Below are 115,343 nucleotides of genomic sequence, written 5' to 3' on the forward strand. Positions count from 1 at the left end.
GTGCTCGACGCTGGCGGCGGCGACGCGCTTGCCGGTGCCGACCGATCCGGTGAAGGTGATCGCGTTGAGGTCAGGACTGTCGAGCATGGCCTGGCCGACCACCGAACCTTTGCCCATCACCAGGTTGAGCACACCCTTGGGCAGCCCGGCGCGGTGCAGGATGTCGACAATAGTCCAGGCGCTCTCCGGAACGAGTTCCGCCGGCTTGAAGACGATGGTGTTGCCGTAGGCCAGCGCCGGAGCGATTTTCCAAGCCGGAATGGCGATCGGAAAATTCCACGGCGTGATGATGCCGACGACGCCGACCGCTTCACGGGTGATCTCGACGCCGACGCCGGGCCGCACGCTCGGCACCAGCTCGCCCGACAGGCGCAGCGTCTCGCCGGCGAAGAAGTCGAATATCTGGGCGGCGCGGACAGTCTCGCCGATGCCCTCGACCAGCGTCTTGCCTTCCTCGCGCGCCAACGCCCGGCCAATTTCATCTTTCCGCGCGGTGATCTCGTCCGACGCCTTCCTCAGCACCGCATGGCGGGCCAGCAGGCCCGATCGGGACCACGCCGGAAATGCCGCCTTCGCCGCCGCGATGGCCTGCCGGGCGTGCTCGGCGCCTCCCGATGCATATTCGCCGACCACGTCGTCGAGATTGGACGGGTTGATGTTACGGGAGCCGGCATCGCCTACCCACTCTCCATCGATGAGGTTCTTTCGAAACGGGATCATGTCGCTGTCTTCCTTGTCGTCCTTCGATCGCCGTCTATCTGGACCACCGACCGCCGCACCGCAAGGCCGAAGCCAGGCAAACTTCTCCTCCTCGACAGGCATGTGATAGGTGTCGGGGCGGGAGAGACGATTCCAGTGTGGTGCGACGCGGATCGCACGGGAGGAAAGCATCATGTCCAACAGCGCCTTGCCGCTGGTGATCAGCGCACCCGAACCGCGCACGCTCAACCTGATCTTCACGCCGGCTGCGCTGGCGAAATTTCGATCGAAATACCGCATCGTCGAAATATCGCCCGAAGCGGTGGCGGCGCTGCCGGCCGATATCCTTGCCGAGGCGCGCTACATCGTCGGCCAGCCACCTATCACGCGGGAGACGCTGGAAAGAATGAAGGCGCTGCGCTGCATCTTCAATGTCGAGAGCAACCTCATCAACAACATGCCCTACGAGACGCTGTTTTCGCGCGGCATCCATGTCGTCACCACCGGGCTGGTGTTTGCCGAACCGGTGGCCGAGCTCGGCCTTGCCATGGCGCTCAACCTCGCCCGCGGCATCGTCGACGCCGATCTCGCCTTTCGTCAGGGCAAGGAGCTGTGGGGCGGCGACGGCAACCGGACGGCACGGCTTCTTTCCGGCGCGGATGTCGGCATTATCGGCTTCGGCGATCTTGGCCGTGCGCTCAACCGGCTGCTGTCAGGCTTTCGCACGCGGACAAAAGTCTTCGACCCGTGGCTGCCGCCGTCGATCCTGATCGAAAACGGCGTCGAGCCCGCCTCTCTCGACGACGTTCTGTCGAACAGCGATTTCGTCTTCGTCGTCGCTTCCGTGACTGGCGAAAACCAGGGCTTCCTCGGCGCCGAGGCGTTTGCCAGGATGCGCAAGGGAGCCGCTTTCATCCTGCTCAGCCGAGCCGGCGTGGTCGATTTCCCGGCGCTGATGGACATCGTCCGCAGCGGCCATATCGTCGCCGCCAGCGATGTTTTTCCTGAGGAGCCGCTTGCCCAGGATCACCCGGTCCGCACATTGCCGGGGTTCCTGCGCTCCGCCCACCGGGCCGGTGCGCTCGACATCGCTTTCAAGCGGATGGGCGACATGGTGCTGGAAGACATGGACCTGGTCGACCGCGGCCTGCCGCCGATGCGTTCGAAGCGGGCCGAGCGTGAGACCGTTTCGCGAATGCGTTCGAAGCCGGTCGACAAGAATTAGGCCGTCTGCCCGACGGGTCGCACATGCTCAGATGGTGAAGGACCAAAACAGGCAGGCCAGTGTCGCTGCGGCGAAGACGACGAAGAACAGGCTTCGCAACAGGATGTTCCGGCGCAGCTCGTTGATGAAGAGATGGCATCCGACGACGGCTGCGACAAACAGGAACCGCCAGTTCAGCAGTGCCGGGAGCACATCGCGCTGACCGAAAGCAAATCTCGCGGCGAGACATCCAACGATGACCGCAAACAACAAGATGACCGTCCAGAAGATCGCATCGGCGGCATGTGTCAGGACGATGCCAGCGAGCCTGATCGGCAGAACCATCATCAGCAGTGCGCTGAAAAAATAGATCGCCGCGAGCGGAATGAACGTCCCCGCATCGGCGATGTCGCTCAAGCGCTTGGCGCCGATCGCGCCATAGGGATAGCCATGCCTGGCCACCATCAGGCAGAGCGCCATCAGCAAGGCCGCCAGCGCGGCGGCAAGCGCGAATGAGGTCAGGGCTTTGCTCATGAGGCTCCCGTTCCGAGCGAATCGAAGTCAGAACGTTGGTAGCCCATGGTTTGTAAATTGCTAGTAAGCATCATGCAGCGGCACGGCAGAGTTTCTCGGTGCATTCACTCCGCAGCTTGCAGACGCCGCCCGTCGATAATGGTCTTGATCTCGGCGCGGCAAGAGCCGCAATTGGTGCCGGCGTGAAGGGCGGCGCCGATTGCCGCGACGCTGGTACAGCCGCCGCGTACCGCTTCCGCGATCTGGTTGGCACCAACCCCGAAACAGGCGCAGACGATGGCACCGCGGTCGACGCTGTTGCCGCCCGGCCGCCCGGCGACAATCGCCAGCCGCGCCTGCCGATTGGCATGGTCAGCGCCAAGTTGTTCGACTGCCCAGCCGCGCGACACCGCCACCGGGGTTGGCGCAAGATAGAGCGCGCCGACCAGCCTATTGCCTGCGAAACGGGCGAAGCGATGGTGCCCGCCGGCGATGTCGTGATAGGCGAGCGTCTCGCCTTCCATGCCTAATAGCGCGGCGGCAAACCCGGTCCAGTCGCGGCTGTCCTGCAGCGCAATTTCAAGCCGCCAGCCGGCGGGGCCGCGGGCGAGGCTCCAGTAATCGGCGTCGATCGATGCGGGCCGTTCGGCAAGCACGGCGAAGCCGAAGGCTGTGGCGGCGAACCGCTCGATGCGGGCGGCAACATTCTTCGAGGCCGGTTGGCCTGAAATCGCATCGGTCGTCGGCGCGACCAGTGCATCGACGCGCGCGCGGCCGGAGAACTGATCGGTCCAGTGCATCGGAACGAATACAGAGCCTTGGCGTTGGCGCACCGTCACCAGGGCGCGGACCAGCACCTCGCCATGGGCAGTCGAGACGCGGACGATCTCGGCATCGCCGATGCCGAAGTGCTGCGCATCCGACGGGTGGATTTCGACGAACGGTTCGGCCATGTGCTGCGACAAGCGCGGGCTCTTGCCGGTCCGCGTCATGGTGTGCCAATGGTCGCGCACGCGCCCGGTGTTGAGCACCAGCGGGAAATCCGGGCTGGTGCGGGTTTGTGCGGCTGGGCGAATGGCAATGAAGCGTGCCTTGCCGTCGGGTGTGTAGAAATTGCCGTTGGCGAAGAAGCGGGTGCTTTTGTCCTCCGGCTGGCGCCGCGCGCGCCCCTCTGGCCTGGCGGCCACCTCCCCCTCAAGGGGGGAGATTGGCAGTTTTGCCGGCTGCGCCCACTCATCAACCTGGGAGACTGGCGATAGCCGAGCAGCAGGCTGATCTCCCCCCTTGAGGGGGAGATGGCCGGCAGGCCAGAGGGGGTCATCTGCGACGGCCTCCACCTCGGTGGGGCGACCCGGAGAGGTCGAGACTTCACCACCGACCCCACCCCGTCCCGCTTGTTTCGCTTTGCTCAACGCGCGTGCCGACCCTCCCCTCAAGGGGGAGGGTGAGGCCGGCGCTGGCCATTGGAACGGCAGAAGATCCTCATAGGCCTCTGCACCGATATCGCCATACGCGCCTATATCAAAATCGCGCGCGCCGTCATTCTCGAAGCCCGACAGCGCGGCATGCTCGGCGAAGATGTCGGCCGGCGACACATGCGAAAAAGCCTCGCCGAAGCCCATCCGCTTGGCGACTTCAGCGATGATCCACCAATCTGGCCTTGCCTCACCGGGCGTGGCCAAAAAGGCTCGCTGGCGCGAGATGCGGCGCTCCGAATTGGTGACGGTGCCATCCTTTTCGCCCCATGCGGTGGCCGGCAGCCGGACATGGGCGTGGCGGACCGTGTCGGTCTTGGCCAGCACGTCCGACACCACAACAAACGGGCAGGCCTTGATCGCCGCCTCGACGGCATCGGCGTCCGGCATCGAATCGACGGGGTTGGTGGCCATGATCCACAGCGCCTTGATGCGTCCGTCGGCCACCGCTTGGAACATCTCGACCGCTTTCAGGCCGGGTTTTTCGGCGGCGGTTGGGGCATTCCAGAAGCGCTGCACGCGTTCGCGGTGCTCGGGGTTTTCGATCTCCATGTGGGCGGCCAGCATGTTGGCCATGCCGCCGACCTCACGGCCGCCCATGGCGTTGGGCTGGCCGGTCACCGAGAACGGCCCGGCGCCGGGCTTGCCTATGCGGCCGGTGGCCAGATGGCAGTTGATGATGGCGTTGACCTTGTCGGTGCCCGCAGACGACTGGTTCACGCCTTGGCTGTAGACGGTCACCGTCTTCGCCGTCGCGGCAAACAGGCTGTAGAAGCGGGCCAGTTCGTCCTCACTGAGACCCGTGGCAGCCGCGATGCCGGCAAGATCGAGCGCCGAGGCGGCGAAAAGCGCTTGCCCGAAGCCGGTCGTGTGCGACGTGATATAGGTGCGGTCCAGCGCGTTGTGCTGGCCGAGATAGGCGAGCAGCCCGGTGAACAAAGCGACGTCGCCATCGGGCGCGATCGCCAGATGCATGTCGGCGATATCTGAGGTCATGGTGCGGCGAGGGTCGATCAGCACCACCTTCATCTCGGGCCGCTTTTCCCGGGCGGCGGCTATGCGCTGGTAGAGTACCGGATGGCACCAGGCGAGATTGGAGCCGACCAGCACGATCAGGTCGGCAAGTTCCAGATCCTCGTAATTTCCCGGAACGGTGTCCGAGCCAAAGGCGCGGCGGTGGCCGGCGACCGACGAGGCCATGCACAGGCGCGAATTGGTGTCGATATTGGCCGAGCCGATAAAGCCTTTCATCAGCTTGTTGGCGACGTAATAGTCCTCGGTCAGCAACTGGCCGGAAACATAAAAGGCGACCGAACCAGGGCCGTGTTCGGCAATGGTTTGCGAGAAGGTCGAAGCGACAAGGTCGAGCGCTTCGTCCCAGTCGGTGCGGCGACCGTGGATCTCCGGGTATAGCAACCTGCCGTCGAGATCGATGGTCTCAGCCAGCGCCGAGCCTTTGGAGCAGAGCCGGCCGAAATTCGCCGGGTGGTCCGGGTCGCCGCGAACGGTTATTTCACCGTCCGCGGCGACCTTCGCCAGCACGCCGCAACCCACCCCGCAATAGGGGCAGGTGGTCCTCACCTCGCGCGCTTCATCAATCTGCATGGTTCACGCCGCGCGGCTGGCCAGCGCTTCCAGCGCAATGAACAGCCGCTCGCCGTCGATCCGCACCGCAATGGTGCGCACCGCGCCCTCGTCCGCGCCGAGCGCCTTGCCTGTCTCCAGCGAGATCACCCAATTGTGCAAGGGACAGGTCACCGCCGTGCCATGGACGATGCCCTGGCTGAGCGGCCCACCTTTGTGCGGGCAATGGTCGTCGATGGCAAAGACCTGATCGTCGGCCGTGCGAAAGACGGCGATCTTTCCTTCCGGCGTGGCGACGCAGCGCGCGCCGCGACGCGGAATGTCCGAGAGCGTGCCGATCGATACCCAATTCATCTGGCCATTCCTCTTTTGCGCGTGTTCTTGTCCGAAAACCGCATTCCACTTTTCGGGAACACGCGCCTACTCCGCCGCCTGGGCAAAGCCGACCGAAGCCATCGGCCGGAATTCATGCTTGTCCTTGCCGGAAGCACGTTCCGACCATGGGTCGACCTGGGCGAATTTCTGCGAAAAGACGAAGCGGTCGAAATAGGCTTTGCGCTTCTCGCCATCGTCCATGATCTGACGCTTGATCTCAGCTATGCCGACGCGCTTGGCCCATTTGTAGATACGCTCAAGATAGCGACCCTGCTCGCGATACATCTGCGTCAACGCCACGATATGCTCCAGCGCCTCGTCCTCGGTCTTGACCAGGCCGAGCACTTCGGTGCCCTTGATGTCGAGACCGGCGGCGCCGGCGAAATGGATCTCATAGCCGCTATCGACGCAGATCACGCCGACATCCTTGCAGGTCGCCTCGGCACAGTTTCGCGGACAGCCCGACACCGCCATCTTGACCTTGGCCGGGGTCCACGAGCCCCACATGAATTTTTCGATACGGATGCCCAAGCCGGTCGAATCCTGCGTGCCGAAGCGGCACCAGTCCGAGCCGACACAGGTCTTCACCGTGCGCAGTCCTTTGGCATAGGCGTGGCCGGAGACGAAGCCGGCCTGACCGAGATCGGCCCATACCGCCGGCAGGTCTTCCTTGCGGATGCCGAGCATGTCAATGCGCTGGCCGCCGGTGACCTTGACCATCGGAATCTCGAACTTGTCGACGACATCGGCGATGGCGCGCAATTCGGCGGCGTTGGTGACGCCGCCCCACATGCGCGGCACTACCGAATAGGTGCCGTCCTTTTGTATGTTGGCGTGGACGCGCTCGTTGATGAAGCGCGACTGGTAATCGTCGGCGTATTCGTCGGGCCAGTCGCAGACGAGATAATAGTTGAGCGCCGGCCGGCATTTGGCGCAGCCGCAGGAGGTCTTCCACTCCAGTTCCTGCATGACGGCGGGAATGGTCTTCAGGCCCTTGGCCTTGATCAGCCGGCGGACCTCGTCGTGGCCAAGCGCGGTGCAACTGCACATCGGCTGGACCGCCGCGGGGTTGTATTTGTCGCCGATGGTCAGCACCATCAGCTTTTCGACCAGCCCGGTGCAGGAGCCGCAGGAGGCCGACGCCTTGGTGTGGGCGCGCACATCGTCGAGCGAGGTCAAGCCCCTGGCCGTGATCGCGCCGGTGATCTTTCCCTTGCATACGCCGTTGCAACCGCAGATTTCCGCATCATCCGGCAAGGCTGCAACGGCCGCCATAGGGTCCAGGGGGGCGCCTCCCTGGTAGGACTGGCCGAAGATGAGCGTATCGCGCATCTCGGATATGTCGGTCTGCTTCTTCTTGAGGTCGTTGAACCAGGCGCCGTCCGCCGTCTCGCCATAGAGCACGGTGCCGATGATGCGGTCGTCCTTGAGTACCAGGCGCTTGTAGACACCGGCCGCGGCATCGCGCAGCACGATCTCCTGGCGGTCATCGCCCTCGGCGAAGTCGCCGAGAGAGAACAGCTCGATGCCGGTGACCTTGAGCTTGGTCGGCGTGTCCATGTGGACGAAAGCCGCCGCCTCATTGCCGGCCAGATGGCTGGCGGCGACGCGCGCCATCTCGTAGAGCGGCGCGACCAGCCCGTAGACCTGGCCGTTGACCTCGGCGCATTCGCCGATTGCGTAGATATCGGGATCGTTGCTGCGCATGCCGGCGTCGACGACGATGCCGCGATTGACCGCAATGCCGGCTTCCTTCGCCAGCGCCGCATTCGGCCTGATGCCCACCGCCATGACGACGAGCGTTGCGGGAATGACTGTGCCGTCGGCAAGCTCCACCCGCTCGACCTTGCCGTTGCCGGTGATCGCCTGGGTGTTGGCCTTGGTGATGACCTTGATGCCGCGCTGCTCGACGGCGCGCTGCAGGAGATATCCGGCGGCCGGATCGAGCTGACGCTCCATCAGAGTCGGCATGACGTGCAGCACGGTGACGTCCATGCCCTGCGCGTTCAGACCCGCAGCCGCTTCCAGGCCGAGCAGGCCGCCGCCGATGACGACCGCCTTGGCCCGCGACTGGGCGGCAAGCATCATCGCCCGGACGTCGTCGAGATCGCGATAGGTGAGCACGCCGGGCAGATCATGGCCTGGCACCGGAATGATAAACGGCACCGAGCCGGTGGCGATGACGAGCTTGTCGTAGGGCTCGGTCACGCCATGATCGGAGGTGACGGTCTTTGCCTGCCGGTCGATGGCGACGATCTTGTGGCCCTTGTAGAGGGTGATGCCGTGCTTGATGTACCAGCCGTCGCCATGGATGATGATCTCCTCATAGGCCTTTTCGCCCGACAGAACCGGCGACAGCATGATGCGGTCGTAGTTCACGCGCGGCTCGGCGTTGAAGATGGTGACCTGGTAGCGCCCAGGCGCCTTTTCCAGGAGATGCTCCAGCATGCGCCCGGGGGCCATGCCGTTGCCGATGATGACGAGTTTCTCGGTCATGTCCTGATCCACTCCGCTCTCACTCAGCCGCGTAGGAAAGGCCTGAAGCTTCGTCAGACGCCGTGCGCTCCATCCGCCGGATGGAAAGATGCATCCAGGCAAAGCAGGTGGCGACAATGACGAAGAGCAGCATGAAGCAGCTCGACCAGACGCCGGTGAGGTCGTTGAGCACGCCGAAGGCGATTGGCAGGATAAAGCCGCCGAGCCCGCCAATCATGCCGACAACGCCGCCGACCGCGCCGACACTCTGCGGATAGTAAGCCGGGATGTGCTTGTAGACGGCGGCCTTGCCAAGGCTCATGAAGAAGCCGAGCACACAGGCAACGGCTATGAAGGCAAGCGGGCCGATCTCGAAATGGAAGGCGATCGGCCCGCTGATACCGCGCACGACGTAGTCTGCCGAGGGGAGAGACAGAACGAGAGTCGCGACGGCACTGACAGCGAAGGTGCAGTAGAGCACGGTGCGGGCGCCGATCCGGTCGGAAAGCACGCCGCCATAGGCGCGGAAAATACTTGCCGGAATTGAATAGGCCGCGCCAATCATGCCGGCGGTCGCAAGCCCGAAGCCGTAGACGCCGATCAGGTAGCGGGGCAGCCACAGCGAGAGCGCCACGAATGCACCGAAGGCGAAGAAATAATAGAAGGCGAAGCGCCAGACCTGCAGGTTCTTGAGCGGCGCGAATTCCTGCAAGAAGCTTCTCTTGGGCGCTGCCTTGCCGGCGCGGCGCTCGCGGATGACCGGATCGTCGCCAGTCGTGAACCAGAAGACGGCGGCCATGACGACTAGTGCTGCCGCCCAGATCAGCGCGACCGACTGCCAGCCCCAGGAAAGAAGCACGAACGGTGCCAGGAACTTGGTGACCGCGGCGCCGACATTGCCGACACCGAAAATGCCAAGCGCCGTACCCTGCTTGCCGGCCGGGAAGAAGCGCGAGACATAGGCGACACCGACGGCGAAGGAACCGCCGGCGAGCCCAACGCCTAATGCGGCGACCAGCATCTGCCCGTAGGTGTGCGCAAAAGCGAGCAGAAAGGTCGCGACCGCCGCCGCAAGCATGGTCGCGGTGTATACCAGCCTTCCGCCAAAACGGTCGGTCCAGACACCGAGCACCATACGCACGAGCGAGCCGGTGAGGATCGGCGTGCCGACGAGCAGGCCGAACTCCGTCTCGTTCAGCCCCAACTCCTGCTTTATGCGCACGCCGATGATTGAAAAGATCGTCCACACCGCGAAGCAGACGGTGAAGGCGATGGTGGACATGGCAAGCGCCTGCCGGGGAGCGCTGTCCTGGCTGGGCGCGGCTGGGAGATTTGCGGTCATTTTCTGGCTCCGGTTTGCGGCGTGGGAGGCACCGCCCTTGTCTGTTCGTTCGCGACTGTCAGCGGCGCAGCATCGGCGAACTGGTTGAAACCGACCTTTGCGCGGTCACTTCAAGACCCTTGCCGTCAGTCTTGGCGCCGGCGGGAAAGAGGAGGAGCGCGGCGGTGAACAGCGCCGCCGTCAGCGCGCTGGCGGCCAGAAAATCGCGGCGCGTGAAGTCCGCGAGGGACGCGCCAGTTCCGATCCGTTTCGTCATCGTCGTCTCCGGTTGGCGCCGCTTGGGACCAGCGTGTCGATTGCGTCAAAACAAAAAAGCCGCCGGCCAGGTCTTCGCGTCCGGGATTTCGGGAGCGCGTGTGGACCTGAGCGGCAGCTTTGCCTGTGGCGCCCGCCATTGGACGCCGTGTCACTTGGCCCTTGCGGACCCTACATTTTGGAAAGCAGGAAGCGTGCCAATTCGACAGCGCTCTTAATTATAGAATGAAATCAATATGAACCGCAGCCGCGCGACTTTTGACCAAGCTCGGCAGCGGATCAAAGATTAGTCAAAATGCCTTGCACAGCAGCATAATATTTGTGCAATGCGGTAGATTGCCCATTGCCGATGCAGATTTGCCAATGATGATGACGAGTTTCCAATTATGGCCTTACTCCGCGGCTTCGACGAAGCGGTGGCGTTCGTAGAGGAATTTCAGCACCGCCTCGCGGCAGCGCAGGAAGGTGCGGTCGGAGGAAAGCTCAATGCGCCGACGCGGCCGGGCCAGCGGCACGGGAAGAACCTCGCCGATGGTGGCCGCCGGCCCGTTGGTCATCATGACGATGCGGTCGGACAGCAGCACCGCCTCGTCGACATCGTGAGTGATCATGATCGTCGTCGAGCCGAACCTCGAATGGATATCCATCACCGCGTCCTGAAGATGCGCGCGGGTCAGCGCGTCGAGCGCGCCGAAGGGCTCGTCGAGCAGCAGGATCTTCGGCTCCATGGCCAGCGCCCGGGCGATGCCGACGCGCTGCTTCATGCCGCCCGAAATCTCGGCCGGACGTTTGTCCTTGGCATGCGCCATCTGCACGAGATCGAGATTGCGCATGATCCATTCATGCCGCTCGGCCCGGCTCTTTTTGCCGCCGAAGACCTTGGATACCGCGAGGTTGATGTTTTCGTAGACGGTGAGCCAAGGCAGCAGGCTGTGGTTCTGGAACACCACGGCGCGTTCCGGGCCGGGGCTGTCGACCTCCTTGTCTTCGAGCAGGACGGCGCCGGCCGAGACCTTGGTCAGGCCGGCGATCAGGTTGAGCAAGGTCGACTTGCCGCAGCCGGAATGGCCGATGATCGAGACGAATTCGCCCTTGTCGATGGTCAGCCGGATGTCCTTCAGCACGTCGCTGACCTGGCTGCCGCGGGCGAAGGATTTGTCGATGTGGTCGAGTTTCAGATAGGCCGTCATCGTCCCTCTCCTCACTTTGCTGTTGTGCCGCGGGTGACGAAGACGCCGACCGCCGCGACCAGGCGGTCGAGGCAAAAGCCGGTGACGCCGATATAGGCGAGCGCGACAATGATGTCGGGCAGGCGCGACGAGTTCCACGCGTCCCAGATGAAGAAGCCGATGCCGACGCCGCCGGTCAGCATTTCGGCGGCGACGATGGCGAGCCAGGACAGGCCGATGCCGATCCGCAAGCCGGTGAAGATGTAGGGCGCGGCCGCCGGCACCATGATCTTCACAAAGAACTCGAACTGGTTGAGCCGGAGGATACGGGCGACGTTGCGGTAGTCCTCGGGGATGTTGCGGACACCGACCGCGGTGTTGATGATGATGGGCCAGATCGAGGTGATGAAGATGACGAAGATCGCCGACGGGCTGGAATCGCGGAACGCCGCCAGCGACAGCGGCAGCCACGCGAGCGGCGGCACCGTGCGCAGGATCTGGAAGACCGGATCGAGACCGCGCATCGCCCAGATCGACTGGCCGACGAGCGCGCCGAGCGCGACGCCGACGATTGCTGCCAGGCCGAAGCCCATGGCGACGCGCTGCAGCGACATCAGCACCCGCCAGGCGAGTCCGATGTCCTGCGGGCCATTGTCGAAGAACGGGTGGGCGATCAGGTCATAGGCCTCGTTCCACACCTGGCTCGGCGGTGGCAGGCTGGCCGTGGGCGACGAACAGGCGACCTGCCAGACGACGAGCATAATGGTGATGACGATGACCGGCGGCACCAGCGTGCTGGCCAGCTTGGCGGCGACCGCGGCCGGGTCGAAGCGGCGCCGCGCCCTGGCGGTCAAGGCGATGACCTCGGCGGGCTTGGCCGGTGCGGGGAACGGCTTCACCTTGCGGTCCTCGATGGCTTGGATAGACATTTCTCGAAAAACTCCTTGGCGGCAGGTGCAAGGCAGGCGGCGCTGCCACCGCCTGCCGCGCATCCCTGTCAGGCTCAGGCCGACACCTTGATTCTCAGGCTGTCGAGATAGGCCGACGGGTTCTCCGGATCGAATATCTTGCCGTCGAAGAAGGTTTCAGTGCCTCGCGACGTAGACGCCGGAATATCGGCCGCGGCGACACCAAGATCCTTGGCCGCCTCGCGCCACAGATCCTCACGGTTTACTTGGCCGACCAGTGCTTTGATGTCGGTGGTCGGCGCGAACTTGCCCCAGCGGATATTTTCGGCGAGGAACCAGCTGTCGTGGCTCTTGAAGGGATAGGACACGCCGCCCTTCCAGAACTTCATATAGAGGTCGGTGCCGTTGGCGACGCGGCCATTGCCGTAGTTGATGTCGCCCTTGAGGCGGCCGATGATGTCGGCAGTCGGCACGTTCATCCACTGCCGCTTGCCGATGATGGCGGCCATCTCGTCCTTGTTTTCTTTTGCCTCGCACCATTGCTGGGCTTCCATGACGGCCATCAGGATCGCCTTGGTGGCGTTCGGGTACTTGTCGATAAAGGCGGCGCGCAGGCCGAGCGCCTTTTCCGGATGGCCCTTCCACAGTTCGCCGGTGGTGGCGGCGGTGAAGCCGACGCTCTGGTGGACGAGTTGCTCGTTCCACGGCTCGCCGACACAGAACACGTCCATGTTGCCGACCTTCATGTTGGCGACCATCTGCGGCGGCGGCACGACGATGGTCGAGACGTCCTTGTCGGGATCGATGCCGCCGGCAGCCAGCCAGTAGCGCAGCCAAAGATCGTGCGTGCCGCCCGGGAAGGTCATGGCGGCCTTCACCTCCTTGCCTGCGGCCTTTTTCGCAGCGAAGGCGTCCTTCAGCTTGGAGGCGTCGAGGCCGACGCCGGTGCCGGCATATTCCTGGGCGACGGAAATGCCCTGGCAGTCGTAGTTGAGCCGCGCCACGATCGCCATCGGCAGTGGCTGCTTGTTTTGCGTCACCTTGCCGGTGTGCATCAGATAAGGCATCGGCGTCAGGATATGGGCGCCGTCAATGCCGTTGGCTTCGCCGCCGAGCACCAGATTATCGCGCGTCGCCCCCCAGGAGGCCTGCTTGAGCACCTCGACATCGGGCATGCCGAATTTCTCGAACAGGCCTTTCTCCTTGGCGATCATCAACGGTGCTGCATCAGTCAATGCGATGAAGCCGAGCTTGGCGCCGGTGACTTCCGGCGCGGCGGGCGCCGCATAGGCGCCGGAGGGCAGCAGCGCACGCGCCGCGGCCAGCGTTGCCGCGGTGGCCGCGCTGATCCTCAGGAAATCCCGGCGGCTGATCGCCGTTTGGGCGGAATGGCTATTGGTGCTTTTCGTCATCGTCATCTCCGGTTGGGCGCGGCTTGGGATCGGCGCCGTCGATTGCGTGTTCGACCAAAACAAAAAAAGCCGCCGGCCAGGCCGCGCGCGTCCGTCCATCCGGGATCGCGTGTTGACCTGAGCGGCAGCTTTGCCTGTAGCGCCCGCCATTGGACGCCTATTCCGTGACCCGAGAAGAGTCTGCCTATTACAAAGCAGGAACCGTGCCAGTTTCGGAATGGGTGACAAACATCAATGAGATCAACGGCATGCCACAATCTTCGGCGCGCCGGGCCGCTGGGCGAGCAAGCCAAGGATTGTTCATTAGCGCAGTTGCACGCACATTTTTTGTGCAGCGCACAAGAATGCCGGAGAAATGATCAGGCCTCAGCGCGCGCCAATTTCTGGCCGGCAATGTAGGCGTCGATCTCGTCGGGATCGAATATCTGGCCATCGAAGAAGCCATCGGGACCGAGCACCAGGCTTGCCCCCGCCGAACCGACCGGAGTCGCGGCCTTCAGCGCGCCCTCGACCTTGGCATTGGCACCGGGAAGCGCCACGCCAAGCGGCTTCAACGCCGAGCGGTAGAGATCGGGGCGGTAGCAGTCGCGGGCAATAGCGAGGTTTTCCGGCGTGTGCGGGACATGCCCCCAGCGCACCATCTGCGTGTAGAACCACAGCGCATGGCTCTTCCACGGGAAGTTCGCCGCCTTGTTGAAGGGCAGAAAGAAGTCACCGACGGTGAGTTCGGCGCCGCCGCCGAGCGCCAGATGCCCGCTGAGAATCGGCATCTGCAGCGCCGGCGCAAGCCCGAGGAAGGCCGGCTGCGCCATCAGGGCCGCGAGTTCGTCACGGTTTGCCGGATCCTGGCACCAGCGCGCCGCGTGATGAAGCGCACGCAGCAGGGCTGAAAGCGCGTCCGGCTCTCTTTCCGCCCATGCCTTGCGCACGCCAACGACTTTCTCCGGGCTGGTCTTCCAGATGGCCGCCTTGACCGTGGCGATGCGGCCGGTGCCGGCGACGACCGCGGCACTGTTCCAAGGTTCGCCGACGCAGTAGCCGTCGATCCTGCCGGCGGCGAGCGCGTCGGCCATGAAGGGGGGCGGCACGATGACGATCTCGATTTCACGCGACGGGTCGATGCCGCAGGCGGCGAGCCAGTAGCGCAATTCGTAATTGTGCCCGGAATGCGGATGGACGACGGCGAAGCGCAGCGGATCGCCGCCGCCATTCGCCCGTTCGCGAATCAGCGCTCGCAATGCCTTGCCGGCCCGCGCCGGATCGAGATCGGGTTGGGCGCCGTGCGCGGCCATGCCGGCCCAGACCGCGTTTGAAACCGTCACGCAATTGCCGCCGAGGCCGAGCGAGAACGGCACGACCGTGTCGGAGGCGAGCGGCGTCAGCCCCAGATTGCAGGCGATCGGCATCGGCCCCAGCATGTGCGCCAGATCGAAGTGGCCGATGGCGATGCGGTCGCGGATGTTGGCCCAGGACGTTTCCCGGTTGAGGGTGAGGTCGATGCCTTCGCGCAAAGCAAAGCCGATTTCCTTCGCCGCGACAAGGATGGCGCTGTCGAAGAGCGGCATGAAGCCAGCATTGATCCGGTGCTCGGCCGCCATTCTCAACTCTCCTCGGGATCCAGAAGCCCTGCCGCCGTCACCAGGCTCTGCGCGATTTCGGCGATCTTGCGGTTCTGGTTCATGGCTGTCTTGCGCAGCAGCGTGTAGGCCGCGTCCTCCGACAGGCCGCGCGATTTCATCAGGATGCCCTTGGCGCGATCGATCACCTTGCGGCTCTCCAACTCGCTGCGGGCTTCTTCCAGTTCGCGCGCCATGCGCGAGAAGGCGTTGAAGCGGCTGATCGCCATGTCGAGGATCGGCTTGACCCGCTCCTGGCGCAGGCCGTCGACGACATAGGCCGATACCCCCGCTTCCACCGCAGCTTCGATCGAAGCCTGATCCGAGCGGTCGACGAACATGGCGATCGGCCGCTTCACCACGCGCGAAAGCTGGAACATGTTTTCGAGCATGTCGCGGTTGGGATTTTCGAGATCGATGACGATCACGTCGGGTTCGATCTCGGCGATCCGCCGCGCGATGCCGGCGACGTCGTGGATGACCGTGACCTGCTGATGCCCGGCCTCCCGCAATCCCGCTTCGATTATCGAAGCGCGGATGTGGTTTTCATCGATCACCAGAACAGTGAGGGATTTGCGGATCATGCCGCATTTTGCGCAGGCGAGACGATTGTGCAATGCGGCATGGCGAGATTCACGGAAACAAAGCCGGCGTCCAGGCGCCGCCTGAGGAATTGGACGACGGCCGGCGCCACGAAGTTGACGCCGCGGGCGCCGCACCCGCCTGATCGGCTGCCTGCAGGTCTGTCGGCGCACGGTGATCGCGTCGGGCGGAAGCAGACATCGCAAGCGAGGACTCCGGAGGTCGCGGTTGCGCCCTCAAGCCCCGCCTGGTCGACCAGATAGAAGATCGCATTGGCCTCTCCGCCCGGCATCGTCTCGCTGAACTGGATGCGGCTGTCAGGCTGGATCAGACCGAGCAGGGTCTCCGCGGCACCTCGACGCCGAGGTTGCGCAGATCGTAGCCGTTGCCGCGCCGCGCCGATTTTCTGGAGTGATAACCGCGCTCGCGCGGCGAATTCGTAACCCTACTCGGCGGCCGTCTCCGATGGCGCCTCTGCCGGCCCCGAAGGTTCGGCCTCGGCACGGGGCTTGCGCCGTGAAAACAGCGACCTGAGCGTGACGTAGAACACCGGCGTCAGGAACAGGCCGACGAAGGTGACGCCGAGCATGCCGGAGAATACCGCGGTGCCGAGCGACTGGCGCATTTCTGCGCCCGGTCCCGTTGCGATCATCAGCGGCACGACGCCGAGGATGAACGAGAAGGCGGTCATCAGGATCGGCCGCAGCCTGAGCCGGCAGGCTTCGACGGCAGCCTCGGCGGCCGACAGCCCGCGTTCCTGCGCCTGCCGCGCGAATTCGACGATCAGGATCGCGTTCTTCGCGGCAAGCCCGATCAGCACGATGAGGCCGATCTGCACGAGGATGTTGTTGTCGAGCCCTCGGAAAGACACGCCGAGCAACGCCGCGAGCACGCCGAGCGGCACCACCAGCACAATGGCGAACGGCAGCACCCAGCTTTCATATTGCGCCGCCAGCGCCAGGAACACGAACAGCACCGACAGTCCGAAGATATAGACAGCGGCATTGCCGGTGTTGCGCTCCTGATAGGCGAGTTCGGTCCATTCATAGGAGGTACCGGCCGGCAGCGTCTTTGCCGTGATCCCTTCCATCAATGCCAGCGCGTCGCCCGTGGAAACGCCGGGCGCGGCGTTGCCCTGCAGCGGCACTGAGACGTACATGTTGTAGCGCTGGACCAGCGCCGGGCCGGTGACGTCGCGGATCTCGATCAACGTGCCGAGCGGAACCAGCGCGCCGGTCGCCGAGCGCACCTTCAGTTTCAAGATGTCGGCGCGATCGAGGCGGAACGCCTGGTCGGCCTGCGCCCGCACCTGGTAGACGCGCCCGAACGCGTTGAAGTCGTTGACGTAGGCGGTGCCCAAATTGATCGACAGCGTCTCGAAGATGTTGGGGATCGGCACGTTCAGGATGCGCGCCTTGTCGCGATCGATCGCCAGGAAGAATTGCGGGCTCGACGCGGAGAAGGTGGTGAACACGCCCGTCAGCCCCGGCGTCTTGTTGGCCTTGCCGGCGATTTCGTAGGCAAGCGCCAGGATCTGCCGCATGTCGGCGCTGTTGCGCTCCTGGATCTGCAGCTTGAAGCCGCCGGCATTGCCGACGCCGCGGATCGGCGGCGGTGGCAGTGCGATAATGAAGGCTTCCTTGATGCTTTGCAGGCTGCCGAACAGATTGCCGATGACCTGGGTCGCCGACTGGCCGGCTTTCAGTCGCTCGTCAAACGGCTTGAACCTGGCGAAGATCACGCCCGCGTTGCTGGCGTTGGTGAAGGTCGCGCCGGAGAAGCCGGCGAAGGCGACAGCGTAATCGACGCCTGGCGTTTTCTGGATGATCTGCGACGCCTGCTGGATGACCGAATCGGTCCTCGACAGCGAAGCGCCGTCCGGCAACTGGACGACGACGATCGCATAGCCCTGGTCAAGCGACGGAATGAAACCGCGCGGCACCGCCTGCACCATGTAGACCGTGGCGTAGATGAGGGCCGCGAAAACGGCCAGCATGGCGGCCATCGTTATCCACGAGCCGACCAGCACGCGGATAATGCTCGAATACCAATGGGCGACCCTGTCGAAGCCGCGATTGAAGCCGTCGGCGAGCGCCCGTCCGAACCGCGCCAGGAAAAAGCGCGGCGGCGCCGCCGCGGCGTGATGCGGCTTGAACAGCAGTGCGGCCAGCGCCGGCGAAAGCGTCAGCGAATTGAATGCCGAGATCGCCGTCGACACCGCGATGGTGATAGCAAACTGCAGATAGAACTGCCCAGAAATGCCGGGGATGAAGGCTGTCGGCACGAACACGGCTATCAGCACCAGCGAGATCGCGATGACGGCCGTTCCGACTTCGTCCATGGTCAGGTGCGACGCCGGACTGGGCGCCAGCCCTCTGGCGATATTGCGCTCGACGTTTTCGACCACGACGATCGCATCGTCGACGACGATGCCGATCGCCAGAACGAGGCCGAACAGCGTCAGCATGTTGAGCGAGAAGCCGGCGGCGTAAAGTACCGCCAGCGTGCCGATCAGCGACACGGGAATCGCCACGATCGGCACGATCGCCATGCGCCACGATTGCAGGAAGACGATGATGACGATGATGACCAGCAGCATCGCCTCGAGGATCGTCTTGTAGACCTCCTGGATCGACTCGGCGACGAACTCGGTCGGATTGTAGACGATGTCGTAGCTCAACCCCTTCGGGAAGTCGCGGGAAAGCTCCTTCATCTTGTCCTGGATCTCCGCGGCTGCGGCGAGCGCATTGGTGCCCGGCCGCTGGAAGATGGCGAGCGCCACCGCCGGTTTGCCGTTGAGATAGGAGTTGGTGACGTAATCCTTGGCGCCGAGCTCGATGCGCGCCACGTCCTGGAGCGAGATCAGGCGGCCGTCGTCGGTCGATTTGACGATCACGTATCGGAAGTCGCGTGCGTCGTTGAAGCGGCCTTGCGTTGTGACCGTGTACTGGAACGCCGTGCCGGTGCTGGTCGGCGGCGCGCCGATCGAGCCGCCCGACACCTGGACATTCTGGTCGCGCAGCGCCTGCACCACATCGCCCGAGGTCATCCCCAGGGCGGACAGTTTTTCCGGATCGAGCCAGATGCGCAGCGAATATTCGCGTTCGCCGAAGATGATGAGGTCGCCGACGCCGTCTAGTCTGAGCAATATGTCGCGCACCCGCGAGCGGGCGTAGTTCGAGACGTAGAGTTGGTCGTAGGTATTGTCGGGCGACAGCATGTGCACGACCATCATCAGGTCGGGCGAGGTCTTGGTGGTGGTGATGCCGAGGCGGCGGACTTCTTCGGGCAGGCGTGGCTCGGCGACCGACACGCGGTTCTGCACCAGCACCTGCGCCTGGTCGAGATCGGTGCCCAGCTTGAAGGTGATGGTCAGCGCCATCGCCCCGTCGCCCGACGAATAGGACGACATGTAGAGCATGCCCTCGACGCCGTTGATCTCCTGCTCGATCGGCGTTGCCACCGTCGCTGCGACCGTCTCGGCGTCGGCGCCCGGATACTGGGCGCGAACGACGATGGTCGGCGGCGCGATCTCGGGATATTGCGCGACCGGCAGCTGGGTATAAGCAATCCCGCCGAGGATCAGCAGGACGATCGAAACGACCGATGCGAAGATCGGACGGTCGACGAAGAAATGTGCGAACCTCATTGCTGCAACTCGGCGGTCTCGGCCCTGGGCGGCAACGTCACCATCTCGACCTTGACCTTGGTGCCGGGCCTGGCGTGCATCAGCCCGTTGACGATGATCGTCTCATCGCCGGTCAGGCCCTGGCGGATCACCCGGTAGCCGTCGAGAAGCGGGCCGGTGCGCACGGGCTTCGCCGACACCATCCCGGCCTCATCCACCAGGAACACGATGCGGCGATCCTGATCGGCGCCGATCGCCTCGTCGGGCACCAGCACGCCGCTATGCGGCAGCGACCCCGGCACGTTGATGCGCCCGAACATGCCTGGCTGGAGAATGCCGTCGGCGTTGGGAAACCTTGCACGCACCCGCATGGTGCCGGTCGCGTTGTCGATCCGGTTCTCGGCAAAATCGAGCTTGCCTTTGAATACCGCCTCCGCGCGGTCGGCGACGCGAACCACCACCTCAAGCCCGCCGGCGCCTTCCTGCATGCTGCCGCCGCGCTCCTTCGCGTCGCGGGCGTAGCTGAAATACAGGCGCTCATCGACGTCGAAATAGAAGTCGATCGGATCGCGCGTAACGATGGTCGTCAGCAAGGTGGAATCCGGCTGCACGAGGTTGCCGACCGACACCAGCCGGCGGTCGATGCGGCCGGACAAGGGCGCCTTGATTTCGGTGAATTCCATGTTCAGTCTGGCCGTCGTCAGCGCAGCCGTCGCGCCCTGCATCTGCGCCTGCGCCGAAAGGTATTCCCGCCGGCGGTCGTCGACCGTCGCGGTTGAGATATTGCCGGTCTTGGCGAGTTCGTCGGCGCGATCCAGCTGCATCTTGGAGAATTCGAGCAGACTCTTGGCGACGTCCACTTGCGACTTGGCGGCATCATAAGCCGCCTGGTACGGACGCTGATCGATGGTGAAGAGCAGGTCGCCCTTGTTGACCAGTGCGCCGTCCTGGAAGCTGACCTTGTCCAGATAGCCGCTGACGCGCGAACGGATGGCGACCTGGTCGAGGGCTTCGAAGCGCCCGACGAACTCGTCGTCTTCGACGATTTCACGGACCACCGGCTTGGCCGCCGTCACCACGGGTAACTGTTGGTCCTGCGCAAACGCAGTGCTGCTGAAAGCCATGCCGAGCAGGAATGCCGCCGACACGGCGGCGCGGGTAAGCCAGCCGGCCGATCGACAGGGTCGCCCGTCCGCGTCGCGATGCAATTGCCCATTCTCTTGGGTGTCCATTTGCGTCCTCGCTCGCTGGACCCGGAGGTCGATTGATCCGCTTCTACGCTCAGGCTTTTCGTCGAAATCAGAGCACTACAGTGTTGTGCATGGCAACATGATCATTTTCGATGTGGGCTGAAATGTCCACCCTGTGGCTGCCCCGCCACCCGCCACTTGCGATGCAGATCCACCAGGCGGTCCGGGGATGCCATTGAGAGGGGGCGGCTAGACCTGGGAACAGACCTTGGTCCCGTCGGGCTGAACGTCCGCAATCCTTCTTCAAACGTTAAAGCCGCCATTTCGCTATCGGCCCCAAACGCGACGTCTGAGTACTGGTTCGGCGATGAACACTCTGGCGCTTGCTGATGTTGAGCGACGTCAGCTTTCGCCCAAACCGCGTCAGCCCTTACACCACCAACCTCCCCTGCTCCGCGTCCTCTGCATTGGGATCGCCCGGCGCGGTCGCCCAGGCGAGCTCCACCAGCGTCACCGTCCGCCTTCCAACCCCGTCGAGCTGGCAGACGATCAGCCCCTGCTCCTCGATATATATCAGCAGGCGCCGGGCGCGGCGTAGCGAGTGCGAGCCGTAGGCGCGGGCGATCGCCGCGTCGCTCGGGCAGGGCCAGCCCTCCTTGGCGGCGCGGGCGATCATCATGAACACGCCTTGCATGTCCTCGGGGAGCAGCGAGGCGCGCGCCGAGACGTCCTGCCAAGCGTCATCGCCTGCCATGTCGGAGCCGAGGCCGGCGCGGGCGCGGGTCAGCATGCGGCGGAACTCCGGCAGGTCCGGCACGACCGAGGCGAGGCCCTCGATGCGGCAGCGGACCACGAACTCCTGATAAAGCACGCCGATGACCCGGAAGCCGGCATCGGGTTGCGCCAGCACGGCGCGCAGCACCCGGTCGACGCGCTCGCGGCGCTCCGCCAAATCCTCGGCGCTGATCGGCGGCTCCACCGCTTCGGGGCGGATTTCCAGCGCCGCCGATTTCGCCGCCATCAGCTGGTCGAGCAGGTCCGGCGACGACCGGCGCTGCGGCCGGACGGTTTCGGGCGGCGGGGCCGCCAGGATGATCGCGCGCGCGTCCTCCAACGCCGATTCCGGCAGCGGCATCAGGCGCGGGGTCGCGTTGCGCGGACTTGTATCGGTCGGGCCGATTCGCAAGCCCAGCGGACGGCGCGACAGCGCCGGGCCGAGCGCCATGAATTGCCCGCGCTCGAGGTCGCGAAAAGCCTCCGCCTGGCGCCGCTCCATGCCGAGCAGGTCGGCGGCGCGCGCCATGTCGATATCGAGAAAGGTCCGGCCCATGAGGAAATTGGAAGCCTCGGCCGCGACGTTCTTGGCAAGCTTGGCCAGCCGCTGGGTGGCGATGATGCCGGCCAGCCCGCGTTTGCGGCCGCGGCACATCAAATTGGTCATGGCGCCGAGCGAGAGCTTGCGCGCCTCGTCGGAAACCTCGCCGGCGACAGCCGGCGCGAACAGCTGCGCTTCGTCAACCACCACCAGCATCGGGTACCAGTGGTCGCGGGCGACCTCGAAAAGCCCGCCGAGAAAGGCGGCGGCGCGCCGCATCTGGTTCTCGGCGTCGAGCCCCTCGAGATTGAGCACCGTGGAGACGCGGTGGATGCGCGCCCGCTCGCCGGCGCTCTGCAGGCCGCGCTCGGTATGCTCCTCGGCGTCGATCACCAGGTGGCCGAAACGGTCGCCCAGCGTCACGAAGTCGCCTTCGGGGTCGATGATGGTCTGCTGCACCCAGGGCGCGCTCTGCTCCAAGAGCCGGCGCAGCAGGTGGGACTTGCCGGAGCCCGAATTGCCCTGCACCAAAAGGCGGGTCGCCAGCAGCTCCTCGAGATCCAGCGCCGCCGGGGCGCCTGCGCTCGTCTGGCCCATCTCGATCGCAACGGTCATGTCTCGACTCTCCTTGCGGAGAGGGCTTATCAATCGCATCACAGCCCGTCGAGCGCGGCATGGCCGGCGCTCCGTGTTGCGCTCAGGCTGGATGTCGCGGACGATCGAGGATACGGAACGTACCGTTTCGATTCGATGAGGCTTGTCTCCTCAGGTCGAAAACCGGTACCCGCCTTTCACCGGCTGGGCCTGCCTGGCTTTCTGCGAGCCGGCGCGCGCGGCCGCTGCAAGAATGCTCTCCACCAGATCCTTGTCGCGCAGCGGTTTGCCGAGCAGCGGCACGTCGGGGGGCCGGCCGGCGATCGCGTCGGCATCGGCATATCCGGTTATCATCACCGCCGGCCAATCGGCCCGCAGATTGCGGGCGAACCGAATGACCTCCAGGCCCGAGACGAGCGGCATGGCAAAATCGGTGACGATGACATCGAAATCGTACGGCGCGCGCTCGATCATCGCCAGCGCTTCGGCACCGCCCGCGGCACAGGTAACCGCAAAGCCGTGTTGGCGAAGCGATTGCGCCGTCAGTTCCCGCAGTACGTTGCTGTCGTCGATCAGCAGGACCGATGGATAGTCCTCGCCGGCATTCACGACGCTGTCGTCGGCATCGGATTTCTCGGGGATTTCGACCGGACGCTCGATTGAACGCGGCAGCCAGAGCTGGACGGATGTTCCACTGCCGACGGTGCTTTCCATGCGAAGCGTGCCGCCCGATTGCTTGACGAAACCATGCACCGTGCTCAGACCGAGGCCAGTGCCCTTGCCGACCGGTTTTGTGGTGAAGAACGGTTCGACGACCTTGGCGAGAATGTCAGCCGGTATGCCCGACCCGGTGTCCTTGACGGTGACCACGACATAGTCGCCCGCCGAAATATCCTCGGCTGCACGGCCTAGCGTTCGATTTTGCGCCTCCACGATTATCGTGCCGCCGGACGGCATGGCATCGCGCGCGTTGAAGACCAGGTTCATCAGCGCGAGCTCCAGCTGGCTGGCATCGATATGCGCCGGCCACACAGTGTCGTCGACAAGCCAATCGAAACGGATCAGGCCGCCCAGGACCGGGGCCACCAACCCGTTCATTGTATCGCCGAGCGCGGCGAGGCGCACGGCCTGCGGCCTCAGCGTCTGGCGGCGCGAGAACGCAAGCATGCGGTTGACGAGCTCGGCGCCTTGTTTTGCCGACCGGCGTGTCAGTTCCAGAACCTGCCTGGTCTGTCCATCGAACTCGGCGTGGCGCTCGAGCAATCCCAATCCGCTGAGAATTGCGGCAAGCAGATTGTTGAAATCATGCGCCAGCCCGCCGGTAAGCTTGCCGATCGCGTCGAGGCGCTGCGATTGCAGCAGCTGGTTCTCAAGCTCGCGCCGCTCGGTAACGTCCAGCAACGTGCCGAGGATCTCAGGCTCTTTGCCGTCGGAGCCATTCGACAGGACGCCCTGGTCGAGAAAAATCCGGTAATTGCCGTCGGCGCATTGCCAGCGGAATTCGCAGGTGTAGGAGCCGGCGGCCTTGGCTGCGAGCAGGACCTCCCTCACTCTCGGCAGATCGTCGGGATGAACCCGGCTCAGGCCGAAGCCTGGATCGGATGTCAGGCGTTCGGGAGGAAAGCCGGTCAGGCGTTCGACCCCTTCGGTGACAAAGCTGGCGCCGAACGGCGGCTCCGCCGCCCTTGCGTGGAAGCAGACCGGAAGAGAGCTCAAAATGGCATGCTGCCGCTCCTGGGCGCTGCGCAGGGCTCGCTCGGCCTCGAGCTTTTCCTTCTGCGCCTGCAGTGCCTGGGCCAGCAGCCGTTGCTCGGCAGCCGCCTTTTGCTGGATTTCCAGCGTCTTCTCATGAAGTTCGACGAACACGGCGACCTTGGAACGCAGCATGGCCGGGTCGAAAGGCTTGAACACGTAATCGACCGCGCCGGCGTCGTAGCCGCGCAGCATGTGCGCGTCTTCCTTGTTGATGGCGGTGAGAAAAATTATCGGCGTTCGCCTGGATTGCTCGCGCTGGCGGATCAATCCCGCGGTCTCGTAGCCATCCAGCCGGGGCATCAGCACATCCAGCAGGATGACTGCGAAATCCTCCTTCAGCAGTGCGCGCAACGCCTCTTCGCCCGACTGCACGCAGACGACTTCACCGATAGGGGCCAGAACCTCGCCGATCGCCAGCAGATTGCGCTCGTCGTCATCCACGGCCAGGATGCGCGCCTTTGCCGGCCCTGCTGCCGGCGCCATAACCTCCAGCTTCCTTGCTCCGTTTCTCGACAGTTTCTGCATCGAGCGGCCGTCAGTTCACTGCCATGAGCGTCTTTTCCGGACCATGAACACGGGATCGCGAACGGCCGATCCAGACACGCAGCAATGCCAGCAGCAGATCAAGGTCGACAGGCTTGGCGATGTAGTCGGAGGCGCCGGCGTCGAGGCACTTCTGCCGGTCGCCCTTCATTGCCTTGGCTGTGACCGAGATCAACGGGATATGGGCGATCGCCGGCATGCTGCGGATCTGCCGCATCGTCTCGTAGCCATCCATTTCCGGCATCATGATATCGATCAGTGCCGCATCGATGTCCGGGCTCTGCTCCAGAAGCGCGATACCTTCCCGGCCACGCTCCGCATGCAGCACCTGGATGTCATAGGTCTCGAGAACGCTGGTGAGTGAATAGATGTTGCGGATGTCGTCGTCGACGATGAGGACCTTTGCGCCGGCGAGGTCGAACTTGTCCGGCTGTTCGGCTGCCGCACTATTGTTGTCGTGGCCTCGCCCCGGGAGCGTCGCGGATATCAGGAGAGCCAGCTGCGCGAAATTCTCCGCCCGCGGAACGTCCGCCAATGCCGGATGCAAGGCGAGCGACTGTTGCAGCGCTTCCGGATGAGGCGCAAAGAACAGCAGCCGCGACACCGACTGTCCGAACAGGACGGCAATCTCATCCAGCATCTGGGCGTTGTCCTTGGCCGAGCGGCCAAAGCCGAGCACAACGGCATCATAGTTGGCGATGCCGATATCGTCCGCATTCGCGGCGACGCGGCCGATCGCGGTGACCGAGGTGACGCCGTCGCGGATCGCCTCGATCAGCGAAAGGCGGCGCTCGGGATCGGGATCGGCAATCAGGACGCGGCTCTGGACGCGGAGCTTTCTGGAATGAATATCCTGGAAGACCTTCATCAGTTCGTCCGACGATACGGGCTTGGTTGAAATGCTGGATGCACCCTTGCGGGCAAGCACCTCGATGTCTTCGGCGCCCGAGATGACATGAACGGGAATGTCCTTGGTTTTCGGGTCATGGCGAAGCAGATCGAACAGCACCCAGCCGTCGATATCCGACAGTCCGAGATCGAGCGTAATCGCGTCGGGAACCAGCTTGCGTGCCAAAGCCAGCGTGCCGGAGCCCGCGGTCGACAGGACGCCTTTCAGCCCGGCCGAACGTGCAAGGCCGAGCAGCAAACCGCCGAAGGTCGGGTCGTCCTCCACGATCAGCACGACCCGATCTTCCGACGAGATCGTGTCGCGGTCATCGAGCAATTCGGAGGACGGCGGGCTCGGCTGCGCCGTCGTCGCGGCCACCTCCATCGCCGGCAGCAACGCCGCTTGCGGGGCCAAGGCCATCCGGGGTCCGTCGAATGGAATGACCAGAGTGAACGTCGAACCCTTGCCCGGCGTGCTCTCGACCCTCAATTCGCCGCCAAGCAGCCGGGCAATCTCCCGGCTGATCGAAAGCCCAAGCCCAGTGCCGCCATATTTGCGGCTTGTGGTGCCGTCGGCCTGCTGGAAGGCTTCGAAGATCAGCTTCTGCTTGTCCTGCGGAATACCGATGCCGGTATCGCTGACGACGATCGCGAGCGCCTCCATGGGTTGCGCCGAACCGTTGTGACGGCCCGCCTTTTCGGCCCGGAAATTCAAGCGGACCTCGCCTTGCGAGGTGAACTTGAACGCGTTCGACAAAAGGTTGAGCACGATTTGCTGCAATCGCTTCTCGTCGGTGCGGACGGTCTCCGGAAGCTCGGGATCGACGTTGATGGTGAAGCCAAGTCCCTTGTCGGTCGCCAGTTGCCGGAAGGTTCGCTCCATGTGCTGGCGAAGATGCACCACCGGCATGTCGTTGATGTCGATCGAGACGGTGCCCGATTCGATCTTCGACAGGTCGAGGATGTCGTTGATCAGGCTCAAAAGGTCGGTGCCGGCCGAATTGATGGTGCGCGCGAACTCGACCTGCTTGTCGTTGAGATTGCCCTGCTGGTTGGTTGCGAGCAGGTTTGAAAGGATGAGCAGCGAGTTCAGCGGCGTGCGCAGTTCGTGGCTCATATTGGCGAGGAATTCCGACTTGTATTTCGAGGTAAGCGCCAGCTGCTCGGCCTTCTCCTCCAGCGCCCGCCGCGCCATCTCGATTTCCAGGTTCTTGTTCTCCACCTGCTTCTTTTCGTTCTCGAGCAGCTGCGCCTTTTCCTGCAGCTCCTCGTTGGTGGCGTGCAGCTCCTCCTGCTTCTTGGTCAGTTCGGTCTGACGCGCCTGCAATTCCGAGGTCAGCAGCTGCGACTGCTTGAGCAGGCCTTCGGTACGCATGGTGGCGGCGATGGTGTTGAGAACGATGCCGACGGATTCCATCAGCTGGTTGAGGAAGGACTGGTGCGTGTCGCGGAATTCGCTGAACGAGGCGAGTTCGATGACGGCCTTCACCTCGTCCTCGAACAGAGCCGGAAGAATGATCACGTTCGCCGGCGCGGCATTGCCAAGGCCGGAGGTAACGCGCAGGAAATTCGGCGGCACATTGTCCAGCATGATGGCGCGCTTGTCGGCGGCACTCTGCCCGACAAGCCCTTCACGCAGATCGAGGCGTTGCTTGATTTCCGCCTTGCTTTCGGCGCCATAGGAGGCGGCGAGCTCCAGATAGAATTCATCCTCGTCGCGGTTGGTCACATAGAACACGCCATATTGCGCATTCACCAGCGGGGCGAGTTCGGACATGATGAGGCGCGAGACCGTGGCCAGGTCACGCTCGCCCTGCAGCATGCGCGAGAAGCGGGCGAGATTGGTCTTCAGCCAGTCCTGCTCGGCATTCTTCAGCGTCTGGTCCTTCAGATTGCGGATCATCTCGTTGATGTTGTCTTTCAGCGCCGCCACCTCGCCGGAGGCCTGGACGCTGATCGAGCGGGTCAGATCGCCCTTGGTCACCGCCGTCGACACCTCGGCGATGGCGCGCACCTGGGTGGTCAGGTTGGCCGCGAGCTGATTGACGTTGTCGGTCAGGTCGCGCCAAAGGCCGGCAGCGCCGGGCACCCGGGCCTGGCCGCCGAGCTTGCCTTCGATGCCCACTTCGCGGGCGACGTTGGTCACCTGGTCGGCGAAGGTCGCCAGCGTCTCGATCATGCCGTTGATGGTGTCGGCGAGCGAGGCGATCTCGCCCTTGGCATCGACCGTCAGCTTGCGCTTGAGATTGCCTTGCGCGACCGCGGTCACGACATCGGCGATGCCGCGCACCTGGTTGGTCAGGTTCGTCGCCATCAGATTGACGTTGTCGGTCAGGTCCTTCCAGGTGCCGGCGACGCCCTCGACCCGCGCCTGGCCGCCGAGCTTGCCCTCGGTGCCGACCTCGCGGGCGACACGCGTCACTTCGCCGGCAAAGGAGTTCAGCTGGTCGACCATGGTGTTGATCGTCGATTTCAGCTCCAGGATCTCGCCCTTGACGTCGACGGTGATCTTCTTCGACAGGTCGCCGCGCGCCACAGCGGTGGTCACCTCGGCGATGTTGCGGACCTGGCCGGTCAGGTTCTCGGCCATCGAATTCACATTGTCGGTCAGATCCTTCCAAGTGCCGGCAACGCCGCGCACCTGCGCCTGGCCGCCGAGCTTGCCTTCGGTGCCGACCTCGCGCGCCACGCGCGTCACCTCCGAGGCAAAGGAATTCAGCTGGTCGACCATCGTATTGATGGTGTCCTTCAGCTCGAGGATCTCGCCGCGCACATCGACGGTGATCTTCTTCGACAGGTCGCCCAGCGCCACTGCCGTCGTCACCTCGGCGATGTTGCGCACCTGGCCGGTCAGATTGGCGGCCATCGCATTGACGTTGTCGGTCAGGTCTTTCCAGGTACCGGCAACGCCGCGCACCTGCGCCTGGCCGCCGAGCTTGCCGTCCGAACCGACTTCGCGCGCCACGCGCGTCACCTCGGAGGCGAAGGAATTCAGCTGGTCGACCATCGTATTGATGACGTCCTTGATCTGCAGGATCTCGCCCAATGCATCGACGGTGATCTTCTGGGTCAGGTCGCCGGTCGCAATCGCGGTTGCTACCTTGGAGACGTCGCGTAATTGCACGGTCAGATTGCCGGCCATGGCATTGACGTTGTCGGTCAAATCTTTCCAGGTGCCGCCGACGCCCTCGACATGCGCCTGACCGCCGAGCTTGCCCTCCGACCCCACTTCGCGCGCCACACGCGTCACTTCCGAGGCGAAGGAATTGAGCTGATCGACCATCGTGTTGACGGTGTCCTTGAGCTCGAGGATTTCGCCCTTGACGTCGACGGTGATCTTCTTCGACAGGTCGCCGCGGGCAACGGCGGTCGTCACCTCGGCGATGTTGCGGACCTGGCCGGTCAGGTTGGCGGCCATCAGGTTGACGTTATCGGTCAGGTCCTTCCAGGTGCCGCCGACGCCCTTCACCTCGGCCTGGCCGCCGAGCTTGCCTTCGGTTCCGACCTCGCGCGCCACACGCGTCACTTCCGAGGCGAAGGAATTGAGCTGGTCGACCATCGTGTTGATGGTGTCCTTGAGCTCGAGGATTTCGCCCTGCACGGCGACGGTGATCTTCTTCGACAAGTCGCCCGAAGCGACCGCAGTCGTCACCTCGGCGATGTTGCGGACCTGGCCGGTCAGGTTCTCGGCCATCGAATTGACGTTGTCGGTCAAGTCCTTCCAGGTGCCGGCGACGCCGCGCACCTGAGCCTGGCCGCCGAGCTTGCCCTCGGTGCCGACCTCGCGGGCGACACGCGTCACTTCGCCGGCAAATGAGTTCAGCTGGTCGACCATGGTGTTGATGGTCGATTTCAGTTCGAGGATCTCGCCCTTGACGTCGACCGTGATTTTCTTCGACAGGTCGCCAAGCGCCACGGCCGTGGTCACCTCGGCGATATTGCGCACCTGGCCTGTCAGATTTTCGGCCATCAGGTTCACGTTGTCGGTCAGGTCCTTCCAGGTGCCGCCGACACCTTCGACGCGCGCCTGACCGCCGAGCTTGCCTTCTGTACCGACTTCGCGCGCGACGCGCGTCACTTCCGAGGCGAAGGAATTGAGCTGGTCGACCATCGTGTTGATGGTGTTCTTGAGTTCGAGGATTTCGCCTTTCACGTCGACGGTAATCTTCTTCGACAGGTCGCCGGAAGCGACGGCGGTCGTCACCTCGGCGATGTTGCGCACCTGCCCGGTCAGGTTCGTCGCCATGGCGTTGACGTTGTCGGTCAGGTCCTTCCAGGTTCCGGCCACACCTTTCACGCGAGCCTGGCCGCCCAGCTTGCCTTCGGTGCCGACCTCGCGCGCCACGCGCGTCACTTCCGAGGCGAAGGAGGCCAGTTGCCCGACCATGGTGTTGACGATCTTGCCGATGCGCAGAAACTCGCCGCGCAGCTGCCGGCCGTCGATTTCGACCATCATCGTCTGCGACAGGTCACCCTTGGCCACCGCGCCGATGACGCGCGCCACTTCGGCCGTCGGCTGAACCATGTCCTCGATCAGATCGTTGACGGAACGGACGCTCGATTCCCAACTGCCGGTGGCGTTGCGGACACGGCCGCGTTCGCCGATCCGGCCATCCTTGCCGACGACCTTGCTGAGGCGTTCGAACTCGCGCGTGACCTGATCGTTGAGTTCTACGATTTCGTTGAAGGTGTCGGCGATCTCGGAATCAAGGCCGGCGTAGACATTGTCGATACGAACGGAGAAATCACCGCTCCGAAAAGCCTTCAGCGCGTTCAGTATTTGACGACGGTCCAATTGCCTTGTGGATGCAAGCACGCTCACAGCGCCCCTCCCAGCTCACGGATTTCTTGAATGTCCCGGTGAAACTGTCCCCTGCGGCCGACACAACTCCCCGCAAGCGCAAGAACGCGGCATGCTCGATTTGGTTCCAGACGAAATTGCCGCTATGCGGCAGGAATTTCGCAGCCGCATTCACGAAACGACGAGCAACAAAGATCCATAATGATTGTATCGATCAATATTTCTGCCCAACGGAACATCTCGAAAAAACTCTCGTTGGTATAGATCGCGATCCAGCGATGCAACTCGATGGAGACACTAAGATGATGAAAATTCTCTCTGCATCCCTACTTGCTATCGGCCTGGCCACATCTGCCATGGCACAATCCATGGGCTCCGGGACCGGTAGCGCCGATGGCAATACCGGCGTCAACACAGGCACTTCCGGCGGCAACACCGGGACCGGCAGCGCAACTACCCCGAACACAATCGATCCGAACGCAACGAACGCTACCACGCCGCAGACAAACGGTATGGAGGATCGCTGCAAGGATACGGCGGGCAGCGATACCGACAACAACACACCCAGCGGCGCTATGACGTCGGATATGCAGAACTGCAACAAGTAACGGAGTTTTGCGCAGCGGTCATTTCAGCCCGCGGCCTGGTCCAGACCGGTGCTCGCGGTTCAAACCACAGCCAGAAATATGCACAGACCGGGCACGGGCTCATTACTTCTGAATGGATCGGCGAGCCCAAGCCGGGCGGCCGATTAACTAGTCTCAGCTAGGTTCTGCGATAGGCGGCGGCCAGCCCGGCGGGCGGGGCGGCCGTTCTGCTGATTTTCGCGGAGAGAACTGGTGGAGCCAATCGGAATCGAACCGACGACCTCTTGAATGCCATTCAAGCGCTCTCCCAACTGAGCTATGGCCCCACTCCGGCAGTTCACCGGCGCCGTTTCCGGCGAAGAGATCCGGCGCGGGTTCTAGACCGCGCCGTTAGTGAAGGCGGCTTCTAACCCCGCCTTCAGTCAATATCAAGCCTTCAAGAACCGCTTTTTCTAAGCAGCGCCGCGAAAGCCGGCGAATGCGGTTCGCTCAGACTTCGTCGTCGTCTTCGCCGACGCCGATCATGTCGGCAACGTCGTCGTCTTCTTCCTCCTCGTCGGCGAGGAACGTGTCATCCTCGTCATCGCCAAGGTCAACGTCGTCTTCGTCATCGCCGAGATCGGGAAGCTCGTCGGCCTTCGCGTCCTCGTCCGCCTCTTCGAGCGAGACGACCTCGACGCCCTCTTCCTCCTCGGCGTCCACTTCCTTCTCGGCAACTTCCTCTTCCTCCTCGAGGGCGGCGATCTTGCCTTCTTCGAAATAGGAGCGCGGATAGCTCTTGCCCGTGTAAGGCGAGACGATCGGGTCCTTGTTCAAGTCATAGAATTTTCGACCTGTCTCCGGGTCGATGCGTTTGGTGCCAAGTTCGGGTTTTGCCACAGCAAGCCTCGTCGATGAAAGTTTGGTCCCCTTAACCAGAGTTTACGGCGCTGTCAAAGCGAAAAGCCGGCGTCCCAAAAAGCTTGAATTCGAAGGCCTTCATACCAAGGGGATGACCATTTCGGCACGCCATGATAGGAGACCCCGCAAACCAGCAGAAAATGGCCGGCCGCCGGCGTTTCCAGGAAAGAACCATGTCGCACACTGCCGCCCCGAAGCAGGCCACCGCCCGCAAATCATCTGGCCTTTCAGGCGCGGCACGGGTGCCGGGCGACAAGTCGATCTCGCACCGCTCGTTCATGTTCGGTGGCCTGGCCTCCGGCGAAACCCGCATCACCGGGCTGCTGGAAGGCGAGGATGTGATGCGTACGGGCGTTGCCATGAAGGCCATGGGCGCCCATATCGAGAAGCATGGCGCTGAGTGGGTGATCCGCGGTACCGGCAACGGCGCGCTGCTGCAGCCGGAAGGCCCGCTCGATTTCGGCAATGCCGGCACCGGCTCACGCCTCACTATGGGCCTGGTCGGCACCTATGACATGGAAACCACCTTCATCGGCGACGCCTCGCTGTCCGGCCGGCCGATGGGCCGGGTGCTCGAGCCGCTCCGCCAGATGGGCGTGCAGGTGCTGAAGGCGACGCCCGGCGACCGCATGCCGATCACGCTGCACGGGCCCAAGCACGCCGCTCCGATCACCTACCGCGTGCCGATGGCATCGGCACAGGTCAAGTCGGCGGTGCTGCTGGCTGGGCTGAACACGCCGGGCATCACCACCGTCATCGAGCCGGTTATGACGCGCGACCATACCGAAAAAATGCTCAAGGGGTTCGGCGCCAATTTGTCGGCCGAGACCGACGAGCGCGGCGTGCGCCACATTTTCATCGAAGGCCAGGGCAAGCTCATGGGGCAGACGATCGCGGTGCCTGGCGACCCCTCCTCGGCCGGCTTTCCGCTGGTGGCGGCGCTGATCGTGCCGGGTTCGGACATTACAATCGAAAACGTGCTGATGAACCCGACCCGCACTGGACTTCTGTTGACGCTGCAGGAAATGGGCGGCCGGATCGATATAATCGAGCCGCGCAACGAAGGCGGCGAGGATGTTGCCGATCTGCGCGTGCGTTACTCCGAGCTGAAAGGCGTCACCGTGCCGCCCGAACGGGCGCCGACCATGATCGACGAGTATCCGGTGCTTGCCGTGGCGGCCAGCTTCGCCGAGGGCGAGACGCTGATGCTCGGGCTGGAAGAACTTCGGGTGAAGGAATCCGACCGTCTGTCGGCAGTGGCCGAAGGGCTGAAGCTCAACGGCGTGGACTGCAGCGAAGGCGAGGCCTCGCTTGTCGTGCGCGGAAAACCCGGCGGCAAGGGCCTCGGCCAGCATCCCAACGGACAGGGCACCATCGTCCAGACCCATCTCGACCACCGCATCGCCATGAGTTTTCTGGTTATGGGGCTGGCGACGGAAAAGCCCGTGACCATCGACGACCAGGCGATGATCGCGACCAGCTTTCCGGAATTCATGGGTCTGATGAAAGGGCTTGGGGCGGAGATCGAGTAGCTTGATAGCAATCAATAGCCTTGGGGGTTGGGGCCAAACTGGAACGTCGGCGGGACAGCGCCCCCCTCTGTCCTGCCGGACATCTCCCCCACAAGGAGGGAGATTGGCAGCTTCGGCGCTCCGCTCAATCCTGCGACGTAGACAATTGGCGAAAGCCGTGATGGCCGCCGATCTCCCCCCAAGTGGGGGAGATGTCCGGCAGGACAGAGGAGGGCGCGAAGGATCGCAACGCCTATCTGGATCATTGCGCTTTTCGATTCCGGTGGGCGGCCAATGACCTCAACTTTCACCATAGCCATCGACGGCCCTGCCGGTGCCGGAAAGGGCACCCTCGCCCGACGGCTCGCCGACCATTACCGGTTGAACCTGCTCGATACCGGCCTTACCTATCGCGCGGTGGCGCATGCGCTGCTCCGGCTCGGCCTGCCGCTCGACAATGTTTCGGCCGCTGAAACCGCGGCCCGGCAGGTCGATCCGGCAAAGCTCGACCGCGCAGTGCTTTCGGCACACGCCGTTGGCGAGGCGGCTTCGAAAGTGGCAGTGATCCCGTCGGTGCGGCGCATCCTGGTCGAGAAACAGCGTGACTTCGCAAGAACACCGCCTGGCGCGGTGCTCGACGGCCGCGACATCGGCACCGTCGTCTGTCCCGATGCCGACGTAAAACTCTATGTCACGGCCAGTGCCGAGGTGCGGGCAAAGCGGCGGCTGGATGAAATCGAGAGCATCGGCGGCACTGCCAATTTCGACGAAATCCTTGCCGATATCGTGCGCCGCGACGAGCGCGACATGGGCCGCATGGACGCGCCCTTGAAGCCGGCGGCCGATGCGCACTTGCTCGACACGTCGGAAATGGCTATAGAGGCCGCGTTTCTGGCAGCTCAGGCGATCATCGACAACGTCCTGGCCAAGAGAAACGAAGCCTGAGCCGGTTTTCCTGCCGCCGCCGATTGCCGGCGACAACAAGAATTCCCATATCGGGTATGAACCAGCCTGCCAGCATTCTTCATGCGCCGGAATTGCCGCTCAAGGGCGGCCAAGGGCTTTTTGCCCGGAACGCCGGCAGGCCAACGCAACGCTAACCCACGGCGCCCGCCCCGCGACAGATTGCGGGGCATTCCAGGAGAAACTATGTCAGTTGCAAACCCCACTCGCGATGATTTCGCGAGCCTGCTCGAAGAATCATTTTCCGCCGGCCATTCCGGCGAAGGCCAGGTCGTCAAGGGCATCATCACTGCCATTGAAAAGGACATGGCCATCATCGACGTTGGCCTCAAGGTCGAAGGCCGCGTGCCGCTGAAGGAATTCGGCGTCAAGGGCAAGGACACGACCCTCAAGGTCGGCGACACGGTCGAGGTCTATGTCGAGCGTATCGAGAACGCGCTTGGCGAAGCCATGCTGTCGCGCGAAAAGGCCCGCCGCGAAGAGAGCTGGGTCCGTCTCGAAGAGAAGTTCACCAAGGGCGAACGCGTCGAAGGCGTCATCTTCAACCAGGTCAAGGGCGGCTTCACCGTCGACCTCGACGGTGCCGTGGCCTTCCTGCCGCGCAGCCAGGTCGATATCCGCCCGATCCGCGACGTCTCGCCGCTGATGCACAACCCGCAGCCCTTCGAGATCCTCAAGATGGATCGCCGCCGCGGCAACATCGTGGTGTCGCGCCGCACCGTGCTCGAGGAGAGCCGCGCCGAACAGCGTTCGGAAATCGTGCAGAATCTCGAAGAAGGCCAGGTGGTCGAAGGCGTCGTCAAGAACATCACCGACTATGGTGCGTTCGTCGACCTCGGCGGCATCGACGGCCTGCTGCACGTCACCGACATGGCATGGCGCCGCGTCAATCATCCGACCGAAATCCTCAATATCGGCCAGACGGTCAAGGTGCAGATCATCCGCATCAACCAGGAAACCCACCGCATCTCGCTCGGCATGAAGCAGCTCGAGAGCGATCCGTGGTCCGAGATCGGCACCAAGTTCCCGATCGGCAAGAAGATCAAGGGTACCGTCACCAACATCACCGACTACGGCGCGTTCGTCGAGCTGGAGCCGGGCATCGAAGGCCTCATCCACGTTTCGGAAATGTCGTGGACCAAGAAGAACGTGCATCCCGGCAAGATCCTGTCGACGACGCAGGAAGTCGACGTGGTGGTGCTCGAAGTCGATCCGGCCAAGCGCCGCATCTCGCTTGGCCTCAAGCAGACTCTGGAAAACCCGTGGGAGGCCTTCGCGCGCAGCCATCCGGTCGGAAGCCAGGTGGAGGGCGAGGTCAAGAACAAGACCGAGTTCGGCCTGTTCATCGGCCTCGAAGGCGACGTCGACGGCATGGTCCACCTTTCCGACCTCGACTGGACCCGTCCGGGCGAGCAGGTGATCGAGGAGTACAATCGCGGTGACATGGTCAAGGCGCAGGTGCTCGACGTCGACATAGACAAGGAGCGCATCTCGCTCGGCATCAAGCAGCTGGCCAAGGACACGGTCGGCGAAGCAGCGACGTCAGGCGAACTGCGCAAGAACGCAGTCGTCACCTGCGAGGTTATCGGCGTGAAGGATGGCGGTCTGGAAGTGCGGCTGGTCGACAGCGGCATCGAGACCTTCATCAAGCGCTCCGACCTCAGCCGTGACCGCGACGAGCAGCGCCCCGAGCGCTTCACCGTCGGCCAGAAAGTCGACGCCCGCGTCATCGCCTTCGACAAGAAGACCCGCAAGCTGCAGGTCTCGATCAAGGCGCTGGAAATCGCCGAAGAGAAGGAAGCGGTCGCTCAGTACGGCTCAACCGATTCCGGCGCTTCGCTGGGCGATATTTTGGGTGCCGCGCTGAAGAAGCAGGGCAGCTAAGCCAACACCGCGCCTCGCGCGGGTTATAAAACGAAACAAAAAGCCCCGCCGGAACGATCCGGCGGGGCTTTTGCTTGTGACCCTTTGCTTGCGAACGGACCGCAGGCTCAGGCCCGGCCGTAGAGTGGCACCAGCGTGCCGCTGATCGCCATGTTGGCCGGCGAGGCAAGGTAGGCAATGGCCTCGGCCGCCGCTTCAAGGCTGACCCATCTGCTGAAATCTGCGTTCGGCATGTCAGCCCGGTTGGCCGGCGTGTCGAGCGTCGAAGGCGCCACGGCGTTGACCAGGATGCCGTTGCCCTTCAGCTCTTCGGCTATCGCCACGGTCATCGCGGCGACTGCCGCCTTGGCGGCGGCGTAGGCCACCTTGCCGGAGCCGCGCCGCGGATCGAGCCCGGCTCGCGCGGTGACATTGACGATGCGACCCGGCACGGAAGATTCCAGCATCGAGCGTATCGCCGCGCGGCAGCACAGAAAGGTAGTGCGGGCGTTGGTGTCCATCATCTCGGCGAAGGAGGCGGGCTCGATCTTCTCGACCGGCGCCGCGGTGAAGCCGCCGGCCAGATGCACCGATGCCCATAGATCTGGAACGCTGGCATAGAAGGCGTCGACCTTGGCAGGATCGGCAAGGTCGACATTGTGCGCCAGCCTGACGCGGTCATGCGCCGGAAAGGGAAAATGCGCAGGCGCGGCAGCGTGGGCATTGGGCACATGGCAGATCGCGCCCTGCTCCAGCAGTTTTCCTACGACCGCGCCGCCAAGGGCACCGGTGCCGCCGGTCACCACGATATGTCTGCCGTCCAGTGTTTCCGTCATATTCGACCGCTCCGTCATTGCGCGCCGCCGATGCGGAAGGTCGCGCCTTTCGCGCGATCACTCAACCGAAATCTCGATGACGTAAGGTCGTCCAGTCGCCCGCGCGCGCCCAAGCGCGTCCGCCAAGCCGCCGGTGCCGGAAATCCGCTCGGCGGCAATGCCGTACGCTTCGGCCAATTTGCAGAAATCCGGCGGTGCCGGGGAGACGCCGACCGGCTCGACGCCGACGTCGAGCATCGAGGTTTCGATCTCGCGGTAGCCACGATTGTTCCAGACGGCGAAGATCACCGGCGCCGCCGCGTCGAGCGCGGCGCCCAGTTCCGGCAGGGTGAACTGGAAGCCGCCGTCGCCGGTGAGGCAAACGACCGGCGCCTCAGGCCTGGCAAGGACGGCACCGATCGCCGCCGGCGGGCCATAGCCAAGCGCGCCGAAGCCGGTGGCGGCGTTGAACCAGCCGCCCGGCCGGTCGTGATCGTAATAGAGGTTAGCGGCGTAGACCGGCTGGGTCGAATCGCCGACGATGATCGCGCCAGGCAGCGCATCGCGGATCGTCTCGACGGCGCGCAATTGCGCCTGCATAGCCGGGCCGATCTCGGCAAAGGCCGCTTGCCGCGTCGCGGCGGCGCGAGCGGCGCCGTCGACCGATTGCGCCTGGCCCGTGCCGAGTTCGGCACGCAGCGCCTCGAGCGCTGCACCGCAATCGGCCTGGATCGAAATCCGAGCCGGCCGGCGGGCAAGCTGGTCGGCGCCGATGTCGATGCGGATCAGATTGGCAGGCAGGACAAAACCGCCGTTGCCATAGCCATCATAGTCGGTCGGACCGAATTCGGTGCCAGCGGCAATGACCAGGTCGGCGCCGGCCATCAGCGCACGCACCGCCTTCAGGCTGGGGCTGGCCGGCACGCCAAGCGGATGGCGATAGAGCAGGCCGCGCGCATTGGCAGTCTGGACGACCGGCGCTCCCAACCTCTCGGCCAGGCGCTGCAACGGCGCTTCGGCAGCTTTGGCGCCGCCGCCGGCAAGGATAAGCGGCCGGCGGGCAGACGCGCATAGCCTTGCCGCCTCGGCAATCGCCGCTACATCCGGCTCGGGCGGCGCTGAATTCCGCAGCAGCGGCACGATGCCGTTGGCCGGCATGGTCATGACATCGGTCGGGATCTCAATATGCACGGGACCCGGACGCGAGGATGAGAACAGCGCAAAGGCGCGGGCGAGCACGCCGGGCAGTTCGCCGGCCTCGGTGACACGGTGCGAAAACAGCGCCACCTTCTCCATCATGCCGCGCTGGTCCGGCAGTTCATGCAGATGGCCAAGGCCTTTGCCCAGCGTCGGCGTGGCGTTGACGCCCGAGATCACCAGCATCGGCACCGAATCGGCGCGCGCCTGACCCATGGCGGTGATGGTGTTGGTCAGCCCCGGCCCGGTGATGACGAAGGCGATACCCGGCCTGCCGCTGGCGCGCGCATAGCCGTCAGCCATGAAGCCGGCGCCCTGCTCGTGGCGCGGCGTGACGTGACGGATCTTCGATCGCGCAAGCCCGCGATAGAGCTCGACCGTGTGTACGCCGGGAATGCCGAAGACGGTGTCGACGCCGTGCGCTTCGAGCAAAGTGATGAGCGCTTCGCCGATGGTCGTCATTGTCTTAGCACCGGGCGTGTGAGGCAGGTAGGACCGCCCTCGCAGGCAATACACAGCGCATCGGCCTCGAATGTCGAGACCGTACAGCCGGCGGCTTGCATGGCAGCCGCCGTCTTCGGAAAACCGGCAACGGCGATAACCTGGCGCGGCGCGGTCGGCAGCACGTTCAGGCTGAGCCCATTCGAGGCGAAGAATTCGTCGGCGTCGCCCTCGACCAGCCAAATGCCGCGTTCGCGCAGCATCTGGTGGAATGCGACCGGCAGGAGGGGCGCATAGACCAGCGCCAGATCGTCTGCGAGCGGGCTGATCACCGACATCAGATGCAGGCAGGCCTCCTCGCCCTGCCAGAGCGGCAGGTCGAAGCCATAGACCTGGATGCCCTTGGGTGAAAGCAGGTTGGAGAGCTGCTGGATGCCGTGCTGATTGGTGCGCACGCCGCGGCCGACGGCCAGCGTGTTTGCATCCACCCACACGCAGTCGCCGCCCTCGACCTGGCCGGGAGCCTTGATACGGCCGAGGATGGGGATGCCCATGCGCCCATAGGCCGCCTCATGCAGGCCGGGCTCTGGCCGGCGCAGCGCCTTGCCCATGGCGAGGATAACCGCGCCATGGTCGGTCATCAGCGACGGATCGTGGGTAAAGACCGAATCGGCAAGCCCGTCATCGGCGTCGCTCAGCCATTCGATTTCGGCGCCTGAGACAGAAATCAGCCTGGCCAGTGCATCATGCTGGGCCGCCGCTTTTTGCGGATCGAAGCCGGGGCCATAGTGCCAATCCAGCGCTTCGGCCCGACGCATGGTGCTGGCGGCGGAGCGCATCAGCACGCGCTGCAGCGGCCCGGCCATCGACTGCGACCCGTATGCTTTGCCCACTAAATTCTCCTGAAACGCGCCCCTCCTGCCAATAGCCACTCGGCAGGCCGTGATCAATGGTCCAAAAACTGCGGTTGACGGAGGCAAGGGGAACGGTCCATCTTGAGAATCGGAACGCTGTCCAGTGACGGGTAATGGGTAAAAAATTCCAGCAAGCACTGCCTCGGCTGCTCCGCGGGGCGCCGCGACGATGACAGCGCCGGCCACCGTCCTGAAGCATACGGCGCAGAACGGCGCCGCCGAAGCCATCCACGTCGAGAACCTGCACAAGAATTTCGGCAAGCTGCACGTACTGAAGGGCGTTTCGCTGTCAGCGCGCGACGGCGAGGTGATCGCCATCATCGGCGGCAGCGGCTCGGGCAAATCGACGCTGCTGCGCTGCATCAACTGCCTGGAGAACCCGACCAGCGGCATTATCCGGGTCAATGGCGAAGAGATAAAGCTGAAGGCCGACAGCTACGGCCACACCGTGCCCGCAGACCGCAAGCAGATCGAACGCATCCGCTCCAAGCTTGGCATGGTCTTCCAGAACTTCAATCTGTGGAGCCACATGACGTTGATCGAGAACGTCATCGAGGTTCCCGTGCATGTGCTCGGCGTCAAGCGCGATGTGGCGATCGGCGAGGCGGAAAAATTGCTCGCCCGCGTTGGCCTGGCCGAAAAACGCGACGTCTATCCTGCCTATCTGTCGGGCGGCCAACAGCAGCGCGCCGCGATCGCCAGGGCGCTGGCCATCAATCCGCGCGTCATGCTGTTCGATGAGCCGACTTCGGCGCTCGACCCGGAACTCGTCGGCGAGGTGCTGAAGGTGATCGGCGACCTGGCGCGCGAAGGCCGCACCATGGTGCTGGTCACCCATGAGATGAAGTTTGCCCGCGAGGTCGCGACGCATGTCGTCTACCTCAACAACGGGCTGGTCGAGGAAGAAGGGCCGCCGGAACAGATCTTCGGCGCACCAAAATCCGAAAGGCTGAAGCAGTTCATCCGCAACATCAGTTAAACCGTGGGCGGACGAAAACCGGGAACAACAACAAACTGGGAGTCATGACGATGAAGATTATTCTCAAGACCTTTGCGGCAGCGCTGCTGCTTGGCGTTGCCGCCGTGGGCGTGGCCAAGGCCGATCCGGTCAAGATCGGTGTCGCTGCCGAGCCCTATCCGCCGTTCACCTCGCCGGATGCTTCCGGCAAATGGGTCGGTTGGGAAATCGAATTCATCGACGCTGTCTGCACCGAAGAGAAGCTCGACTGCGTCATCACGCCGGTCGCCTGGGACGGCATCATCCCGGCGTTGACGACCAAGAAGATCGACGTCATCGCCAGCTCGATGTCGATCACCGACGAACGCAAGAAGACGATCGACTTCTCCGACAAATATTACAACACCCCGACTGCGATCATCGGGCCGAAGGACCAGAAGTTCGGCTCGACACCGGAGGACCTCAAGGGCAAGATCATCGGCGTCCAGGTCTCGACCGTACACGCCGACTACGCCAAGAAGCACTTCGCCGACGCGGCGGAAATCAAGGAATACCAGACCCAGGACGAGGCCAACCAGGATCTTGCCGCCGGCCGGGTCGACGCGGTGCAGGCCGATTCCATCGCCCTCGACGCCTTCCTGAAATCGGACCAGGGCAAGCAATGCTGCGATCTGAAAGGCATGGTCGCGCCGGATCTGGCCATTCTCGGGCCCGGCGTCGGCGCCGGCGTCCGCAAGGAAGACACCGAGTTGAAGGAAAAGATCAACGCCGGCATCAAGGCCATCCGCGCCAACGGCAAATATGACGAGATTTCGAAGAAGTACTTCGACTTCGACATTTACGGTGCCGACACGCAGTCGAACTGACGGCCTCATCCATGAGCGATTAACCACGCGGCCCCGATAGAGCCGCGTGGTTCGTCGAAATCCATCGACGCGAGCTTCCGCGGGCGGAGATCGCCGGCGGTTTTAGCGCCAGCAATTCGAGGGCGACGCTGATCGACGCATTTGTTCCGACTTGGGCCGCCTCTGCCATCGCGCTTCTCTCGCCCGTGCCGCCGGGCTGGGGTGGAACGCTCATCGTCGGCCTGCTCCATACGATCGAGATCGCGGTCGGCGCCACCGGTCTCGGCCTTTTGATCGGCATCGGCGGCGCCTCCGGCAAGCTGTATGGTGGTCCGGTGGTGCGCGATCTCCTGGCAGTCTATACGACCGTCGTGCGCGCCGTGCCGGAGCTGGTGCTGATCCTTCTGCTCTATTACGCCGGTACCGACCTGATCAATCAGATGCTGACGGCAATGGGCTATCAGCGCATGGACATTAGCGGGCTGGCGGCCGGCATTGCCGTGCTCGGCTTCGTCCAGGGCGCCTATTCGACCGAGGTGATCCGCGGCGCGATCCTTGCCATTCCGCAGGGCCAGATCGAAGCCGCGCGCGCCTATGGCATGTCTCCCGGCCTGCTGCTGCGGCGCATCACGCTGCCGGCGATGCTGCCGTTCGCCATACCCGGCCTTGCCAATCTCTGGCTGATCGCCACCAAGGACACAGCCCTGCTGGCGGTCGTCGGCTTTTTCGAGCTGACATTGGCGACACGGCAGGCGGCCGGCGTCACCAAAGCCTATCTGACATTCTTTATCGCCGCCGGCGCGATCTACCTTCTGTTGACGCTGGTTTCGAATCTGATCATCGGCCGTATCGAGACATGGGCCCGCCGCGGCATGCCGTCGCTCAAGGAGGCCCGGTGATGGCTGACCCCGCGATGACTGGCGAAGCGGCGGCCGTCGTGATAGCCGCACGCGCTTCGCTGTGGCTGAAGCCGCATCGTATCGTGCTGATCCTGATCGCGCTGGGACTGGTTTTGGCTGCGGCCGTCTTCATGCGCTGGGACTGGCTGCCTAAATATTACGGGATAGGACTGCTCGGCATCTGGCGCGCGCTGTGGATTCTTGCCGTCACTTGCACGCTGGGTTTCCTGCTCGCAGTGCCGCTCGGACTGGCGCAGGCTGCCGGCGCGTTCTGGTTCGCGGCACCCGCCAAGGTCTTCTGCACCGTCATCAGAGGGACTCCGCTGTTGCTGCAGCTCTGGCTGCTCTATTACGGACTGGGCTCGCTGTTTCCGCAATATCCGTGGATTCGCGAGTCCTGGATGTGGCCCTATCTCAGGCAGGCATGGCCCTACGGCGTCCTCGGGCTGACGCTGTCCTTCGCCGGCTATGAGGGCGAGGTGATGCGAGGCGCTTTTGCCGGCGTGCCGAAGGGCCAATTGGAAGCCGCCCGTGCCTTTGGCATGAGCCGGTGGAGGATTTTCCAGCGAATCTGGCTGCCGCAGGCCTTCTACCGCGCGCTGCCGACGCTGACCGGCGAAACCGTGCTGCAGCTGAAATCGACGCCGCTGGTGGCCACCATCAGCGTGATCGACATATTCGCCGTCTCCTCCAAAGTGCGGCAGGATACCTATCTCACCTATGAACCCTTGCTGCTCTTGGCGTTGATCTATATGGCGATCACCGGCATCCTCGTCTTCACCCTGGGCAAGATCGAGGCGCGGATCCCGAACAAGGTTGGTTAGGTGAATAGTGAATAGTGAATGGTGAATAGTCAGTAGTGCGTAGCCCCTATGTTACCGGCTAAGTCCCCACTCACCATTCACCCATTCCCTCAGATATCCATGGCAATCACAATGCAACTCAGTCTCGACCAGGCGACAGGGCTGTGCCGGATGGCCGCACTTGGCGCTGGCGCCAACGAAGAGGCGGCGCAGTCGCTGGCTGCCTCGATCGTCGCGGCCGAGGCGGAAGGACTGTCGACCGTCGGGCTGTCGCACTTTATCGATTATCTTGAAGCACTGGAGGCCGGCCGTATCGACGGCAACGCCGATCCGGTGATCACCAGGCCGGCGCTCGCGGTCTATCTTTCCGATGCGCGAGGCGGCTTAGCGCATACCGGTTTCGACCGCACGATCGATGACCTCGCCAAGGCGGCGCGGCTGTTCGGCGTCACCATCTTTTCGCAGAAGAATGCTTATACGTGCGGCGCGCTCGGCTATTTCACCGGACGGCTGGCCGCGCAGGGATTGGTGTCGTTCGCCGCCACCAACGGCCCGGCCGTGCTTGCCGGCTCGGGCTCGGTCAAGCCGGTCTACTGCACCAACCCGATGTCCTTTGCGGCACCCGCCGCGGACGGGGCGGCGCTGGTCATCGACCAGTCGTCGAGCGCCACCGCCTTCGTCAACATCCGCAAGGCGGCCGAGGACGGCAAGAAGATCCCCGAAGGCTGGGCACTGGATGCGAGCGGCAATCCGACCACGGACCCGGCAGCTGCAATGAAGGGCGCCATGCTTGCCTTCGGCGGCCAGCGCGGCGCCAACATCGCGCTGATGGTCGAGGTGCTGGCTGCGGGCCTGTCGGGCGCCAACTGGTCGCTCGATGCGCCATGGTTCAGCGGCGGGCCGGACAGTCCGGGGACCGGCCTGTTCGTGCTTGCCGTCGAGCCCAAGCTGCTCGATCCGGACTTCGAAAAGCGGATGAAGGATCAACTCGACCGGCTGCGGCGGCGCTATGGCGTGCATGTGCCGGGGCGTGCCCGGGCCGAGGCCGCGGAGAAGGCGGCGGCGCGCGGCATAAGCGCGCCGAAAGCCGTGGTGCAGCGCATTTCCGAATTCGCCGCCCGCTATTCGTCCTGAAGAAATTCGTTTGTCCGATGAGCGGCTGAGAACGCCGGCCGATCCGGCAGCGCGAGCCTACTTCCCGCAATAATGATCGTTGATGACGTTCGCCGCATTCGCGTCCGGCCCTACCCTGTTGTAGGAGCAGGGTTCGGCGGCCGTCGTGAACAGGTGGTTGTCATAGTAGCGCGGGCCACCGAACAGAATGTCGATGATGTTGCCGTTGGCCGGAACGTAGCGTTCGGGTTGAGCTTGGTGGTGATGCCGGTTTGCCCCGAATGCCGAGGCACCAATGCTGCAGCCTGTTGCGAAAGCCAGAGCGAAGATCGCAACGCGTTTTGTCGTCATCGGCAATATCCTCCATTCGGAATCAAACCATACATCCTAAAATCGCCGGCCGGAACAAAGGTTCCTGTCCCGAATGGAGTTACCTAAAGCCCGGCGTCGGCGGGTTTTCTGCCGTTTCCAACGGATACTGGAAATCATGCTTCAACAATGCCGGGCGACCGATTGTCACCCTTTGCCTTTGGCGCGAAACCGACTATGAAACGGCTTCAACCAAGCCATCTGGATAGCCGCCGGAGCCAGCCATGACCGAAATCCTGCAGACCCCAAAGCTCGTGGTCGTGTTCGGCGGCTCCGGGTTTGTCGGTCGTCATGTCGTGCGGGCGCTGGCCAAGCGCGGCTACCGCATCCGGGTTGCCTGCCGTCGGCCCGATCTCGCCGGCCACCTGCAGCCGCTCGGCAATGTCGGGCAGATCCAGCCGGTGCAGGCCAATGTCCGGGTGCGCTGGTCGGTCGACCGCGCCGTGCAAGGCGCGGACCATGTCGTCAATCTGGTTGCGATCGCGCATGAGGCCGGCCGGCAGAAATTCACTGCCGTCCACGAATTCGGCGCGCGCGCTGTCGCTGAAGCGGCGCGCGCCGTCGGCGCCGGCCTCACCCACATCTCGGCTCTGGGAGCGGATCTCCACGCGCAATCGGACTACGCGCGTACCAAGGCGCTCGGCGAAAAGGCCGTTCTGGAGACGGTCCAAGACGCCGTGATCTTGCGGCCATCGATCAATTTCGGGCCAGAGGACGGTTTCTTCAACCGCTTTGCCAACATGGCCCGCTTTTCCCCGGTGCTGCCGCTTATCGGCGGCGGGCAGACGAAATTCCAGCCGGTCTATGTCGGCGACGTCGCCGAAGCGGTGGCGCATTCGGTCGACGGCAAGGTCCAGGGCGGCCGGATATATGAACTCGGCGGGCCGCAAGTGCTTACCTTCAAGGAATGCATGCAACAGCTGCTTATCATCATCGAACGCAAGCGGTTTTTGCTGCCCGTGCCATGGTGGCTGGCGAACCTCCAGGCATCAATTCTCGGGCTGTTGCCCAATCCGTTGTTGACCAAGGACCAGGTCCTGCTGTTGCGCCAGCACAATGTCGTGTCGGAAGCCGCCGTCAAGGACAACCGGACGCTCGCCGGCCTCGGGATCCAGCCACGGTCGATCGGAACCATCCTGCCCAGCTATCTCTGGCGCTACCGCGCCGCCGGCCAGTTCCAACGCAAGTCCGCCGCATAATACGAACGGACGTCCGGTTGCCTACGAGGCGCGCCGGGTGACCTGCATCGGCAGGCCGCCTTGCGGCTGCGTCGTCAGCTTCTGCACCGGCCAGGGGCGGGTTTCCGCGGTGGCGTCGAAACGGTAGCGCGACAGCATGATCGCCAACGCGATGATTGCCTCCTGCATGGCGAAGCTGGCGCCGATGCAGACGCGGGGGCCGGCGCCGAACGGCAAATACTGGAAACGATCGATCTTTTCGCGGTTTCCCGGATGGAAGCGTTCCGGCATGAAAGCGTCCGGCCGGTCCCACAATTTCCGATGGCGGTGGACGACCCACGGCATCACCAGCACCGCAGCACGTCGCGGTATGTAGAGGCCGTTCCAGGTTTCGGGCTCGATCGGTTCGCGGTTGATCGACGGCGCCGGCGGATAGAGCCTGAGCGCCTCTTCGAAGGCGGCACGGGTGAGCGGCATGGCGTCGAGCCATTTCGTCGGGTCGGGCTCACGCGCCAGCACCGCATCGATCTCGTGCTCGATCTTTTCGCGCTCCCACGGCGCTTCGGCAAGGCAGTAGAGCGTCCAGCCGAGCGCCCTGGCCGTAGTCTCGTGGCCGGCGCCGATAAAGGTGATGATGTTGTCCTCGACCTCGGCCCGGGTCAGCCCGCCCGGTCCCTCCGCTTTCAACAGCAGCGTGAGAAAATCCTGCGGCACCGTGTCCGGATCACGCTTCAACCGCGCCTCGCGCATCTGCACCGTGTCGGTGACGATCTTGCGGAAGTAGGCCATGGTCTTGCGGCCGCGGATGCGGGTCAGACGCGGCAGCCAATCGGGTGCCCGCAACAGGTCGAGCGGATCGACCCGACCCATGGTCTCGAACAGGCGGTCGATCTCCTTGGCAAAGCTGCCCGACTCGCCTGAAATCTCACCGGAAAACAGCGTCTCGGCCAGGATGTCAAAGGTAAGCAGCGTCATGTCGTGAGCGATGTCGAACGTGCCGCCGCCCTCGTAGCGCGTGACGAACTCCCGCGTGCGCCTCAGCATCGGCTCGGCAAAACCGAAGATATGGCGCGGCGTGAACACCGGCGCCATGGCCTTGCGTGAACGCCTCCACACCTCGCCCTCGGCGGTCAGCAAGCCGTCGCGCAGGATCGGCCGCAGGATCAGCTGGCGCACCGTCGCCATCTTGTAGTTCTTGGCGTTATCGACCAGCACGTGGCGAATGAGGCCGGGATCGTTGGCGATGACCAGCGGCCCGCCGATGCCGGTCACCGAAATCCAGGGCTCGTTGTAGGTCGGCTCGCCCCACAGTTCGAGCGGATTGCGGTAGACGATGCGGATCATCTCCAGCGTCGAGGGCGGCGCGGTGCGCGGCTTCGGCGCCGGCGGGACGAAGGGGACGGGCTGACTGTCCATGGCTTGCTCCGCAGACACCTCAATGTAGTGGCGGGCAAGGCAGGCGTCCATGTGAGCGGACGACAAGGTGATGCATCCGCTCTCTGGAATGTGACCCGGGCACCGGAAAGTGCCTGCTTGCTGTGTCCGGCTGCGTGTCTTAGGTGGCAGCACCACAGATGTCAGAACCGGCGGGAGCCTGCCTTGAAGCACCAGTTGAACGTCATCATCGGCAGCACGCGGCCGGGCCGCGCCGGACCCGCTTTCGCAAAGTGGCTGGAGAGCTTTGCGCGCGAGCATGGCAAATTCGAGCCGGTGCTCACTGACATCGCCGCATTCAACCTGCCGGTGCTGGACGAGCCGCATCATCCGAGACTCGGCAAATACGAAAACAGCCACACGAAAGCCTGGTCGAAAGCAATCGACGCAGCCGACGCATTCGTCTTCGTGGCGCCGGAGTATAATTATTTCACCGCTCCCGCGATCGTCAACGCGGTCGACTACCTGCTCAGGGAATGGCGATACAAGCCGGCCGCCATCCTCAGCTACGGCGGTGTCTCCGGCGGTTTGCGAGCGGCGCAGGCGGTCAAACCGTTGCTGACCGCCGTCGGTGTCATGCCGATTCCGGAAGGCGTGGCGCTGCCGATGTACCAGAAGCTGCTCGACGAGACCGGCGCCTTCCTGCCCAGCGAGCAGGTGCTCGGCGGGGCCAGGACCATGCTGGACGAGCTGTTCCGCTGGAGCGAAGCGCTGAGGCCGATGCGCGCCAGCTAACAACGCGAACGGCCGAACTGGCCGATGCCATAACTTGCTCATGCCATAAAGAGATGGAATGCTCCGGCAAATGACCGGGCCGGGGCGGTTCGATTTGCGTTTTCTGTTTGCCTTGCTGCTGATCCTCTCGACGGCCTCCGCTGCAATGGCGGAGCGGCGCGCTGCGCTGGTCATCGCCGAGAACGACTACCGGCTGATCCGGCCGCTCGCCAATCCCGTCAATGACGGCGAGATCATGGAAACGGTGCTGAGGAAGCTCGGTTTCGAGGTCTTCCTCGAAACCAACCGCGACCTGCGGCGCATGCGCCGGGCGCTTGACGATTTCCGCGAGGATGCCAAAGGCGCCGACGTGGCACTGGTGTTCTTCTCCGGCCACGGCGTCGAGATAGCCGGCGAGAATCGGCTCCTGCCGGTCGATGCAGACGCGTCGTCGCTCGCTACGCTGGAAAGGACCAGCCTGCCGCTGGAGGAGATCCGCGCGACCGTCGCCGCCACCAGCAAGGTCGGACTGATCGTGCTCGATGCCTGCCGCAGCGATCCGTTTGCGGCTACGGGCGGCGAAGGCCGCGGCGCAACGGCGCTGGTAAAAGAGGTCAGCGACAAGGTCCGGCCGGGTCTTGGCCGCATCGGGCGGGCAGAAAACATCCTGTTTGCCTTCTCGGCGGCGCCCGGCGAGACCGCCGCGGATGGGACGGACCAGAATTCGCCGTTTACCGCGGCGCTGACGAAATACCTCGGCACCGAAGGTCTCGAGATCCGCTCCGTGCTGACGCTCGTGCAGCAGGAGGTTTACGACCTCTCGCGCGGCAAGCAATTGCCCTATGTCGAGAGCGGCCTGCCGCAGCTGTTCTTTGCCGCCTCGGCCAAGGAGAAATTGCCGGAACGCGAACGCCTGTTGCTGGCCATGGCCGAGGTGACGCCTCAGATGCGCGGCGAAGTGGAGAAGATCGCCAGCGACGCCGACATGCCGCTGGCACCGCTCTATGGCGCGTTGATCAGTTCCGATGCCGGCCACCTCTCCGCGGACAGTCTGAACGCCAGGCTGCGTGAGGCAGCCGACGCCTTCGTCAAGGTGCGGAGCGAAATGCAGACGCTTGGATCCGACGATCTCAGAGTGTCGGCGTTGCGCCGGCAGGCCGAAGAGCAGCTTTCGCTGGGAGCGTTCGATGCGGCGCGGAAAAAGCTCGCCGAGGCAGCCGAGATCGACAGTGTCTCTCGCAACGCTTTGAAGGCCAATTTCGTCAGCCGCACGCTCTCCGAGGCCGCAACGCGCTATTTGTCCGGCGGGGCGGCGCGCGCCGACCTCGACTACGCCACAGCCATCAAGGACTATGAGTCCGTGCTCGCGCTTTATGACGAAGCCGGACAGGTGGTGCTGTCGCTCGACGACGCCGACCGCTTGATCCGCACGCTGGACGAGCTCGGCAAGCTGTATACCACGGTCGGCAATATCGATGCGGCTGGCCGTGCCTTCGAGGCGCTGCAAGCCGATCTCGAGCGGCGGTCGCATCATGAAACCGATCTCAACGTGAAGCGCGACTTCGCCGTCAGCCACGTCAAGCTCGGCAACGTGCGGATGGCGCAAGGCAATCTGCCGTCAGCGCTGCAGAATTATGAGACCGCCAAGACCATTCTGCAGGGCCTGACCGAGGCAGAACCGGACAATCTGGAGTGGTTCGGCGACCTCGCCATGGCCGACGACAAGATCGGCAACGTATTGGCGACGCAAGGCGATCTGGCCGGCGCCGCAGAGGTCTACCAGGAAAGCCTGTCGATCAAGAAACAGCTCGCCGCCGGAGAGCCGGACCGTGCCGAACTGCAGCGCGACCTGACCATCACCTACGATGAGATCGGTCACCTTGCCCATATCGCAGGCCAACTGGACAACGCACAGGCGGCCTATGAAGAGAGCCTGAAGGTGCGGCTGGCGCTGGCGGCGGACAAACCGGGAGACGCCGACCGGCAGCGTGACGTCTCGGTCAGCCACGATACGATAGGCGACCTGCTGCGCGAACGCGGCGACGTCGCCGGGGCGCTGGCGGCCTACAAGGAAGGTCTGGCGATCGTCAAGCAACTGGCGAAACGCGATCCGGACGACACCGAGTTGAAGCGCGACCTGTCGGTCGGCAACGCCAAGATCGGCAATGCGCTGAGCGACCAGCAGAATTGGCCGGCGGCACTTTCGGCTTATCGTGAGGCACTTTCGCAGGCCAGCGTGCTCGCCGCCGGCGACCCGAACAACACCGAATGGCAGCGCGACCTGTCCGTGTGCATCGAGAAAGTCGCCGGCATCCTGGCGATACAGGGCGACCACAAAGGCGCGCTGAAAGCCTATCTGGACAGCTACGCGATTGCGCAGAGGCTGGCCAAGCTCGATCCCGCCAATTCCGACTGGCAGCGGGACTTGTCGATAACGCTGTCCGAAGTCGCCACGCTGCGCCTCAGGCAGCGCGACGTCAGGGGCGCCCGGCAAGCCCTTCAGGACAGCCTGGCCATTCGCGAGAAACTTGCCCGGTCCGATCCGGACAACGCCACCTGGCAGCGCGACCTGGTGGTCGCCTATATCGACTACGCCCAAGTCGCAAAGGACCCGAAGGCTGTGCTTTCCAAGGCGCTCGACATGACGGTCGAGCTCGACCGGAGCGGGCGGTTGGCACCGCGCCACAAGTTCATGATCAAGTTTTTACGTGAGCGGCTGGCCAGGATCGAAGCCAGGCGCCGATAGCCTGCTCACGCGATGGTCATTCCGTTCCGAAATGCCTGCAAACCTTGGAAAAACCGCCTTTTGCGCCTATATCTACGACATTAGAAATGCGCGATTCGAAGCCGATTTTTCGCGCTCTGCACACGGCATCAATCAGACAGGTTTTCATGAGCGACCAGACCGACATCGCCAACGGCGTTGAAGCCGAATACGGCGCCGATTCCATCAAGGTTTTGAAGGGCTTGGATGCCGTTCGCAAGCGGCCGGGCATGTATATCGGCGATACCGACGACGGCTCGGGCCTGCACCACATGGTCTATGAGGTGGTCGACAACGCCATCGACGAAGCACTGGCCGGCCATGCCGACCTGGTGACGGTGACGCTCAATCCGGACGGATCGGTGACGGTCATCGACAATGGCCGCGGCATTCCGACCGATATCCACACCGGCGAAGGCATTTCAGCGGCCGAAGTGATCATGACGCAGCTGCATGCCGGCGGCAAGTTCGACCAGAACTCCTACAAGGTCTCAGGCGGCCTGCACGGCGTCGGCGTGTCGGTCGTCAACGCCCTGTCGGCCTGGCTGAAACTGAAGATCCGCCGCAACGGCCAGATCTACGAGATGAGTTTCACGCATGGCAATGCCGACGCGCCGCTGCGGATCACCGGCAGTTATGAACAAGACAAGGTCCCCGGCACCTATGAAGGGCGCAGCGGCAGCGAAATCACGTTTTTGCCGTCGTCCGAGACGTTCACCATGGTCGAATTCGACTACGGTACGCTGGAGCATCGGCTGCGCGAGCTCGCCTTCCTGAACTCCGGCGTGCGCATCGTTTTGACCGATGCCCGCCATGCCGACATCGTGCGCCATGAACTGCACTACGATGGCGGGCTGGAAGAGTTCGTCCGATATCTCGACCGGACGAAGAAGCCGTTGCTCGACAAGCCGATCTCGATCCGCGCCGAGCGCGACGGCATCACGGTCGAAGTCGCCATGTGGTGGAACGACAGCTACCACGAGAACGTGCTGGCCTTCACCAACAACATCCCGCAACGCGACGGCGGCACGCATCTGGCAGGCTTCCGCGGTGCGCTGACGCGCCAGATAACCGGTTATGGCGACTCCTCGGGCCTGACCAAGAAGGAAAAAGTGGCGCTGATCGGCGATGATTGCCGCGAAGGGCTGACCGCGGTGCTGTCGGTCAAGGTTCCCGACCCGAAATTCTCCTCGCAGACCAAGGACAAGCTGGTGTCGTCCGAGGTCCGCCCGGTGGTCGAAGGGCTTGTCAACGAAGCGCTCGGCACCTGGCTCGAGGAGCACCCGACCGAGGGCAAGGCGGTCATCGAGAAGGTCATCCAGGCCGCTGCCGCGCGCGAAGCCGCGCGCAAGGCACGCGACATCACCCGCAAGAGTTCGCTCGGCGTCACCTCGCTGCCCGGCAAGCTGGCTGATTGCCAGGAGCGCGATCCGGCGAAATCCGAGATCTTTATCGTCGAGGGCGACAGCGCCGGCGGCTCGGCCAAGGGCGGCCGTTCGCGCCAGAACCAGGCCATTCTTCCGCTGCGCGGCAAGATCCTCAATGTCGAGCGCGCCCGCTTCGACCGCATGCTCGGCTCCGACATGATCGGCACGCTGATCACCGCGCTCGGCACCTCGATCGGCAAGGACGAGTTCAACGCCGACAAGCTGCGCTACCACAAGATCATCCTGATGACCGACGCCGATGTCGACGGCGCCCACATCCGCACCTTGCTGCTGACCTTCTTCTTCCGGCAGATGCCGGAACTGATCGAACGCGGGCATCTCTACATCGCGCAGCCGCCGCTCTACAAGGTGACGCGCGGGAAGAGCTCGCAATACATCAAGGACGAAGCCGCCTTCGAGGAATTCCTGATCGGCTCCGGGCTGGAAGAAGCGTCGCTTGCGCTCAGCACAGGCGAGGTGCGGGCTGGACAGGACCTGCGCAGCGCCATCGACGACGCCTTGGCTGTCCGCCAGCTCATCAACGGATTGCACACGCGCTATAACAGAGGCGTGGTCGAGCAGGCAGCGATTGCCGGCGCGCTCAACCCGGAGATCTTCACCGACCTCCGCCGCGCCAACGAAACGGCCGAGCGTGTTGCCCGTCGTCTCGACATTATCGCCGAGGACACCGAGCGCGGCTGGATCGGCCGCATGTCGACCTCGAACGAGGGCATTGGCGGCTATGTCTTCGAGCGAACGGTGCGCAGCGTCAAGGAGTTCGCGCATCTCGACCTGGCATTGATCAATTCCGCCGACGCACGCCAGCTCGACCGCTATGCGCCGCGCCTGGCGGAAATCTACGGCGAGCCGCCGGTGCTGCGCCGCAAGGATGTCTCGGAAACCATTTCGGGGCCGCTGGCACTGCTCAATGCCGTGTTTGCCACCGGCCGCAAGGGCCTGACCATGCAGCGCTACAAGGGCCTTGGCGAAATGAACGCCGAGCAGCTCTGGGAAACGACGCTCGACCCGAATGTGCGCTCGCTGTTACAGGTCAAGGTCAATGACGCGACTGATGCGGACAGCTTGTTTTCACGGCTGATGGGCGACGAGGTCGAGCCAAGGCGCGAATTCATCCAGGAAAACGCGCTGTCGGTTGCCAATCTGGACATTTGAGTCGCCATCCAGATACCCAGCCAGCAGGCATGAAGTGTATTGGTGCGCCTTGGCGCACCAATACGACTGCTGCAACGCAACAAAGATCACCAGGACCGCCGGAACGGAAAGGCTTTCAAGGCATTGTAGTTGATCACAATCGCCGCAGGAGGCATCCATGGGACGTGGCATTTTGCTCTGGCTTCTCGGAGTCCCAATTCCGATCATTATTCTGATCATGCTGTTCGCACGGTAGGGAGGCTTCGATGCAGTCCACCGTAACAGCTGTCGACGTTTCCGCCCCGACGGAATCCGCTTCCACTGCTGTCAGCTGGGGGCCAATCGTCGCCGGCGCCTTTGCTGCGTCAACGCTTACCTTCATCTTGATGCTGCTCGGCTCCGGGCTTGGGCTGAGCATGGTGTCGCCATGGTCCGGCTCGGGTGCGTCAGTCACCACTTTCGCCGTTTCCACCGCCGTCTGGCTGATCGTCGTGCAGTGGCTGTCCTCGGCCCTGGGTGGCTACCTCGCCGGACGCCTGCGCACCAAATGGGTCGGCATCCACACCGATGAAGTCTTCTTCCGCGATACCGCTCACGGCTTCCTGGCCTGGGCGCTGGCGACGCTGCTCGTCGCCGGCGTGCTCGGCACGGCGCTTTCGGCCGCGATAGGTACCGGTGTCCAGGCTGCTTCGACTGTGGCATCGGGCGCGGCAATGGGCGCTTCGGCAGGTGCTGCTGCAAACGCGGGTAGCGCCTCGACTGACAACGCCACATCGTATTTCGTCGATACGCTGTTCCGCCCGGCCGATCCGGCAAGGCTCGCTGCCGCCAATCCGGAGAGCGACGCTGCGGCAACGGCGCAGGCATCGCGCATTCTAATCGCGAGTGCCGCAGCAGGCGAAATATCGGCCGACGACAAGACCTATCTATCGCGGCTGGTGGCCGCCCGCACAGGCCTGTCCGAAGCGGATGCCACCGCTCGCGTCGATACGGTAATCGCCAGAGCGCAGGACGCCAAGGTCAAGGCCCAGCAGGCGGCCGACACCGCCAGAAAGGCAGGCGCGACCTTCTCGTTGATTGGCGCGCTGTCGCTGGTCGTCGGGGCCTTCATTGCCAGCGCGGCTGCAGCACTTGGCGGCAGGCAGCGCGACGACGAGGAAGCGATTTTCCTGACCAATCGTTGATCGGTGACTAAGCGAACTCGGTCCGCTTCGGGAAGATTACGCCCGAAGGGGACCTTGCTTTGAACTGCCGCCGCGCATTGCTTGCCGCCTACAGCTCAGCTTCCAGTTTGCGGCCGAGATCGACCGCATCGCGCAGCACGGCAAGGTGCGAGCGCGGCTGTACGCCGGCCAGCGCGTCGACCTCGACGCCGCTCGCCGTCAGCGACCAGTAGAGCCTGTGCGTGAAGACGCGGCCGCCCGAGCCGCGCAGCTCGACCTGGATGTTTTCCACGCCGGGACCAAAATTTTCCGTCATCCGCCCTGAAATCGGGTCGCCGGTCAGCCAGCCATTGCCCCTGTCGAAAATATTGGTCCAGCGTGTCGCGGCAAACACCGCGCCATGATGCACTGCCCGCTGCGGCTTGCCGGAATGGCTGCGCCCTTCCTGGTAGAGCATGGTCCCGCCCGCCGCTCTGTCGGCGATCGGCGGGCATGCTGAAAACAGGCGCTCGGCGATGCCGCGCCTGAATTCGGCGAGGTTGTAGGTCACCAGAAACTCGCTGTGGGTCAGCGGACTGCCGAGCGTGACGAAATCGCTGATCTTCCACGGCAGCGGATGATCGGCGTCGCCGACGCGAAGCTGCCGGTAGAGCTCCCATTGGCTGCGCCGGAATGCGGGGAGGTCATCGAGGCTGTCGGGCCAAGCGGAGGCATCGGCGACCAGCGTCGCCTTGTCGACGGCGTGGATCGCCTTCAGCCTCGCTTTGTCGCGAATGGCTTCCAACTTTCTAGGCCTGAAATCGGCCCACAATATCTGCAACAGATCATAGGCGATGATCGACCCGAGGCTGTGCGAGACCAGCACGATGCGGTCATAGGCATCGTCCATCATGAGACGCTTCAGCAGCTTGAGGCCACGCTCGCGGACCAGCGCCCGCTTCTCGACCGTTGCCGCTTCGGCCCGCACATAGGCGGCGACGTCGCCGAAATAGGGCAAGCCAAACTGGTCCACCGACCAGATGACGAACGACGCCAGAACCGTGACAAGCACACCCGTCGTCCAGGAGATGTAGCCTTGCCAGGTCGACGTTGCGAGCGCCAGCGCCGCGCCCAGGACCACGAGGGTGGCCAAAAGCGTGACGACATAGAGTTTGAGCACATCGCGCGGAATATCGGCCGGCTTGCGCCAGAGCAGGGTCGTCACCCAGGCAGCAAGGCGGCTTCGGGTCGTGCCCTGGGTGATGTCGGCCCAGTAAAGCTCGTAGAAATCGGTGCGGCGGCCATCGACATCATAGGGCGTGGTGATCCGGCGGAGTTCGTGCGAATTGGTCCGGCTGTCGGGCGTGATCCAGCTCTGGTTGATCTTCGCACCCATCGGGTCGGCCGGATCGGGGACATGGGCATAGAACGGTGCACGGGCCGGATCGTGGCTCCATACGGCCTGGACAAACTCCCTCAACGTGTCCATGGGCCGCTGCTCGCCCATGCCGTGCACGACCACTACCGCCTGGCTGCGCTTGCGTGGCGCCTTCTCTGCTGCGGTCAGATCGGCGGCCGGCGATGCAGCAGAACCAGGGTCGGGCACCAGCACCTCCACGATGACGCCGTTAGCAAGACGACGGGTCGGCATCGTAGCTTCAGAACCGGTAACAGCCAAGAAAAAGCCCGGCGCGGAGCCGGGCTGTATTCGACGATCGGCAGTGAGTTGGCAGCGACGCCGTTTCAGTGATCCATCGCTTTGACGATCTCCTCGGTCATCTTCTTGGCGTCGCCGAGCAGCATCATGGTGCCGTCCTTGTAGAACAGCGTGTTGTCGATGCCGGCATAGCCGGAGCCGAGCGAGCGCTTGACGAACAGGCAGGTGCGGGCCTTGTCGACATCGAGGATCGGCATGCCGTAGATCGGTGACGACTTGTCGTCACGGGCCGAGGGATTGGTGACGTCGTTGGCGCCGATGACATAGGCGACGTCGGCCTGCGCGAACTCAGAGTTGACGTCCTCCAGCTCGAACACTTCGTCATAAGGCACGTTGGCTTCGGCCAAGAGCACGTTCATGTGGCCGGGCATGCGGCCGGCAACCGGGTGGATGGCGTATTTGACGTCGACGCCGTTGGCCTTGAGCTTGTCGGCCATCTCGCGCAGCGCGTGCTGCGCCTGGGCGACGGCCATGCCGTAGCCCGGCACGATGATGACCTTTTGCGCATTCATCATCAGATAGGCGGCATCCTCGGCCGAGCCCTGCTTGACCGTGCGCTCGATGCCGTCGTTGGCAATGGCTGATGTCTCGCCGCCGAAGCCGCCGAGGATGACCGAGATGAAGCTCCGGTTCATGCCTTTGCACATGATGTAAGACAGGATGGCGCCCGACGAGCCGACCAGCGCGCCGGTGATGATCAGCGCCAGATTGCCGAGCGTGAAGCCCAGGGCGGCCGCGGCCCAGCCCGAATAGGAATTCAGCATCGACACGACCACCGGCATATCGGCGCCACCGATCGGGATGATGAGAAGCACACCCAGCACCAGCGAGGCGGCAACGATCAGCCAGAACACCACCTTGGACTCGGTGGTGACGAGCAGCACGATCAGCACGATCAGCGCAATGCCCAGGGCCGCGTTGATGAAGTGGCGGCCACCGATCATGATCGGCTTGCCCGACATGCGGCCGTCAAGCTTCAAGAAGGCGATGACCGAGCCGGTGAAGGTGATGGCACCTATGGCAACGCCGAGGCTCATCTCGATCAGTGCCTGGGCATGAATATCGGCGACGGTGCCGATGCCGAAGCTTTCCGGTGCATAGATGGCGGCGGCCGCCACCATGACCGCGGCAAGACCGACCAGCGAGTGGAAGGCGGCGACCAGCTGCGGCATCGAGGTCATGGCAATGCGCCGTGCCGTGACCGCACCGGCCGAGCCGCCTATCAGCAGCCCGAGCACTATGAGGCCGAAGCGCCCGGCCGAAGGGGTCGCCAGCGCCAGCGTCGTGGCGATGGCGATGCCCATGCCGATCATGCCGTACATATTGCCCTGGCGGCTGGTGGTCGGATGCGACAGGCCGCGCAATGCGAGGATGAACAGGATGCCGGAGACCAGATAGAGAAAGGAGGCGAAGTTGGCGTTCATGGCGGCCTACTTTTCCTTCTTCTTGTACATGGCCAGCATGCGCTGGGTGACGAGGAAGCCGCCGAAGATGTTGACCGATACCAGCATCAGCGCAACGAAGCCGAAGCCGGTGGCAAGCCCTGAGGCCGAGATGCCGACGGCCAGCAGCGCGCCGACGACGATGACGGAGGAAATGGCGTTGGTGACCGCCATCAGCGGCGTGTGCAGTGCCGGCGTGACGGACCACACGACGTAGTAGCCGACGAAGATCGCCAGGACAAAGATGGCGAAGCGAAAGACGAAAGGATCGATGGCACCGCCGGACAGCGCGTGAGCGGCGTCACCCACCGCCTCGGTGCCGGGCGCGGCCGCCAGGTTCTGCACGGCGAGCCGCACGGCAGCTGTCGCCTGGTCGAGCTGGTCGAGGGCTTTCTGCAGCGTCTGATCCATCACGCGATCCCTCCGGTGGTCTTGGGCTTCCTCGAAGCGGCCGTTTTCTTCGCAGCCGGCTTCGCCGAAGCCTCGGCAACCATCGTCCTGGCCGGAATGGCCGGTGGTTCGACATATTGGCCCTTTGGCGGCTCCTGCTCAGCCTTTGCGAAAGCCGGATGCACGATCTTGCCAGCATCGGTCAGCATGGTTGCCTTGACCAGCTCGTCGTCGCGGTTGATGGCAAGCGTCTTCGTCGCTTTGTCGACCAGCGTCTCAAGGAAGGCATAGAGGTTCCTGGCATAGAGAAGCGAGGCCGAGGCGGCGACGCGACCGGGAACGTTGAGATGGCCGACGATCTTTACCCCGTTGGCCGTGGTCACCACCTTGCCGGCTTCGGCGCCCTCGACATTGCCGCCGCGCTCGACCGCGAGGTCGACGATCACAGAGCCGGGTTTCATCGAGGCGACCATTGCCGCCGAGACCAGCTTCGGCGCCGGACGGCCGGGGATCAGCGCGGTGGTGATGACGATGTCCTGCTTGGCGATGTGCTCGGCAGTCAGCGCCGCCTGCTTGGCCTGGTATTCCTTCGACATTTCCTTGGCGTAGCCGCCGGCCGTCTCGGCCGCCTTGAACTCCTCGTCCTCGACGGCCAGGAATTTTGCGCCGAGCGAGGCGACCTGCTCCTTGGCGGCCGGGCGCACGTCGGTGGCGGTGACCACGGCGCCGAGGCGGCGCGCGGTGGCGATGGCCTGCAGACCGGCGACGCCGACGCCCATGACGAACGCCTTCGCTGCCGGTACGGTGCCGGCCGCCGTCATCATCATCGGTAACGCCCGGTCATATTCGGCAGCCGCGTCGATCACCGCCTGATAGCCGGCGAGGTTGGCCTGGCTGGATAGAACGTCCATCGACTGGGCGCGGGTGATGCGCGGCATGAACTCCATGGAGAAGGCAGTAACACCGGCCTTGGCAAGGGCAGCGACGGCAGCGTCGTTGCCGTAGGGATCCATGATCGCGATGACAGCGGCGCCGGACTTGTAGCCCTTCAGCTCGGCGTCCGTGGGGCGGCGCACCTTCAGCACCACATCGGCCCTGGCTGCATCGCCGGCCTTGCCGATCGCGGCGCCCGCCTTGGCAAACTCCTCGTCGGGAACGCGCGACGCCGTGCCGGCGCCGGTTTCCACGATTACGTCGAAACCCAGTGCTGCCAGCCGCTTCACCGTATCGGGCGAGGCCGCGACGCGAGGCTCGTTTGCGTCGAGCTCACGAGGGATGAAAACCGTCTGTCCCACCGCACGATCCTTTCGGCCGGAACCCTGTTACCGCAAGACACCGACCGACCCCGGCGGCGCCTTCGACAAAGGTTGGAGGAGTTATCGGAGAATAAAGGCGCCGATGGCCAGGATCAGCACGAAGAGGATAGTCGCCGAGAAGAAGCCGCCCACAAAGAAGCCGAACGCCATGGCAAGAAGCACGGCGGCGCAAAATAGCGACCCATATTTGGCCAGCATCACAAAGCCGGCATAGGTGCGGTCGTGCTCGGCATAGTCCATCTTCGCGCCCAGTTCGACAGGACCGGTCGGCGTGTGTTCAGCCATTGGAATACCCCTTCGAAGACATCTTTCAGGCACATAGCGAAAAGCCGCGTTAAGGGCAATGGCGCTATTGCCGCATCGCCGCAGCCAACAATCTCAAGTAAAACTTGAAATCGCTGCGCGGAGCGCGGCGATACCAATCACAATGGATGGCAGGTCCGCTATTGCCGATGCCGTTAGCCGGCGAGATGCGGGAACAGCCCGAGCAGGCCGACAACGATCAGATAAAGGGCGACGATATAATTGAGCAGCCGCGGCATCACCAGGATCAGCACGCCTGCGATCAGGGCGATGAGCGGGGTGAGGGCGAGCGTGGAAATGGTCATGTCGGTTCCTTTGATCGGATGGCTATCGAAGCGATGCTTGGTGGATGCCGGCCATGCCGACCTACCACCAGCACCCTTGCCCAGAACGCCGAAGCGACCGGAAGGCTCCATGGGCTCGTTCAGGCGGCTTCGCGAAAATACTTGGCGGTGGGCAGGATGGTCAGCGGGGCGAGTTCGCCGGCACCGGGCGTATCGAACAACATGCGCTGCTCCATTGGCGTCGAACGGAAGAACGGAAAGCGAGCGTAGGTTTCATTCTTGATCGCCAGGACATCGGCTTGATAAAGCAGCGCGAAACAGTTGATCACGCCGGCATAGGGCCGCGCATCGCCAATCGGTCGCGCCCGATAGATGCGCTTGTAGAAAGCCGCATGGTCCTCGCGGATCATGGATATGCAATAAGGCGCGCCGAAATGGAAGCAAGCCATGCCCGCAAGGCGCAGCGTCACATACGGGATCTGCGGGTAAAGCCGTGACCATTCGGCGTCCACGGCAAAACGGCTCGGGTCGATAAAGACTTCGCCGGCCGCCAGACGCGGCATCAACAAGTCCTTGTAGACGCTGAGTGCTGGTGATGTGGCGTTATCAGCAGACACGTTATGCAGGCGCATTGTGCTGACCAGCCGCCCCTCGATATAGATTCCGAACGTATGGCAATTGGGCAGTTCGTCAAACTCGTCATGGACCTGACGGGACGCATTCTCGGGCACCAGATCGTTCATCCGATAGGAATTGTAGCGCAGCCTGTAAATGTTTTCGAAGTCCTCGCCGCTTTCACAGCGTCGGTACTCCGTCCGGTCAAGCAGCGCATAAACATGTTGCGCGAAGCTGGACATGGTCTCGGACGCATCTTTCCCACCAGCGCCCGCCGCATGGCCGAGCGAACTCAACTGGGCACACATGAACTCTATTCCCCGCGATTACCGCCACCAGCCGACACTACGGACGGGTCATGAGATGTAAAGATGAAAATAAGTAGGAGCTCGTTTACCGCCCGTTAAGGTTAACAATTAATAAAATTATACTAAAATACGCAGGTTTTCAGCGCGAAGTCAGCGCCGCGGCGCCTTCCTTGCCGTCTGGATGTCCTTGGCAAAGGGCCAGACGGTGCTCGACATCGTCTCGATGCCGGACGCGCTGAGTGCCGACCCGAACAGAAAGCCCTGGACCAGGTCCGGCTTGACCTGCAATGCCAGGATCTTGAGCTGTTCGAAGGTCTCGACACCTTCGACGGTAACCGAAAGTCCCAGCGGCCGTGACAGGTTGACGATGCCCTTGAGCAATTCGAGCGACCGGCTGTTCTGAGTGACATCCATCAGGAACGAGCGGTCGATCTTGATTTTGTCGAGCGGCAGTTTGTGGAGATAGCTGAGGCTCGAATACCCGGTACCGAAATCGTCGAGCGCAATGCGCACGCCGAGCCGCTTCAACTCCTCGATATATTGGCGTGTCAGCGACTTGTCGTCGAGCAGCGCCGTCTCGGTGACCTCAATCTCCAGACGTCCGGCGGAGAGACCGGATTCAGCCAGCGCGTCGCGAACCTTCTGGATGACATCACGGTTGCGGAAATCCTTGGCCGAGAGATTGACCGACACGCTGGTCTGGGCCGGCCATTTGGCGCATTCCGTGCAGGCCGCATGCAGGACGAAGGTGCTGATGTCGGAAATAATCCCCATTTCCTCCGCCAGCGGAATAAAGATACCGGGGGAAATCGGCCCGAGATCGGGATGATCCCAGCGGCACAGCGCTTCGCAACTGGCGATACGCATCGTGCTCATCGCGACGATCGGCTGATAGACCACCCGCAATTCGTTGTTTTCCACGGCGCTGCGCAGGTCCGCCTTCATCAGCTGACGGCTGCGGAAGGCAGCATCCATGGAGGCCTCGAACAGCCGCCAACCGTTCTTGCCAAGCTCCTTGGCCTTGTAGAGTGCAAGGTCGGCTTTGACGATCATGGCGTCAACGTCGGTATCCTTGACCCGCGACAGCACCGCGCCGCCGGAGGCCTGGATGCGTAATCCGTGGCCGGCGACATCGACCTCGCCCTGTAGATTGACAAAGATCTCGTCAACCTGGCCGGTCAGGTGGCTTTCATCCTCGATGCGCTCGAAGAAGATCATGAACTCGTCGCCGCCGAAGCGGCTGACGGTGATGCCTGGCCCAGCGACTGCCGCCAGCCGCTCGGCAACGGCGTAGATCAATCCGTCGCCGACCGGATGGCCGAGCGTGTCGTTGACGCTCTTGAAATCATCGAGATCGAGCACCACCAGCCCGCAGAGACGCTCGGGATCCCCTGAGGCCATGGCTTCCACCACCAACTCGTGGAAGTAGGCGCGGTTGGGCAGGCCGGTGAGACTGTCGTAGCGCGCCATGAAGCGGATCTTGTCTTCCGCCTCGACCCGGGCGGTCACATCCTCGAAAGTGACGACGCCCAGTTCCTGGCTGCCTTCGCGCGCCGAAAATTCATAGTGCTGGCCGTTGGTGAGCGAGACCAGGACCTTGCGGTCGCGGCCCTCGCGCAACGCACGCGTCAGCTGGGCTTCGATGTAACGGCAATCTTTCGGCGCCAGCATGCCGCCTGCAGCGCCGCGCATCAGCAGACCGTGGATCGAGCGGCCTAGCAGCGCATCGGCCGATTTGAGCGACATCAGGTGCGCGGCTTCGGCATTGGCCACCGCCACCCGGCCGTCGGGACCAAGCATGACAAGGCCATGCGACATGGTGTTGAGCGCGCGGTTGAAACGCTGCGCGATGCGGTTCGCCTTCTTTTCCTCCGACAGGGCGGTAAACAGGACTTCGCGGACGATGTCGGCGAACCGTTTGATCGCAAACAGAAAAGGGGCCGACATCAGACCGAGGATGATGTGGTAGATATCGCCGCGCAGGATAAAGCCAAGCGATATGGGCCATGTGGTGGTTATGATAAAAATCATGACCATCCGCGGCGACCCATAATTGCGGCCGGCAATCGACGTGACCGATGCCAGAGTGACGCAGACAGAGGCTATTTCGGCATAGTTGTCGTGGCTGTCATTTGCCAGATAGATACTGACGAAACAGAACGCGCCAAGCATGAAACCATGCATCGAACCGAAAATTATGTAATCGTTTTCGCGATCATGGGCTTCTTCCCACGTCGTCGGGGAAGGAAGTCGCCCGTATTTTCGGATGTTGCGAAGGCGCAGAGTACCGACAATGATGAGCCCAGCGGCAACTAGAAGATACGCCAAGTCCATGGTCTTCCAATAGACCAGAATGACGAGGAGTGTCTGCGCAACAAGGCCGATCGACAGCGTGAACCCGTCGCGAAACAGCGTTTCCACGAACGGAATGTAAACGTCGACCGGAATCTCGTTTTTTCGTCTCAGATTCACGCCTGGATCCCAACCCTGGGGAACCCAGCAGTGTCACATTGGCCTTAAGAAAGGTTTAGAGCGGCGTTTCGAACCCTGCCAACATCCATTGGTGACGCGGCGGAAGCAGGGAAACTACCGTTCAGGTAAACAAGGCGTATCACAGCGCTGAATTATTCGGCGGCTTGAAGTTGCGGCCGCAGCGGCGCCGTCGAGAGGCGGTCGAGCAGACGCTGGCGTTCGCCGGCGGCTTTTTCGGCACTGGCCTGCTTGACGTGGCCAAAGCCGCGGATGAGCGCCGGTACCGAAACAAGCGCGGCAGCAACCTCGATCTTGCCCGGCGCCAGCGCGCCGGCGACAAGTTCCAGGTCGGCTTCATAGAGGGCAAGAAGCTGCCGCTCCATACGCCTCTCGGCGCTGTAGCCGAACAGGTCGAAAACGGTGCCGCGCAGGCCCTTCATTGCCGCCAGCAGGCGGAACGCGTTCATCATCCACGGGCCAAAGCTCGATTTCTTCGGCTTCCCGTCACTGCCGCGCCTGCCCATGATCGGCGGTGCGAGATGGAATTCAAGCTTGCCGTAGCTCTGGAACTGCTTTGCGAGCTCTGCGGCAAAGGAGCCGTCCGTATAAAGCCGCGCCACCTCGTATTCGTCCTTGATCGCCATCAGCTTGAACAGGTTCTTTGCGGCAGCCTCGGTCACCACGGTCGACCCGGGCACAGCATTGGTTTCGGCCTTGCGCAGCGCCGCCAGTCTGTCGGCATAGCGCTTGCCATAGGCGGCGTTCTGGTAGGCGGTCAGGAAGCCGACGCGGCGAGCAATGATATCGTCCAGCGTCTCGGCAATGGCGGCATGCTGCGTGGCCTTGCCCGGCTGGGCGAGAAGGCTGCGGACGAAATCCGGCTGGTCGGCGGCGCGGCGGCCCCAGCGAAATGCCGCGACATTCATCGCTACCGCCTCGCCGTTGAGCTCGATCGCCTTCTCGACCGCCTCCGTCGACAGCGGCAAGCCGCCATGCTGGAAGGCGAATCCGAGCATGAACATGTTGGCACCAAGCGAGCTGCCGAACAGGGCAGTGGCGGTGCGGGTAGCGTCGAAGAAATGCGTCCTGTCGTCGCCCGCGGCCGTTCTTATCGCCTTCTTCAGCCGCTCGACGGGCAGCGAGAAATCGGCCGAACGGGCGAACTCGCCCGGCATGATCTCGGCAGTGTTGGCGAGGAAGATGGTATGGCCTTCGCGCACCGCGGCCAACACCTTCTTGGCACCTGAAACGACGAGATCGCAGCCGAGCACGAGATCGGCCTTGCCGGCCGATACCCGAATGGCGTGGATGTCGTCCGGCGTGCGGGCGATGCGGACATGGGTGAACACCGAGCCGCCCTTCTGGGCGAGGCCGGCCATGTCGATCATGCCGCAGCCCTTGCCTTCCAGGTGCGCGGCCATGCCCAGCACCGCGCCTATGGTGACGACGCCGGTGCCGCCGACACCGTCGATGATCGCCGCCCAGCCTTGTTCACCGAGCGCAAATTGCGCCGGCGCCGGCACCCCCGCGAGCGGGTCGGCCGCGCCGGCTATGCCTTCGGCTTTCCTGATTTTGGCGCCGTGAACGGTGACGAAGGAGGGGCAGAAACCGTTGACGCAAGAGAAGTCCTTGTTGCAGCTCGACTGGTCGATCTTGCGCTTGCGGCCGAATTCGGTCTCGACCGGCTGGATCGAGACGCAATTCGACTGCACGCCGCAATCGCCGCAGCCTTCGCAGACCAGCTCGTTGATGAAGATACGCTTGTCCGGATCGGGGAAGGTGCCGCGCTTGCGGCGGCGACGCTTCTCGGCGGCGCAGGTCTGGTCGTAGAGCAGCACCGAGACGCCTTTGACCGAACGCAACTCGCGCTGGACGAGATCGAGGTCGTCGCGGTGATGGATGGTGGCGCCGGCGGGAAATTCCACCTTGCCGGGATACTTGTCCGGCTCGTCGGTGACGATGGCGATGCGCTCCACGCCCTCGGCGCGCACCTGCCTTGCGATCATGTCTACCGTCAGGCCGCCCTCGTGCGGCTGCCCACCGGTCATCGCGACGGCGTCATTGTAGAGGATCTTGTAGGTGATGTTGGCGTCGGTCGACAGCGCGAAGCGTATCGCCAGCACACCCGAGTGGTTGTAAGTGCCATCGCCCAGATTCTGGAAGATGTGCTCGCGCTTCGAGAACGGCGCCTGGCCGACCCACTGCGCGCCCTCGCCGCCCATGGCGGTGAAGCCGACGGTGTTGCGGTCCATCCACAGCGCCATGAAATGACAGCCGATTCCGGCGGCGGCGAGCGAGCCGTCCGGCACCTTGGTCGAGGAATTGTGTGGGCAGCCGGAGCAGAAGAAGGGCGTGCGCGAGGCGATGTCTGACGTGTCGGCCAGCATCGCCTGGAACTGGCGCAATTTCGCAACCCGCGCGGCGATTTCTTCCGACGGGCCGATCGTTCGCAAAATCCTCTCGCCGAGCGCGATGGCAATATCGTTGGGGTCGAGCGCGCCCTTGGCCGGGAACAGCCAGTCGCCGCGCTCGTCCTTCTTGCCGACGATGACCGGCTGCGTCGCGGTGCCGTAAAGGTTCTCGCGCAGTTGTACCTCGATCAGCGAGCGTTTCTCCTCGACGACGACGATAGTATCGAGGCCGCGAGCAAAGTCGGCGATGTGTTGCAGGTCGAGCGGCCACGGGCAGCCGACCTTGAACAGCCTGATACCGATACGACTGGCGGCCGCTTCGTCGACGCCGATATCCTCCAGCGCCTGGCGAACATCGAGATAACTCTTGCCGATGGTGACGATGCCAAGCTTGGCGCTGGTGCCGCCCGAATAGACGATCCGATTCAGCCCATTGGCGTGGATGAACGCTGAAGCGGCGGCGCGCTTGTATTCATGCAACCGCTCCTCCTGGCCGAGCATGTCGATCTCATTACGGATGTTGAGGCCGCCGGGCGGCATGTCGAAGTCCGGGATGACGATATCTAGCCGGTCGAGCGCGGCATCGACCGAGGCTGTCGATTCGATGTTGTCCTTGACGCATTTGATCGCCGCCCAGGTGCCGGCAAAACGCGACATGGCAAAGCCGTAAAGGCCGTAGTCGATGATCTCCTGGACGCCGGCCGGATTAAGGATCGGCACCATGGTGTCGACGAACAGGAACTCGGTGGCATGCGCGTTGGTCGAGGATTCGGCCATGTGGTCGTCACCCATCAGAGCCAGCACGCCGCCATGTTTCGACGACCCGGCGAGATTGGCGTGGCGGAACACGTCGCCGGAGCGGTCGACGCCCGGACCCTTGCCGTACCAGACCGAAAAAACGCCGTCATGGGTACCCTCGCCCAGCAATTCGGCCTGCTGCGAGCCCCAGCAGGCGGTGGCGGCGAGCTCCTCGTTGAGACCGGGCTGGAAGACGATGTCCGACTGCGCGAGCTGGTTCCTGGCCTTCCACAGCTGCATGTCGAGGCCGCCGAGCGGCGAGCCGCGATAGCCGGAGACGAAACCGGCGGTGTTCAGGCCAGCCCGGCGGTCGCGCTCGCGCTGCATCAGAAGCATGCGGATGACTGCCTGGGCACCCGACAGGAAGATGCGCTCCTTTGCCAGGTCGAACTTGTCGTCGAGCGCGACATTGTGCAGCGTCATCAGGCATTTCCTGTGCGGAGGCCGCGCGCCTGGAGGTGCGCGGCCAACGTCGGAGTCGAGTGCCCACAGTCTTTCTTCCCTTGCCGGGGAGGTCAAACAAAATCGAAGGTGCCAGGCGGTCCGCAACAAACGATCCGTGCGCGGCCGTGTGGCGCCACGAAACGCCTGTCGGGGAGGATGGCCGAGCATGAAAAATTCCGGCGGCGGTCAGTGCCGCTGGTGATGCATCATGCAGCCTTTGGGCAACTGGGCTTCGGTTCACCGGGCAGCTTGCCGTCGACATGGCCGGCCAGGTCCTTGTTGAGCTCGTAGACTGGCCCGACCACCAGAGGCCGGTCGGGCAGGACCGACTGGTCGAGTGAGGACGTCAGAGTGGTCGCGAAACTCTGCAGCAACTTGCCGCTGGAATCCTCGATGCGGATCGACACCGCATAGGGCTTGTCCTTGACAACGCAGGTAAGCGGCGGGCTGGTGAGCGTCACATGCGGCAGCTTCGGCCATATTTTCTGGGTGACGATGATCGGATCACCGCCGGCCGGGTTCTGGAAGGAGACCACAGCGACCTGCCCCTCACCCACCGGCCGCAGCGGATTGAGAGTGATGACATAGGTGGCGATACCCAGCCGGTAGTTGAACTCGAACAGCTTCCCGGAAATGGCGAACAACTGGTCCTTGCCGGAATCACGGCAGGCGCCGAGCGCGGCCGCCGCGAACAACGCCGCGACGACAATCATCGCGCGTGAGAATCTTCTAGACATTGGTGACCTCCCTGGCCGCGGTCCGGCGGCGATAGTGTCGGTTTGCCTTCTGGCGGTTGCCGCACACCGCCATGTCGCACCAGAGGCGGCTGGAATTCCGGCTTTTGTCGACAAACAGCCAGCTGCAGTTCGGACATATCCTCAGCCTGGCAATGGTGTCGCTACGCAGCAGCGACAACGCCGAGACCGCAAGCGCGGCCTCGAAGGCAATCGGCGTCGCCGGATCACCGAACGGTTTTCCAGGCGTGCCGATTTCGGTGCGGCTATGAGCGAGGCCATCGGCGCAGGCTTCCAAGAATTTCGGCATATCGCCGGTCGCGATCGCACCTTTCGATACCGCGCCGCGAAACAGCCGATCGGTCGTCTCCCGGATCGACAGCACCACCGGTGCGATCTTTTCAGGCGCCGGCGCTACGAGCCGCCTGCCACCGAGCTCGGCGGCGCGAAAGGCACTCGCGGCTTCGGCAAAGCGGGCGATCTCGGCCGGATCGTCGAAACGGTCGAAAGTTTTCTCCGGATCGTTCCGCAAAACGACGGTGTTCGCCGTATCGAGCGCCAGCATGCCACCGGTAAAGCGGTGCGGAGTCCAGGATACTGTCATATGGCGAATCTAACTGATAACTCGCGTTTGACAAGTTAGATTCCGGGTGCAACGCTTGTCACTGAGGCGATCGCCGTACTGAGAATATCGTTCGTCCCAAACCTCTGCCCCGATTGCGGGGCATGCATAGAGGGTCTTGCATGCTCTATTTCTTCCAGCAGGTTCTGAACGGGCTGCATTCGGGCGCGCTCTACGCATTGCTTGCATTCGGCTACGTGCTGACCAACGGCATCCTGCACCGTACCAATCTTGCCTATGGCGCGCTGTTCGCCTTTTGCGGGCATACGATGATCCTCACTGCGGCGTTCGGCTATCAGGCCCTGTGGTTAACGCTGTTTGCATCGGTCGCGCTCGGCGTAGCTGCGGCATTCCTTTATGCGGCGCTGCTCAGCCATGTCCTGTCGCGAAGTATCTTCGAACCGCTGGCCGACCGCTCGCCCAACGCCATCGTGGTGACGACGCTCGGCATATTGCTGGTCTTGTCGGAAGCCAGCCGCATCGCCGCCGATACCCATGACCTATGGTTGCCGCCAATGCTGGCCCAGACCATCGTCTTCGCGCAGAATGCCAGCTTCAAGGCGACGTTGACGCTGATCCAATTGCTCGATTGCGCCGCCGTACTGGCGGCCATAGCGCTGGCTGCCTGGGGCTTCGCATATTCGAGCTTCGGCCGGAGCTGGCGCGCCGTATCCGACGATCCCAAGGCGGCTGCGATGTGCGGCGTCGATGTTCGTGCGGTGTTTCGGCACGCGGTGCTTTTCGGCGGCCTTTGCGCGGCACTGGCCGGCGTGCTCGCCGCCTTCTACTACGGTAACATCAGCTTCGGCACAGGGTTGGTCTACGGGTTGAAGATCCTGTTCGTGACCGCAGTGGGCGGCTATCTCTCGCCTTTGCGGGCGGCACTGGGTGCCGCCGCTTTCGGCATGGCCGAATCGCTATGGGCCGGCTATTTCCCGCTCGAATGGCGGGACGGCTGGATGTACCTGTTCCTCGTCGCCATGCTTGTGCTGATCGGCGCCGGCCGCGACCAACAGAAGATCGCCTGAGCCGCACCCGACTTTGCTTGGATGAAAGCGCCGCATGTCCTTGGACATGCAAAGGACGCGGCAGCATTTTGCCGCCCGTCATCTCACAACTGTGTTTATGCGGGCTATCCCGTGTTGACCAGCCGGACCACGCACTGCATACCGTTGGTCCACAGCGACACGACGGACAGGGAACCGCCGCGCTCTGACACAAGGGAGGAATGCATGGCAGGGCTTCTCGCTCTTTCCAGAACCATTGACCGTTTGAACGAATTCATCGGCAAATGGGTTTCGTGGCTGATCCTGCTGGCGATCCTGGTAAGCGCCGCCAACGCCGTCATCCGCAAGGTGTTCGACATGTCCTCGAACGCCTGGCTGGAATTGCAATGGTATCTGTTCGGCGCCGCCTTCATGCTGGCCGCCGCCTACACGCTGAAGCAGAACGACCATATCCGCATCGATATCGTCTACGGCATGTTCTCGCGCCGCGTGCAGCACTGGATCGACCTTTTCGGTCACGTCTTCTTCCTGATGCCGTTCGTGACGTTGATGGTGGTCTATTTCGTTCCCTATGTGTCGCTGTCGTATCGCAGCGGGGAGATGTCGAACAATTCCGGCGGGCTGATCATCTGGCCGGCGAAGGCGATTTTGCTGGTCGGCTTTTTTCTGCTCGCGCTGCAGGGCATTTCCGAAATCATCAAGAAAATCGCCATCATGCGCGGTCAGATGGACGATCCCACTCCGTTCATATCGGTGCATGAGCAGGCCGAGCTCGAAGCCAAGGCGCTCGTCGAAGAGGTGCGCTCGTGATCGAGTTCATCGCCCAGAACATGGCGCCGATCATGTTCGCCTCGCTGGTCGTCTTCCTGCTGATCGGCTATCCCGTCGCCTTCTCGCTCGCCGCCAACGGCCTGATGTTCTTCTTCATCGGCGTGCTTCTGTCGCCCTATTCGGGCGGCTCGATCAATCTCGCCTGGCCGTTGCTGCACGCGTTGCCGGATAATTTCTACGGCAGCCGGGTGATGTCGAACGATACGCTACTGGCGATCCCGTTCTTCACGTTCATGGGCATCGTGCTCGAACGATCCGGCATGGCCGAAGACCTGCTCGACACGATCGGCCAGTTGTTCGGACCGGTCCGTGGTGGCCTCGCCTATGCCGTGATTTTCGTCGGCGCGCTGCTCGCCGCGACGACCGGCGTGGTGGCGGCTTCCGTCATTGCCATGGGTCTGATTTCGCTGCCGATCATGCTGCGCTACGGCTACGACCGGCGGCTGGCATCCGGCGTCATTGCCGCGTCCGGGACGCTCGCCCAGATCATCCCGCCGTCACTGGTGCTGATCGTCCTGGCCGACCAGCTCGGCCGCTCGGTCGGCGATATGTACAAGGGGGCGCTGATCCCCGGGCTCATTTTGACCGGCATCTACATGCTCTACATCCTGCTCATGTCGATCTTCCGGCCGAAGTCGATGCCGGCACTGCCGCTTGAGGTCCGCACGCTCGGCCACGGTGTGCTGTCGCTGCTGGCGGCGCTGCTGGCGGCGGTGGTGGTTTCCTATGCGGCGTATCGCTACCTCGCGCCGAACCATGGCGGCAACGCCGATATCCTCGGCGCCACCATCGGCGTCATCTTCATCTATGTCGTGGCGATCGTCGACCAGCGCCTGAAGATCAACCTGATGTCCAGACTGGCACAGCAGGTGATCATCGTGCTGATCCCGCCGCTGGCGCTGATCTTCCTGGTGCTGGGCACCATCTTCCTTGGCATCGCCACGCCGACGGAAGGCGGCGCCATGGGCGCCGTCGGCGCGCTTGCAATGGCGGCGGTGAAGGGGCGGCTGTCGCTCGACGTGGTCAAGCAGGCGCTGGCCTCGACGACCAGGCTGTCGTCCTTCGTTCTGTTCATCCTGATCGGCGCGCGGGTGTTCTCGCTGACCTTCTACGGCGTCAATGGCCACATCTGGGTCGAGCACCTGTTGACGTCGCTGCCGGGCGGTGAAGTCGGTTTCCTGATTGGCGTCAACATCCTCGTCTTCGTGCTCGCCTTCTTCCTCGACTTTTTCGAGCTTGCCTTCATCATCGTGCCGCTTTTGGCGCCAGCGGCTGACAAACTCGGCATCGACCTGATCTGGTTTGGCGTGCTTTTGGGCGTCAACATGCAGACCTCCTTCATGCATCCGCCCTTCGGCTTCGCGCTGTTTTATCTGCGCTCGGTCGCCGCGCGCGTGCCCTATCTCGACCGACTCACCGGCAAGCAGATCGCGCCCGTCACCACAGGGCAGATCTATTGGGGCGCAGTGCCCTTCGTCTGCATCCAGGTGATCATGATCGGCCTGACCATCGCCTTCCCGCAGATGGTGATGCACTACAAAGGCACTGTCGTCGATCCTGGCACCATCAACTACCAGGTGCCGGAAACGCCTGGCATCGGCTTGTCGCCGCTTGGCACGCCGCCGGCCAACGGCGGCACTGCCCCGGCCTCACCTTCCCCACCGGATTTGTCGCAGCCGCCGAGCTTCGACGAAAAGCCGCCCGCGAAACCGGCGGCGCCGGCAATCGATCTGTCGCAACCACCGAGTTTCAACTGAGGAAGGCCCGGCAGCCATGAAGGCGGTTCGGTTGGAGCGAGTGGGCAGCCTCGCCGTGTGCGAGGTCGAGAAACCGACCGCCGGGCCGAACGATCTGCTGGTGCGCATCGAGGCGTGCGGCGTCTGCGGCACCGACAGGCATCTTTTCCATGGTGAATTCCCGTGCACGCCGCCGGTGACGCTCGGGCATGAATTCTCCGGCATCGTCGAGGCGGTCGGACCTGCCGTATCCGGCTTTTCCGTCGGCGACCGCGTCACCGGCGATCCCAACATTGCCTGTGGCCGATGCGAGCATTGTCAGGCCGGCCGGGTCAATCTCTGCGGCAATCTACGCGCCATCGGCATCCATCGCGATGGCGGCTTTGCCGAATATCTTGTCCTGCCCCAGAAACAGGCCTTCGTCTTGCCAGGCGATCTGAAGCCTACGCATGGTGCTTTCTGCGAGCCGCTCGGCTGCTGCCTGCATGGCGTGGACCTTGCCGCGATCAAACCAGGCTCGTCGGTCGCGGTGCTCGGCGGCGGCGTGATCGGCCTGCTCACCGTTCAACTGGCAAAGCTCGCCGGTGCGACGACCATTATCTTGTCGACCCGTCAGGCCTCGCGGCGGGCTCTTGCCGAGCAATTTGGCGCAACGGCGACGCTCGATCCCAGCGCCTTCGATGTCATCGATGCGATCGTCGGCCGGTCGGGTTTGATGCCGGGCGGCGTCGACGTGGTGTTCGAATGCGCCGGCGTGAAAGACACTGTTGAGCAGGCGATGCGGCTGGCCAAAGCGGGCGGCACCGTCGTCGTCGTCGGCGTGATGCCGCAAGGCATGAAAGTGGCGTTCGAACCGTTCGATCTGCTGTTCCGTGAGTTGAAGGTCCTGGGTTCCTTCCTCAACCCCTTTACCCATCGCCGGGCCGCCAATCTTATCGCCTCGGGGACGATCGAAGTAGATCGGCTGATATCACGACAGGTCAGCCTCGACGAGGCGGTGGCGATCATTGCCAACCCGCCGGCGCCAGGCGAGGTCAAGGTCGTGGTGGTGCCCGACTGATCGCAAATGAATGCGCTACGGCGCCAGTGTTCCGAAAGGAACACTGGCGCCGCGAAGCAACAGGATCAGAGCTTGGCATTGCGCTGCTGGACCATCATGAAGGTGTCATAGTTGTACTCGGCCACCTGCGCCCAGAGATAATGCTCCTTGCGGAACGCCTTGATCGAATCCCAGATCTTCTTGAACGGCGCATTCGAGGCTTCCATCTCGGCATAGACTTCGTTGGCCTTTTCGAAACAGGCGGCCATGATCTCCTGGCTGAACGGGCTCAACTTGGCACCGCCGGCAACCAGCCGCTTAACCGCCGCCGGATTGAGATAGTCGTATTTCTGCAGCATGTTGGCGTCGGCCGCTTGAGCGGCAGTATGCACCAGCGACTTGTAAGCCGGCGAAAGTTCGTCGTATTTCGCCTTGTTGAACATCAGATGGACGGTCGGTCCACCTTCCCACCAGCCGGGATAGTAGTAATAGGGCGCAACCTTGTAGAAGCCGAGCTTCTCGTCGTCGTAAGGGCCGACCCATTCGGCGGCGTCGATCGTGCCTTTTTCCAACGCCGGATAAATGTCGCCACCGGCGATCTGCTGCGGAACCACCCCGAGCCTTTGCACCACTTTGCCGGCAAAACCACCGATACGCATCTTGAGGCCGGAAAGGTCGGCGACCGTTTTGATCTCCTTGCGGAACCAGCCACCCATCTGCACGCCGGTATTGCCGCCCGGCAGCCCGAACAGACCTTGCGTCGCCAGGAACTCGTTGAACAGATCGATGCCGCCGCCATGATAGTGCCAGGCGTTGATGCCGCGCGCGTTGAGCGAAAACGGAACCGCCGCTCCCAGCGCCCACGTCGGGTCCTTGCCCCAGTAATAATATGCCACGGTATGGCAGGCCTCGACCGTGCCGGCTGTGGTGGCATCGGCGGCCTGCAGGCCGGGAACGAGTTCGCCGGAGGCGAAGACCTGGACCTGGAAGTTGCCGTCGGTCGCCTCCGACAGCATCTTGGAAAACACTTCGGCGCCGCCATAGATCGTATCGAGCGACTTCGGGAAGGACGACGCCAGTCGCCAGGTCACTTTCGGATTGGACTGGGCGATGGCCGGCGCAGCAAGTGTCGCGGCAGCGGCCGCAGCGCCGAAACCGGTGGTGCCGGCCTTGCGGATGAACGAACGACGATCCATGAAGTTCCTCCCTTTTGGATCCACTGACCGACATTCGGGACACTTCGGCGCCCGGATCGGCTTCGAGCCGACAATACACAGGCAAGGAGTCGAGTCCAGCACGGCAGCCCGGTTTGAGTGGCGCATTTCGGGGAAATTCACGGCGTTGGGGCAGATCTTGCAACTATAGTCTAAGGTCGATTAACTGGCCTACGCGACACGCCGAAACTTGCCATGGAAATGCGCCTTCGGATCGCCTATTTTGCAGGCAGATAATTCGTTGCACCCGATGGGATCCGGACCAAATGCACCAGCCGCTCGTCGCCGTATCGACCGATGTCCGCCAGTTCGACAATTACACCTGGCATGCCGCGCCACAGCAATATCTCGAAGCGGCGCTTTCGGGTGCAGGCGTGTTCCCGCTGCTGGTACCGTCCTTCGGCGACCGGCTCGACTTCGACGAACTGCTTTCCGCCGTCGACGGCGTCATGGTCACCGGCTCCAAATCGAACGTTCATCCCTCGCTCTATGGCGGTGACGCCAGCGAAGCCAATGGTCCTTACGACTCCGCCCGCGACGCGACGACGTTGCCGCTGATCCGCCGGGCGGTGGAGCGCGGGGTGCCATTGCTCGCCATCTGCCGCGGCATCCAGGAGATGAATGTGGCGCTGGGTGGCACGTTGGCCACCGAAATCCAGGAACGCGCCGGTTCGCTCGATCATCGTGCGCCGGCAAGCGACAATCAGGACGAACGCTTCGCCATCCGCCAGAGCGTGGCGATAAAACCCGGCAGCTGCCTGGCCGGGGTCTTCGGCGCCGGCGATATCATGGTCAATTCGGTGCATCGCCAGGCCATCGACCGGCTTGGCCCAAAGCTGCAGGTCGAAGCGGTCGCCGCCGACGGCACTGTCGAGGCGGTTTCGGTGCGCGATGCACGGGCTTTCGCTGTCGGCGTCCAGTGGCATCCCGAATACTGGGTCAAATCGGACAGTATCTCGGTAAAGATATTTCGCGCATTCGGCGATGCGGTGCGCCTGCATCAGGCGGCGAAATCGGGTGTGCGCGCAGCCGCGGAATAGTCCTGCCGCGCTCGCTAGTTGCCGGCTGACGCCAGCGTCAGCAGCGGCAGCGCCGGCGCGTAGGATTCGTAACCATCGCCGTCGGCGACTGAGAACATGACGATCGGATCGGTGCCGTTGGCGCTGAAGGTGACCGTGCCGTCATCCTGCTCTCGCCAGAACTTCGCCTGCTCGACGCCGGGCAACACCCGGCGGCAATTTGCTGCGACCGTCAACAGCGACAGGCCTTGCGAAATCTCGGCGCCGCGGCTGACCGCACAAGACCCCTCGTTGCCATGGGCTACCAGCCTGTAGTTGCCGGATGAAAGCGGTGACTCACTGGCCGCACGGCTTTCACCGCTGCCGGCGTAAAACAGCTGGGCGCTGCCGAACAGCACAGCGACTGCCATCAATGCAGGAAGCGTCTTCATCCTGGTTCTCCGCGCATTTCAAGCGCGCCGGTTCGAAGAGATCAGGGAGGCGCGCTTCATCTTGCTGTCATGTCCTGTCAGGCGGACATACACTGCGAGGGGACCAGAATGATTCCGAAGGGTTAAGCTGAAGTTAATAGATATGGCAGCCCGCTTACGGCCTTGCCTTGACATTTGCCGTCTCCGGCACCGGCGTCAGCGCCTTGCGCTGCGAAAACCACGAGACCAGATTGTCGACGCAAAGGTCGGCCATGGCGCGGCGCGTATGCTCGGACGCCGAGCCGACATGCGGCAAAAGCGAGGTGTTGGGCGCGGCAAGCAACGCCGCTGGCACATTCGGCTCGTCGGCAAAGACGTCTAGCCCGGCAGCGGCGATGCTGCCGCTGGCAAGTGCGGCGGCAAGGGCTGGTTCGTCGACCGTGCTGCCCCGGCCGATATTGACGAAGACGCCGTTCGGCCCAAGAGCCGAGAGAATTTCGGCATTGACGGCCTTTTCCGTCGAGGCCCCGCCGGGCGCCACCGAGATCAGCGTGTCGACCGCCTCGGCGAGACCTTTCAGCGTCGGGTGATAGTCATAGGACAGGCCTTCGACGCGGCGCCGGTTGTGATAGGCGATGGGCAGTCCGAAAGCATCGAGCCGCCGGGCAATGGCGAGGCCGATGCGGCCCATGCCGAAGATGCCGACATGGCGACCGCGCAAAGTCAGCCGGCTCAGCGGATAGTTGCCGTTGCTCAGCCAGCTTCCGTCGCGCAGCCAGGCCTCGGCGCGCGGCAGTTCGCGGACGGCATTGATCAACAGGCCGAGCGCCGTATCGGCGACCTCTTCGGTCAGCACATCCGGTGTGTTGGTGACCATGATGCCGCGCCGTGCGGCGTGGCGGATGTCGACCGAATCATAGCCGACGCCGAAATTGGCGATAATCTCGAGCTTTGGCAGCGCGTCCATCAACGCGGCGCTTATGCCGCCAAAGGCGGCTATGCCGCGCACCGTATGACGCATCTCGTCGGTGACCAGCGACGGATCGGCGCGTTCGATCCGGACGCGGCTGAACGCCCCGTCGATGCGGCCGACCGCATGGTCGTTGAACTGGCCCGGCACCAGAATGGTAACAGCTTGCTGTTCGGTTTTTGTCATGCACGTTCCACCGGTTTGCCGGTCGACTGGCGCACATGCAGTTCCGGCTTGATCAGTTCCTGCGACGGCCGCACCGTCTGTCCGTTGAGTTTGTCGAGCAGCGCGCTGGCGGCGCGGCGGCCAACCTCGCGCTGGCCGTTCCACACGGTAGTCAGCGCCGGCGTGGCGATCGCCGCTTCCTCGAGGTCGTCGTAGCCGGTAACCGAGATGTCGATGCCCGGCACCAGCCCGGCGCGGGCAATGCCATTCATCAGGCCGATGGCGACGAGGTCGTTCCAGCAGCAGGCCGCGGTCGGCCTGTCCTTCAGCGCCAGGAACTGCCCGGCCGCCTCGAAGCCGGCCTGCTTGGTGCGCGGGCCGGGGATGCGCCAGGACGGCCTGACCTCAAGCCCTGCCGCCTCCATGGCGTTGACATATCCCTGATAGCGGTCGCGGCCGGTCGACGTCTGGTCGGTACCGCCGATCATGGCGATGCGCTTGTGGCCAAGCGAGATCAGATGGTTGGTGGCAAGCCCGGTGCCATAGGCGTCGTCGCCGCGAAACACCGGCACGTCGGCACCTTCGACGGTGCGTGCAATCAGCACTGCCGGGAGACCGTTCTCCTCGGCCAAGATTATGTCTTCGGGCGGCGTGCCGATGGCCGGCGACATGATGACCCCGTCAGCGCCAAGCTGCAGAAGCGTGTCTATGAAAGTGCGTTGTTTCTCGAGCTGGTCGTAGTGGTTCGACAGGATGAAGGTTTGCCGGCTGCGGTCGAGCTCGCTCTCTATCGAACGCAATATCTCGGCAAAGAACGGGTTCATGATGTCGTGGACGACGACGCCGACTATGCCCGAGCGCGAGGTGCGCAGGCTGGCGGCGCGGCGGTTGTAGATATAGCCGATGGCGCGTGCATGTTCCTTGATGCGATCGCGGGTGCCGCCGGCGACCAGCGGGCTGTCGCGCAAGGCCAGCGAGACCGTGGCCGTGGACACGCCGAGCGCATCCGCGATGGTCGAAAGCTTGATCTTCTGTGCCAGCGCCCTGCGCTCCCGAAGCAATTTAAACTGTTTAAAGGCCGGCTCTTATGCCATCGATTCCGAGCAAATCAAAGTTTTTTTGCCAGCGCTTCCGCCTCCGCGCCCAGCGTTGCGCGGTTGCGCAAGCGGAGCCGGTGCTCGCGGTGAACGATGTAGAGGCCGCTGGCGACGATGACTGTGGCACCGGCCAGCGTCCAGCGATCGGGAAACTGGTTGAAGACGATCAGGCCGGAGATGATCATCCAGATCATCTGCGAATAGGGATAGGGAGCCAGGGCCGTGGTGGTGGCAAGGCGATAGGCCTGCACAAGAAGCCAATGACCGATGGCGCCGAAGACGCCAAGCATCAGCAATATGAACCAGTGCCAGCCATCCTGCGGCAGCGAAGGCGAAAACGGCAGTGTCGGCAGCAGCAGCACGGCCGGCGCCAGCGCCGAAAACAGGATCAGGCTTTCCGAGGTTTCCGTAGCCGACATGCGGCGCGTCATGATGACGTAGAAACTGTTCGATAGCATCGAGCCGAGCGCAAAGAGATGGCCGACGCCAAAAACGCCGACGCCCGGCCGGGTGATGATGAGGACGCCGACAAAGCCGCTCATGATGGCCAGCCAGCGCCGCCAGCCAGCCCATTCGCCGAGCAACGGACCGGCAAGCGCGGTGATCACCATCGGGCCGAAGAAGTAGATCGAGGTGGTTTCCGCCAGTTGCAGCGTCCGCAGCGCCAGAATGTTGAACATCGTCGATCCGAACAGGAGCAGACCGCGCGTGATGTGCGCCGGCAGGTTGGCGGGACGAAAGCGCAGCGGCTCGCGCCATCCGCGCAGAAAGACGCCGACGATCAGCACATGGACCGCGAAGCGGGTCCAGGCGACGATCAGCGCCGAGACGCCGGCCAGCACAAGGTACTTGCTGCTGGTGTCGAGGAAGGTGAAAAACACATAGACGGAAAGCATGCACACGATCGCCGCTGGCGATGTCGCGCTTTCGTCATGTCTTGGGGGAGCATTCAATTTCAGGCCGGACGGGAAGCAAGGCGGTCCCTCACCAATGCGGTAATTGTCGCCTGCGGGCAAGCCAAAACAGGCTGGCACAACGACAGCCGCCGACAGGCTCAGTTTGTTTCCCAGTGGCCGACCTAGTGGCCGACGACTCAGGCGTGCATGCGGGCGCCCTTGGTGATCTTGTCGACGAGCTTCTTTTCGGCGCGAAGCGCGATGCCGACCACCTTGGCATCCTCCGGCGCAAATTCGGCAAAGACGGCGCGGTTGGCCAGATCATACCCGGTCGAAAACATTTCCTCGACATAGAGCGAAACCGTCACACCACGCTCCAGCGCCCGCCTCTGGATCGCGACGAGCGTCTGGCCGTCCGCCGAAAGCACGATGACCGGCTGGATCGACAGCGGGTTGTAGATATTGCCGGCGCGATCACGGTAGGGGTCGCCGATAATGTCGGGAAATTGCGCGACGATGCCGCTGGTCAGAAAGGCGGTGACATTGAGCTTTTGCCAGACGGGAAGATCATCCTTGAGGACGATTGCAAATTTCGTATCGAACATGCGACAGTTTCCAATCCGAAAAGGGGGCCAATCCGAGGCTGCGAGTGAAGTTATGGCGCACGATCTAGACCGGGAAGCCTTTCAGGGTCTTGGACGTTTGTGCGTGGATGCAGCCGAGAACTGCATCGTACCGGCACCCGGTGCTGCCGGGATGGAACGCATCGAGGCCCGGTTCCACGGCAATGCCTTCGATCTCCATCGCCACGACACCTATGCGATCGGGGTGACGCTTTATGGCGTGCAGCGCTTCCGCTATCGCGGCCAAATGCACAAGAGCTTGCCCGGCCAGATAATTATCCTTCATCCCGACGAACTGCACGATGGCGGTGCCGGCACCGAAGACGGCTTGCGATACAGAATGCTCTATTTGGAGCCGTCCCTGATGCTCGATTGTCTCGGCGGCGGATCACTGCCATTCGTCGGGAATGCCGTGGTGACAGACCGCGATCTCCGCGCGACGCTGCTTTCGGCGCTCGGGCCGCTGGATCAGGAACTGGACGAGCTGTTTGTCGTCGATTTCATGACGCAGCTTATGCAAAGCCTGGCCCGGCACGCCGGTCAGCCGGCGAAACCGGTAGCGAAAACGGCGTGGCGCGCCGCCAGCCTGGCGCGCGACTATCTGGAGGAAAATGTCGCGCGGATTGTACGTTCAGATGAATTGGAGGCGATAACCGGATTGGACCGTTATGCCCTTTCGCGGCATTTCCGCGCCACCTTCTCCACCAGCCCGCACCGGTTCCTGGTGATGCGCCGGCTTCAGCGGGCCCGTCGGATGATCGAAGCCGACGAGCCGCTGGCGCAAATCGCCATCGCAGCCGGCTTCAGTGATCAAGGCCATTTCAATCGGCATTTCAAGAAGGCGTTCGGTGTCACACCGGGACGTTGGTCGGCACTGACGCGGCGGCCGTCAGCGGCGAACGCGTGAGCTATTCAAGCATCTTGTCTTCGATATCCAGTTCGTCATCCGGGAGCACCATTTCGCCGTTCGACAGGTTCGCCTCGACGCGGGCAAGCAGCTTGAACAGCGCTTTCTGGTCCTTCTTGTCGAGACCCTTCAATGCCTGCTTTTCGGTCTTCTTCACCGACTTCTCGATGGCGTGGATGATTTCGCGGCCGGTGTCGGTGAGGAAAATATGCGCCTGGCGGGCATCGGCGGACGAGGCCCGCTTCTCCAGAAAGCCCTGCGCCTGCAGCCGGTTGATGGTCTTGGTGATGGTTGGCGGCCGCACGCCGAGGCGGCCGGCAAGGTTGCCGGGCGTCTGCCCATCCTCGCGGTCGAGCGCCAGCATGATCTGGTCCTGGCCGGCATAGAAACCATGCGCCAGAAGCCGGGCGGCGAGCGCCGTGCGCGCCAGCCGCGCCGCCGAATGCAGCCGGCTCATTGTTGCAGTCTTGTCCGCCTTGGCCATGCTCATCCCTCCTCGGCCGAACCGGAACGGCCAGCATAGAAGCAGGCCGCCGATTGGCAATGACGATCGAAACATTCCGGCTCGGAAAATAGCTTTGCCGGCAAGCTTCGCGGTGTTCGCCGTGGCTAATGCCAGATGTTTATTTCAGTTAGATGACAAACGACTTTCCGCAATGGCTGGATGGGGACGTGACGAGGTGTTCTCAACCAGGTTTCACCGCGACCACCATCAACGCCTGATAGGCGTCCGCCATTTCCCGCAGCGCTGCCTGCGACAGCGGCCCGGCCTGCCGCGCAATGCCGTCCCGCGCGTTCGATGTATCGCGTTTGCCGGGGCGATCTTTATAGGGCGCGACGGTGGCGAATATCTGCTCGCTGAGGCTGTCGGGGAAGAACATCTGGCCGGTCATCACCGAGCGGTCGTCGGGGAAGATCTTGAAATGGATGTGGGTGGTGCGGCCACGATACCAGCCGGGATAGATGGTGGCGAAAGAAGCGATGCCGCTTTCATCGGTTCTCTGCCAGCCGCGGAGAAAGCTCTGGCCGGACGTGTCGATATCCTGCCCGTCGCCCTGTCCGGGATATCCGGAATAGGCGCCCTGGGCATCGCAATGCCAGATATCGACGCGTGCGCCGGGAAGCGGGCGGCAGGCGGCGTCGACGATTTGCAGCCGCACATTGAGGGCGATGCCCTTCTTGCCCTCGGTGATGTCGGCGCGTTCGAGCTTCGGGTCGAAATAGAACGGCCCTTCGGTGACCTCGGGCGTGATGGCGCAGACGCCGGCACCGGCCTCGAACAAAGCAAGCCCGGCATAGGGCGAAACCTGCCCGGCCCTTGCACCGGCGGGCAGGAATATGCCGCCAGCGGTAACCGCAACGAGACCGAGCGCCTGCCGACGGCTTAGTGGCAAGGACTTGTCGGACATCTGGCGCCTCTTCAACGCGAACAGCTCCGTAAATGACCCCGCCTATCTAGGGCCCGCTGTCAGGCGGCGCCAATGAAAGTTCGGTAATGTGAGGAAAGTTCGGCAATACCAGCCCCTCTTTGGCCCACCGGTTTGCCTCGTGCAAAAGCCGAGCACACATCCTATATGGAGCCGACAATCCCTATTCGAGGCACAATATGAGCGACGCACAGACGCAGATCCCCGTAACCGTCCTCACCGGCTATCTCGGCGCCGGCAAGACGACACTGCTCAACCGCATCCTTTCGGAAAACCATGGCAAGCGCTACGCCGTCATCGTCAATGAATTCGGCGAGATCGGCATCGACAACGAGCTGATCGTGGAATCCGACGAGGAAATCTACGAGATGAACAATGGCTGCGTCTGCTGCACCGTGCGCGGCGACCTGATCCGCGTCGTCGAAGGCCTGATGCGCAGGCCTGGCCGCTTCGACGCCATCCTCGTCGAGACCACAGGCCTCGCCGATCCCGTGCCGGTGGCGCAGACCTTCTTCATGGACGACGACGTGCGTTCGAAGACCAGGCTCGATGCGGTGGTGGCGCTGGTCGACGCCAAGCACTTGCCGCTGCGCCTCAAGGATTCCCGCGAGGCCGAGGACCAGATCGCCTTTGCCGATGTCGTCGTGCTCAACAAGACCGATCTGGTCACCCCCGAAGAGCTGAGCAAGGTGGAGGCGACGATCCGCGCCATCAACCCGGCGGCACGAATCCATCGCACCACGCGCGCCAGCGTGGCGCTGTCCGAGGTGCTCGATCGCGGTGCGTTCGACCTGTCCCGGGCGCTGGAGAACGATCCGCACTTCCTCGAGGCGCATGACGATCACGACCATCATGATCATGATCATGATCATGACCACCATCACCATGATCACGACGGCCATGATCACCACGATCATGACGGGCATCATCATGCGCACCCTTCCGACATCCATGACGTGACTGTGCAGTCGGTGTCGCTGCGCGGCGGCGAGATGGACCCGAAAAAGTTCTTCCCGTGGATCGAGAAGGTCACCCAAATGGAAGGCCCGAACATCCTGCGGCTGAAAGGGATCATTGCGCTGAAAGGCGATGACGAGCGCTATGTCATCCAGGGTGTGCACATGATCATCGAGGGCGACCACCAGCGCGCCTGGAAGGACAACGAGAAGCACGAGAGCCGGCTGGTGTTCATCGGCCGCGAACTCGACGCCGAGCGACTGAAGACAAGCTTCGAGGCCTGCCAGGCCGCTTGATTTAGCTGCCCTTTCTTCCTTCTGGGAGAAGTGCAGCCTAAACGCTGGCGGTCTCTCCTCACCACGATCCGAAGCACGGGTTGAGACCCGCAGCTCAACCCCTTAAGGGTGAGGCAGCAGAAATCTCGAACGGAATGATCTCTCATGCCGACAGTCGCCCCGCTCGATCTCGAAGGCCACTGCCTCGCCGCCGTGTTTCTCGGCGACGTGCCGCATTTTGCGCTGGCCGACGGCACAATCCATCGGCTCGACCACGGCCACAAGACGGTGCAGGCCAATGACGGAATGCTCGCCGCCTTCCATGATGCGGCAAACGACCGACTGATCACCGGTGGTGAGGACGGCAGGATCTTTGCCGTGACCCCAGGCGGCAATACAACGGAATTGGCGACCGCAGGCAAAAAATGGATAACCAGCGTCGCCGCCGGGCCGCAAGGCGCTGTTGCCTATGCTTCGGGCAAGATTGCCTATGTGCGTTTTGCCGACGGCAAGACCAGGGAATTCTCGCATCCGCGCTCGGTCGAGGGGCTGGCCTTCTCGCCCAAAGGCATGCGCTTCGGCGTTGCCCGCTACAATGGCGCGACGCTGCACTTCCCGGCTGCCGACGGCAAGCCGGTCGAGCTCGAATGGGCCGGCGCCCACACCGGCATCACCTTCTCGCCGGACGGCGGCTTCGTCGTCACCTCCATGCAGGAAAACGCGCTGCATGGCTGGAAGCTCGCCGACGGCAAGCACATGCGCATGTCCGGCTACCCCGGCAAGGTGAAAAGCCTGTCGTGGAGCGCCAAGGGCAAATGGCTGGCGAGTTCCGGCGCACCGGCGGCGATCGTCTGGCCGTTTTCCGGCAAAGACGGGCCGATGGGCAAGGCGCCGCTGGAACTCGGCACGCGCGGCAATGCGATGGTCACCTCCGTCGCCTGTCACCCGAGCCAGGACGTCGTTGCTATCGGCTATGATGACGGGATGGTGATGGCGGTGCGCTTCGCCGACGCCAAGGAAGTGCTGTTGCGCCGGCCGGGCAAGGGCGCCGTCACTTCGATGATGTGGGACAAGGAAGAGCGCCGCGTCGCCTTTGGCAGCGCTGCGGGCGACTGCGGCGTCATCGATATTTCGGCGTAGCCTGTTACTTACTCGGCTCCGCAAGATACTTTGCCGGTCAATTCAGCCTGCTTGCCGTCCTTTTCGGCATCGGCCGTTACATCATGGATTGAGAGCAAATAGCGACCGTCATAGACGCCTTCGTCGCTGGCCTTGGTCAGGATCGCCAGTTCGACATAGCCGTAGGCGTTTTCGACCTGCCGTTCGTGGTAGACGAGCAGCCGCAATTCCTTGTTGTCGAGCCAATATTGCGTGAGGTTCTGATCCTCGAACACCGTCTTGCGCAGACTGTCGGCAGCCGGCCTGCCCAGAATCTCGAGCTCACCGCTAAAATTGAAGGTCGGCCCGCCCATGCCTCTGGTGACCCCGGCACCGACCTGAAATTTGACGGCTGCATCCTCGGCGGAACACCAGATGCCGCCGGACGCCAGAGCCGCACCAACCGACGACAGCAGCGTTGTTGCGCAGACGATCGCCCGCACCATCTTATCCCCTCCAGCCGAAGTACCATTGGCGCCCGAAGGCGGCTCGCGGTCAAGCGCCTGTTTTCATGCAAATGACGCTGACCCAACACAGGGCAGCCGCCCGGCCAATTGCGGTAGCGGCCGCCGATTGTCTAATGTGCGACTGAGAGGGCCGCCATGAACGTCATGAACCATTCAAAGACTTCCATCGGCGGCATCGGCCCGGCCCGGATCGCCGAGTTGCGCGAGACCGAGGCAGAAGCCTTCCGCCGGGCGCGGCCGAAATCGATGGCGAAAATCGGCAACGGCCTGCCTGGCTTCTTCGGTGGCGTGCCGATGCATTGGATGAACGACTGGCCGACGCCGTTCCCGATCCTCGTCGATAGTGCCAGGGGCGCCACCATCAGAGATATCGACGGCAACCGGCTCGACGATTTCTGTCTTGGCGACACCGGTTCGATGTTCGGTCATTCGCCGCCGCCCGTCGCCCGCGCCATCCGCCGGCAGGCCGGACGCGGCCTGACCTACATGCTGCCTGCCGAGAACGCGCTCGCCATCGGGCCGTTGCTGCAGCAGCGCTTCGGTTTGCTGTCGTGGCAGATCGCGACGACGGCGACCGATGCCAACCGCTTCGCGCTGCGGGTTGCCCGCGCCGTTACCGGCCGGGAGAAGATACTGGTCTTCAACGGCTGCTATCATGGCTCGGTCGACGAGACGATGGTGCGGCTGGTCGCCGGGAAAGCGGTGAATCGACCGGGACTGGCCGGCGAGTTCCGCGACCTGACGCGGGCGACTGATGTCGTCGAGTTCAACGATCTGCCGGCGCTCGACGCAGCACTCCGGGGCAACGATGTCGCCTGCGTCATCGCCGAGCCGGTGCTGACCAATTCCTGCATGGTGCTGCCCGAAGCCGGCTTTCATGATGGCTTGCGGCGTCTCACCCGTGCGACCGGCACGCTGCTTCTAATCGACGAGACGCATACAATCTCGACCGGTCCCGGCGGCTATACAAGCAAATACGGGCTGGAGCCGGACCTGTTCGTGCTGGGCAAGCCGATTGCCGGCGGCGTACCGGCGAGCGTCTGGGGCATGAGCGAAGACGTTGCGGCCCGCTATGCCGCTTATATCAGCCGGAAAGAGCCCGGCTACTCCGGCATGGGGACAACGCTGTCGGCCAATCCGCTGCAATTCGCAGCGATGCGCGCCACGCTCCAATATGTCATGACCGACGAGAACTACAGCCATATGGACAATCTGGCGCGGCGGCTCGACGCCGGGCTGACCGCCGTCATCGATCGCTATCGTCTGCCCTGGCATGTTGCTCGCGTCGGTGCCCGTGTCGAGTTCATCTGCGCGCCGGGCCCGCTGAGGAACGGCGGCGAAGCGGAGGCTGCGCACGTGCCGGAGCTCGAGGCGGCAATCCATGTCGCGCTGGTCAATCGCGGCGTGCTGATCGCACCCTTCCACAACATGATGCTGATCTCTCCTGCGACCAGCGCCGCCCAGGTGAACCGGCTGATCACTGCCTTCGGCGCGGTTGCGGCAAAGCTTACGGCGTGAGACAAGCTTGCGGCATGAAACAAGCGCCCAAGCAAAGTTTGAACCTGGTCACGGCATCCCCTTCGGGCTCGACGCCCGCCGAGGCGCTGGCCTTTCTCGACGCTCATCCCGAGATCGAAGCGTTCGACATCGTGCTGACCGACGCCAATGGCGTCGGGCGCGGCAAGATCGTGCGCCGGCATGAGTTGATGAGCATCTTCGAGGGGGGCCGGCACATGCCGATCTCGATCCTCGGCCTCGACATCACCGGCGAGGATGTTCACGAGACCGGGCTGATCTGGACGACGGGCGACGGCGACCTGCGGGCGTGGCCGATCCCCGGCACACTGGTGCCGCTGTTCGGCACCCAGCCGCCGCGCGGTCAGGTGCTGATGGCGATGTACCATCTCGATGGCCAGCCGATGTCGTCCGACCCGCGGCTGGCACTCGCCCGCCAGGTAGACATCCTCGCGGCCCAGGGCCTGCATCCGGCCGGCGCCTTCGAGCTCGAATTCTTCCTGCTCGCCAACGAGCGCGACGCCGAAGGCAAGGTGCAGCCGGCGCACGCGGTGCTTGACGGACGCCGCTCGGCCAAGACTGAGGTCTATTCCGTCGACCATCTGCACGGCATGGAGCCGCTGTTTTCCGACATCTACGCCGCAGCCAAGGTGCAAGGCATCCCGGCCGAGACGGTCATCTCGGAATATGCGCCCGGCCAGTACGAGCTGACGCTCAACTACCGCAAGGATGTGATGCGGGCGGCCGACGATCTCGTCATGCTCAAGCGACTGGTGCGGGCGCAGGCGCGCCGTCATGGTGTCACCGCTTGCTTCATGGCCAAGCCGATCGAGAAATATGCCGGCTCGGGCATGCATTTTCACGTCTCGCTGCTAGACGATGCCGGCAAGAATGTCTTTGCCGAAACCGGCGGCGAAAGCTGGTCGCTGCCGCTGCTGCGCGGCCTCGGCGGACTGATCCAGACGATGGCGGAATCGATGCTGGTCTTCGCGCCGCATGCCAATTCATGGCGGCGCTTCGTCTCGCAGTCCTATGCGCCGGTGGCGCCGACCTGGGGCGTCAACAACCGTTCGGTGGCACTGCGTGTGCCGGCCGGCGATGCCAGGAACCGCCGCATCGAGCACCGGCCATCGGGCGTCGACGCGAATCCTTACCTAGTGGCAGCAACGGTGCTGGCCGGTGTCGTCAAGGGCCTCGACGAAGGCCTCGATCCCGGTCCCGAAACCACCGGCAATGGCTACGAATCGGCCGTCACGCGCACGACGATGCCGGTCGACTGGCGTGCCGCGATCGAGGCGGCAAGGGCGTCGACCTTCCTCAAGGGCGCATTAGGCGAAGACCTGCACCGGACGTTCGTGGCGATCAAGCAGTCGGAATATCTGCGCGTGGCGCGCACGGTCAGCGAACTGGATTATCACCTCTATCTGCACGAGGTGTAGGCATCACATCGTCAGCCATCCGCCGGTGAAGGCCCATGCGGAATAATTTCAACGGAACCTTCGGCGGGCTTTGCTCATTGCGTGTCTGATTTGCAGGAGCGAGCAAGGCCGCCTTAGTTATGATCGCCAGGATGCAGACAACCCCGACGCCGCACCATGCCAAAGTGCAGGCAAGACGCTTGCCTGCAAGCAAGTCTCCGGAAACGACAGAAATCGACGCCAGGACGATTCCTGAACTGCGCGAAACGGCCAAGATCTGCCGCCGCTGTCCGCTATGGCACGACGCCACGCAGACCGTGTTCGGTGAGGGCCCTGATAAAGCTAAGGTGATCTTCGTCGGCGAACAGCCGGGCGACCAGGAGGACCTGGCAGGCAAGCCCTTCGTCGGTCCGGCGGGCAAGGTGTTCGACGCGATCCTGGATGATGCCGGCGTCGATCGGCTGAAAGTCTACGTCACCAACGCGGTCAAGCATTTCAAGTTCGAGCCGCGCGGCAAGCGGCGCATCCACTCCAAGCCGAACGCCGGCGAGGTGCAGGCTTGCCGCTGGTGGCTCGACAAGGAAATCGATCTGATCAAGCCCAATCTGGCGGTGGCGCTCGGCGCAACGGCGGCGCAGGCGCTGCTTGGCAAGGTGGTGCCGATCATGAAGATGCGCGGGGCCGTCGTGGAGCGTGACGATGGCTTGCGTGTCTTCGTCACCATCCACCCGTCCTTCATCCTGCGCATTCGCGAGCCGGCGGACAGGCAGGCAGAACGCGACCGGTTCCTGCAGGATATGAGAGCGGTGAAAAAGCTGATGGCCGCCTGAGCTATTTGATCAATATCGCCCGGAGATCGTTGACGTTTGTGCCGGTCGGACCGGGTGCGAAAAGGTCATCTACGGCATTGAATGCCGTCCAGGCGTTGTTGCCGGCAAGCATGGCCTTGGCATCGATGCCCGCCTTATGCATCCGCGACACTGTCGAGCCGTCGGCGAAGGCGCCGGCATTGTCTTCCGAACCGTCTATGCCGTCGGTGTCGGCGGCCAGTGCGTGGACGCCCGCCATGCCGCTGATCCCAATGGCGAAGGCGAGCAGGAATTCCGAGTTGCGGCCGCCTTTGCCTTCCGCGCGCAAGGTCACGGTCGTCTCGCCGCCCGACAGGATCAGCACCGGTTTTGCGAATGGCCGGTTGCGCCTCGCCACTTCGCGCGCGATTGCAGCGTGGACGCCGCCGACCTCACGTGCCTCGCCCTCGATGGAATCGGAGAGAATGACCGCTTCGATACCTTGGTACCTGGCTTCGGCCGCAGCCGCTTCCAGCGATACGCCGGCCGAGGCGATCAGATGTACCTCGTTGCGCGAAAAACGCGGATCATCGACGCGCGGTGCATCGGCGGCCGGCGAATTGATGTGCGCCATCACTGAAGCCGGTAGTTTCATGTCATAGGCGGCGATCGACGCTAATGCATCTTCGCGGCTGCCGGAATCGGGAACGGTCGGGCCGGAAGCGACCAGCGCCGGGTTATCGCCCGGAATGTCGGAGACCACCAGCGACACCACCTTGGCTGGATAGGCAGCGGCCGCCAGCCTGCCGCCCTTGATCGTGGAAACATGTTTACGGATGGTGTTCATCGCGGCGATCGGCGCGCCGGAGGCGAGCAGCGCCTCGTTGACGGCGATCTCATCGGCCAGCGTCAGACCTTCGGCAGGTGACGGCAGCAGCGCCGAGCCGCCGCCCGAAATGAGCGCCACGACGAGGTCGTCCGCAGTCAGTCCCTGGACCTTTTCGAGCAGCCGCCGGGAAGCTTCTAGCCCCGCGGCATCCGGCACCGGATGCGCCGCCTCGATGATCTCGATGCGCCGGCAGGCCGCGCCATAGCCGTAGCGGGTGACGACCAGCCCTTCGATCGGCCGGTCCCACACTTTCTCGAAAGCCGCCGCCATCTGCGCCGAGCCTTTTCCTGCACCGATGACGATGGTCCGTCCCTTCGGCCTTGCGGGCAAATGATCCTTGATCGTCCTCTGGGGATCGGCGGCGGCAACGGCGGCGTTGAAGATCGAAATGAGAAAGGACTTGGGATCGAGCGCGGTCATACTGAGCTACCACGGACGCTGTGCGAGCTTCTGCGGCGTTTGCGCTGCCCCTCACCCTTACCCTCTCCCCGTATAGAGACGGGGAGAGGGGATCGCCAGCGTTGGAGCGTTTCCCTTCTCCCCGTCACTACGCGGGGAGAAGGTGCCGGCAGGCGGATGAGGGGCAGCGCCAACGTCACGATGTTGCTTCCGGCGGCAGGACCAACTCCTGGCTATCGACGCCCAAGTAGCTACACAGCGTATCGACGACCACTCCGTGGTCCTCGCGCTCCGGTAGGCCGGAGACGGCGATCACGCCGATGACGCCAGCGCCCTTGACAGTGATGGGAAAGCCGCCACCGGCCAGCACATAGTCGGCAACGTCCAGCCCTTCGCCGGGCTTGAAGCTGCGGTCGGGGCGCTGCTGCTCCAGCACAATGCGGTAGGTGCTTTTCAGGAACCGCCGCACGACGTTGATCTTGCGCCGCGCCCAGTCCGGATTGGAGGCGTTCGAGCCGGGCATTGCCGCATAGAACAGCGGCCGGTCGAAAGTTCTGATATCGACGATGATCGGCAGGTTTTCCTTGAGAGCCCGGTCGCGGATCGCCGAGCCGATCTCGAAAGCGACGGCTTCGTCGAAGGCCGAAAAGACAAGCGTGGCTTCCTGTTTCTTGATCAGAGCGATGTCGTCCGCAACGGCCATGTCGTTCCCCTGTCGATCTCGCCTGTTGCTTTGGCGGATGGCTGCCGCCCGGTCAAGCCGGCCGCATACGACGGCTAAACCGCTATATCCGCCTTGGCCGCCCGGCCGGCGACATAGACCTCGCGCACGGCGCGGTCATCGCCGAGCGTCTGCAGCAGAAACAATTCCTCGGCGAGCGTGTCCGCCGTCTCCACCCGCAGCCGCATCGCCGGCGTGGCGCGGGCGTCGAGCACGATGATATCGGCGTCGCTGCCTTCCTCCAGGGTGCCGATCCTTTCCGCAAGCGACAGCGCCTCGGCATTGCCGCGGGTCAGCTGCCAGAAGGACTGGAACGGATTGAGCTTCTCGCCGTTCAGCGCGATCACCTTGTAGCCCTCGTCCATGGTGCGCAGCATCGAATAGTTGGTGCCACCGCCGACATCGGTGGCGGCGGCGATGCGAAGCGGCTTCTCGCGGCGGCTATAGCGCTGATAATCGAACAGGCCCGAGCCGAGAAACAGGTTGGAGGTCGGGCAGAACACCGCCACCGAGCCGCTATCCGAAAGCGCATCCGCCTCGCGCTCCGACAGGTGGATGCAATGGCCGAACAGGCTTCTGCGCCCGAGCAGCCCATAGTGTTCGTAGATGTCGGTGTAGTCCCGCGTCTGCGGGTATAATTGCTGCGTGAAGGCGATCTCGGCGTGGTTTTCCGACAGATGCGTCTGCATGTGCAGATCAGGATATTCGCGGCAGAGCGCGCCCGCCATCTCCAATTGCTCGGGCGACGAGGTGATGGCGAAGCGCGGCGTGATGGCATAGTGCTGGCGCCCCTTGCCGTGCCACTCATCGATCAACGCCTTGCTGTCGTCATAGCCCGATTGCGGCGTGTCGAGCACGCCGTCCGGCGCGTTGCGGTCCATCATCACCTTGCCGGCGATGTTGAGCATGTTGCGGTCGTGCGACTCTGCAAAGAACGCTTCGGCAGATTCCTTGTGTACCGAGCAATAGGCCGCGACTGTCGTGGTGCCGTGGCGCAACACTTCATCCAGGAACAGCCTGGCGATACGGCGGCCATGCTGGGCGTTCTGGAATTTGGTCTCTTCCGGAAAAGTGTAGGTGTTCAGCCAGTCGAGCAGTTCGGCGCCGAAGGAAGCGATGACCTGCATCTGCGGAAAATGTGCATGCGCATCGATGAACCCGGGCAGCAGCAGATGTGGCCTGTGGTCGATCTTTTTTGTTCCCTCGCCCGCCTTTTTCTCGACCTCGGCATAGGCGCCAGCGGCAACGATCCTTCCGTCGCGCATCAGCAGGCCGCCATCTTGCTCGTAGCGCCAGGCGGAATGGTCGTCGATGGTTTCTGGCCAGCGCAAAAACGACAGCGTGCGGCCGCGCAGCAGCGTGCTGGTCATGCTATTTCCCCGCGCCTTCGAACCAGGCTACCAGCAGTGCCCGTTCCTTGTCGGTGATCTGGGTGACGTTGGCGGGCGGCATGGCGTGGCTGCGTCCGGCCTGCAGGTAGATCTCGCCGGCGTGCTCGGCGATGCCGGCATCGGTATCGAGCATCACGCCCTTAGGCGCGTGGTAAATGCCCTCGTAGGACGGCTCCGCCGCATGGCACATCGAACAGCGGCCAAGCACTGTATCACGCACGGCGGGAAAATGCGCCGAGGCGACGTAGACCTGTGCCGCCGAGGACGTTTTGACCTCGCCGGTCAGCAGCTTCGGTGCCGTCGACAGCCAGATGATGACGACGAACAGGACGGCGGCGGCCAGCCAGGTCCAGGTCGGATTGCCTTTGCGCGCGTGCCTGGTATTGAAATAGTGCCGGATCAGCACGCCGATGATGAACACCAGCGAGGCAATGACCCAGTTGAACTCTGTGCCGAACGCCAGCGGATAATGGTTCGACAGCATCAGGAACAAAACCGGCAGCGTCAGGTAATTGTTGTGCAGCGAGCGCTGTTTGGCGATCTTGCCGTATTTCGGATCGGGCTTACGGCCGGCGATCAGGTCGGCGACGACGATCTTCTGGTTTGGGATGATGACCATGAAAACGTTGGCCGACATGATCGTCGCGGTGATGGCGCCGAGATGCAGGAAGGCGGCGCGGCCGGTGAACAGGTGGGTCAGTCCCCAGGCCATGAATACCAGCACCCCATACAGCACCAGCATCAGGCCGGTGTCGCTGTTGCCGAGCGGCGAACGGCACAAGAGATCGTAGACCACCCAGCCGACGCCGATCGTCGCCAGCGACAGCAAGATGCCTGTAGGCACCGACATGGCAAGGACATTCGGATCGATCAGGAACAGGTCCGCCCCGGCATAGTAGACGACGCACAGCATGGCGAAGCCCGACAGCCAGGTGGCGTAGGATTCCCACTTGAACCAGGTCAGATGCTCGGGCATCTCAGCCGGCGCCACCAGATATTTCTGCACATGGTAGAAGCCGCCGCCATGCACCTGCCATTCCTCGCCGAAGGCTCCGGTAGGCATGCCCGGACGCTGGCGCAGCCCGAGATCGAGCGCGACGAAATAAAAGGACGATCCAATCCAGGCGATACCGGTGACGACGTGCAGCCAGCGCACGGCGAAACTCAGCCAATCCCAGAATATCGCGAAATCCATCATGAAAAAATCGTCCCTGCCGATCCACTGACTTTACGGACTGGAGCGCAAACGGAAAGGGCCGAGCTGCACGATGACTTTCAAAAAAAATTGGAAAATACTAGGCTGATCATACGCAGCCACATGAGAGCCACGGAAGCCGCATGGCCTATCTCGACAACATCGCCGTTTTCGTCCGCGTCGTCGAGCTCGGCAATTTGTCGGCGGCTGGGCGCGACATGCGCATTTCGCCCGCGGTCGCCTCTAACCGGATCAAGGAGCTCGAGAAGCACCTGGGCGTCAGGCTGTTCAACCGCACGACGCGACAATTGATGCCGACCGAGCACGGCACCGTGTTCTACTCTGGCGCCAAGCAGGTGCTGGAGGCGGTCACCGAGGCGGAAGCGGCGGTCAGCGCGCTATCCGGCCAGCCGCGCGGCACCATAAAGGTGACAGCGCCGCTCGGCCTCGGGCGGCGGCTGGTAGCATCCGGAATCCCGGATTTCCACGACAGGTACCCAGATATCGAGGTGCGGCTCCGGCTTTCCGATCACAATGTCGATATCATGAAGGAAGGCATCGACGTTGCGTTCCGGCTGGGCATCATCGAGGATTCCAGCCTCAGGATGCGCGGCATCATGGACTGCGAACGCGTGCTGGTAGCGGCTCCGCAATATCTGGACGTGCGCGGCGAGCCGACCGAGCCGCAGGAGTTGATCGGCAAGAAACACGATTGCCTGATGCTGCGCTATTCCGGCGCGCGCGAATATGTCTGGACGCTGCAGACGCCGAATGGGCCGCAAAAGTTCGAGGTGCACGGCCCCTACGATACCGATGATGGCGACGTGCTGACCGGCTGGGCGCTGTCCGGCCGCGGTATCATCAACAAGCCGCGCTTCGAGGTCGAGCCGTTTATCCGCGACCAGCGGCTGAAGGTGATCCTGAGCAACACGCCGCCGACGCCGGTGCAGTTCGCCGCCGTCTACCCGCACAAGAAGCTGCAGGATCCGAAGGTGCGGCTGCTGCTCGATTTCATGGCCGAGCGCTGCCAGCGGCTGATCAGGGATATTCTGGCCGGCAAATGATCGCTGGCTGGCCGGTTGCTTTCCGTCCAGCCGGCGAGATAATTCTCAAGGAATCTCGCTCAACAGGGAAAAGCGATGGCCAACGGCGCCACAATGTGTCTCGCCGTTTCACTGTCTCCGGAAGCCGCTCCTTCCCATCCGCCCGACGCCGGCCCGGACTTCAGTCTGCTGACGCGGTTCGTGCAAGAAGCCGAAGCGGCCGGTCTGGACATGGTGTTGCTCGGCGATTCCGCGCCGGTTGCAGGCGGGCTGAACCGGCAAATGCGCTTCGAAGCAACGACCTTGGTGGCGGCCCTGGCGACGGTGACAAGCAGGATCGGCCTCGTCGCTGCCGCGTCGACGGTCGCCCACCGGCCCTATAATCTCGCGCGCCGTTTCGCCTCGCTCGATATCATCAGCCATGGCCGCACCGGCTGGAACGCGAGCATGATGCCCGACCCGCGCGAGGCCGCCAATTTCAGCCGGCCGGAAGGGTTTTCCTGCGACGATTTCCGCCTGCGCGCCGATGAATTCATCGGCATCGTGCAAGGCTTGTGGAAAGGCTGGGACGCAGACGCGCTGCTGTTCGACAAAGTTGGCGGCCGCTTCTTCGATCCCGAGAAGATGCACCTTCTCGACCACAAGGGCGAATACTTTTCCGTGCGCGGGCCGCTCAACGTGGCGCGGTCGCCGCAGGACACGCCGGTGCTGGTCATGTCCGGCCTGTCCGAGCCCGCCATGTATATCGCCGCCCGCACCGCCGATGTCGTCCTGCTGGATGAGCCATCGATCGAGCCGGCGAAGGCTGACGATCTGAAGCGCCGTGCGCTTGCGTTCGGGCGCAGGCCGGAGGCGCTGAAAGTGCTGATGAACGTTGTCGCGGTTGCCGAAATAGCCGCCGCCCCGGACATGTTTGCGGATCGGCTCGAAGAGTGCTTTCGCTCCACAGCTTGTGACGGTTTTAACATTCTCATGCCGCGGATGGTAGCGCTCGACAATTTCGTTGATTGCGTGCTGCCGGGCCTTCGCCGCCGCGGCCTCGTTAGGCCTGGTTACCGCGGGGCGACACTTCGCTCCCATCTCGGACTTGCCGGGGAGGATCGGCAATGAGTACCGGTCTACGGCAGATGAAGCTCGGCGCCTTCCTGTGGGCGACAGGCCACCACATCGCCGCCTGGCGCCATCGGCAGGCGCATGTCACGGCCGGCATCGACATCGATCACTACATCCAGCTGGCGCGGACGGCGGAAGCGGCGAAGTTCGACATGATCTTCTGCGAGGACGCCGCCGGCGTGCGTGAGGCCAATGTCGATATCGCCAGCCAGACCTCACGCTCGATCGGCTTCGAGCCGATCAGCCTGCTTGCCGCGCTCGCGGTGCAGACGGAGCGCATCGGCCTCGTCTCAACGGCGTCGACGAGCTATAACGAGCCTTACGGGCTGGCGCGAACCTTCCTGTCGCTCGACCACCTGAGCGGCGGCCGTGCCGGCTGGAACCTTGTCACTTCCGCCAGCCAGATCGAGGCCGCCAATTTCGGCTCGACCGGTCTGCGCCCGCATGCCGACCGCTACGAACGCGCGCGCGAATTCGCTGCCGTGGTTGCTGGCCTTTGGCAAGGCCAGGGCGGACACGAAGGCAGAAGCTTTTCGGTGCGCGACCCCCTCGATCTGCCGCGCTCGCCCCAAGGTGCGCCGGTCAAGGTTCAGGCGGGAGCGTCGGACGAAGGCCGCGATCTCGCCGCCCGGACCGCCGATGTGGTGTTCACTGCGGCGCAGACATTCGAGGAGGGGAAGGCTTTCTACGACGACCTCAGGGGACGGCTGGCGGCCTATGGGCGCGAGCCGGACGACCTCAAGATCATGCCTGGCGTCGCGCCGGTGGTTGCGGCAAGCGAAGCGGAAGCCCGGGCAAAACATGACGAACTGCAGGAGCTGATACCGGACGATATCGGTGTCGCGCTGCTTTCCAGCTATCTCAGCATATCCGATCTCGCGCGCTATCCCATCGACGGACCGCTGCCCGAGCTGCCGGCCAGCGAAGGCATGCAGAGCCGGCAGGCGCTCGTCATCGAGCAATCCCGCCGCGACAAGCTGTCCATTCGCCAGCTTGCCCGTCATTTCGCCGGCGCGCGCGGTCATTGGCGCGTCGTCGGAACTCCGGCCCAGATCGCCGACCAGCTCGAGGCACGCTTCGAGGGCGGCGCGGCAGACGGTTTCAACGTCATGCCATCCTATTTTCCCGGCCAACTCGAAGCCTTTGCCACGCTTGTCGTGCCAGAGCTGCAGCGGCGCGGGCTTTTCCGGAAGGATTATGAAGGCAGCACTCTGCGCGACCATCTGGGCTTGAAAACGCCGGCGTAAACGACGAGCGGAACGAAAGTCGGAGATCGCCGTTTTGGGATGCTGTGCCGCGGCGATGAGGGCGTCTGCGCGCATATTCGATTGACCATCCCAAACTTCGCCCTCTTTTCAAACCACGCGGACGCAACCGCCACAGGAGCCGATCATGGATGCCATCGCCACCCGCAATGACCTGCAATCCAATGCCAAGAAAGAGTGTATCGATCTTCTCAATGCCCGCCTCGCCGACGCCATCGATCTGGCCTTGATCACCAAGCAGGCGCACTGGAACGTCAAGGGACCGCAATTCATCGCCATCCACGAGATGCTCGACACGTTCCGCGAGGAGCTCGACGGCCATGTCGACACCATTGCCGAGCGCGCCGTACAGCTCGGCGGGACGGCGCTCGGCACATCGCAAGAGGTGTCGAAGGCGACTATGCTCGAGGCCTATCCGACCGACATCCACAAGACCCGGGATCATCTGGCGGCGCTGATCGACCGCTATGCCGCAACCGCCAAGCGGGCACGCGCGGCGATCGACGAGGCGGCCGGCGCGGGCGATGCCGACACCGCCGACATCTTCACAGCCTATTCACGCTCGCTCGACAAATTGCTGTGGTTCCTTGAGGCGCACACGCAGGAGAACGAATAGCCAAAACGTCAGCCGGCCATCGCCTTGCGGTGAGGGGCTTTGGACTGAGCGGACGGTGCCGCCGCATGGCCGGCCAACGCCGTCATAATCTCGGCCGCGGCGAGCGCTGCAATGACTTGCGGGCGCTTGTCTTTCACCGCATCGCCGCCGATCGGCGAGACGAGGCGGGCAAATTCCGCCTCGCTTCCGTCCGCCGATTTCAGGAACCAGTTCCGGAACGTCGCCTTCTTGGTTCTGGAGCCGATCATGCCGACATAGGCGGCATCCCGGCGTTTCAGAGCCTCGGCGACGATCAGGAAGTCCAGCGCGTGGTCATGTGTAAGGACGACGAAGGCGGATCCAGCCGGGGCTTCGCGCACCATCGCCTCAGGCATCGGCGTCAGCTTGGTTTCGACCGCTTCCGGCATGCCTTTGAGCGCCTCGGCTCGCGTCTCGACAACGACGACATGCACCGGCAGCAAGGCCATCGCGGAGGCCAGCGCCTGGCCGACATGGCCGCCGCCGAGGATGTAGACATGCGGTCGCTGCGCTTCCTCGGTTTCCGCCGCCGCAACCAGCTTGGCTTCAAGCGTGGGGTCGACTAGCTGGATCAGCAGCTCGACCCTGCCGCCGCAGCACTGCCCGATGTCCGGGCCGAGCGCGATGTCGAGGGTGGCGCGGATATCCCTCCCCCATGAGGGGAGGGTGGCGGCGAAGCCGCCGGGTGGGGTCGCCGCGGCAGTGCTCGACGCGCTGGCGGTACCTTCTGAGACGACCCCCTCTGGCCGCTCCGCGGCCATCTCCCCCTCAAGGGGGGAGAAAAGCATCTGTCGCGCTTTGTCGATCGCCATGTATTCGAGCTGGCCGCCGCCGATCGTACCGAAAGTGGCCGATCCTGAGACGAGCATGAAGGCACCCGTCTCGCGCGGCGTCGAACCTTTTGTCCGGGCCACCTCAACGAAGGCGACCCGGCCGGCGCCGGCAAGAAAGGCTTTCAGGCTCTGCACTTTCGCGTTCATCATTTGCGTTCCCTATCGGGAAATATAGAGTTTTTCGGCCTGAATTGCACGTTTTCCGGGATTCAAGTGCCGGTTTTGGCTTCCCGCTTCAGCCGTTCGATCGCCATCAGCACACGCTCCGGCGTGGCCGGCGGGTCGAGGCGCGGGCAGATCTTGTGGCTGGCAACGCTCGCCACTGCGTCCGACAGCGCATGCAGCACCGACATTGCGAGCGGAAAGGGCGGCTCGCCGACCGCCTTGGAGCGGTACACCGTCGGCTCGCCTGCTTGCGCCCAGTCGGCCAAAGTCACATTAAAAATCTTCGGCCGGTCCGACGCGAGCGGGATCTTGTAGGTCGATGGCGCATGGGTGCGCAGCCGCCCCTTGTCGTCCCACCACAGTTCCTCCGTTGTCAGCCAGCCCATGCCCTGGATGAAGCCGCCCTCGATCTGGCCGAGGTCGATGGCGCGGTTCAGCGAGCGGCCGGTTTCGTGCAGGATGTCGGTGCGCTCGACGATATATTCGCCGGTCAGCGTGTCGACAGACACTTCCGAGCACGCGGCGCCGTAAGCGAAATAGTAGAAGGGATGGCCCTCGCCCTTGTCGCGGTCCCAATGGATTTTCGGCGTCTTGTAGAAACCCGCCGCCGAAAGCTGGATGCGCGCCATATAAGCCTGCCTGACGAGATCGGCGAAGGCGATCTCCTGGTTGCCGATGCGCACGCGGTTGGGCAGGAACAGCACCTGGTCGCGCGGCACCTGGTATCTCTCGACGGCAAAATTGGTCAACCGGTCCTTGATCTGGCGGGCGGCATTCTGCGCCGCCATGCCGTTGAGATCGGAGCCGGAAGACGCGGCGGTGGCCGAGGTATTCGGCACCTTGCCGGTCGTCGTCGCGGTGATCTTGACCTGATCGAGGTCGATCTGGAACTCTTCCGCCACAACCTGCGCCACCTTGACATAGAGGCCCTGCCCCATCTCGGTGCCGCCGTGGTTCAGATGCACCGAACCGTCGGTATAGACATGCACCAGCGCGCCGGCCTGGTTGTAGTGGGTGGCGGTGAACGAGATGCCGAACTTGACCGGCGTCAGCGCCAGTCCGCGCTTGATGAAGCGGCTGTTGGCATTGAAAGCATCGATGGTGCGGCGGCGCCTCGCATAGTCGGAACTCGCCTCCAGCTCGGCGACGATGCGGTGGATGATGTTGTCCTCGACTATCTGGTGATAGGGCGTGATGTTGCGGTCGCTGGTGCCGTAGAAATTCTTCTTGCGGATTTCGAGCGGGTCCTTGCCGACGGCAAACGCGACTTCGTCGATGACGCGCTCGGCGCCGACCATGCCTTGCGGGCCGCCGAAGCCGCGAAAGGCAGTGTTCGATACCGTGTTGGTGTAGAGCGGCGCCGATTGCGCGTGCACCGCCGGCCAGAAATAGGTGTTGTCGCAATGGAACAGCGCGCGGTCAGTGACCGGGCCGGAGAGGTCGGCCGAGAAGCCGCAGCGCGCCGCGAACATGAAATCTACGCCCAGAATATTGCCCTGGTCGTCGAAGCCGACCTCGTAGTCGACGAGGAAATCGTGGCGTTTGCCGGTGGCGATCATGTCGTCGTCGCGGTCAGGCCGGATTTTCACGGCCCGATGATGTTTCTTCGCGGCGATAGCGGCCAATGCCGCAAACTGATTGCCTTGCGTTTCCTTACCGCCGAAAGCGCCGCCCATCCGGCGGATTTCCACCGTCACCGCATGGCTCGGAACACCGAGCGCGTGGCTGACCATGTGCTGGATTTCGCTCGGGTGCTGGGTCGAGGAATAGATGGTGACGTCGTGGTCCTCGCCAGGGATGGCCAAGGCGATATGACCTTCGAGATAGAAATGCTCCTGGCCGCCTATGCGCATTTTTCCCTTCAGCCGGCGCGGCGCCGCATTGATCGCAGCCGCTGCATCACCGCGCTTCAGCGTCAGCGGCGGCGTGACCAGCTTATCTTTCCGGGGATCGAGCTCACCGACATCGGCGACGAACGGCAATTCCTTGTATTCGACCTTGGCCAGCCTCGTTGCACGGCGCGCCTGCTCGCGGGTTTCGGCAATGACGCAGAAGATCGGTTGGCCAAAGAATTGCACCTTGCCGTCGGCCAGCACCGGCTCGTCGTGACGGCCGGTCGGCGAAATGTCGTTCTCGCCTGGCACGTCGCTCGCCGTCAGCACGTCGATGACGCCGGGTGCGGCGCGCACCGCCGACAGGTCCATGCTGGTGATGGTGGCATGCGTCGCCGTCGAAAGCCCAAGGCAGCCGTGCAGCGTGCCGGCCGGTTCCGGCATGTCGTCGATATAGACGGCCGTGCCACTGACATGCTTGTGCGCGGAATCATGGCGCTGGTCGGTGGCGACGCCGCCGGCGATTTTTTGCGCCTTCAGGTTTGGCGTGGCGTGCTTGTTCATCATGCCGCCTCGTGCCGTGATACCTGGATCGGCGCCCGGGTGCCGGTGGTTTCGGCAAAGAAGCGCAGCAGCAGGTTGCGCGCCGCCAGCGCCCGGTATTCGGCGCTTGCCCGCATGTCGGTTAGCGGCGTGAAATCGCCGGCATACGCGGCCATCGCCGCCTCGACCGTCGCTTCCGTCCAGGGCTTGCCAAGCAATGCCTTTTCGACGCCAAAGGCTCGCTTCGGCCTTGCCGCCATGCCGCCATAGGCGATGCGCACATCCGCCACCGTGCCATGCTCGGCGAGCTTCAGGAAAAACGCGCCTAGCGCTGCTGTGATATCTTCGTCGCGGCGCTTGGTGATCTTGTAGACGGCAAATTTCGTCTCGCTGCCCGGCACCGGAACATGCACGGCCTCGACGAATTCGCCGGGCTGCCGGTCCTGCTTGCCATAGGCGATGAAAAACTCCTCGAGCGGGATCGTTCGACGCTTGTCGCCGCGGCGCAACGTCAGGCGGGCACCGAGTGCGATCAGCGGCGGCGGCGTGTCGCCGATCGGCGAACCGTTGGCGATATTGCCGCCGATGGTGCCCATGTTGCGCACCTGATCGCCGCCGATGCGGTCGAACAGCGGGCCGAGCGCCGGGATGCGTTTCGCCAGCGTCGAGAAGGCTTCGCTATAGGTGACACCGGCGCCGATCGAGATGACGCCCTTGTCCTCGGAAATCCCGCACAGACCATCGAGATTGCCGATGAAAACCGCCGGCGCAATATCGCGCATGTGCTTGGTCACCCAAAGGCCGACATCGGTCGAACCCGCGACGATAGTGGCGCCCGGCTCCTTGACGAGTACGCTGGCCAGATCGTCGGCATTGGCCGGCACGATCAGCCGCTTGTTGCCGGAGCCGATCTCGATGCGCGAACCGTCCTTCATCGCTTCGAGCTTGGCCGTGACTGCCTTGCGCTCCGCCGCCAACGGATCCTTTGCCGCCGTGCCGTAGCTGGAGATGGCACGTGCGGCGCGCATGATCGCCTCGTAGCCGGTGCAGCGGCAGAGATTGCCTTGCAGCGCCTTTTCGATGGCGGCGTCCGACGGCTCCGGCGCCCGCATCCACAGAGCATAAAGCGACATGACGAAACCCGGTGTACAGAAGCCGCATTGCGAGCCGTGGAAATCGACCATGGCCTGCTGCACGGGATGCAGTTTTCCTGCGTCGCCGCGCAGATGCTCGACGGTCACGATATGCGTGCCGTCTAGCGAGCCAAGGAAGCGGATGCAGGCATTGACGCTTTCATAGACCAGTGTTCCACCGGAGAGCCTGCCGACCAGCACCGTGCAGGCGCCACAGTCGCCCTCGGCGCAACCTTCCTTGGTGCCGCGCAGCGAGCGGTCGAGCCGCAGCCAGTCGAGCAGGGTCTGGTCCGGTGCAACCGTGCCGAGCGCGACGTCCTCGCCATTGAGGATGAAGCGGATTTCGTTGCGTGTCTTGATCCCTGCCATCTCAGCTTCCCCGGTAGGTCGAATAGCCGTACGGCGACAGAAGCAGCGGCACATGATAGTGCATCGGCTCGGCCATACCGAAGCGGATCGGCACATGGTCGAGGAAGGCCGGTTCCGCCAGTTTTGTCCCTTGCCCGCGCAGATAATCGCCGGCCGCAAAGACCAGCTCGTATTCGCCGGTGCGGAATTCAGCGCCGGCAAGCAGCGGAGCATCGCAACGGCCGTCTTGATTGGTGACGACCGTTTTCAGATGCGTCCGGGCCTGACCGTCAAGATGATAGAGCTCGATCGACAGACCGGCCGCCGGTTTGCCGGCCGCAGTGTCGAGGACGTGGGTCGTCAGGCGCCCGCCTTCGGCTTTCGACGTTTCCGCCACTGGCTGCTCCATTCCCTGAACGGTCGAACACTATTCATGAATTGTGCGCCAATTAAAGGCGATGCATAAGTCCCGGTCGAGCGGAGCGCGACAAAAACACTTTCAAAAATTTCGAGGGAATGCGCAGGCACTCCTTTCGACTATCCTGATTACAATTTCCGGCAGGAGCGAGAATGCGTTACGAACGAGACATGCGCGGCTACGGAGCCAATCCGCCGGATCCGAAATGGCCCGGCGGGGCGCATGTCGCGGTGCAGTTCGTCGTCAATTACGAAGAGGGCGGCGAGAATTGCGTCCTGCACGGCGACAAGGCTTCGGAGGCTTTCCTGTCGGAGATCGTCGGCGCCGCGCCCTGGCCCGGCCAGCGCCACTGGAACATGGAATCGATCTACGAATACGGCGCCCGAGCCGGCTTCTGGCGATTACTGCGCCTGTTCAGCGAGGCACAGGTGCCGATCACCTGCTATGGCGTCGCCACGGCCCTGGCACGTTCGCCCGACCAGGTTGCGGCGATGCAGGAGGCCGGCTGGGAGATCGCTTCGCACGGGCTGAAATGGATCGACTACCGCGACCATACCCCGGAAGACGAGCGCCGCGACATGGAGGCGGCGATCCGGCTGCATTATGAGGTGACAGGGGCGCGGCCGACCGGCTGGTACACCGGCCGCACCTCGATCAACACGGTGCGGCTGGCGGCGGAAGAGGGCGGCTTCGACTATGTGTCGGATACCTATGACGACGAGCTGCCCTACTGGTTCGAGCACGTGGTGCCGGATGGCACGGCGAAACCGCAGCTGATCATACCCTACACGCTCGACGCCAACGACATGCGCTTTGCCACGCCGCAGGGCTTCAATTCGGGCGACCAGTTTTTTGCCTATCTCAGGGATAGTTTCGATACGCTCTATGTCGAGGGCAAGGCAGGGCGGCCGCGTATGATGAACATCGGCCTGCACTGCCGCCTGGTCGGCCGGCCGGGCCGGGTCGCGGCACTGAAGCGCTTCATCGACTACGTCAAATCGCATGACAAGGTCTGGCTGGCACGACGCATCGACATTGCAAAACACTGGCAGGAGACGCATCCGTTCCGGTTGCCGGCGCTGCGCCCGTCGAAAATGGAATTCGAGGCCTTCGTCCACACATTCGGCGGCGTCTTCGAGCATTCGCCGTGGGTTGCCGAGCGCGCTTATGAGCTGGAGCTCGGCCCGGCCCATGACAGTGCCGGCGGCCTGCACAATGCGCTCTGCCGCGTCTTTCGCGCGGCAAGCGAGGCCGAGCGGTTTGCTGTGCTCAATGCCCACCCCGATCTTGCCGGAAAACTGGCACAGGCCAAGCGGCTGACGGCGGAATCGTCGAGGGAACAGGCTTCGGCAGGGCTCGACGCGCTGACCGAGAAGGAGCGCGAGCTGTTCGCAAAACTCAATGCCGCCTACGTCACCAGTTTCGGTTTCCCCTTCATTATTGCGGTGAAAGGAAAGACCAAGGCGGAGATCCTGGCCGAGTTCGAGGCGCGTATCGGCAACAGCCACGACGTCGAATTCGAAACCGCCTGCAGACAGGTCGAGTGCATCGCGCTGCTTCGTCTCAAGGACATGCTTCCGCAATAGGCTTTGGCTGCCGCCATGGGCCCTGGCTTCCGCAACAGGCTTGAATTTATGGATATGATGAAAATGGCCGAGCGAACCTATTATGCGCCGCAGGGCGGACATCCCGGCCAGAGTGAATTGCTGACCGGCCGCGCTGTGTTCACACAGGCCTATGCGGTCATCCCCAAGGGTGTGATGCAGGACATCGTCACCAGCGCCTTGCCGTTCTGGGATAGGACACGCGTCTGGGTGCTGTCGCGGCCGCTATCGGGTTTTGCCGAGACGTTTTCGCAATACATTGTCGAGCTCGCGCCCGGCGGCGGCAGCGACCGCCCTGAGCTTGACGCCGCCGCCGAAGGTGCCCTGTTCGTAGTCGAAGGCGAGCTATGCGTTTCGCTTGCCGACAAGAAACATAGCTTAAGGCCGGGCGGCTTTGCCTACCTGCCGCCGGCGAGCGGGTGGACGGTGCGCAATGAAAGCGGTGCCGCCGTCCGCTTTCACTGGATCCGCAAGACTTATGACGCAGTCGACGGCATCGACCAGCCGCAAGCGTTCTTCGCCAACGAACAGGAAATCGCGCCGACGCCAATGCCGGGTACCGAAGGCCGATGGACGACGACGCGCTTCGTCGATCCGGCCGACATGCGCCACGACATGCATGTCACCATCGTCACGCTCGAGCCTGGCGCGGTCATTCCCTTCGCCGAGACGCACGTCATGGAACACGGGCTCTATGTGCTGGAGGGCAAGGCGGTCTACCGTCTCAACCAGGATTGGGTCGAAGTCGAAGCCGGCGACTATATGTGGCTGCGCGCCTTCTGCCCGCAGGCTTGTTATGCCGGCGGGCCGGGCAAATTCCGCTATCTCCTCTATAAGGACGTCAACCGCCACGCCAAGCTTGGCAGCGCCGGCGTCGTGAGACCTACACCATGACCCGCATCGTCGCGCGGCCGCTGACCCGCGAGGATTTCGCCGAATTCGGCGACGTCATCGATATGGGCGGCGACAACCATTATCCGATCAATGGCGGCAAGGCTGAGCGCTACCATGACCTCGCCACGGCGGAAGCACGAGGGCCGAATGCGCGCGTGCTGATCTCGATGGTGCGTGGCACGCCCTATGAGCTGCCGTTGAAGCTTACCATGGTGGAGCGCCATCCGTTTGGCAGCCAGGCTTTCATCCCGCTGTCACCACGGCCGTTCCTGGTCGTCGTCTGCCATGACGGCGAAGAGGGCCCGGGCGAGCCGCATGCCTTCATCACCGCGCCCGGGCAAGGCATCAACTATCCGCGCAATCTGTGGCACGGAGTGCTGACGCCGATCGGCGATGTCCAGGATTTTGTGGTCGTCGACCGCGGCGGCGACGGCTCCAATCTCGAAGAGTGCCATTTCTCGCACGCCTACGAGATCGATCTTCCCGACGGGATTAGATGATGACCGACATTTCGCTGATCGACCGACTGCTCGACGTCATCGAGCACGACATCGTGCCGAAGACCGTCGAAGGCGTCGCGCACGGCAATAAGCTGTTCGGCGCGGCCATTCTGCGCAAGGACGACCGCTCGCTGGTGCTTGCCGAAACCAACAACGAGACCGAAAACCCGCTCTGGCACGGCGAGGTGCATTGCCTGAAGCGCTTCTACGAAATGCCTAAAGCCGAACGCGTCGACACCAAGGACGCGATCTTTCTTGCCACGCACGAACCCTGCTCGCTCTGCCTGTCGGCGATCACCTGGACCGGCTTCGACAATTTCTTCTATCTGTTCAGCCACGAGGACTCGCGCGACAGCTTCGACATCCCGCACGATTTGAAGATCCTGAAAGAGGTCTTCACCCTCGATCCCGGCGGCTACAATGCCGAGAATGCCTATTGGAAGAGCTTTTCGATCCGCAAATTGGTGCGCTCGCTGCCCGATGCCGAGCGCGAGCGGCTGGAAGCGCGTATCGGCGCAATATCAGCGCGCTATGACGAATTGTCCGCCGCCTATCAAGCAAGCAAGGCCGAAAACGACATACCGCTGAATTGACGCGGATTGACCAGCCGAATTCGTTGACTGGCCCATGACGCGCTCTCACGGGCTCCATCATCTGGCGCTCCTGGAGTTCGCCCGCATGAAAATCGTCACTGAATTCCCACGAAAGATCGTCGAATTTCCGGATATGGGGATCATCATGCCGGACGGCTGCCGGCTGTCGGCGCGGGTGTGGATGCCGGCCGATGCTGCCGACGATCCAGTGCCGGCAATCCTCGAACACCTGCCCTATCGCAAGCGCGACGGCACGATCTATCGTGATCAGCTGACGCATCCCTATTTTGCCGGCCACGGCTACGCCTCGATCCGCGTCGACATGCGCGGCAATGGCGATTCCGAAGGGCTGATGGACGACGAATATTCCGAGCAGGAATTGCAGGACGCTTGCGACGTCATCGCCTGGGCGGCGGACCAGCCCTGGTGCAACGGCAATGTCGGCATGATGGGCATTTCGTGGGGCGGCTTCAACTGCCTGCAGGTAGCAGCCAAGCAGCCGCCGGCGCTGAAGGCGGTCATCAGTCTCTGTTCGACGGTCGACCGCTATGCCGACGACATCCACTACAAGGGCGGCTGCCTGCTGATCGAGAATTTCGGCTGGGCCTCGACCATGCTGTCCTATTCGTCAAGGCCGCCGGATCCGTTGCTGGCCGGCGACAACAGATGGCGCGACCTGTGGCTGACCAGGCTGGAGAACCAGCCCTTCCTGGCACCGCTGTGGCTGAAGCACCAGCATCGCGATGCCTATTGGAAGCGCGGCTCGATCTGCGAGGACTATTCCGCCATCCATGCCGCAGTGCTGTCGATCGGCGGCTGGCATGATGGCTATCGCAATACGATTTCCCATCTCGCCGTCAATATCGAGGCGCCGGTCAAGGGCATCGTCGGCCCGTGGATCCACAAATACCCGCATTACGCCGCGCCCGAACCGCGCATCGGCTTCCTGCAGGAGGCCTTGCGCTGGTGGGACCGCTGGCTGAAGGACATCGACACCGGCGTCGAGGCCGACCCCGCCTACCGCGCCTATGTCATGGACAGCGTGCGTCCGGCGCGCTGGCATCCCGAGCGGCCGGGCCGCTGGGTCGCTGAATCGGAATGGCCATCACCCAACATCGAGACCCAAGAGGTTGAGCTTATCGCTGAAGGCAACCACGCTATCGTCGCTTCGCCGCAAAGCTGCGGCCTCGCCGGCGGCGAATATTTCCCCTTCACCTTCGGCCCGGAACTGCCGGGTGACCAGCGCCCCGACGATGCGCTGTCGGTGTGCTTCGACCAGCCGGTGCTGACCGAAACGGTCGACATTGTCGGTGCTCCCGAAGTTGTGGTCAGGGTCTCGTCGGACCGGCGCCAGGCGAACATCGCGGTTCGGCTGTGCGACGTCCATCCGGACGGGGCATCGGAGCTGATCTCGTACGGCGTGCTCAACCTGACGCATCGCAACTCGCACGAATTTCCCGAAGCGCTGGTGCCCGGCGAAACCGTCAGCGCCCGGGTGGTGCTCGACCAATGCGCCTATCGCGTGCCGGTCGGCCATCGCCTGCGCGTTGCCGTTTCGAACGCCTACTGGCCGATGATCTGGCCGTCGCCGGAGCCGGTCCGGCTCGAATTGTCGGCCGCGACATTGATGCTGCCGGTACGCCCGCCAGCGACAGGCGACGAGGTCACCTTCCCCGCTCCCGAAGGTGCTGCGCCCTGGGCAACGGAGACGCTTCGGCCCGCCAATTCCGAGCGTCATGTCGATCGCGACGAAAAGACCGGAATGATTACGGTTTCCATCGTCGACGATTTCGGTGAGGTGCGCGACCTGGAGCATGGCCTCGCCCACGGGAGCCTCGCCAGGGAGACATGGGTGATCCATCCTGACAATCCGCTATCAGCCTCGGGCAAGACGCATTGGAGCCAGACGCTGTCGCGAAATGGATGGTCGGTGCGCACCGAAACCTTCGCCGAAATGCGGTCCGACGCGCAAAGCTTCGTGGTTAGCGCCAGAATTGAAGCCTATGAAGGCGAGAAACTCGTCTTCGAGCGCAATTTCGAGGAGAAAATCCCGCGCGTGCTGCTTTGAGCGCTTATAGCGATTGGTCCAATTGCGACGCACGATTTACGCCACGGCATGTCGCATTCGGTCTTGCTTACCGCTTTCCCTTACGGTCATTATTCTCCCGATTGAAATGAGAAAAAACGACCATAAGGTCGGACCAACAGAGTGAGGAACTCAACATGTCGAACGAACTGGAATATCTGAGCCGGCGCGTTGCGTCCGGCAAGCTGAGCCGTCGCGATTTTCTCGGCCGGGCAGCAGCGCTCGGCGTCACCGTAACCTTCGCCAATTCGCTGCTTTCCGGTGCAGCACGCGCGGCGGGTCCGGTCAAGGGCGGGACGCTCAAGGCTGGCCTGGTCGGTGGCGAGTCCACCAACAGTCTCGATCCGGCGCTGTTCATGACGCAGGTGCCGTTCGCCTTCGGCAAGATGTGGGGCGAACTGATCGTCGAACTGTCTCCCGAAGGCAAGCTCGAGAACCGCATTGCCGAGGAGATCGGCTCGTCGGACGACGCCAAGACCTGGACGCTGAAGATCCGCGATGGCGTCGAGTTTCACAACGGCAAGAACGTGACCGCAGAGGACGTGGCCGCCACCCTCGAACGCCATTCGGACGAGAAGTCGAAGTCCGGCGCGCTCGGTTACATGAAAGGCATCGAGAGCATAAAGGCCAGCGGCAAGGAAGTGGTGCTGACGCTGAAGGAGCCGAATGCCGACCTGCCCTACCTGCTTAGCGACTATCACCTGATCATTCAGCCGAACGGCGGCAAGGACAAGGCCGATGCCGGTATCTCGGCGGGTCCTTACAAGGTCACCACCAACGAGCCCGGCGTGCGCCATGGCGGCGAGCGCTTCGCCAATTACTGGCAGGGCGACAAGATGGGCCATGCCGACCAGATAGAGATCATCGTCATCAACGACGCCACGGCCCGCACGGCGGCACTGCAGGGCGGCCAGGTCAACATGATCAACCGGGTCGAGCCGAAGATCGTCGATCTGATCAAGCGCGTGCCCGGCGTCACCATCCGCAACCATTCGGGACCCGGCCACTACGTCTTCATCATGCATTGCGACACGGCGCCGTTCGACAACAACGACTTGCGGATGGCGTTGAAGCTGGCGATCGACCGCGAGGAGATGCTGAACAAGGTGCTGCGTGGCTATGGCTCGCTCGGCAACGACTTCCCGATCAATGCATCGTACCCGCTATTCACCGAGATCGAGCAGCGCAAATACGATCCCGACAAGGCCAAGTTCCACTACAAGAAATCGGGCCATGACGGTGCCGTCCTGCTCCGGACGTCGGACGTCGCCTTCCCCGGTGCCGTCGATGCCGCACAGCTGTTCCAGCAAAGCGCGGCCAAGGCCGGCATCAAGCTGGAGATCAAACGCGAACCGGGCGACGGCTACTGGTCGGAAGTCTGGAACAAGCAGCCCTTCTGCGCCTCCTACTGGGGCGGCCGGTCGACGCAGGACCAGATGTACTCTACCGCCTATCTGTCGACGGCCGACTGGAACGACACACGTTTCAAGCGTCCGGATTTCGACAAGATGGTGCTGGCGGCTCGCGCCGAGCTCGACGAGGCCAAGCGCAAGGCAATGTACCACGACATGGCTGTGATGGTGCGCGACGAGGGCGGCTTGATCCTGCCGATGTTCAATCAGTTCATCGACGCGACGGGCGCCAAGGTCGCCGGCTGGGTGGATGATCCGCATCAGGAGTTGATGAACGGATATGCTCTGGCGAAGTGCTGGCTCGAAGCCTGAGCCCGGCCTTGCGGATATGTCCTCACCCATCGTGAAACTGGTGGCCCAGCGCATTGCGCTGGGCATTCTGCTGCTGTTGGCCGTTTCGGTCCTGATCTTCGCCGGCACCCAGGTCCTGCCCGGCGACGTCGCGCAAGCCATCCTCGGACAGTCGGCGACACCGGAGTCGCTCGCCAATCTGCGCGAGCAGCTCGGCCTCAATGATCCCGCTTACATCCGTTATTTTCGTTGGCTCGGCGGCATCCTGACCGGTGATCTCGGCACGGCTATGTCGAGCGGTCAGGATATCGCAACCTCGATCAAGGGAAGGCTGTGGAACACGCTGTTCCTCGCCTTCTGGGCGGCGATCGTCGCGGTGCCGCTGGCGATCATCCTCGGCCTGATCGCGGTGCGCTACCGCAATGGCTGGGTCGACAAGCTGATCTCCGGGTTAGCGCTCGCCTCGACCTCGTTTCCGGAATTCTTCATCGGCTATGTGCTCGTCTTTTTCTTCGCGGTGCAACATCAATGGTTTCCCGCCATTTCCACGGTCTATGACGGGATGCCTTTCGGCGAACGCATTCAGGCCATAGCACTGCCGGCGGCAGCGCTGACCCTGGTGGTGCTCGCGCATATGATGCGCATGACGCGCGCTGCGATCCTCAATGTGATGCAGTCCGCCTATGTCGAGACCGCCGAACTCAAGGGGCTTTCGGCCTTCGCGGTCATCCGCAGGCATGCCTTCCCCAATGCCATCGCGCCGATCATCAACGTCGTGATGCTCAATCTCGCTTACCTGATCGTCGGCGTCGTCGTGGTCGAAGTTATCTTTGTCTATCCAGGCATGGGCCAATACCTCGTCGACCACGTCACCAAGCGTGACGTGCCGGTGGTGCAGGCGGTCGGGCTGATCTTCGCCGCTGTCTACATCAGCCTGAACATCATCGCGGACATAGCGGCGATCGTCGCCAATCCGCGCCTCAGACATCCGAAATGAGGGGGGCGGGTATGCTCGTCATCAAACGCATCCCCATCCCGGCATTGGTCGGCATCGTGCTGACGGCGCTGTTCGTGCTGGCAGCGATCTTTGCGCCGTGGATCGCGCCGCATGGCAATGCCGAGATCGTCAGCGACGTCCCTTGGGAACCGATGTCGGCGGCGCATTGGCTGGGCACCGACAATCTCGGCCGCGATCTGTTGTCGCGCATGATCTATGGCGCCCGCATCACCCTGTTCATCGCGGTGCTGGCGACCGCGCTGTCGTTCTCGCTCGGCGCCATCCTCGGCTTCTCGGCGGCGGTTTTCGGCGGCTGGTTCGACACGCTTCTGTCGCGTCTCGTCGATCTCCTGATGTCGATCCCGACGCTGATCATGGCGCTTGTGGTGCTGTCGGTGCTGCCATCCAATCTGGTGACGCTGATCCTGGTCATGGGCGTTCTCGACTCGACCCGCGTCTACCGCCTGTCGAGGGCGGTCGCCGTCGATATCAACGTCATGGACTATGTCGAGGCGGCCAAATTGCGCGGCGAAGGCAGCGGCTGGATCATCTTCCGGGAAATCCTGCCCAATGCGCTGTCGCCGCTGGTTTCGGAACTCGGCCTGCGCTTCATCTATGCCGTACTGTTCCTGTCGACGCTGTCCTTCCTCGGGCTTGGCGTGCAGCCGCCGGACGCCGATTGGGGCGGCATGGTCAAGGAAAACAAGGATGGCATCGTCTTCGGCATAGGCGCCGCCCTCATTCCGGCGGCGGCGATCGCAGCGCTGGCGATTTCCGTCAATCTCGTCGCCGACTGGGTGCTCAACCGTACGACAAGCCTGAAGGGAGGACGCGGGTAATGGCTGACAAGCAACCGAAGCCCGGGCAACCGAAGCCCGGGCAACCAAAGTCCGGCGTGCTGCTCGACATCCGCAATCTGCGCATCGAGGCCACGGTATATCCGCCGGGTGAGGCGCCGAAGAACATCGTGCTGGTGCACGATGTCTCGCTGACGCTCGAAAAGGGCAAGGTGCTCGGATTGATCGGCGAGTCCGGCGCCGGCAAATCGACCATCGGCCTGTCGTCGATGGGCTACGGCCGCGGCGGCGTGCGCATCACCGGCGGCGAGGTCATCCTCAATGGCCGCGACATCCTGAAGGGCGGCAACGAAGGGTTTCGCAAATTGCGCGGCCGCGAGGTCTGCTATGTCGCGCAATCGGCGGCAGCCGCCTTCAATCCGGCGCACAGGCTGATGGACCAGGTGGTCGAGGCAGCACTCCTGCACGGCACGGCGACGCGGGCCGAAGCCGAAAAGCGCGCCGTGGCGCTGTTCAAGAAGCTCAGCCTGCCGAACCCCGAAAGCATCGGCGAGCGCTTTCCCCACCAGGTGTCGGGCGGTCAGCTGCAGCGCGTGATGACGGCAATGGCGCTGTGCTCGGAGCCCGACCTGATCGTCTTCGACGAGCCGACCACGGCGCTGGACGTGACGACGCAGATCGACGTCTTGGCGGCGATCAAGGATGCCATCCGCGACACGCATGTCGCGGCACTCTACATCACTCACGACCTTGCCGTCGTCGCCCAGGTCTCGGACGAGATCATGGTGTTGCGCCACGGCCGGCTGGTCGAATGGGGCGGCACCCGCCAGATCATCAAGGAGCCGCGCCAAGAATACACCAACGCGCTGGTTTCGGTGCATGAGATCGAACACCAGGAGCAGAAGCCCGGCACGAGCCCGTTCCTGTCGGTCAAGAACATCACCGCCGCCTATGGCCGCAGTCACATCAAGGTGCTGAAGAACGTCTCGGTCGATATTTTCCCCGGCCAGACGCTGGCGGTGGTCGGCGAGTCCGGCTCCGGCAAATCGACACTGGCGCGCGCCATCACCGGCCTCTTGCCGCCCGAACAAGGCACCGTCACCTTCGACGGACGGCCGCTCGCCAACCGGCTTGCCGACCGGCCGAAAGAGGATCTTCGCCAACTGCAGATGATCTACCAGATGGCCGACGTGGCGATGAACCCGCGCCAGACGGTCGGCACCATCATCGGTCGGCCGCTGGAATTCTATTTCGGTCTGCGCGGAAGGCAACGTGACGCCCGTGTCGCGGAACTGCTCGACAAGATCGAAATGGGCAAAGGCTATGTCGACCGCTATCCGGCCGAGCTTTCGGGCGGCCAGAAGCAGCGCGTCTGCATCGCCCGCTCGCTCGCCGCAAAGCCGAAGCTAATCATCTGCGACGAGGTGACCTCGGCGCTCGATCCGCTGGTCGCCCACGGCATACTGGAGCTGCTCCTCGGGCTGCAGAAAGAGGAAAACGTCGCCTATCTGTTCATCACCCACGACCTGGCCACGGTCAAGTCGATCGCCGATTCAATCGCCGTGATGTATCGCGGCGAAGTGGTGCGCTACGGCGCCAAGAGCACCGTGCTGACGCCACCATTCGATGCCTACACCGATCTTTTGCTATCGTCGGTGCCAGAAATGGAGATCGGCTGGCTAGAGAAGGCGATCAAGGGACGGCGCATGGCCAGCGCGGGGAACTAGCGGGCCGCACTTTGCGCCCGACGATCCTGTCCGGGCGTGGATTGAACGGCAGGCCGGCCCTGACTTTTCCGATTAAGCCGCATGGAGGCGCCCTTGGCGCTCAACACAAAACTATTGCTCATCATCCTCGACGGCGTGCCTTACCGGAACTGGCGTCGGCTGATGGGCAATCTCGAAGGCTGGGTGCAATCAGGCGAAGCCCGCGTATGGAAAATGCGCTCCGTGCTGCCGTCGACCTCGGCATCCTGCTATGCCTCGATCCACACCGGCGTGCCGCCCCAAATGCACGGTATCCTGTCGAACGAGAACCGGTTTCGCGTCGAACAGCCGGACATCTTTTCCGAAGTCAGCAGGGCCGGCGGCAAGACCGGTGCGGTCACCCACTCCTACTGGTCCGAATTCTTCCGGGCCTATCCGTTCGATCTGGTCGAGGACATGGAGTTCGACCAGCCGGGCAGGCCGATCAGCCATGGCCGGTTTCACACCATGACCGGCTACAATGCCAGGAACCAGATGACACCGAGCGACGTCGACCTGTTCGCGACGTTGACCATGCTGACCAGGCGCTACGGCATCGACTACGGCATCCTGCACCGCTGTACTCTGGACTCGATGGGCCACCGCTTCGGCCATGACTGCCACGAGATGGATCATGCCGTCTATGCAATGGACGCCATGCTCGCCGGCTTCCTGCCGCGCTGGCGGGAAGCCGGCTACGAGGTGATCGTCACCGCCGATCATGGCCAGACCGATCGCGGCCATCATGGCGGCCACGACGAGGAGATGCAGAATTTCGCACTTTACTACTTCGGATCCGGCGAGGGTCCGGAAGCCAATACGCTGCTCGATCAGTTGCAGCTCGCGCCGACGGTGCTTGCGCGCCTCGGCGTGCCGGTGCCGGCGACGATGAAGGCAAAACCGTTCCTGAGTTGAGCGCGCGCCCTCTTCTCCCTCTGGCAACGCTCCCGCTCTTCAGTTAGCCTCCGCAGATATACGGGCGGATGCGGTGAACCTTTTTGGGCTGATCAGCGACAGAGCAGGCAGGAGCCAGGCGGCTCGACCGGCGATGACGGCCGCGGAGACCGATCGCGCGCTTGTCGAGCGGGTCGCGAAAGGCGACCGTGCCGCCGTGCGGCTCCTGTTCATGCGCCACCACGCGCGGGTCTACCGCTTCGTGGCACGCCAGACGGGATCGGAACAGATGGCCGACGATATCGCGAACGAGGTGTTCCTCGAACTCTGGCGGCAGGCACCGGCCTTCGAGGGGCGCTCGGAGGTCTCGACATGGCTGCTCGGCATTGCCCGCTTCAAGGCGCTGTCCCTGCTGCGCAAGAGGAAGGAAGACTGGATCGACGACCATGACGCGGCCCAGGTCGCCGACGGCGCCGACACGCCGGAAGTCGTGACGATGAAGGAAGACAAGGCCGCCGCCTTGCGACGCTTTATCGATGCCATGCCGGAAGAGCACCGCACGGTGATCGACCTTGCCTATTATCACGGGCAATCGGTGAGCGAGATCGGCGAGGTACTCGGCATCCCGGTCGCAACGGTCAAGACCAGGATGTTCTACGCCCGCAAGAAACTCGGCGAAGCCCTCAAGGCCGCCGGTTACGACAGGGGGTGGCCATGAGCGCCGCTGAAAAGATGTCACGCCGCGACGAAATGGAAATGCTGCTGCCGTTTTATCTGAACGGCTCGCTGGAGGGCACCGAGCTCGAAGCCATCGAGGAATGGCTGACGAGCGATCCGGCGGCGATGGCCGCACTAGGCGAGGCCGAGGCCGAATTCTCCGGCACCGCTGCCGCAAACGAGGCAATCCGCCCGCCGGCCGATGCGCTCAGCCGCTTTGCCAAGGCGCTCGACGCCGAGGCCGGCCCGTCCCGCGCGCCGGCGGCATCGTCCTGGCTGGCGCAAGCCTGGAGCCGCTTCATGGCGGTGCCCGCCGGCGTCGCCTGGGCCGCGGCCGCGGTGCTGCTGGCCCTGGTCGTCGCGCAATCCTTTGTGCAGACCGGCAACAGAGGTGGCGATTTCGAGATTGCCGGATCGGAGGACGATCTGGCCAAAATGCCGTTTGCACTGGTGAAGTTCAAACCGGATGCGAAGCTGTCCGATATCGTCGCTTTTCTCGACCAGAACCAGTTGAAGATCGCTGGCGGGCCGACCGCCGACGGCGTCTTCCGCGTCGGCGTCCCGGCCGAGACCGCCGCCGACTATCAGAAGCTGCTTGGCCTTATCGCCGCCCAGCCTTTCACCGAAGCTGCCCTGGAGGGAAGGAAACCGGCTGATGGCGGCTGAGGCGGTCATTCGATTGACGGCGGCGATGACAATCTTCGCCGCGTCTGCCGTTGCACAAACCAACGATCCTAACCTCACCCAGGCTGAGATCGACTGCCTGAACCGGGGAAATGCTGCCAACGCCGACTGCGCCAAGGA

Annotated in this window: 94 protein-coding genes and 1 tRNA gene (2 of these 95 only partly in view); 43 read left to right on the top strand and 52 right to left on the bottom strand. The window is 63.4% G+C overall.

Features of this window, described 5'->3' with window-relative positions:
- Positions 1-717 carry the 5' portion of an aldehyde dehydrogenase family protein gene (locus tag NKH93_RS09235; RefSeq protein WP_352970037.1) on the bottom strand. The gene continues 720 nt to the left of window position 1, outside the view, so 717 of the gene's 1,437 nt are visible here — the first part of the coding sequence; it begins with the start codon at positions 715-717; the stop codon falls past the left edge of the window.
- Positions 718-892: 175 nt separating this feature from the next.
- Between NKH93_RS09235 and NKH93_RS09240 the strand changes: the two genes are divergently transcribed.
- On the top strand, positions 893-1,924 hold the full coding sequence (locus tag NKH93_RS09240) for a hydroxyacid dehydrogenase (RefSeq protein ID WP_352969982.1): 1,032 nt from the start codon (positions 893-895) through the stop codon (positions 1,922-1,924).
- Between the two features lie 27 nt (positions 1,925-1,951).
- Here the strand turns inward: NKH93_RS09240 and NKH93_RS09245 are convergent, their stop codons facing one another.
- From NKH93_RS09245 to NKH93_RS09320, 16 genes are all read right to left on the bottom strand, one after another.
- Complete coding sequence (locus NKH93_RS09245) at positions 1,952-2,437, bottom strand: hypothetical protein (protein WP_352813841.1); 486 nt, start codon at positions 2,435-2,437, stop codon at positions 1,952-1,954.
- Positions 2,438-2,541: 104 nt separating this feature from the next.
- Complete coding sequence (locus NKH93_RS09250) at positions 2,542-5,496, bottom strand: nitrate reductase (protein ID WP_352769059.1); 2,955 nt, start codon at positions 5,494-5,496, stop codon at positions 2,542-2,544.
- Positions 5,497-5,499: 3 nt separating this feature from the next.
- Positions 5,500-5,829 (bottom strand): nitrite reductase small subunit NirD, encoded by a 330-nt coding sequence (gene nirD, locus NKH93_RS09255; protein WP_023676297.1) that lies wholly within the window; start codon positions 5,827-5,829, stop codon positions 5,500-5,502.
- Positions 5,830-5,895: 66 nt separating this feature from the next.
- Positions 5,896-8,346 (bottom strand): nitrite reductase large subunit NirB, encoded by a 2,451-nt coding sequence (gene nirB, locus NKH93_RS09260; RefSeq protein ID WP_023676296.1) that lies wholly within the window; start codon positions 8,344-8,346, stop codon positions 5,896-5,898.
- 19 nt (positions 8,347-8,365) lie between these two features.
- A complete protein-coding gene (locus NKH93_RS09265) occupies positions 8,366-9,667 on the bottom strand; it encodes an MFS transporter (protein WP_352969984.1) in 1,302 nt (433 codons plus the stop codon).
- Between the two features lie 58 nt (positions 9,668-9,725).
- On the bottom strand, positions 9,726-9,923 hold the full coding sequence (locus NKH93_RS09270; RefSeq protein ID WP_352469909.1) for a twin-arginine translocation signal domain-containing protein: 198 nt from the start codon (positions 9,921-9,923) through the stop codon (positions 9,726-9,728).
- A gap of 391 nt (positions 9,924-10,314) precedes the next feature.
- A complete protein-coding gene (locus tag NKH93_RS09275) occupies positions 10,315-11,112 on the bottom strand; it encodes an ABC transporter ATP-binding protein (protein WP_352969986.1) in 798 nt (265 codons plus the stop codon).
- Positions 11,113-11,123: 11 nt separating this feature from the next.
- On the bottom strand, positions 11,124-12,020 hold the full coding sequence (ntrB, locus tag NKH93_RS09280) for a nitrate ABC transporter permease (protein ID WP_352469907.1): 897 nt from the start codon (positions 12,018-12,020) through the stop codon (positions 11,124-11,126).
- Between the two features lie 74 nt (positions 12,021-12,094).
- Positions 12,095-13,411: a CmpA/NrtA family ABC transporter substrate-binding protein gene (locus tag NKH93_RS09285; protein WP_352969988.1), complete on the bottom strand. Its 1,317-nt coding sequence runs from the start codon at positions 13,409-13,411 to the stop codon at positions 12,095-12,097.
- A gap of 359 nt (positions 13,412-13,770) precedes the next feature.
- Entirely contained in the window at positions 13,771-15,009 is a 1,239-nt protein-coding gene (locus NKH93_RS09290) for a CmpA/NrtA family ABC transporter substrate-binding protein (protein WP_352681461.1), read from the bottom strand.
- A gap of 2 nt (positions 15,010-15,011) precedes the next feature.
- Positions 15,012-15,611, bottom strand: coding sequence for an ANTAR domain-containing response regulator (locus NKH93_RS09295; protein ID WP_023676288.1), 600 nt, complete (start codon positions 15,609-15,611; stop codon positions 15,012-15,014).
- A 443-nt stretch (positions 15,612-16,054) separates the two neighbouring features.
- The gene (locus tag NKH93_RS09300; RefSeq protein ID WP_352540391.1) at positions 16,055-19,258 is read right to left on the bottom strand and encodes an efflux RND transporter permease subunit; all 3,204 of its coding nucleotides are present in this window, start codon (positions 19,256-19,258) and stop codon (positions 16,055-16,057) included.
- Complete coding sequence (locus NKH93_RS09305; protein WP_352470181.1) at positions 19,255-20,361, bottom strand: efflux RND transporter periplasmic adaptor subunit; 1,107 nt, start codon at positions 20,359-20,361, stop codon at positions 19,255-19,257. The genes NKH93_RS09300 and NKH93_RS09305 overlap by 4 nt, the downstream gene beginning before the upstream one ends.
- Positions 20,362-20,857: 496 nt before the next feature.
- Positions 20,858-22,357 carry a helicase HerA domain-containing protein gene (locus tag NKH93_RS09310; RefSeq protein WP_352813848.1) on the bottom strand — a complete coding sequence of 500 codons (1,500 nt, stop codon included), beginning with the start codon at positions 22,355-22,357 and terminating at the stop codon, positions 20,858-20,860.
- Between the two features lie 150 nt (positions 22,358-22,507).
- Positions 22,508-24,574, bottom strand: a complete 2,067-nt coding sequence (locus NKH93_RS09315) for a PAS domain-containing hybrid sensor histidine kinase/response regulator (RefSeq protein ID WP_352969991.1) — start codon at positions 24,572-24,574, stop codon at positions 22,508-22,510.
- Between the two features lie 52 nt (positions 24,575-24,626).
- A complete protein-coding gene (locus tag NKH93_RS09320; RefSeq protein ID WP_352501159.1) occupies positions 24,627-30,338 on the bottom strand; it encodes a HAMP domain-containing protein in 5,712 nt (1,903 codons plus the stop codon).
- Positions 30,339-30,382: 44 nt separating this feature from the next.
- On the opposite strand from NKH93_RS09320, the gene NKH93_RS09325 reads away from it, so the two are divergent.
- The gene (locus tag NKH93_RS09325) at positions 30,383-30,931 is read left to right on the top strand and encodes a hypothetical protein (protein ID WP_352469899.1); all 549 of its coding nucleotides are present in this window, start codon (positions 30,383-30,385) and stop codon (positions 30,929-30,931) included.
- Between the two features lie 229 nt (positions 30,932-31,160).
- On the opposite strand, the gene NKH93_RS09330 is transcribed toward NKH93_RS09325, so the two are convergent.
- Positions 31,161-31,236 (bottom strand) — tRNA-Ala (locus NKH93_RS09330).
- Positions 31,237-31,399: 163 nt separating this feature from the next.
- Positions 31,400-31,789 (bottom strand): TIGR02300 family protein, encoded by a 390-nt coding sequence (locus NKH93_RS09335; RefSeq protein WP_023676282.1) that lies wholly within the window; start codon positions 31,787-31,789, stop codon positions 31,400-31,402.
- A gap of 194 nt (positions 31,790-31,983) precedes the next feature.
- On the opposite strand from NKH93_RS09335, the gene aroA reads away from it, so the two are divergent.
- The 3 genes from aroA to rpsA all read left to right on the top strand — a co-directional run bounded on the left by aroA (position 31,984) and on the right by rpsA (position 36,168).
- On the top strand, positions 31,984-33,342 hold the full coding sequence (gene aroA, locus NKH93_RS09340) for a 3-phosphoshikimate 1-carboxyvinyltransferase (RefSeq protein WP_352969994.1): 1,359 nt from the start codon (positions 31,984-31,986) through the stop codon (positions 33,340-33,342).
- 273 nt (positions 33,343-33,615) lie between these two features.
- Entirely contained in the window at positions 33,616-34,266 is a 651-nt protein-coding gene (gene cmk, locus NKH93_RS09345; RefSeq protein WP_352969996.1) for a (d)CMP kinase, read from the top strand.
- 204 nt (positions 34,267-34,470) lie between these two features.
- A complete protein-coding gene (gene rpsA / locus NKH93_RS09350; protein ID WP_023676278.1) occupies positions 34,471-36,168 on the top strand; it encodes a 30S ribosomal protein S1 in 1,698 nt (565 codons plus the stop codon).
- Positions 36,169-36,275: 107 nt separating this feature from the next.
- Here the strand turns inward: rpsA and NKH93_RS09355 are convergent, their stop codons facing one another.
- From NKH93_RS09355 to NKH93_RS09365, 3 genes are read right to left on the bottom strand one after another with little or no spacing between them, the layout of a single operon-like run.
- Complete coding sequence (locus NKH93_RS09355) at positions 36,276-36,983, bottom strand: SDR family NAD(P)-dependent oxidoreductase (RefSeq protein ID WP_352667561.1); 708 nt, start codon at positions 36,981-36,983, stop codon at positions 36,276-36,278.
- A 57-nt stretch (positions 36,984-37,040) separates the two neighbouring features.
- The gene (locus NKH93_RS09360; RefSeq protein WP_352540385.1) at positions 37,041-38,621 is read right to left on the bottom strand and encodes a 5-guanidino-2-oxopentanoate decarboxylase; all 1,581 of its coding nucleotides are present in this window, start codon (positions 38,619-38,621) and stop codon (positions 37,041-37,043) included.
- Positions 38,618-39,466, bottom strand: coding sequence for a dimethylarginine dimethylaminohydrolase family protein (locus NKH93_RS09365; protein ID WP_352970041.1), 849 nt, complete (start codon positions 39,464-39,466; stop codon positions 38,618-38,620). Before NKH93_RS09365 ends, NKH93_RS09360 begins: the two co-directional genes overlap by 4 nt.
- Before the next feature lie 217 nt (positions 39,467-39,683).
- Here NKH93_RS09365 and NKH93_RS09370 point away from each other — a divergent pair, with 217 nt between their 5' ends.
- The 5 genes from NKH93_RS09370 (at position 39,684) to NKH93_RS09390 (ending at position 44,153) form a co-directional block, all read left to right on the top strand.
- Positions 39,684-40,493: an ABC transporter ATP-binding protein gene (locus NKH93_RS09370; RefSeq protein WP_352969999.1), complete on the top strand. Its 810-nt coding sequence runs from the start codon at positions 39,684-39,686 to the stop codon at positions 40,491-40,493.
- A gap of 50 nt (positions 40,494-40,543) precedes the next feature.
- Complete coding sequence (locus NKH93_RS09375) at positions 40,544-41,338, top strand: transporter substrate-binding domain-containing protein (protein ID WP_352849765.1); 795 nt, start codon at positions 40,544-40,546, stop codon at positions 41,336-41,338.
- Positions 41,339-41,550: 212 nt separating this feature from the next.
- Positions 41,551-42,216: an ABC transporter permease gene (locus tag NKH93_RS09380; RefSeq protein WP_352578586.1), complete on the top strand. Its 666-nt coding sequence runs from the start codon at positions 41,551-41,553 to the stop codon at positions 42,214-42,216.
- Between the two features lie 14 nt (positions 42,217-42,230).
- Positions 42,231-43,040: an ABC transporter permease gene (locus NKH93_RS09385; protein ID WP_352849811.1), complete on the top strand. Its 810-nt coding sequence runs from the start codon at positions 42,231-42,233 to the stop codon at positions 43,038-43,040.
- Positions 43,041-43,151: 111 nt separating this feature from the next.
- A complete protein-coding gene (locus NKH93_RS09390; protein WP_352849764.1) occupies positions 43,152-44,153 on the top strand; it encodes an Ldh family oxidoreductase in 1,002 nt (333 codons plus the stop codon).
- Positions 44,154-44,210: 57 nt separating this feature from the next.
- On the opposite strand, the gene NKH93_RS09395 is transcribed toward NKH93_RS09390, so the two are convergent.
- The gene (locus NKH93_RS09395; RefSeq protein ID WP_352540381.1) at positions 44,211-44,483 is read right to left on the bottom strand and encodes a hypothetical protein; all 273 of its coding nucleotides are present in this window, start codon (positions 44,481-44,483) and stop codon (positions 44,211-44,213) included.
- 242 nt (positions 44,484-44,725) lie between these two features.
- Here NKH93_RS09395 and NKH93_RS09400 point away from each other — a divergent pair, with 242 nt between their 5' ends.
- Positions 44,726-45,700 (top strand): complex I NDUFA9 subunit family protein, encoded by a 975-nt coding sequence (locus NKH93_RS09400; RefSeq protein ID WP_352501121.1) that lies wholly within the window; start codon positions 44,726-44,728, stop codon positions 45,698-45,700.
- A 21-nt stretch (positions 45,701-45,721) separates the two neighbouring features.
- Here NKH93_RS09400 and NKH93_RS09405 read toward each other — a convergent pair whose 3' ends face one another.
- Entirely contained in the window at positions 45,722-47,095 is a 1,374-nt protein-coding gene (locus NKH93_RS09405; protein WP_352970003.1) for a cytochrome P450, read from the bottom strand.
- 183 nt (positions 47,096-47,278) lie between these two features.
- On the opposite strand from NKH93_RS09405, the gene NKH93_RS09410 reads away from it, so the two are divergent.
- The 4 genes from NKH93_RS09410 (at position 47,279) to NKH93_RS09425 (ending at position 54,354) form a co-directional block, all read left to right on the top strand.
- The gene (locus NKH93_RS09410; RefSeq protein ID WP_352681479.1) at positions 47,279-47,848 is read left to right on the top strand and encodes an NADPH-dependent FMN reductase; all 570 of its coding nucleotides are present in this window, start codon (positions 47,279-47,281) and stop codon (positions 47,846-47,848) included.
- Between the two features lie 58 nt (positions 47,849-47,906).
- Positions 47,907-50,573 carry a caspase family protein gene (locus NKH93_RS09415; RefSeq protein WP_352970004.1) on the top strand — a complete coding sequence of 889 codons (2,667 nt, stop codon included), beginning with the start codon at positions 47,907-47,909 and terminating at the stop codon, positions 50,571-50,573.
- 146 nt (positions 50,574-50,719) lie between these two features.
- Positions 50,720-53,191 carry a DNA topoisomerase (ATP-hydrolyzing) subunit B gene (gyrB, locus tag NKH93_RS09420; RefSeq protein ID WP_352453677.1) on the top strand — a complete coding sequence of 824 codons (2,472 nt, stop codon included), beginning with the start codon at positions 50,720-50,722 and terminating at the stop codon, positions 53,189-53,191.
- A gap of 245 nt (positions 53,192-53,436) precedes the next feature.
- Positions 53,437-54,354 (top strand): hypothetical protein, encoded by a 918-nt coding sequence (locus NKH93_RS09425; RefSeq protein WP_352501122.1) that lies wholly within the window; start codon positions 53,437-53,439, stop codon positions 54,352-54,354.
- Between the two features lie 88 nt (positions 54,355-54,442).
- Here the strand turns inward: NKH93_RS09425 and NKH93_RS09430 are convergent, their stop codons facing one another.
- The 11 genes from NKH93_RS09430 to NKH93_RS09480 form a co-directional block, all read right to left on the bottom strand.
- On the bottom strand, positions 54,443-55,963 hold the full coding sequence (locus NKH93_RS09430) for a hypothetical protein (RefSeq protein ID WP_352681484.1): 1,521 nt from the start codon (positions 55,961-55,963) through the stop codon (positions 54,443-54,445).
- A 92-nt stretch (positions 55,964-56,055) separates the two neighbouring features.
- Entirely contained in the window at positions 56,056-57,453 is a 1,398-nt protein-coding gene (locus tag NKH93_RS09435; protein ID WP_352681486.1) for an NAD(P)(+) transhydrogenase (Re/Si-specific) subunit beta, read from the bottom strand.
- 6 nt (positions 57,454-57,459) lie between these two features.
- The gene (locus tag NKH93_RS09440) at positions 57,460-57,882 is read right to left on the bottom strand and encodes an NAD(P) transhydrogenase subunit alpha part 2 (RefSeq protein WP_502893749.1); all 423 of its coding nucleotides are present in this window, start codon (positions 57,880-57,882) and stop codon (positions 57,460-57,462) included.
- Positions 57,882-59,156 carry a Re/Si-specific NAD(P)(+) transhydrogenase subunit alpha gene (locus NKH93_RS09445; protein ID WP_352681490.1) on the bottom strand — a complete coding sequence of 425 codons (1,275 nt, stop codon included), beginning with the start codon at positions 59,154-59,156 and terminating at the stop codon, positions 57,882-57,884. Before NKH93_RS09445 ends, NKH93_RS09440 begins: the two co-directional genes overlap by 1 nt.
- 81 nt (positions 59,157-59,237) lie before the next feature.
- Positions 59,238-59,462 (bottom strand): aa3-type cytochrome c oxidase subunit IV, encoded by a 225-nt coding sequence (locus NKH93_RS09450; RefSeq protein WP_254816044.1) that lies wholly within the window; start codon positions 59,460-59,462, stop codon positions 59,238-59,240.
- A 173-nt stretch (positions 59,463-59,635) separates the two neighbouring features.
- Positions 59,636-59,785, bottom strand: coding sequence for a DUF3096 domain-containing protein (locus NKH93_RS09455; protein WP_352469885.1), 150 nt, complete (start codon positions 59,783-59,785; stop codon positions 59,636-59,638).
- A gap of 119 nt (positions 59,786-59,904) precedes the next feature.
- Complete coding sequence (locus NKH93_RS09460; RefSeq protein ID WP_352469883.1) at positions 59,905-60,687, bottom strand: N-acyl amino acid synthase FeeM domain-containing protein; 783 nt, start codon at positions 60,685-60,687, stop codon at positions 59,905-59,907.
- 150 nt (positions 60,688-60,837) lie between these two features.
- Entirely contained in the window at positions 60,838-63,159 is a 2,322-nt protein-coding gene (locus tag NKH93_RS09465) for a putative bifunctional diguanylate cyclase/phosphodiesterase (protein ID WP_352452207.1), read from the bottom strand.
- Between the two features lie 152 nt (positions 63,160-63,311).
- On the bottom strand, positions 63,312-66,791 hold the full coding sequence (locus tag NKH93_RS09470; protein ID WP_352970008.1) for an indolepyruvate ferredoxin oxidoreductase family protein: 3,480 nt from the start codon (positions 66,789-66,791) through the stop codon (positions 63,312-63,314).
- A gap of 227 nt (positions 66,792-67,018) precedes the next feature.
- Positions 67,019-67,549 (bottom strand): hypothetical protein, encoded by a 531-nt coding sequence (locus NKH93_RS09475; protein ID WP_352452209.1) that lies wholly within the window; start codon positions 67,547-67,549, stop codon positions 67,019-67,021.
- Positions 67,542-68,150, bottom strand: coding sequence for a CGNR zinc finger domain-containing protein (locus NKH93_RS09480; RefSeq protein ID WP_352469881.1), 609 nt, complete (start codon positions 68,148-68,150; stop codon positions 67,542-67,544). Before NKH93_RS09480 ends, NKH93_RS09475 begins: the two co-directional genes overlap by 8 nt.
- Before the next feature lie 140 nt (positions 68,151-68,290).
- Between NKH93_RS09480 and NKH93_RS09485 the strand changes: the two genes are divergently transcribed.
- The 4 genes from NKH93_RS09485 (at position 68,291) to NKH93_RS09500 (ending at position 72,802) form a co-directional block, all read left to right on the top strand.
- Entirely contained in the window at positions 68,291-69,196 is a 906-nt protein-coding gene (locus NKH93_RS09485) for a branched-chain amino acid ABC transporter permease (RefSeq protein WP_352469880.1), read from the top strand.
- 204 nt (positions 69,197-69,400) lie between these two features.
- On the top strand, positions 69,401-69,985 hold the full coding sequence (locus NKH93_RS09490; RefSeq protein WP_023676252.1) for a TRAP transporter small permease subunit: 585 nt from the start codon (positions 69,401-69,403) through the stop codon (positions 69,983-69,985).
- Positions 69,985-71,763, top strand: coding sequence for a TRAP transporter large permease (locus NKH93_RS09495; protein ID WP_352970044.1), 1,779 nt, complete (start codon positions 69,985-69,987; stop codon positions 71,761-71,763). The genes NKH93_RS09490 and NKH93_RS09495 overlap by 1 nt, the downstream gene beginning before the upstream one ends.
- A 16-nt stretch (positions 71,764-71,779) precedes the next feature.
- The gene (locus tag NKH93_RS09500; protein ID WP_352540377.1) at positions 71,780-72,802 is read left to right on the top strand and encodes a zinc-dependent alcohol dehydrogenase family protein; all 1,023 of its coding nucleotides are present in this window, start codon (positions 71,780-71,782) and stop codon (positions 72,800-72,802) included.
- Between the two features lie 65 nt (positions 72,803-72,867).
- Here NKH93_RS09500 and NKH93_RS09505 read toward each other — a convergent pair whose 3' ends face one another.
- Positions 72,868-73,977: a TRAP transporter substrate-binding protein gene (locus NKH93_RS09505; RefSeq protein WP_352540376.1), complete on the bottom strand. Its 1,110-nt coding sequence runs from the start codon at positions 73,975-73,977 to the stop codon at positions 72,868-72,870.
- 284 nt (positions 73,978-74,261) lie between these two features.
- On the opposite strand from NKH93_RS09505, the gene NKH93_RS09510 reads away from it, so the two are divergent.
- Positions 74,262-75,035, top strand: a complete 774-nt coding sequence (locus tag NKH93_RS09510) for a gamma-glutamyl-gamma-aminobutyrate hydrolase family protein (protein WP_352540375.1) — start codon at positions 74,262-74,264, stop codon at positions 75,033-75,035.
- Positions 75,036-75,049: 14 nt separating this feature from the next.
- Here NKH93_RS09510 and NKH93_RS09515 read toward each other — a convergent pair whose 3' ends face one another.
- The 5 genes from NKH93_RS09515 to NKH93_RS09535 form a co-directional block, all read right to left on the bottom strand.
- Positions 75,050-75,445 carry a hypothetical protein gene (locus NKH93_RS09515; RefSeq protein ID WP_352469876.1) on the bottom strand — a complete coding sequence of 132 codons (396 nt, stop codon included), beginning with the start codon at positions 75,443-75,445 and terminating at the stop codon, positions 75,050-75,052.
- A gap of 154 nt (positions 75,446-75,599) precedes the next feature.
- A complete protein-coding gene (locus tag NKH93_RS09520) occupies positions 75,600-76,580 on the bottom strand; it encodes a 2-hydroxyacid dehydrogenase (RefSeq protein ID WP_352540374.1) in 981 nt (326 codons plus the stop codon).
- Positions 76,577-77,599 (bottom strand): LacI family DNA-binding transcriptional regulator, encoded by a 1,023-nt coding sequence (locus NKH93_RS09525; RefSeq protein WP_352540495.1) that lies wholly within the window; start codon positions 77,597-77,599, stop codon positions 76,577-76,579. Before NKH93_RS09525 ends, NKH93_RS09520 begins: the two co-directional genes overlap by 4 nt.
- A 68-nt stretch (positions 77,600-77,667) precedes the next feature.
- Positions 77,668-78,552, bottom strand: a complete 885-nt coding sequence (locus tag NKH93_RS09530) for a DMT family transporter (protein ID WP_352540373.1) — start codon at positions 78,550-78,552, stop codon at positions 77,668-77,670.
- A gap of 197 nt (positions 78,553-78,749) precedes the next feature.
- Positions 78,750-79,157 carry a DUF2000 family protein gene (locus NKH93_RS09535; RefSeq protein ID WP_352540372.1) on the bottom strand — a complete coding sequence of 136 codons (408 nt, stop codon included), beginning with the start codon at positions 79,155-79,157 and terminating at the stop codon, positions 78,750-78,752.
- Between the two features lie 52 nt (positions 79,158-79,209).
- Here NKH93_RS09535 and NKH93_RS09540 point away from each other — a divergent pair, with 52 nt between their 5' ends.
- Positions 79,210-80,082, top strand: a complete 873-nt coding sequence (locus tag NKH93_RS09540) for an AraC family transcriptional regulator (protein ID WP_352970011.1) — start codon at positions 79,210-79,212, stop codon at positions 80,080-80,082.
- Position 80,083: 1 nt separating this feature from the next.
- Here NKH93_RS09540 and NKH93_RS09545 read toward each other — a convergent pair whose 3' ends face one another.
- Both NKH93_RS09545 and NKH93_RS09550 read right to left on the bottom strand, forming a co-directional pair.
- The gene (locus NKH93_RS09545; RefSeq protein ID WP_254816029.1) at positions 80,084-80,566 is read right to left on the bottom strand and encodes a MarR family winged helix-turn-helix transcriptional regulator; all 483 of its coding nucleotides are present in this window, start codon (positions 80,564-80,566) and stop codon (positions 80,084-80,086) included.
- Positions 80,567-80,768: 202 nt separating this feature from the next.
- The gene (locus NKH93_RS09550) at positions 80,769-81,491 is read right to left on the bottom strand and encodes an intradiol ring-cleavage dioxygenase (protein ID WP_352818666.1); all 723 of its coding nucleotides are present in this window, start codon (positions 81,489-81,491) and stop codon (positions 80,769-80,771) included.
- 197 nt (positions 81,492-81,688) lie between these two features.
- Here NKH93_RS09550 and NKH93_RS09555 point away from each other — a divergent pair, with 197 nt between their 5' ends.
- Complete coding sequence (locus NKH93_RS09555; protein ID WP_352818669.1) at positions 81,689-82,762, top strand: CobW family GTP-binding protein; 1,074 nt, start codon at positions 81,689-81,691, stop codon at positions 82,760-82,762.
- Between the two features lie 144 nt (positions 82,763-82,906).
- Positions 82,907-83,881, top strand: a complete 975-nt coding sequence (locus NKH93_RS09560) for a WD40 repeat domain-containing protein (protein WP_352540368.1) — start codon at positions 82,907-82,909, stop codon at positions 83,879-83,881.
- An 8-nt stretch (positions 83,882-83,889) separates the two neighbouring features.
- On the opposite strand, the gene NKH93_RS09565 is transcribed toward NKH93_RS09560, so the two are convergent.
- A complete protein-coding gene (locus tag NKH93_RS09565; protein WP_352970013.1) occupies positions 83,890-84,345 on the bottom strand; it encodes a hypothetical protein in 456 nt (151 codons plus the stop codon).
- A 156-nt stretch (positions 84,346-84,501) separates the two neighbouring features.
- On the opposite strand from NKH93_RS09565, the gene NKH93_RS09570 reads away from it, so the two are divergent.
- From NKH93_RS09570 to NKH93_RS09580, 3 genes are all read left to right on the top strand, one after another.
- The gene (locus NKH93_RS09570) at positions 84,502-85,884 is read left to right on the top strand and encodes an aspartate aminotransferase family protein (protein ID WP_352970015.1); all 1,383 of its coding nucleotides are present in this window, start codon (positions 84,502-84,504) and stop codon (positions 85,882-85,884) included.
- A gap of 14 nt (positions 85,885-85,898) precedes the next feature.
- Complete coding sequence (locus NKH93_RS09575) at positions 85,899-87,320, top strand: glutamine synthetase family protein (protein ID WP_352540365.1); 1,422 nt, start codon at positions 85,899-85,901, stop codon at positions 87,318-87,320.
- A 131-nt stretch (positions 87,321-87,451) separates the two neighbouring features.
- A complete protein-coding gene (locus NKH93_RS09580) occupies positions 87,452-88,129 on the top strand; it encodes a UdgX family uracil-DNA binding protein (RefSeq protein WP_352768992.1) in 678 nt (225 codons plus the stop codon).
- Position 88,130: 1 nt separating this feature from the next.
- Here the strand turns inward: NKH93_RS09580 and NKH93_RS09585 are convergent, their stop codons facing one another.
- The 4 genes from NKH93_RS09585 to NKH93_RS09600 form a co-directional block, all read right to left on the bottom strand.
- Positions 88,131-89,396 (bottom strand): glycerate kinase type-2 family protein, encoded by a 1,266-nt coding sequence (locus NKH93_RS09585; protein ID WP_352928434.1) that lies wholly within the window; start codon positions 89,394-89,396, stop codon positions 88,131-88,133.
- A gap of 175 nt (positions 89,397-89,571) precedes the next feature.
- Positions 89,572-90,078, bottom strand: a complete 507-nt coding sequence (locus tag NKH93_RS09590; RefSeq protein WP_352697149.1) for a heme-degrading domain-containing protein — start codon at positions 90,076-90,078, stop codon at positions 89,572-89,574.
- Between the two features lie 74 nt (positions 90,079-90,152).
- The gene (guaD, locus tag NKH93_RS09595) at positions 90,153-91,466 is read right to left on the bottom strand and encodes a guanine deaminase (protein WP_352818683.1); all 1,314 of its coding nucleotides are present in this window, start codon (positions 91,464-91,466) and stop codon (positions 90,153-90,155) included.
- A gap of 1 nt (position 91,467) precedes the next feature.
- Positions 91,468-92,685, bottom strand: a complete 1,218-nt coding sequence (locus tag NKH93_RS09600) for a urate hydroxylase PuuD (protein ID WP_352928432.1) — start codon at positions 92,683-92,685, stop codon at positions 91,468-91,470.
- A 140-nt stretch (positions 92,686-92,825) separates the two neighbouring features.
- Here NKH93_RS09600 and NKH93_RS09605 point away from each other — a divergent pair, with 140 nt between their 5' ends.
- The 4 genes from NKH93_RS09605 (at position 92,826) to dps (ending at position 96,719) form a co-directional block, all read left to right on the top strand.
- On the top strand, positions 92,826-93,746 hold the full coding sequence (locus NKH93_RS09605; protein ID WP_352452229.1) for a LysR family transcriptional regulator: 921 nt from the start codon (positions 92,826-92,828) through the stop codon (positions 93,744-93,746).
- A gap of 75 nt (positions 93,747-93,821) precedes the next feature.
- Positions 93,822-94,835: an LLM class flavin-dependent oxidoreductase gene (locus NKH93_RS09610; RefSeq protein ID WP_352928430.1), complete on the top strand. Its 1,014-nt coding sequence runs from the start codon at positions 93,822-93,824 to the stop codon at positions 94,833-94,835.
- Complete coding sequence (locus NKH93_RS09615) at positions 94,832-96,085, top strand: LLM class flavin-dependent oxidoreductase (RefSeq protein WP_352970018.1); 1,254 nt, start codon at positions 94,832-94,834, stop codon at positions 96,083-96,085. The genes NKH93_RS09610 and NKH93_RS09615 overlap by 4 nt, the downstream gene beginning before the upstream one ends.
- Before the next feature lie 145 nt (positions 96,086-96,230).
- Positions 96,231-96,719: a DNA starvation/stationary phase protection protein Dps gene (gene dps / locus NKH93_RS09620; RefSeq protein ID WP_352818695.1), complete on the top strand. Its 489-nt coding sequence runs from the start codon at positions 96,231-96,233 to the stop codon at positions 96,717-96,719.
- A gap of 8 nt (positions 96,720-96,727) precedes the next feature.
- Here the strand turns inward: dps and xdhC are convergent, their stop codons facing one another.
- From xdhC to uraH, 4 genes are all read right to left on the bottom strand, one after another.
- Positions 96,728-97,717, bottom strand: a complete 990-nt coding sequence (xdhC, locus tag NKH93_RS09625; protein WP_352970046.1) for a xanthine dehydrogenase accessory protein XdhC — start codon at positions 97,715-97,717, stop codon at positions 96,728-96,730.
- 62 nt (positions 97,718-97,779) lie between these two features.
- Positions 97,780-100,131, bottom strand: a complete 2,352-nt coding sequence (xdhB, locus tag NKH93_RS09630) for a xanthine dehydrogenase molybdopterin binding subunit (protein WP_352814115.1) — start codon at positions 100,129-100,131, stop codon at positions 97,780-97,782.
- Positions 100,131-101,612, bottom strand: coding sequence for a xanthine dehydrogenase small subunit (gene xdhA / locus NKH93_RS09635; RefSeq protein WP_352970021.1), 1,482 nt, complete (start codon positions 101,610-101,612; stop codon positions 100,131-100,133). The genes xdhB and xdhA overlap by 1 nt, the downstream gene beginning before the upstream one ends.
- Position 101,613: 1 nt before the next feature.
- Positions 101,614-101,988, bottom strand: coding sequence for a hydroxyisourate hydrolase (gene uraH / locus NKH93_RS09640; protein WP_352681524.1), 375 nt, complete (start codon positions 101,986-101,988; stop codon positions 101,614-101,616).
- 173 nt (positions 101,989-102,161) lie between these two features.
- Between uraH and puuE the strand changes: the two genes are divergently transcribed.
- From puuE to NKH93_RS09705, 13 genes are all read left to right on the top strand, one after another.
- Positions 102,162-103,595 carry an allantoinase PuuE gene (gene puuE / locus NKH93_RS09645; RefSeq protein ID WP_352681526.1) on the top strand — a complete coding sequence of 478 codons (1,434 nt, stop codon included), beginning with the start codon at positions 102,162-102,164 and terminating at the stop codon, positions 103,593-103,595.
- Positions 103,596-103,658: 63 nt separating this feature from the next.
- On the top strand, positions 103,659-104,507 hold the full coding sequence (locus NKH93_RS09650) for a bifunctional allantoicase/(S)-ureidoglycine aminohydrolase (protein ID WP_502896444.1): 849 nt from the start codon (positions 103,659-103,661) through the stop codon (positions 104,505-104,507).
- Positions 104,504-105,007 carry an ureidoglycolate lyase gene (locus NKH93_RS09655; RefSeq protein WP_352818701.1) on the top strand — a complete coding sequence of 168 codons (504 nt, stop codon included), beginning with the start codon at positions 104,504-104,506 and terminating at the stop codon, positions 105,005-105,007. Before NKH93_RS09650 ends, NKH93_RS09655 begins: the two co-directional genes overlap by 4 nt.
- A complete protein-coding gene (locus NKH93_RS09660; protein ID WP_352540356.1) occupies positions 105,007-105,600 on the top strand; it encodes a nucleoside deaminase in 594 nt (197 codons plus the stop codon). The genes NKH93_RS09655 and NKH93_RS09660 overlap by 1 nt, the downstream gene beginning before the upstream one ends.
- A gap of 85 nt (positions 105,601-105,685) precedes the next feature.
- A complete protein-coding gene (locus NKH93_RS09665; protein WP_352970023.1) occupies positions 105,686-107,668 on the top strand; it encodes a CocE/NonD family hydrolase in 1,983 nt (660 codons plus the stop codon).
- 155 nt (positions 107,669-107,823) lie between these two features.
- Positions 107,824-109,410, top strand: coding sequence for an ABC transporter substrate-binding protein (locus NKH93_RS09670; RefSeq protein ID WP_352818707.1), 1,587 nt, complete (start codon positions 107,824-107,826; stop codon positions 109,408-109,410).
- Between the two features lie 16 nt (positions 109,411-109,426).
- The gene (locus NKH93_RS09675) at positions 109,427-110,386 is read left to right on the top strand and encodes an ABC transporter permease (protein ID WP_352818709.1); all 960 of its coding nucleotides are present in this window, start codon (positions 109,427-109,429) and stop codon (positions 110,384-110,386) included.
- A gap of 11 nt (positions 110,387-110,397) precedes the next feature.
- Complete coding sequence (locus NKH93_RS09680) at positions 110,398-111,225, top strand: ABC transporter permease (protein ID WP_352469848.1); 828 nt, start codon at positions 110,398-110,400, stop codon at positions 111,223-111,225.
- Positions 111,225-112,910: an ABC transporter ATP-binding protein gene (locus NKH93_RS09685; RefSeq protein ID WP_352681493.1), complete on the top strand. Its 1,686-nt coding sequence runs from the start codon at positions 111,225-111,227 to the stop codon at positions 112,908-112,910. The genes NKH93_RS09680 and NKH93_RS09685 overlap by 1 nt, the downstream gene beginning before the upstream one ends.
- Positions 112,911-113,003: 93 nt before the next feature.
- Positions 113,004-113,843, top strand: a complete 840-nt coding sequence (locus NKH93_RS09690) for an alkaline phosphatase family protein (protein ID WP_352970025.1) — start codon at positions 113,004-113,006, stop codon at positions 113,841-113,843.
- Positions 113,844-113,976: 133 nt separating this feature from the next.
- Entirely contained in the window at positions 113,977-114,540 is a 564-nt protein-coding gene (locus NKH93_RS09695; RefSeq protein ID WP_352818714.1) for a sigma-70 family RNA polymerase sigma factor, read from the top strand.
- Positions 114,537-115,205, top strand: coding sequence for an anti-sigma factor (locus tag NKH93_RS09700; protein ID WP_352469844.1), 669 nt, complete (start codon positions 114,537-114,539; stop codon positions 115,203-115,205). The genes NKH93_RS09695 and NKH93_RS09700 overlap by 4 nt, the downstream gene beginning before the upstream one ends.
- Positions 115,195-115,343, top strand: the start of a protein-coding gene (locus NKH93_RS09705) for a S8 family serine peptidase (protein ID WP_352818718.1). Its footprint extends 1,291 nt past the window's final position; the window shows 149 of its 1,440 coding nt (coding positions 1-149); it begins with the start codon at positions 115,195-115,197; the stop codon falls past the right edge of the window. Before NKH93_RS09700 ends, NKH93_RS09705 begins: the two co-directional genes overlap by 11 nt.

Origin of the sequence: Mesorhizobium sp. M0954 (assembly GCF_040319155.1) — a bacterium.
Lineage (GTDB): Bacteria > Pseudomonadota > Alphaproteobacteria > Rhizobiales > Rhizobiaceae > Mesorhizobium.

Bases quoted from the DNA above. Each gene is read 5' to 3' on its own strand.
- NKH93_RS09305 (WP_352470181.1), bottom strand. From the start codon at position 20,361: ATGGCTTTCAGCAGCACTGCGTTTGCGCAGGACCAACAGTTACCCGTG.
- NKH93_RS09680 (WP_352469848.1), top strand. From the start codon at position 110,398: ATGCTCGTCATCAAACGCATCCCCATCCCGGCATTGGTCGGCATCGTG.
- NKH93_RS09460 (WP_352469883.1), bottom strand. From the start codon at position 60,687: ATGTGTGCCCAGTTGAGTTCGCTCGGCCATGCGGCGGGCGCTGGTGGG.
- NKH93_RS09590 (WP_352697149.1), bottom strand. From the start codon at position 90,078: ATGGCCGTTGCGGACGACATCGCTCTGATCAAGAAACAGGAAGCCACG.
- NKH93_RS09490 (WP_023676252.1), top strand. From the start codon at position 69,401: ATGGCAGGGCTTCTCGCTCTTTCCAGAACCATTGACCGTTTGAACGAA.
- NKH93_RS09515 (WP_352469876.1), bottom strand. From the start codon at position 75,445: ATGAAGACGCTTCCTGCATTGATGGCAGTCGCTGTGCTGTTCGGCAGC.
- NKH93_RS09415 (WP_352970004.1), top strand. From the start codon at position 47,907: ATGCTCCGGCAAATGACCGGGCCGGGGCGGTTCGATTTGCGTTTTCTG.
- NKH93_RS09475 (WP_352452209.1), bottom strand. From the start codon at position 67,549: ATGTCTAGAAGATTCTCACGCGCGATGATTGTCGTCGCGGCGTTGTTC.
- NKH93_RS09430 (WP_352681484.1), bottom strand. From the start codon at position 55,963: ATGCCGACCCGTCGTCTTGCTAACGGCGTCATCGTGGAGGTGCTGGTG.
- NKH93_RS09425 (WP_352501122.1), top strand. From the start codon at position 53,437: ATGCAGTCCACCGTAACAGCTGTCGACGTTTCCGCCCCGACGGAATCC.
- NKH93_RS09615 (WP_352970018.1), top strand. From the start codon at position 94,832: ATGAGTACCGGTCTACGGCAGATGAAGCTCGGCGCCTTCCTGTGGGCG.
- NKH93_RS09455 (WP_352469885.1), bottom strand. From the start codon at position 59,785: ATGACCATTTCCACGCTCGCCCTCACCCCGCTCATCGCCCTGATCGCA.
- NKH93_RS09675 (WP_352818709.1), top strand. From the start codon at position 109,427: ATGTCCTCACCCATCGTGAAACTGGTGGCCCAGCGCATTGCGCTGGGC.
- NKH93_RS09270 (WP_352469909.1), bottom strand. From the start codon at position 9,923: ATGACGAAACGGATCGGAACTGGCGCGTCCCTCGCGGACTTCACGCGC.
- NKH93_RS09375 (WP_352849765.1), top strand. From the start codon at position 40,544: ATGAAGATTATTCTCAAGACCTTTGCGGCAGCGCTGCTGCTTGGCGTT.
- ntrB (WP_352469907.1), bottom strand. From the start codon at position 12,020: ATGTCTATCCAAGCCATCGAGGACCGCAAGGTGAAGCCGTTCCCCGCA.
- NKH93_RS09240 (WP_352969982.1), top strand. From the start codon at position 893: ATGTCCAACAGCGCCTTGCCGCTGGTGATCAGCGCACCCGAACCGCGC.
- NKH93_RS09405 (WP_352970003.1), bottom strand. From the start codon at position 47,095: ATGGACAGTCAGCCCGTCCCCTTCGTCCCGCCGGCGCCGAAGCCGCGC.
- NKH93_RS09695 (WP_352818714.1), top strand. From the start codon at position 113,977: ATGACGGCCGCGGAGACCGATCGCGCGCTTGTCGAGCGGGTCGCGAAA.
- NKH93_RS09600 (WP_352928432.1), bottom strand. From the start codon at position 92,685: ATGATGGATTTCGCGATATTCTGGGATTGGCTGAGTTTCGCCGTGCGC.
- NKH93_RS09585 (WP_352928434.1), bottom strand. From the start codon at position 89,396: ATGACCGCGCTCGATCCCAAGTCCTTTCTCATTTCGATCTTCAACGCC.
- NKH93_RS09555 (WP_352818669.1), top strand. From the start codon at position 81,689: ATGAGCGACGCACAGACGCAGATCCCCGTAACCGTCCTCACCGGCTAT.
- NKH93_RS09265 (WP_352969984.1), bottom strand. From the start codon at position 9,667: ATGACCGCAAATCTCCCAGCCGCGCCCAGCCAGGACAGCGCTCCCCGG.
- NKH93_RS09450 (WP_254816044.1), bottom strand. From the start codon at position 59,462: ATGGCTGAACACACGCCGACCGGTCCTGTCGAACTGGGCGCGAAGATG.
- NKH93_RS09700 (WP_352469844.1), top strand. From the start codon at position 114,537: ATGAGCGCCGCTGAAAAGATGTCACGCCGCGACGAAATGGAAATGCTG.
- NKH93_RS09575 (WP_352540365.1), top strand. From the start codon at position 85,899: ATGAAACAAGCGCCCAAGCAAAGTTTGAACCTGGTCACGGCATCCCCT.
- NKH93_RS09570 (WP_352970015.1), top strand. From the start codon at position 84,502: ATGAACGTCATGAACCATTCAAAGACTTCCATCGGCGGCATCGGCCCG.
- puuE (WP_352681526.1), top strand. From the start codon at position 102,162: ATGCGTTACGAACGAGACATGCGCGGCTACGGAGCCAATCCGCCGGAT.
- NKH93_RS09395 (WP_352540381.1), bottom strand. From the start codon at position 44,483: ATGACGACAAAACGCGTTGCGATCTTCGCTCTGGCTTTCGCAACAGGC.
- cmk (WP_352969996.1), top strand. From the start codon at position 33,616: ATGACCTCAACTTTCACCATAGCCATCGACGGCCCTGCCGGTGCCGGA.
- aroA (WP_352969994.1), top strand. From the start codon at position 31,984: ATGTCGCACACTGCCGCCCCGAAGCAGGCCACCGCCCGCAAATCATCT.
- NKH93_RS09370 (WP_352969999.1), top strand. From the start codon at position 39,684: ATGACAGCGCCGGCCACCGTCCTGAAGCATACGGCGCAGAACGGCGCC.
- NKH93_RS09650 (WP_502896444.1), top strand. From the start codon at position 103,659: ATGGCCGAGCGAACCTATTATGCGCCGCAGGGCGGACATCCCGGCCAG.
- NKH93_RS09660 (WP_352540356.1), top strand. From the start codon at position 105,007: ATGACCGACATTTCGCTGATCGACCGACTGCTCGACGTCATCGAGCAC.
- nirD (WP_023676297.1), bottom strand. From the start codon at position 5,829: ATGAATTGGGTATCGATCGGCACGCTCTCGGACATTCCGCGTCGCGGC.
- NKH93_RS09610 (WP_352928430.1), top strand. From the start codon at position 93,822: ATGGCCAACGGCGCCACAATGTGTCTCGCCGTTTCACTGTCTCCGGAA.
- NKH93_RS09685 (WP_352681493.1), top strand. From the start codon at position 111,225: ATGGCTGACAAGCAACCGAAGCCCGGGCAACCGAAGCCCGGGCAACCA.
- NKH93_RS09250 (WP_352769059.1), bottom strand. From the start codon at position 5,496: ATGCAGATTGATGAAGCGCGCGAGGTGAGGACCACCTGCCCCTATTGC.
- NKH93_RS09505 (WP_352540376.1), bottom strand. From the start codon at position 73,977: ATGGATCGTCGTTCGTTCATCCGCAAGGCCGGCACCACCGGTTTCGGC.
- NKH93_RS09480 (WP_352469881.1), bottom strand. From the start codon at position 68,150: ATGACAGTATCCTGGACTCCGCACCGCTTTACCGGTGGCATGCTGGCG.
- NKH93_RS09435 (WP_352681486.1), bottom strand. From the start codon at position 57,453: ATGAACGCCAACTTCGCCTCCTTTCTCTATCTGGTCTCCGGCATCCTG.
- xdhA (WP_352970021.1), bottom strand. From the start codon at position 101,612: ATGGCAGGGATCAAGACACGCAACGAAATCCGCTTCATCCTCAATGGC.
- NKH93_RS09365 (WP_352970041.1), bottom strand. From the start codon at position 39,466: ATGGCCGGGCCGCTGCAGCGCGTGCTGATGCGCTCCGCCGCCAGCACC.
- NKH93_RS09665 (WP_352970023.1), top strand. From the start codon at position 105,686: ATGAAAATCGTCACTGAATTCCCACGAAAGATCGTCGAATTTCCGGAT.
- guaD (WP_352818683.1), bottom strand. From the start codon at position 91,466: ATGACCAGCACGCTGCTGCGCGGCCGCACGCTGTCGTTTTTGCGCTGG.
- gyrB (WP_352453677.1), top strand. From the start codon at position 50,720: ATGAGCGACCAGACCGACATCGCCAACGGCGTTGAAGCCGAATACGGC.
- NKH93_RS09290 (WP_352681461.1), bottom strand. From the start codon at position 15,009: ATGGCGGCCGAGCACCGGATCAATGCTGGCTTCATGCCGCTCTTCGAC.
- NKH93_RS09310 (WP_352813848.1), bottom strand. From the start codon at position 22,357: ATGACCGTTGCGATCGAGATGGGCCAGACGAGCGCAGGCGCCCCGGCG.
- NKH93_RS09520 (WP_352540374.1), bottom strand. From the start codon at position 76,580: ATGACAAAAACCGAACAGCAAGCTGTTACCATTCTGGTGCCGGGCCAG.
- NKH93_RS09545 (WP_254816029.1), bottom strand. From the start codon at position 80,566: ATGGCCAAGGCGGACAAGACTGCAACAATGAGCCGGCTGCATTCGGCG.
- NKH93_RS09390 (WP_352849764.1), top strand. From the start codon at position 43,152: ATGCAACTCAGTCTCGACCAGGCGACAGGGCTGTGCCGGATGGCCGCA.
- xdhB (WP_352814115.1), bottom strand. From the start codon at position 100,131: ATGAACAAGCACGCCACGCCAAACCTGAAGGCGCAAAAAATCGCCGGC.
- NKH93_RS09470 (WP_352970008.1), bottom strand. From the start codon at position 66,791: ATGACGCTGCACAATGTCGCGCTCGACGACAAGTTCGACCTGGCAAAG.
- NKH93_RS09500 (WP_352540377.1), top strand. From the start codon at position 71,780: ATGAAGGCGGTTCGGTTGGAGCGAGTGGGCAGCCTCGCCGTGTGCGAG.
- dps (WP_352818695.1), top strand. From the start codon at position 96,231: ATGGATGCCATCGCCACCCGCAATGACCTGCAATCCAATGCCAAGAAA.
- NKH93_RS09275 (WP_352969986.1), bottom strand. From the start codon at position 11,112: ATGACGGCCTATCTGAAACTCGACCACATCGACAAATCCTTCGCCCGC.
- nirB (WP_023676296.1), bottom strand. From the start codon at position 8,346: ATGACCGAGAAACTCGTCATCATCGGCAACGGCATGGCCCCCGGGCGC.
- NKH93_RS09485 (WP_352469880.1), top strand. From the start codon at position 68,291: ATGCTCTATTTCTTCCAGCAGGTTCTGAACGGGCTGCATTCGGGCGCG.
- rpsA (WP_023676278.1), top strand. From the start codon at position 34,471: ATGTCAGTTGCAAACCCCACTCGCGATGATTTCGCGAGCCTGCTCGAA.
- NKH93_RS09300 (WP_352540391.1), bottom strand. From the start codon at position 19,258: ATGAGGTTCGCACATTTCTTCGTCGACCGTCCGATCTTCGCATCGGTC.
- NKH93_RS09530 (WP_352540373.1), bottom strand. From the start codon at position 78,552: ATGCTTTCCGTCTATGTGTTTTTCACCTTCCTCGACACCAGCAGCAAG.
- NKH93_RS09440 (WP_502893749.1), bottom strand. From the start codon at position 57,882: ATGGATCAGACGCTGCAGAAAGCCCTCGACCAGCTCGACCAGGCGACA.
- NKH93_RS09580 (WP_352768992.1), top strand. From the start codon at position 87,452: ATGCAGACAACCCCGACGCCGCACCATGCCAAAGTGCAGGCAAGACGC.
- NKH93_RS09400 (WP_352501121.1), top strand. From the start codon at position 44,726: ATGACCGAAATCCTGCAGACCCCAAAGCTCGTGGTCGTGTTCGGCGGC.
- NKH93_RS09535 (WP_352540372.1), bottom strand. From the start codon at position 79,157: ATGTTCGATACGAAATTTGCAATCGTCCTCAAGGATGATCTTCCCGTC.
- NKH93_RS09550 (WP_352818666.1), bottom strand. From the start codon at position 81,491: ATGTCCGACAAGTCCTTGCCACTAAGCCGTCGGCAGGCGCTCGGTCTC.
- NKH93_RS09385 (WP_352849811.1), top strand. From the start codon at position 42,231: ATGACTGGCGAAGCGGCGGCCGTCGTGATAGCCGCACGCGCTTCGCTG.
- NKH93_RS09355 (WP_352667561.1), bottom strand. From the start codon at position 36,983: ATGACGGAAACACTGGACGGCAGACATATCGTGGTGACCGGCGGCACC.
- NKH93_RS09540 (WP_352970011.1), top strand. From the start codon at position 79,210: ATGGCGCACGATCTAGACCGGGAAGCCTTTCAGGGTCTTGGACGTTTG.
- NKH93_RS09295 (WP_023676288.1), bottom strand. From the start codon at position 15,611: ATGATCCGCAAATCCCTCACTGTTCTGGTGATCGATGAAAACCACATC.
- NKH93_RS09560 (WP_352540368.1), top strand. From the start codon at position 82,907: ATGCCGACAGTCGCCCCGCTCGATCTCGAAGGCCACTGCCTCGCCGCC.
- NKH93_RS09670 (WP_352818707.1), top strand. From the start codon at position 107,824: ATGTCGAACGAACTGGAATATCTGAGCCGGCGCGTTGCGTCCGGCAAG.
- NKH93_RS09245 (WP_352813841.1), bottom strand. From the start codon at position 2,437: ATGAGCAAAGCCCTGACCTCATTCGCGCTTGCCGCCGCGCTGGCGGCC.
- NKH93_RS09565 (WP_352970013.1), bottom strand. From the start codon at position 84,345: ATGGTGCGGGCGATCGTCTGCGCAACAACGCTGCTGTCGTCGGTTGGT.
- NKH93_RS09510 (WP_352540375.1), top strand. From the start codon at position 74,262: ATGCACCAGCCGCTCGTCGCCGTATCGACCGATGTCCGCCAGTTCGAC.
- NKH93_RS09285 (WP_352969988.1), bottom strand. From the start codon at position 13,411: ATGACGAAAAGCACCAATAGCCATTCCGCCCAAACGGCGATCAGCCGC.
- NKH93_RS09655 (WP_352818701.1), top strand. From the start codon at position 104,504: ATGACCCGCATCGTCGCGCGGCCGCTGACCCGCGAGGATTTCGCCGAA.
- NKH93_RS09360 (WP_352540385.1), bottom strand. From the start codon at position 38,621: ATGACGACCATCGGCGAAGCGCTCATCACTTTGCTCGAAGCGCACGGC.
- NKH93_RS09315 (WP_352969991.1), bottom strand. From the start codon at position 24,574: ATGGCGCCGGCAGCAGGGCCGGCAAAGGCGCGCATCCTGGCCGTGGAT.
- xdhC (WP_352970046.1), bottom strand. From the start codon at position 97,717: ATGAACGCGAAAGTGCAGAGCCTGAAAGCCTTTCTTGCCGGCGCCGGC.
- NKH93_RS09605 (WP_352452229.1), top strand. From the start codon at position 92,826: ATGGCCTATCTCGACAACATCGCCGTTTTCGTCCGCGTCGTCGAGCTC.